Annotated in this window: 101 protein-coding genes, 1 tRNA gene and 2 pseudogenes (1 of these 104 only partly in view); 39 read left to right on the forward strand and 65 right to left on the reverse strand. The window is 73.2% G+C overall.

Annotation, left to right across the window (positions count from 1 at the left end; genetic code table 11):
- The 11 genes from ACQP2H_RS25180 to ACQP2H_RS25230 all read right to left on the reverse strand — a co-directional run.
- On the reverse strand, positions 1–170 hold the 5' portion of the coding sequence (locus tag ACQP2H_RS25180; protein WP_219464438.1) for a F0F1 ATP synthase subunit epsilon. 109 nt of this gene lie to the left of the window's left edge; 170 of the gene's 279 nt are visible here — the first part of the coding sequence; it begins with the start codon at positions 168–170; the stop codon falls past the left edge of the window.
- Between the two features lie 134 nt (positions 171–304).
- A complete protein-coding gene (locus tag ACQP2H_RS25185; RefSeq protein ID WP_433229107.1) occupies positions 305–1537 on the reverse strand; it encodes an LCP family protein in 1233 nt (410 codons plus the stop codon).
- Between the two features lie 219 nt (positions 1538–1756).
- The gene (gene atpD / locus ACQP2H_RS25190) at positions 1757–3214 is read right to left on the reverse strand and encodes a F0F1 ATP synthase subunit beta (RefSeq protein ID WP_208568410.1); all 1458 of its coding nucleotides are present in this window, start codon (positions 3212–3214) and stop codon (positions 1757–1759) included.
- Positions 3214–4143 carry a F0F1 ATP synthase subunit gamma gene (locus ACQP2H_RS25195; protein WP_219464440.1) on the reverse strand — a complete coding sequence of 310 codons (930 nt, stop codon included), beginning with the start codon at positions 4141–4143 and terminating at the stop codon, positions 3214–3216. The genes atpD and ACQP2H_RS25195 overlap by 1 nt, the downstream gene beginning before the upstream one ends.
- Positions 4144–4152: 9 nt before the next feature.
- Positions 4153–5796, reverse strand: coding sequence for a F0F1 ATP synthase subunit alpha (gene atpA, locus ACQP2H_RS25200; RefSeq protein WP_219464442.1), 1644 nt, complete (start codon positions 5794–5796; stop codon positions 4153–4155).
- An 87-nt stretch (positions 5797–5883) separates the two neighbouring features.
- Positions 5884–6705, reverse strand: coding sequence for a F0F1 ATP synthase subunit delta (locus ACQP2H_RS25205; RefSeq protein WP_208568407.1), 822 nt, complete (start codon positions 6703–6705; stop codon positions 5884–5886).
- The gene (locus ACQP2H_RS25210) at positions 6705–7244 is read right to left on the reverse strand and encodes a F0F1 ATP synthase subunit B (protein ID WP_208568406.1); all 540 of its coding nucleotides are present in this window, start codon (positions 7242–7244) and stop codon (positions 6705–6707) included. The genes ACQP2H_RS25205 and ACQP2H_RS25210 overlap by 1 nt, the downstream gene beginning before the upstream one ends.
- Positions 7245–7273: 29 nt before the next feature.
- Positions 7274–7507, reverse strand: a complete 234-nt coding sequence (locus ACQP2H_RS25215) for an ATP synthase subunit C (protein ID WP_067312849.1) — start codon at positions 7505–7507, stop codon at positions 7274–7276.
- 137 nt (positions 7508–7644) lie between these two features.
- Complete coding sequence (gene atpB, locus ACQP2H_RS25220) at positions 7645–8442, reverse strand: F0F1 ATP synthase subunit A (protein WP_208568405.1); 798 nt, start codon at positions 8440–8442, stop codon at positions 7645–7647.
- An 11-nt stretch (positions 8443–8453) separates the two neighbouring features.
- On the reverse strand, positions 8454–8690 hold the full coding sequence (locus ACQP2H_RS25225) for an AtpZ/AtpI family protein (RefSeq protein WP_208568404.1): 237 nt from the start codon (positions 8688–8690) through the stop codon (positions 8454–8456).
- Positions 8691–8868: 178 nt separating this feature from the next.
- Positions 8869–9294 carry a hypothetical protein gene (locus tag ACQP2H_RS25230; protein WP_208568403.1) on the reverse strand — a complete coding sequence of 142 codons (426 nt, stop codon included), beginning with the start codon at positions 9292–9294 and terminating at the stop codon, positions 8869–8871.
- Positions 9295–9429: 135 nt separating this feature from the next.
- Here ACQP2H_RS25230 and ACQP2H_RS25235 point away from each other — a divergent pair, with 135 nt between their 5' ends.
- Positions 9430–10890, forward strand: coding sequence for an SDR family oxidoreductase (locus tag ACQP2H_RS25235; RefSeq protein ID WP_357534993.1), 1461 nt, complete (start codon positions 9430–9432; stop codon positions 10888–10890).
- A 6-nt stretch (positions 10891–10896) separates the two neighbouring features.
- Here the strand turns inward: ACQP2H_RS25235 and ACQP2H_RS25240 are convergent, their stop codons facing one another.
- From ACQP2H_RS25240 to prmC, 4 genes are all read right to left on the reverse strand, one after another.
- The gene (locus tag ACQP2H_RS25240; protein ID WP_357534995.1) at positions 10897–13017 is read right to left on the reverse strand and encodes a transglycosylase domain-containing protein; all 2121 of its coding nucleotides are present in this window, start codon (positions 13015–13017) and stop codon (positions 10897–10899) included.
- A gap of 246 nt (positions 13018–13263) precedes the next feature.
- Positions 13264–13875: a phosphotyrosine protein phosphatase gene (locus ACQP2H_RS25245; protein ID WP_433229112.1), complete on the reverse strand. Its 612-nt coding sequence runs from the start codon at positions 13873–13875 to the stop codon at positions 13264–13266.
- Positions 13876–14520, reverse strand: a complete 645-nt coding sequence (locus ACQP2H_RS25250; protein WP_363823426.1) for an L-threonylcarbamoyladenylate synthase — start codon at positions 14518–14520, stop codon at positions 13876–13878. It lies immediately after the preceding gene.
- A complete protein-coding gene (gene prmC / locus ACQP2H_RS25255; protein WP_374197521.1) occupies positions 14520–15410 on the reverse strand; it encodes a peptide chain release factor N(5)-glutamine methyltransferase in 891 nt (296 codons plus the stop codon). Before prmC ends, ACQP2H_RS25250 begins: the two co-directional genes overlap by 1 nt.
- A gap of 132 nt (positions 15411–15542) precedes the next feature.
- Between prmC and ACQP2H_RS25260 the strand changes: the two genes are divergently transcribed.
- A complete protein-coding gene (locus ACQP2H_RS25260; RefSeq protein WP_219464448.1) occupies positions 15543–17087 on the forward strand; it encodes a GGDEF domain-containing protein in 1545 nt (514 codons plus the stop codon).
- A 90-nt stretch (positions 17088–17177) separates the two neighbouring features.
- Here ACQP2H_RS25260 and prfA read toward each other — a convergent pair whose 3' ends face one another.
- From prfA to thrB, 4 genes are all read right to left on the reverse strand, one after another.
- Positions 17178–18266 carry a peptide chain release factor 1 gene (prfA, locus tag ACQP2H_RS25265; protein WP_433229115.1) on the reverse strand — a complete coding sequence of 363 codons (1089 nt, stop codon included), beginning with the start codon at positions 18264–18266 and terminating at the stop codon, positions 17178–17180.
- 115 nt (positions 18267–18381) lie between these two features.
- Positions 18382–18606 (reverse strand): 50S ribosomal protein L31, encoded by a 225-nt coding sequence (gene rpmE / locus ACQP2H_RS25270; RefSeq protein WP_088642795.1) that lies wholly within the window; start codon positions 18604–18606, stop codon positions 18382–18384.
- A gap of 513 nt (positions 18607–19119) precedes the next feature.
- Entirely contained in the window at positions 19120–21279 is a 2160-nt protein-coding gene (gene rho / locus ACQP2H_RS25275) for a transcription termination factor Rho (RefSeq protein WP_433229117.1), read from the reverse strand.
- 295 nt (positions 21280–21574) lie between these two features.
- Positions 21575–22519, reverse strand: coding sequence for a homoserine kinase (thrB, locus tag ACQP2H_RS25280; RefSeq protein WP_433229118.1), 945 nt, complete (start codon positions 22517–22519; stop codon positions 21575–21577).
- Between the two features lie 108 nt (positions 22520–22627).
- On the opposite strand from thrB, the gene ACQP2H_RS25285 reads away from it, so the two are divergent.
- Positions 22628–23191: a hypothetical protein gene (locus ACQP2H_RS25285; RefSeq protein WP_433229120.1), complete on the forward strand. Its 564-nt coding sequence runs from the start codon at positions 22628–22630 to the stop codon at positions 23189–23191.
- 12 nt (positions 23192–23203) lie between these two features.
- On the opposite strand, the gene ACQP2H_RS25290 is transcribed toward ACQP2H_RS25285, so the two are convergent.
- From ACQP2H_RS25290 to argS, 7 genes are all read right to left on the reverse strand, one after another.
- Positions 23204–24448 carry an MFS transporter gene (locus tag ACQP2H_RS25290; protein WP_219464452.1) on the reverse strand — a complete coding sequence of 415 codons (1245 nt, stop codon included), beginning with the start codon at positions 24446–24448 and terminating at the stop codon, positions 23204–23206.
- Between the two features lie 11 nt (positions 24449–24459).
- The gene (locus ACQP2H_RS25295; protein WP_357535271.1) at positions 24460–25305 is read right to left on the reverse strand and encodes a polysaccharide deacetylase family protein; all 846 of its coding nucleotides are present in this window, start codon (positions 25303–25305) and stop codon (positions 24460–24462) included.
- A 227-nt stretch (positions 25306–25532) separates the two neighbouring features.
- Complete coding sequence (locus tag ACQP2H_RS25300; protein ID WP_433229122.1) at positions 25533–28805, reverse strand: efflux RND transporter permease subunit; 3273 nt, start codon at positions 28803–28805, stop codon at positions 25533–25535.
- A gap of 222 nt (positions 28806–29027) precedes the next feature.
- Positions 29028–30077, reverse strand: a complete 1050-nt coding sequence (gene thrC, locus ACQP2H_RS25305; RefSeq protein ID WP_357891899.1) for a threonine synthase — start codon at positions 30075–30077, stop codon at positions 29028–29030.
- A gap of 114 nt (positions 30078–30191) precedes the next feature.
- Positions 30192–31505 (reverse strand): homoserine dehydrogenase, encoded by a 1314-nt coding sequence (locus tag ACQP2H_RS25310; protein ID WP_176739259.1) that lies wholly within the window; start codon positions 31503–31505, stop codon positions 30192–30194.
- An 8-nt stretch (positions 31506–31513) separates the two neighbouring features.
- Positions 31514–32899, reverse strand: coding sequence for a diaminopimelate decarboxylase (lysA, locus tag ACQP2H_RS25315; RefSeq protein ID WP_433229124.1), 1386 nt, complete (start codon positions 32897–32899; stop codon positions 31514–31516).
- Positions 32900–32904: 5 nt separating this feature from the next.
- A complete protein-coding gene (argS, locus tag ACQP2H_RS25320) occupies positions 32905–34569 on the reverse strand; it encodes an arginine--tRNA ligase (protein WP_357535010.1) in 1665 nt (554 codons plus the stop codon).
- A gap of 98 nt (positions 34570–34667) precedes the next feature.
- On the opposite strand from argS, the gene ACQP2H_RS25325 reads away from it, so the two are divergent.
- From ACQP2H_RS25325 to ACQP2H_RS25340, 4 genes are all read left to right on the forward strand, one after another.
- Positions 34668–35483, forward strand: coding sequence for a DUF3105 domain-containing protein (locus ACQP2H_RS25325; RefSeq protein WP_433229126.1), 816 nt, complete (start codon positions 34668–34670; stop codon positions 35481–35483).
- 10 nt (positions 35484–35493) lie between these two features.
- Complete coding sequence (locus ACQP2H_RS25330) at positions 35494–36162, forward strand: DUF305 domain-containing protein (RefSeq protein ID WP_208568385.1); 669 nt, start codon at positions 35494–35496, stop codon at positions 36160–36162.
- A gap of 325 nt (positions 36163–36487) precedes the next feature.
- Positions 36488–37183, forward strand: a complete 696-nt coding sequence (locus ACQP2H_RS25335; protein ID WP_219470329.1) for a winged helix-turn-helix domain-containing protein — start codon at positions 36488–36490, stop codon at positions 37181–37183.
- A gap of 278 nt (positions 37184–37461) precedes the next feature.
- A tRNA-Arg gene (locus tag ACQP2H_RS25340) sits at positions 37462–37536 on the forward strand.
- A gap of 234 nt (positions 37537–37770) precedes the next feature.
- On the opposite strand, the gene ligD is transcribed toward ACQP2H_RS25340, so the two are convergent.
- Positions 37771–38730: a non-homologous end-joining DNA ligase gene (ligD, locus tag ACQP2H_RS25345; protein ID WP_357535012.1), complete on the reverse strand. Its 960-nt coding sequence runs from the start codon at positions 38728–38730 to the stop codon at positions 37771–37773.
- A gap of 112 nt (positions 38731–38842) precedes the next feature.
- Here ligD and ACQP2H_RS25350 point away from each other — a divergent pair, with 112 nt between their 5' ends.
- The 3 genes from ACQP2H_RS25350 to ACQP2H_RS25360 all read left to right on the forward strand — a co-directional run bounded on the left by ACQP2H_RS25350 (position 38843) and on the right by ACQP2H_RS25360 (position 42100).
- A complete protein-coding gene (locus ACQP2H_RS25350) occupies positions 38843–39220 on the forward strand; it encodes a winged helix-turn-helix transcriptional regulator (RefSeq protein ID WP_433229128.1) in 378 nt (125 codons plus the stop codon).
- A 92-nt stretch (positions 39221–39312) separates the two neighbouring features.
- Positions 39313–39891, forward strand: a complete 579-nt coding sequence (locus tag ACQP2H_RS25355; protein WP_433229130.1) for a TetR/AcrR family transcriptional regulator — start codon at positions 39313–39315, stop codon at positions 39889–39891.
- Positions 39892–39904: 13 nt separating this feature from the next.
- Complete coding sequence (locus tag ACQP2H_RS25360; protein WP_433229132.1) at positions 39905–42100, forward strand: MMPL family transporter; 2196 nt, start codon at positions 39905–39907, stop codon at positions 42098–42100.
- Positions 42101–42193: 93 nt separating this feature from the next.
- On the opposite strand, the gene ACQP2H_RS25365 is transcribed toward ACQP2H_RS25360, so the two are convergent.
- Positions 42194–43450 carry an erythromycin esterase family protein gene (locus tag ACQP2H_RS25365; RefSeq protein ID WP_219464463.1) on the reverse strand — a complete coding sequence of 419 codons (1257 nt, stop codon included), beginning with the start codon at positions 43448–43450 and terminating at the stop codon, positions 42194–42196.
- Between the two features lie 93 nt (positions 43451–43543).
- Between ACQP2H_RS25365 and ACQP2H_RS25370 the strand changes: the two genes are divergently transcribed.
- Complete coding sequence (locus ACQP2H_RS25370; RefSeq protein ID WP_208568497.1) at positions 43544–43735, forward strand: DUF2795 domain-containing protein; 192 nt, start codon at positions 43544–43546, stop codon at positions 43733–43735.
- 41 nt (positions 43736–43776) lie between these two features.
- On the opposite strand, the gene erm is transcribed toward ACQP2H_RS25370, so the two are convergent.
- Positions 43777–44607 (reverse strand): ErmE/ErmH/ErmO/ErmR family 23S rRNA (adenine(2058)-N(6))-methyltransferase, encoded by an 831-nt coding sequence (gene erm, locus ACQP2H_RS25375; RefSeq protein ID WP_219464464.1) that lies wholly within the window; start codon positions 44605–44607, stop codon positions 43777–43779.
- Positions 44608–45644: 1037 nt separating this feature from the next.
- Positions 45645–46550: a Gfo/Idh/MocA family protein gene (locus tag ACQP2H_RS25380; RefSeq protein WP_219470331.1), complete on the reverse strand. Its 906-nt coding sequence runs from the start codon at positions 46548–46550 to the stop codon at positions 45645–45647.
- 316 nt (positions 46551–46866) lie between these two features.
- On the opposite strand from ACQP2H_RS25380, the gene ACQP2H_RS25385 reads away from it, so the two are divergent.
- A complete protein-coding gene (locus tag ACQP2H_RS25385; RefSeq protein WP_219464465.1) occupies positions 46867–47262 on the forward strand; it encodes a hypothetical protein in 396 nt (131 codons plus the stop codon).
- A complete protein-coding gene (locus ACQP2H_RS25390; RefSeq protein ID WP_208568378.1) occupies positions 47255–47680 on the forward strand; it encodes a hypothetical protein in 426 nt (141 codons plus the stop codon). Before ACQP2H_RS25385 ends, ACQP2H_RS25390 begins: the two co-directional genes overlap by 8 nt.
- A gap of 118 nt (positions 47681–47798) precedes the next feature.
- Here ACQP2H_RS25390 and fabG read toward each other — a convergent pair whose 3' ends face one another.
- Together fabG and ACQP2H_RS25400 are read right to left on the reverse strand one after the other, a co-directional pair.
- Positions 47799–48557 carry a 3-oxoacyl-ACP reductase FabG gene (gene fabG, locus ACQP2H_RS25395; RefSeq protein ID WP_433229135.1) on the reverse strand — a complete coding sequence of 253 codons (759 nt, stop codon included), beginning with the start codon at positions 48555–48557 and terminating at the stop codon, positions 47799–47801.
- Between the two features lie 97 nt (positions 48558–48654).
- Positions 48655–50307 (reverse strand): alpha-amylase family protein, encoded by a 1653-nt coding sequence (locus tag ACQP2H_RS25400; RefSeq protein ID WP_433229137.1) that lies wholly within the window; start codon positions 50305–50307, stop codon positions 48655–48657.
- Between the two features lie 111 nt (positions 50308–50418).
- On the opposite strand from ACQP2H_RS25400, the gene ACQP2H_RS25405 reads away from it, so the two are divergent.
- Both ACQP2H_RS25405 and ACQP2H_RS25410 read left to right on the forward strand, forming a co-directional pair.
- Positions 50419–51027: a DUF1349 domain-containing protein gene (locus ACQP2H_RS25405; RefSeq protein WP_433229139.1), complete on the forward strand. Its 609-nt coding sequence runs from the start codon at positions 50419–50421 to the stop codon at positions 51025–51027.
- 201 nt (positions 51028–51228) lie between these two features.
- Positions 51229–51900, forward strand: coding sequence for a DedA family protein (locus ACQP2H_RS25410; protein ID WP_357535023.1), 672 nt, complete (start codon positions 51229–51231; stop codon positions 51898–51900).
- Between the two features lie 170 nt (positions 51901–52070).
- Here ACQP2H_RS25410 and ACQP2H_RS25415 read toward each other — a convergent pair whose 3' ends face one another.
- The 8 genes from ACQP2H_RS25415 to lysX all read right to left on the reverse strand — a co-directional run bounded on the left by ACQP2H_RS25415 (position 52071) and on the right by lysX (position 61523).
- Positions 52071–53633, reverse strand: a complete 1563-nt coding sequence (locus ACQP2H_RS25415) for a glycoside hydrolase family 18 protein (RefSeq protein WP_433229141.1) — start codon at positions 53631–53633, stop codon at positions 52071–52073.
- A 301-nt stretch (positions 53634–53934) separates the two neighbouring features.
- The gene (locus tag ACQP2H_RS25420) at positions 53935–55371 is read right to left on the reverse strand and encodes a carbohydrate-binding protein (protein WP_433229143.1); all 1437 of its coding nucleotides are present in this window, start codon (positions 55369–55371) and stop codon (positions 53935–53937) included.
- 76 nt (positions 55372–55447) lie between these two features.
- On the reverse strand, positions 55448–56188 hold the full coding sequence (locus ACQP2H_RS25425) for a YidC/Oxa1 family membrane protein insertase (RefSeq protein WP_433229145.1): 741 nt from the start codon (positions 56186–56188) through the stop codon (positions 55448–55450).
- Positions 56189–56314: 126 nt separating this feature from the next.
- Positions 56315–56626: a DUF6412 domain-containing protein gene (locus ACQP2H_RS25430; protein ID WP_357535031.1), complete on the reverse strand. Its 312-nt coding sequence runs from the start codon at positions 56624–56626 to the stop codon at positions 56315–56317.
- Positions 56627–56636: 10 nt separating this feature from the next.
- Positions 56637–56987, reverse strand: a complete 351-nt coding sequence (locus ACQP2H_RS25435) for an alpha/beta fold hydrolase (RefSeq protein ID WP_433229147.1) — start codon at positions 56985–56987, stop codon at positions 56637–56639.
- Positions 56984–57466, reverse strand: a complete 483-nt coding sequence (locus ACQP2H_RS25440) for an alpha/beta hydrolase (protein WP_433229148.1) — start codon at positions 57464–57466, stop codon at positions 56984–56986. Before ACQP2H_RS25440 ends, ACQP2H_RS25435 begins: the two co-directional genes overlap by 4 nt.
- Positions 57463–58164, reverse strand: coding sequence for a DUF998 domain-containing protein (locus ACQP2H_RS25445; protein WP_433229150.1), 702 nt, complete (start codon positions 58162–58164; stop codon positions 57463–57465). Before ACQP2H_RS25445 ends, ACQP2H_RS25440 begins: the two co-directional genes overlap by 4 nt.
- Entirely contained in the window at positions 58161–61523 is a 3363-nt protein-coding gene (lysX, locus tag ACQP2H_RS25450) for a bifunctional lysylphosphatidylglycerol synthetase/lysine--tRNA ligase LysX (protein ID WP_433229152.1), read from the reverse strand. Before lysX ends, ACQP2H_RS25445 begins: the two co-directional genes overlap by 4 nt.
- A gap of 204 nt (positions 61524–61727) precedes the next feature.
- Here lysX and ACQP2H_RS25455 point away from each other — a divergent pair, with 204 nt between their 5' ends.
- The 4 genes from ACQP2H_RS25455 (at position 61728) to ACQP2H_RS25470 (ending at position 66434) form a co-directional block, all read left to right on the forward strand.
- Positions 61728–62867, forward strand: a complete 1140-nt coding sequence (locus ACQP2H_RS25455; protein WP_357535039.1) for a carboxylate-amine ligase — start codon at positions 61728–61730, stop codon at positions 62865–62867.
- 54 nt (positions 62868–62921) lie between these two features.
- Positions 62922–64292 carry an FAD-dependent oxidoreductase gene (locus ACQP2H_RS25460; protein ID WP_357535041.1) on the forward strand — a complete coding sequence of 457 codons (1371 nt, stop codon included), beginning with the start codon at positions 62922–62924 and terminating at the stop codon, positions 64290–64292.
- A 213-nt stretch (positions 64293–64505) separates the two neighbouring features.
- The gene (locus ACQP2H_RS25465) at positions 64506–65453 is read left to right on the forward strand and encodes a hypothetical protein (RefSeq protein ID WP_433229155.1); all 948 of its coding nucleotides are present in this window, start codon (positions 64506–64508) and stop codon (positions 65451–65453) included.
- 114 nt (positions 65454–65567) lie between these two features.
- Complete coding sequence (locus ACQP2H_RS25470) at positions 65568–66434, forward strand: aminoglycoside phosphotransferase family protein (RefSeq protein ID WP_357535045.1); 867 nt, start codon at positions 65568–65570, stop codon at positions 66432–66434.
- Positions 66435–66447: 13 nt separating this feature from the next.
- Here ACQP2H_RS25470 and ACQP2H_RS25475 read toward each other — a convergent pair whose 3' ends face one another.
- Positions 66448–67254, reverse strand: coding sequence for an Fpg/Nei family DNA glycosylase (locus tag ACQP2H_RS25475; RefSeq protein ID WP_433229157.1), 807 nt, complete (start codon positions 67252–67254; stop codon positions 66448–66450).
- Positions 67255–67592: 338 nt separating this feature from the next.
- Between ACQP2H_RS25475 and ACQP2H_RS25480 the strand changes: the two genes are divergently transcribed.
- The 3 genes from ACQP2H_RS25480 to rocD all read left to right on the forward strand — a co-directional run bounded on the left by ACQP2H_RS25480 (position 67593) and on the right by rocD (position 70875).
- Positions 67593–68495 carry a thrombospondin gene (locus ACQP2H_RS25480; protein ID WP_433229159.1) on the forward strand — a complete coding sequence of 301 codons (903 nt, stop codon included), beginning with the start codon at positions 67593–67595 and terminating at the stop codon, positions 68493–68495.
- Positions 68496–68848: 353 nt separating this feature from the next.
- On the forward strand, positions 68849–69664 hold the full coding sequence (gene ddaH / locus ACQP2H_RS25485; protein ID WP_208568495.1) for a dimethylargininase: 816 nt from the start codon (positions 68849–68851) through the stop codon (positions 69662–69664).
- A complete protein-coding gene (gene rocD / locus ACQP2H_RS25490) occupies positions 69661–70875 on the forward strand; it encodes an ornithine--oxo-acid transaminase (RefSeq protein ID WP_357535051.1) in 1215 nt (404 codons plus the stop codon). The genes ddaH and rocD overlap by 4 nt, the downstream gene beginning before the upstream one ends.
- A 149-nt stretch (positions 70876–71024) precedes the next feature.
- Here rocD and ACQP2H_RS25495 read toward each other — a convergent pair whose 3' ends face one another.
- Together ACQP2H_RS25495 and ACQP2H_RS25500 are read right to left on the reverse strand one after the other, a co-directional pair.
- Positions 71025–72176, reverse strand: a complete 1152-nt coding sequence (locus tag ACQP2H_RS25495) for an FHA domain-containing protein (protein WP_219464486.1) — start codon at positions 72174–72176, stop codon at positions 71025–71027.
- A 119-nt stretch (positions 72177–72295) separates the two neighbouring features.
- Positions 72296–74932 carry an SCO7613 C-terminal domain-containing membrane protein gene (locus ACQP2H_RS25500; RefSeq protein WP_433229161.1) on the reverse strand — a complete coding sequence of 879 codons (2637 nt, stop codon included), beginning with the start codon at positions 74930–74932 and terminating at the stop codon, positions 72296–72298.
- Between the two features lie 399 nt (positions 74933–75331).
- On the opposite strand from ACQP2H_RS25500, the gene ACQP2H_RS25505 reads away from it, so the two are divergent.
- The gene (locus tag ACQP2H_RS25505; RefSeq protein WP_433229163.1) at positions 75332–76210 is read left to right on the forward strand and encodes a hypothetical protein; all 879 of its coding nucleotides are present in this window, start codon (positions 75332–75334) and stop codon (positions 76208–76210) included.
- A 62-nt stretch (positions 76211–76272) separates the two neighbouring features.
- Here ACQP2H_RS25505 and cutA read toward each other — a convergent pair whose 3' ends face one another.
- From cutA to ACQP2H_RS25520, 3 genes are read right to left on the reverse strand one after another with little or no spacing between them, the layout of a single operon-like run.
- Entirely contained in the window at positions 76273–76593 is a 321-nt protein-coding gene (cutA, locus tag ACQP2H_RS25510) for a divalent-cation tolerance protein CutA (RefSeq protein ID WP_208568358.1), read from the reverse strand.
- A gap of 52 nt (positions 76594–76645) precedes the next feature.
- Positions 76646–77665 carry a 1-acyl-sn-glycerol-3-phosphate acyltransferase gene (locus ACQP2H_RS25515; protein WP_219464489.1) on the reverse strand — a complete coding sequence of 340 codons (1020 nt, stop codon included), beginning with the start codon at positions 77663–77665 and terminating at the stop codon, positions 76646–76648.
- Positions 77665–78495, reverse strand: coding sequence for a patatin-like phospholipase family protein (locus ACQP2H_RS25520; RefSeq protein ID WP_208568494.1), 831 nt, complete (start codon positions 78493–78495; stop codon positions 77665–77667). The genes ACQP2H_RS25515 and ACQP2H_RS25520 overlap by 1 nt, the downstream gene beginning before the upstream one ends.
- 192 nt (positions 78496–78687) lie before the next feature.
- Here ACQP2H_RS25520 and ACQP2H_RS25525 point away from each other — a divergent pair, with 192 nt between their 5' ends.
- Both ACQP2H_RS25525 and ACQP2H_RS25530 read left to right on the forward strand, forming a co-directional pair.
- Positions 78688–80190, forward strand: coding sequence for a serine/threonine-protein kinase (locus ACQP2H_RS25525; RefSeq protein WP_433229166.1), 1503 nt, complete (start codon positions 78688–78690; stop codon positions 80188–80190).
- Positions 80187–80450 (forward strand): hypothetical protein, encoded by a 264-nt coding sequence (locus tag ACQP2H_RS25530; RefSeq protein WP_433229167.1) that lies wholly within the window; start codon positions 80187–80189, stop codon positions 80448–80450. The genes ACQP2H_RS25525 and ACQP2H_RS25530 overlap by 4 nt, the downstream gene beginning before the upstream one ends.
- 52 nt (positions 80451–80502) lie before the next feature.
- Here the strand turns inward: ACQP2H_RS25530 and ACQP2H_RS25535 are convergent, their stop codons facing one another.
- The 9 genes and pseudogenes from ACQP2H_RS25535 to ACQP2H_RS25575 form a co-directional block, all read right to left on the reverse strand.
- Entirely contained in the window at positions 80503–81612 is a 1110-nt protein-coding gene (locus tag ACQP2H_RS25535) for a glycosyltransferase family 4 protein (RefSeq protein ID WP_372444069.1), read from the reverse strand.
- A 193-nt stretch (positions 81613–81805) separates the two neighbouring features.
- Entirely contained in the window at positions 81806–83479 is a 1674-nt protein-coding gene (locus tag ACQP2H_RS25540; protein WP_357535059.1) for a trypsin-like peptidase domain-containing protein, read from the reverse strand.
- Between the two features lie 84 nt (positions 83480–83563).
- Positions 83564–84814, reverse strand: a pseudogene (locus tag ACQP2H_RS25545) (sensor histidine kinase); the annotation flags it as partial.
- 137 nt (positions 84815–84951) lie between these two features.
- Positions 84952–85117: pseudogene (locus ACQP2H_RS25550) on the reverse strand (two-component sensor histidine kinase); the annotation flags it as partial.
- Positions 85114–85815: a response regulator transcription factor gene (locus ACQP2H_RS25555; protein ID WP_091068807.1), complete on the reverse strand. Its 702-nt coding sequence runs from the start codon at positions 85813–85815 to the stop codon at positions 85114–85116. The pseudogene ACQP2H_RS25550 and the gene ACQP2H_RS25555, both read right to left, overlap by 4 nt.
- 133 nt (positions 85816–85948) lie before the next feature.
- The gene (locus ACQP2H_RS25560; RefSeq protein WP_219464497.1) at positions 85949–86593 is read right to left on the reverse strand and encodes a PadR family transcriptional regulator; all 645 of its coding nucleotides are present in this window, start codon (positions 86591–86593) and stop codon (positions 85949–85951) included.
- Entirely contained in the window at positions 86590–87420 is an 831-nt protein-coding gene (locus ACQP2H_RS25565; RefSeq protein WP_219464498.1) for a DUF4097 family beta strand repeat-containing protein, read from the reverse strand. The genes ACQP2H_RS25560 and ACQP2H_RS25565 overlap by 4 nt, the downstream gene beginning before the upstream one ends.
- Before the next feature lie 242 nt (positions 87421–87662).
- Positions 87663–88589 carry a lysophospholipid acyltransferase family protein gene (locus ACQP2H_RS25570; RefSeq protein ID WP_433229169.1) on the reverse strand — a complete coding sequence of 309 codons (927 nt, stop codon included), beginning with the start codon at positions 88587–88589 and terminating at the stop codon, positions 87663–87665.
- A complete protein-coding gene (locus ACQP2H_RS25575) occupies positions 88586–89365 on the reverse strand; it encodes a GNAT family N-acetyltransferase (RefSeq protein WP_219464500.1) in 780 nt (259 codons plus the stop codon). Before ACQP2H_RS25575 ends, ACQP2H_RS25570 begins: the two co-directional genes overlap by 4 nt.
- 238 nt (positions 89366–89603) lie before the next feature.
- Between ACQP2H_RS25575 and ACQP2H_RS25580 the strand changes: the two genes are divergently transcribed.
- The 5 genes from ACQP2H_RS25580 (at position 89604) to ACQP2H_RS25600 (ending at position 96585) form a co-directional block, all read left to right on the forward strand.
- A complete protein-coding gene (locus ACQP2H_RS25580) occupies positions 89604–90269 on the forward strand; it encodes a hypothetical protein (RefSeq protein WP_219464501.1) in 666 nt (221 codons plus the stop codon).
- A 151-nt stretch (positions 90270–90420) separates the two neighbouring features.
- Positions 90421–91353, forward strand: coding sequence for an ABC transporter ATP-binding protein (locus ACQP2H_RS25585; protein WP_219464502.1), 933 nt, complete (start codon positions 90421–90423; stop codon positions 91351–91353).
- Entirely contained in the window at positions 91350–92174 is an 825-nt protein-coding gene (locus ACQP2H_RS25590) for an ABC transporter permease (RefSeq protein WP_208568347.1), read from the forward strand. Before ACQP2H_RS25585 ends, ACQP2H_RS25590 begins: the two co-directional genes overlap by 4 nt.
- Positions 92175–92537: 363 nt before the next feature.
- Positions 92538–96329: a multifunctional oxoglutarate decarboxylase/oxoglutarate dehydrogenase thiamine pyrophosphate-binding subunit/dihydrolipoyllysine-residue succinyltransferase subunit gene (locus ACQP2H_RS25595; RefSeq protein ID WP_433229172.1), complete on the forward strand. Its 3792-nt coding sequence runs from the start codon at positions 92538–92540 to the stop codon at positions 96327–96329.
- Positions 96330–96405: 76 nt separating this feature from the next.
- Positions 96406–96585, forward strand: a complete 180-nt coding sequence (locus ACQP2H_RS25600; protein WP_091241170.1) for a DUF6104 family protein — start codon at positions 96406–96408, stop codon at positions 96583–96585.
- Positions 96586–96666: 81 nt separating this feature from the next.
- Here ACQP2H_RS25600 and ACQP2H_RS25605 read toward each other — a convergent pair whose 3' ends face one another.
- Both ACQP2H_RS25605 and ACQP2H_RS25610 read right to left on the reverse strand, forming a co-directional pair.
- A complete protein-coding gene (locus tag ACQP2H_RS25605) occupies positions 96667–98787 on the reverse strand; it encodes a bifunctional polysaccharide deacetylase/glycosyltransferase family 2 protein (protein ID WP_433229174.1) in 2121 nt (706 codons plus the stop codon).
- 58 nt (positions 98788–98845) lie between these two features.
- A complete protein-coding gene (locus ACQP2H_RS25610) occupies positions 98846–99436 on the reverse strand; it encodes a hypothetical protein (protein WP_357535067.1) in 591 nt (196 codons plus the stop codon).
- 272 nt (positions 99437–99708) lie between these two features.
- Here ACQP2H_RS25610 and pta point away from each other — a divergent pair, with 272 nt between their 5' ends.
- The 4 genes from pta to ACQP2H_RS25630 all read left to right on the forward strand — a co-directional run bounded on the left by pta (position 99709) and on the right by ACQP2H_RS25630 (position 104930).
- A complete protein-coding gene (gene pta, locus ACQP2H_RS25615; protein ID WP_363823730.1) occupies positions 99709–101784 on the forward strand; it encodes a phosphate acetyltransferase in 2076 nt (691 codons plus the stop codon).
- Positions 101781–102902 (forward strand): acetate/propionate family kinase, encoded by a 1122-nt coding sequence (locus ACQP2H_RS25620; protein WP_363823728.1) that lies wholly within the window; start codon positions 101781–101783, stop codon positions 102900–102902. Before pta ends, ACQP2H_RS25620 begins: the two co-directional genes overlap by 4 nt.
- 88 nt (positions 102903–102990) lie before the next feature.
- Complete coding sequence (locus ACQP2H_RS25625) at positions 102991–103905, forward strand: alpha/beta hydrolase family protein (RefSeq protein ID WP_433229177.1); 915 nt, start codon at positions 102991–102993, stop codon at positions 103903–103905.
- Between the two features lie 62 nt (positions 103906–103967).
- Positions 103968–104930 carry an alpha/beta hydrolase family protein gene (locus ACQP2H_RS25630; protein WP_433229179.1) on the forward strand — a complete coding sequence of 321 codons (963 nt, stop codon included), beginning with the start codon at positions 103968–103970 and terminating at the stop codon, positions 104928–104930.
- Between the two features lie 126 nt (positions 104931–105056).
- On the opposite strand, the gene ACQP2H_RS25635 is transcribed toward ACQP2H_RS25630, so the two are convergent.
- The 3 genes from ACQP2H_RS25635 to ACQP2H_RS25645 all read right to left on the reverse strand — a co-directional run bounded on the left by ACQP2H_RS25635 (position 105057) and on the right by ACQP2H_RS25645 (position 107794).
- Positions 105057–106019, reverse strand: a complete 963-nt coding sequence (locus ACQP2H_RS25635) for a zinc-binding dehydrogenase (RefSeq protein ID WP_357535074.1) — start codon at positions 106017–106019, stop codon at positions 105057–105059.
- Between the two features lie 98 nt (positions 106020–106117).
- Positions 106118–107296, reverse strand: coding sequence for an NAD(P)-dependent malic enzyme (locus ACQP2H_RS25640; RefSeq protein WP_219464511.1), 1179 nt, complete (start codon positions 107294–107296; stop codon positions 106118–106120).
- A gap of 147 nt (positions 107297–107443) precedes the next feature.
- Positions 107444–107794 carry a S24/S26 family peptidase gene (locus ACQP2H_RS25645; RefSeq protein ID WP_433229181.1) on the reverse strand — a complete coding sequence of 117 codons (351 nt, stop codon included), beginning with the start codon at positions 107792–107794 and terminating at the stop codon, positions 107444–107446.
- A gap of 84 nt (positions 107795–107878) precedes the next feature.
- Between ACQP2H_RS25645 and sodN the strand changes: the two genes are divergently transcribed.
- The 3 genes from sodN to ACQP2H_RS25660 are packed head-to-tail and all read left to right on the forward strand — an operon-like array spanning position 107879 to position 109241.
- The gene (gene sodN / locus ACQP2H_RS25650) at positions 107879–108283 is read left to right on the forward strand and encodes a superoxide dismutase, Ni (RefSeq protein ID WP_433229182.1); all 405 of its coding nucleotides are present in this window, start codon (positions 107879–107881) and stop codon (positions 108281–108283) included.
- Positions 108280–108840, forward strand: coding sequence for a GNAT family N-acetyltransferase (locus ACQP2H_RS25655; RefSeq protein WP_308290903.1), 561 nt, complete (start codon positions 108280–108282; stop codon positions 108838–108840). Before sodN ends, ACQP2H_RS25655 begins: the two co-directional genes overlap by 4 nt.
- The gene (locus ACQP2H_RS25660; protein WP_208568337.1) at positions 108837–109241 is read left to right on the forward strand and encodes an ATP-binding protein; all 405 of its coding nucleotides are present in this window, start codon (positions 108837–108839) and stop codon (positions 109239–109241) included. The genes ACQP2H_RS25655 and ACQP2H_RS25660 overlap by 4 nt, the downstream gene beginning before the upstream one ends.
- Before the next feature lie 119 nt (positions 109242–109360).
- Here the strand turns inward: ACQP2H_RS25660 and ACQP2H_RS25665 are convergent, their stop codons facing one another.
- A complete protein-coding gene (locus tag ACQP2H_RS25665) occupies positions 109361–109750 on the reverse strand; it encodes a hypothetical protein (RefSeq protein ID WP_219464513.1) in 390 nt (129 codons plus the stop codon).
- A gap of 42 nt (positions 109751–109792) precedes the next feature.
- Here ACQP2H_RS25665 and ACQP2H_RS25670 point away from each other — a divergent pair, with 42 nt between their 5' ends.
- Both ACQP2H_RS25670 and ACQP2H_RS25675 read left to right on the forward strand, forming a co-directional pair.
- Positions 109793–110743, forward strand: a complete 951-nt coding sequence (locus ACQP2H_RS25670; RefSeq protein WP_219464514.1) for a diacylglycerol/lipid kinase family protein — start codon at positions 109793–109795, stop codon at positions 110741–110743.
- A gap of 442 nt (positions 110744–111185) precedes the next feature.
- The gene (locus ACQP2H_RS25675; protein WP_067311984.1) at positions 111186–111443 is read left to right on the forward strand and encodes a WhiB family transcriptional regulator; all 258 of its coding nucleotides are present in this window, start codon (positions 111186–111188) and stop codon (positions 111441–111443) included.
- A 139-nt stretch (positions 111444–111582) separates the two neighbouring features.
- On the opposite strand, the gene ACQP2H_RS25680 is transcribed toward ACQP2H_RS25675, so the two are convergent.
- The 4 genes from ACQP2H_RS25680 to ACQP2H_RS25695 all read right to left on the reverse strand — a co-directional run bounded on the left by ACQP2H_RS25680 (position 111583) and on the right by ACQP2H_RS25695 (position 115098).
- Complete coding sequence (locus ACQP2H_RS25680) at positions 111583–112359, reverse strand: sirohydrochlorin chelatase (RefSeq protein ID WP_308291116.1); 777 nt, start codon at positions 112357–112359, stop codon at positions 111583–111585.
- Positions 112360–112445: 86 nt separating this feature from the next.
- A complete protein-coding gene (locus ACQP2H_RS25685) occupies positions 112446–113225 on the reverse strand; it encodes a phosphoadenylyl-sulfate reductase (RefSeq protein WP_433229185.1) in 780 nt (259 codons plus the stop codon).
- Positions 113222–113380 (reverse strand): IS1 family transposase, encoded by a 159-nt coding sequence (locus ACQP2H_RS25690; RefSeq protein WP_208568333.1) that lies wholly within the window; start codon positions 113378–113380, stop codon positions 113222–113224. Before ACQP2H_RS25690 ends, ACQP2H_RS25685 begins: the two co-directional genes overlap by 4 nt.
- On the reverse strand, positions 113377–115098 hold the full coding sequence (locus ACQP2H_RS25695) for a nitrite/sulfite reductase (protein WP_219464517.1): 1722 nt from the start codon (positions 115096–115098) through the stop codon (positions 113377–113379). Before ACQP2H_RS25695 ends, ACQP2H_RS25690 begins: the two co-directional genes overlap by 4 nt.
- Positions 115099–115343 lie beyond the last annotated feature (245 nt).

A 115343-nucleotide genomic window follows, 5' to 3' on the forward strand; every position in this document is an offset into this window, starting at 1 on the left:
GCCTGCTTGATCCGGATCTGGCTGGGCTCGGCGAGCTGGCCGAGCAGCGGCGCGTGCCCCGGCAGCACACCCAGCTCGCCCTCGGTCGTGCGGGCGACGACCATCTCGGCCTCGCCGGACCAGACCTTCTCCTCGACGGCTACGAGGTCGACGTGAAGCTGCTGTGCCACGCTGTCTCCTTGCTGCGGCGGCGGATTGTCGAAAGTCTAGTCGGAGCCTGGTGACCTACCCAACGCGGGTGCCGAGACGTACGCCACCACCCGGCGTGTCGGCTGGCCGGGCGGTGGCGTCGGCATCTGGCGGATCACTTGGTCTTGTTACGGAACTCCGGGTGCTCCAGCAGGAAGGCGTCCAACTTCTCGTTGCCGAGGGCGGTGAAGAAGTCGTCGGCGACGGGCAGCAGCCGCTCGCCCCGGTAGCCGTTGCCGGTGCCGATCCCCTCCCCCGGCAGCTTGATCAACTCGACGTTCTCCGAGCGGATGCCCTTGAGCGCGATGGCGAAGTCGACCACGCTGCTGCCCCGGCCGTTGAAGGTCAGCGACTGACCGGCAGCCCGGATCACCCGGTCCAGCTTGATCGGGTTGGTCACCACGTCGGCGCTGAACGCCTGGCTGACCATCGCCTTGATGAACTGCTGCTGGTGGCGCTGCCGGCCGTAGTCGGCGTCGGGAACGCCGTTGCGGGGGTAACGCTGCCGGACGTAGTCCAGCGCCTGCCAGCCGTTGAGGTGCTGGTTGCCCTTCTTGTAGACCGCCTGCGGCCCGATGTAGCCCTCGCCGTACGGGTTGCCCTTGCGGTGCTTGCCGTTCGGCTCCCGGTGCTCGGACTTGACCTGACGCTCGATGTACATGTCGACACCGCCCATCGCGTCGACGATCTTCTGGAAGCCGGTGAAGTTGATGATCGCCCCGGCGTCGAACCGCTCGATCCCGGTCGCCTTCTGCACGGTCTTGGCGAGCAGTTCGAAGCCCTGCGGGGCGCTGGGGTTCTTGCCCTCCACGATGCTGCCGAACGACATCGCCGCGTTGATCTTACCGGAGCCACCCCGGTAGCCGGCCTTGTCGAACTTGGGGATGTCGACGTAGAGGTCGCGCGGAATGGAGAAGATGTACGCCTGCTCCAGCGACTCCGGCACGTGCAGCACCATGATCGAGTCGGCCAGCGGCGGGGTCTTCGCGTCCCGGGGGTCGATCCCCACCAGCAGGATGTTCAACGGGCCCTTGACGTTGCTCTTGCGCTCCTGCGCCCCGGCCGCCTTGTCACCGAAGAGGTCGGCCTTGCCCACCGAACCCTCGTAACGCGACAGCAGCGTCTCGTAGCCCACCAGGACCGCGCCGCTGAGCATCAGCAGCACGACCCCGAAGATGGTGCACGCGCGCGCCCAGCGGGGCACCCCGGACCAGATCGACCGCCTGCCGCCCTTGCCGGTCTCACCGACCGCGCCGGCCTTGCCGATCCCGCCGCCCTTACCGTCCCTGTCGCCCTTGCCGGCCTTGCCCACCAGCAGCTCCATTCGTCGCGCACGGGGACTCGTCACGAGGATTCGTCACGCCCACGAAGAGGAGACGGGCGTACCCGGTCGAAAAGTTGCACCGCGTCGACACCCGAACCCGAGAGTCGTTCTCGAAACGGTACCCCGCCTCCCGACCAGTCCTGCGCCCGGCAACCGGACACCGGCCCCCAGCAGGCACGACAACGGCCGAAGGCCACCCCGGCTCGCGCCGGGGTGGCCTTCGTGGGACGACTGTCGAGGGGCTCAGCCCTCCGACATCAGCTCCTTCGCCTTGCGCTCCAGGTCCTCCAGACCACCGCACATGAAGAAGGCCTGCTCGGGGAAGTGGTCGTACTCACCCTCGCTGATCTTCTTGAACGCCTCGATGGTCTCGGCGATCGCGACCGTCGAGCCCGGCACACCGGTGAACTGCTCGGCGGCGTAGGTGTTCTGCGAGAGGAAACGCTCGATCCGGCGGGCCCGGCCGACGGTGAGCTTGTCCTCCTCGGACAGCTCCTCGATACCGAGGATCGCGATGATGTCCTGGAGGTCCTTGTAGCGCTGGAGGATGCGCTTGACCTCGGTGGCCACCGTGAAGTGCTCCTCGCCGACGAACTCCGGGGCGAGGATCCGGGACGAGGACGCCAGCGGGTCCACGGCCGGGTAGATGCCCTTGTCGGAGATCGACCGCTCCAGGTTGGTGGTCGCGTCCAGGTGGGCGAACGTGGTGGCCGGCGCCGGGTCGGTGTAGTCGTCGGCGGGCACGTAGATCGCCTGGAGCGAGGTGATGGCCTGGCCCCGGACGGAGGTGATCCGCTCCTGGAGCTCGCCCATCTCGTCGGCCAGGGTCGGCTGGTAACCCACCGCGCTCGGCATCCGGCCGAGCAGGGTGGAGACCTCGGAACCGGCCTGGGTGAAGCGGAAGATGTTGTCGATGAAGAGCAGCACCTCCTGCTTCTTGACGTCCCGGAAGTACTCGGCCATGGTCAGCGCCGACAGCGCCACCCGCAGCCGGGTGCCCGGCGGCTCGTCCATCTGGCCGTAGACCAGCGCGGTCTTGTCGATGACGCCGGACTCGGTCATCTCGGCGATGAGGTCGTTGCCCTCACGGGTGCGCTCACCCACGCCGGCGAAGACCGAGGTGCCACCGAAGTTCCGGGCCACCCGGGTGATCATCTCCTGGATCAGCACCGTCTTGCCCACGCCCGCGCCGCCGAACAGGCCGATCTTGCCGCCCTTGACGTACGGGGCGAGCAGGTCGATGACCTTGATGCCGGTCTCCAGCATCTCGGTCTTCGGCTCCAGGTCCGCGAAGGCCGGGGCCTTGCGGTGGATGCCCCACCGGTCGTCCGCGTCGAGCGTCTCGCCCTCGGTGAGGTTGAGGCACTCGCCGATGGCGTTGAAGACGTGGCCCTTGACGGCGTCGCCCACCGGGACGGTGATCGGGGAGCCGGTGTCGACCACCTCGGCGCCCCGGACCAGACCGTCGGTCGGCTGCATGGAGATGGCGCGGATCAGGTTGTCGCCCAGGTGCTGGGCGACCTCCAGGGTCAGCGTCTTCTCACCACCGGAGAGGTTCACCTCGACGTGCAGGGCGTTGAACAGGGCCGGCATGCCGTCGCGCGGGAACTCGGCGTCGACGACCGGGCCGATGACCCGAACCACGCGACCGGTGGCCGTCCTGGTCTCTGCCGGTCCCCCGGCAACTGCGGATACAGTCATCACACTTCACTTCCCGACGCGGCCAGCGCGTTCGCGCCGCCGACGATCTCACTGATCTCCTGGGTGATCCCGGCCTGGCGGGCCGAGTTCATCTCACGCGTGTACTTCTCGATCATCTCTTCGGCGTTGTCGGTGGCGCTCTTCATCGCCCGCCGCCGGGCCGCCGACTCGCTCGCCGCCGACTCCAGCAACGCCGCGTAGATCCGCGTGTTGATGTACCTCGGCAACAGCGCGTCGAGCAGCGACTCCGCCTCCGGCTCGAACTCGTACGCCGGCAGCAGCCCCTCGGAGCGCGGCCGGTCCTCGACCTGCATCGGACCGATGATCTTGGTGACCGGGTTCTGCGTCATCAGGCTGTGGAACTCGGTGTAGACGATGTGCAACTCGTCGATGCCGAGCACGCCGTCCGGCCCGGCGTCACCGTCGGTGTCGTCGGCACCGGCGGTGAACGCCGCGATCAGCGTCTCGCCGACCTCACGGGCGTCGGCGAAGGTGGGCTGCTCCGAGAAGCCGGTCCAGTTCGCCGCGATCTGCCGGTTGCGGAACCGGTAGAACGTCAGGCCCTTGCGCCCGATGACGTAGAGCACCGGCTCCTTGCCGTCGGCGGTGAGCCGGGCGATCAGCGACTCGGCGGTCCTGATCGCGTTGGAGCTGTACCCACCGGCCAGGCCCCGGTCGGAGGTGACCAGCAGGACGCCCGCCCGCCGCACCCGCTCGCGCGGGGTGAGCAGCGGGTGGTCGATCCGGGCGTTCGAGGCCAACGCCGTGAGCACGCCGGTGATCGCCTGGGCGTACGGCAGAGACGCCGTCACCCGGGCCTGGGCCTTGGCGATGCGGCTCGTCGCCACGAGCTCCATCGCCTTGGTGATCTTCTTCATCCCCTTCGCCGAACGGATCCGTTGACGAAGAACGCGTACCTGGGCCGCCATGACTCAGCCCTACTGCTTCTCGGCGTCGCCGCCGGCGTAGCGGGTGACCGTCTCGCGGTCGGCCTCACCCTCCAGCGGCTTGGCGGGCGCGTCGTTGACCCGGTGCTCGTCGGCCTTGCCGAGGAAGACCTGCTTGAACTCGGCGATGGCCGAGTCGAGCGAGGCCGCGATGTCGTCGCCCCACTTGCCACCGGCGATCGAGGCCAGCACGCCCTCGTGCTTGTGCCGCAGGTACTGGAGGAACTCCGACTCGAAGCGACGGACCTCACCGACCGGGACGTCGTCCAGCTTGCCCTCGACGCCGGACCAGACCGAGACGACCTGCTCCTGCACCGGGTACGGCGAGTAGTTCGGCTGCTTGAGCAGCTCGACCAGCCGGGAACCCCGGTTCAGCTGGGCCTGCGAGGCCTTGTCCAGGTCGGAGGCGAAGGCGGCGAACGCCTCCAGCTCACGGAACTGGGCCAGGTTGAGCCGCAGCGAGCCGGAGACCTTCTTCATCGGCTTCATCTGCGCGGCGCCACCGACCCGGGAGACCGAGGTGCCGACGTTGATGGCCGGCCGGACGCCCTGGTTGAACAGGTCGGACTCCAGGAAGATCTGGCCGTCGGTGATGGAGATGACGTTGGTCGGGATGAAGGCCGAGATGTCGTTGGCCTTCGTCTCGATGATCGGCAGGCCGGTCATCGAGCCGCCACCCAGCGCGTCGGAGAGCTTCGCGCAGCGCTCCAGCAGGCGGGAGTGCAGGTAGAAGACGTCACCCGGGTACGCCTCACGGCCCGGCGGGCGACGCAGCAGCAGCGACACGGCCCGGTACGCCTCGGCCTGCTTGCTCAGGTCGTCGAAGACGATCAGGACGTGCTTGCCGCCGTACATCCAGTGCTGCCCGATGGACGAGCCGGTGTACGGGGCGAGGTACTTGAAGCCGGCCGGGTCGGACGCCGGGGAGGCCACGATGGTGGTGTATTCCAGCGCGCCCGCGTCCTCCAGGATGCCCTTGATCGAGGCGATCGTGGAGGCCTTCTGGCCGATGGCGACGTAGATGCAGCGGACCTGCTTCTTCGGGTCGCCGGAGCGCCAGTTGTCCCGCTGGTTGAGGATGGTGTCCAGCGCGACGGTGGTCTTGCCGGTCTTCCGGTCGCCGATGATCAGCTGCCGCTGGCCCCGACCGATCGGGGTCATCGCGTCGATCGCCTTGATGCCGGTCTGCAGCGGCTCGTCGACGGACTGCCGGGACATCACGTTCGGGGCCTGGAGCTCCAGCTCGCGGAAGCCCTCGTCGGCGATGTCGCCGAGGCCGTCGATCGGCTGGCCGAGCGCGTTGACCACGCGGCCGAGGAAGGCGTCGCCGACCGGGACGGAGAGCACCCGGCCGGTGCGCTTGACGCGCTGCCCCTCCTCCAGCTTGGCGGAGTCACCGAGAACGACGACACCGATCTCCCGGACGTCGAGGTTCAACGCCACGCCGAGCGTGCCGTCCTCGAACTCCAGGAGTTCGTTGGTCATGGTCGAGGGCAGGCCCTCGACGTGGGCGATGCCGTCACCGGTGTCGGCGACGGTGCCGACCTCCTCGCGGGAGACGTCGGTCGAGTAGGAGGAGACGTAGCGCTCCAGGGCGCCGCGGATCTCCTCCGTCGAGATGGTCAGCTCGGCCATCCTCTGCTTCCTTAAAATTCAGGGGCCCGGGATACCTAGTACCGACCGGTCCGAATGGCGTCGATCAAAGGGCGGCGAGGCCGCTGGTCAGCGCTGCACGAGCGCGTTGCGGGTCTCGTTGAGGCGGCGCAGGACGGTGCCGTCGTACAGGTCGGAACCGACCCGCACGCTCACCCCACCGAGCACCTCCGGGTCGACCGTCTGCTTGACGGAAACCTCTCGACCGTACATCGCGGAGAGGCGGGCACCGAGCCGTCGCTCGTCGGCCTCACTCAACGGGGCAGCCACGGTCACGTACGCGACCTGGCGGTCCCGCCGGTCGGCGGCCAGCTCGACCAGCCGGGTGAGCGCCCCGGTGAAGGAGCGTCCCCCGAACCCGCCGAGAGCCACCTCGACGAGGCGGACGGTGACCGGACGGGCCTTGCCGGCGAGCAGTTCCCGGGCCAGCGCGGCCCGCTGCCCGGCCGGGGCGATCGGGTCGGCCAGCGCCGCGGAGAGCGCGGACTGACCGGTGACCACCTGGCCGAAACGGAACAGCTCGTCCTCGACCTCACCGAGGTCGCCGGCGGAGTCGGCGCTGGCCAGCAGCGCCTCCACCCCGAGCCGCTCGGTGCCGTCGAGCAGCTCCGACGGTGCCGACCAACGGCCGGCGACCAGGCCGGACAGCAGGTCGAGCGCGTCCGCGCCGATCTTGCCGGCCAGGATGCCGGTGAGCAGCGCCGCACGGTCGTCGCCGCTGCGGGCCGGGTCGGACAGCGCCCGGCGCAGCCGCGGCTCACCCCGCAACAGGGCGGCGACGGCGAGGATGTCGTCGGCGGTGGAGGCCACCACCGACGGCTCCGCACCGCGGACGTACGCGTCGAGGCGCTCGGCCGCGATCGCGTACGACTCCCGGCTGGCGGCCTGCATCAGCGGGCCCCCGTGCTCTCGAGGTTGCTCAGGAACCGGTCGACGGTGCCCTTGCGGCGGGCCTCGTCGGCCAGCGACTCCCCGACGATCTTGCTGGCCAGGTCGACCGCGATGGTGCCCACCTCGGTACGCAGCTCGCGCACGATGGTGGCCCGCTCCGCGGCGAGCTGCTCCTTGCCGGCCGCGATGATCCGGTCGGATTCCTCCCGCGCCTTGCCGAGGATGTCCTGCCGGATGCCCTCCGCGTCGGCCCGGGCGTCGTCCCGGATCTTGGCAGCGTCGGTACGCGCCTCGGCGAGCTGCGCGCGGTACTGCTCGAGGAGCTGGTTGGCCTCGGCCTGGGCGGCCTCGGCGCGCTTGATGCCGCCCTCGATCGCGTCGACCCGGGCCTGGAACGTCTGTTCCATGCGGGGGAAGACGAACTTCATCAGGACGAAGCAGAGTACGGCGAAGGCGACGCTGCCGACCACGATCTCCTGCCAGATCGGGATGATCGGGTTGTGCGTCGACTCACCACCCTCAGCGGCGAGGAAGTACATGGATGACCTCCTGGTCTGCGGGGACTGGGTCAGCCGGCCCAGATGAAGCCGAAGGCGATGCCCAGCAGCGCGAGCGCCTCGATGACGGCGAAGCCGATCCAGACGTACGGCAGGGTCATCCGGGACGACTCCGGCTGGCGGGCGGTCGACTGGATGTAGGCGGCGAAGACCAGGCCGACGCCGATGCCCGGGCCGATGGCGGCGAGGCCGTAGCCGATGGCGGCGGTGCTGCCGGTGACCTCGGCGAGAACGCTAGCGTCCATGGGTGTGGTTCCTCCTGGGTATCTCGCGTGACTCTCACGCGGGACGACAACGGGTTGATGCGGTGGACCAGTGCTCGCACGCTGGCGAGCCCCCGCCCGGTGGACCAGTGCTCGCTCGCGAGCCCCCGCCCGGTGGATCAGTGCTCGTCGGCGAGCGCGCCCTGCACGTAGCTTGCGGTGAGGACGGTGAAGACGTATGCCTGCAGGCAGATGACCAGGAACTCGAGGAAGGTCAGCGCGATGGTCATCACCCAGGACAGCACCGAGACCGGCGCCAGCCAGGCGTTGGCGCTGATCATCGCGAAGCCGCCGAGGGTGAAGACCAGCAGCAGCATGTGCCCGGCGAACATGTTGGCGAACAGACGCACGGCCAGCGAGAACGGCCGGACGATGAAGGTCGAGAAGAGCTCGATCGGGATCAGCAGCGGCAGGATGAACCAGGGGGCCGGCGGAACCAGAGAGTTCTTGAAGTACTTCACGAAGCCGTGCTGCCGGATGCCGATGTAGTTGAACAGCACGTAGCTGATCACCGCGAGGATCGCCGGGAAGGCGATGTGCGAGTTCGGCGAGATCTGGAACAGCGGCACGATCGCGAAGAAGTTGGTCAGCAGGACGAAGCAGAAGAGCGTGGTGAAGTACGGCGCGAACCGCACCCCCCGGTGCCCGAGCATGTCGACCGCGATGTTGTTGCGGACGAAGCCGTAGATCGACTCGGCGAGCCACTGCTTCTTGGTCGGGACCAGCTGTGGCTTCCGGTAGGTCGCCAGGAAGAAGATGATCAGGATGCCGGCCGCGACCCAGACCATCGCCGTGATCTTCGTGAACCAGTACGAGTCGTGCGCACCCCAGGGCAGGATGCTGGGCAGGTAGAAGTCCTCCACGCTGGGTGGGAATGCCGCCTGGCCCGCTGCCAGGACGTTCGCCTGTCCGAACACCGCGTCCCTTCCTAAGTAGGCGTGCCGAGCCGACGGACGACCAGGATGATCCCCCCGGCCATGCCGAGCACGACACCGATCCCGGTGGCGATGCCGCCGGAGTCGAGCCACTGGTCGACCAGCCAGCCGATGAAACCCCAGACGAGCATGCCCCCGATGAGGTACGAGAGCGCGGTCCAGCCCTGACCGGCGCCGGTCGGAACGTCGTCCGGACCGCCGGTGGGTTGGGGGGTTTGGTCACCAGCCATGACGGGGCGAACGATATCAGTCGGGAAGACGAGGCTGTGCCTCACCCCCCGCACAACCGTCGTTGTGTGGGCATCAGGCGGGCTCCATCGTCTGGGGGCACGCTACTCCCCTTCGGCCAGTGAGAGAATGACCGCACGCCGACAGTCGCCCACCCGTCCACCATGTGGGACGCCCGGTTCACGGTCGACGGGAATTCCCGCTGCTCAGCCACCAGATGTGCACTCCGGTCCAGACCGCCACGCCGGCGGCGATGCCGACACACAGCGGCACCAGGCCGTCCCAGCCGGTCGACGCCACCGCCACCATGACCACCCCCAGCAGGGTGAACTTGGCGATGTACAGGCCCAGCCCGAGCGGCAGCACCAACTGCGGGTTGATCGCGTCGGCCCAGGCCAGCACCACTGTGGTCAGGGTGTAGCTGAGCACGGTCACCGCCACCCCGGCCGCCGCGCCCGCCGCCGCGGCCCCGCCGCCGGTCAGCCCGCCGACCACCGCCGCGACCGCCCCCAACACCGCCGAGGCGGCCAGCAGCACCGGCAGGTGGCGCAACCGCCAGCCCCGTTCGTCGGCCACCTCCGGCGCGCGTACCCCCGGCTCAGCCACGCGGTCCCACCGGATCGCCGACCAGCCTGACCAGCTGCGGACCGGCGGCGTCGAACCGGTCGGAGGCCGGCACCCACGAGGTGCGCTTCACGTTCTCCACAGCGAAAGAGTCTACGGAGCCGCACACTGGTGACCGTGAGATGCCTCGTCACCGGCGCGACCGGATACATCGGCGGACGGCTCGCGCCCCGCCTGATCGCCGAGGGGCACCAGGTGCGCTGCCTGGCCCGCAAGGCCGGTCGGCTGCGCGACGTGCCCTGGGCGGCCCGCGCCGAGGTCACCGAGGGGGACCTGCGCAAACCCGAGACGCTGGCAGCCGCGTTCGCCGACGTCGACGTCGCGTACTACCTGGTGCACTCGCTCGGGCAGGGCGACTTCGAGGCCGCCGACCGGGAGGCCGCCACCAACTTCGCCGCAGCCGCCGCGGCAGCCGGCGTACGCCGCATCGTCTACCTCGGTGGGCCGGAGCCGGCGGGCGGCGACAGCGTGTCGTCGCCGCACCTGCGGTCCCGGGCCGAGGTGGCCCGGATCCTGCTGGCCGGCGACGTACCCACGGTGGTGCTGCGGGCCGCCGTGATCATCGGGTCCGGGTCGGCCTCGTTCGAGATGCTGCGCTACCTCACCGAACGGCTGCCGGCCATGATCACCCCCCGGTGGGTCCGCAACCGCATCCAGCCGATCGCCGTCCGGGACGTGCTGCGCTACCTGGTCGGCTGTGCCACCCTGCCACCCGAGGTGGACCGGGCCTTCGACATCGGTGGGCCGGACGTGCTCACCTTCCGGGAGATGATGCAGCGCTACGCGCAGGTCGCCGGCCTACGCCGCCGGATCATCGTGCCGGTCCGTCCGCTCACCCCGTCGCTCTCCTCGCACTGGGTGGGGCTGATCACCCCGGTGCCGAACGCCATCGCCCGGCCCCTGGTCGAGAGCCTGATCCACGAGGCGGTGACGCACGAACACGACATCGCCCGCTGGTTGCCCGACCCGCCGGGCGGGCTGACCGGCTTCGACGACGCCGTCGCGCTGGCCCTGACCAAGGTGCGCGACGCCCAGGTGGAGACCCGCTGGTCCAACGCGAGCGGCCCGGACGCGCCGGCCGAGCCGCTGCCGTCGGATCCGGACTGGTCCGGCGGCACGGTCTACACCGACGTACGGGAACGTGCGGTCGACGCCCCACCGGGCGCGCTCTGGCGGGTCATCGAGGGCGTCGGCGGCGAACACGGGTGGTACTCGTTCCCGCTCGCCTGGTCGGTACGCGGCTGGCTGGACCGACTGGTCGGCGGGGTCGGACTGCGTCGGGGCCGACGCGACCCGCACCACCTCCAGGTCGGTGAGGCGCTGGACTTCTGGCGGGTGGAGGAGATCGTCCCCGGCGAGCTGCTGCGGCTGCGCGCCGAGATGCGGCTACCCGGTCGGGCCTGGCTGGAGCTGCGCGCCGAGCCGGCCGGCGCGGGCCGCAGCCGCTACGTCCAACGCGCCGTCTTCCTCCCCCGCGGCCTGCCCGGTCACCTCTACTGGCACTCGGTGGCACCCTTCCACGCCGTCATCTTCGGCGGCATGGCCCGCAACATCGCCAACCACGCCCCCACCCGCTGACCCCGCTCAGTTGCCCGTACGGGGGGCCGGGGCGGGGCGGTAGGTGATCGACTCGCCGGGTGGGACGAAGTCCCGGACCGGGGCATCGGCCAGGGCGGCGAACAGGATGCGGCCCACCGCGTCGACCATCCGGGACTGGACGGCGGCACCGACGGCGTCGCGTGGGTCGTCCGGGTTGGCGGCGATCTGGGCCACCGCGAGCTGCGGGGTGAAAGCCACCACCGACTCGGTCTCGTTCCGCTCCGAACTGCCGGTCTTGCCGGCCACCGGGCGACCCAGCCCCGTCCGGAGCTTCTCCGCCGTGCCACCGTCGCAGCGGCGGTACATCGACTGGTCGCCGACCGGGCAGCGGGCCGCGTCGGCGGCGGCCCGGGCCACCTCGGTGTCGACCACCTGCCGGCAGTCGGGCCGACCGGCGGCCACCTCCTTCCCGGCGTTGTCCCTGATCGACACGACCGGCAGCGGCGCACACCAGGTCCCCTCGGCGGCCACCGTGGCGTACGCGTTGGCCAGGTCGAGCGGGGTGGTGGAGGAGACCCCCAGGGTGAACGCCCCCCAGTCGCGGGCCCCGGACCGGGCCAGTTCGGCGTCGTCGGCGGCGCGGAACCGGATGCCCAGCCGCTCGGCCATCTCCACCACCCGCTCCGCGCCGACCTGCTCGGTGAGCCAGGCGAAGTAGGTGTTCACCGAACGGCCGAAGGCGGTCCACATGGTGCGGTAGCCGTCCATCCACTCGGGGGTGGCGTTGGCCGGGCACCACCGGCCGCCGCAACTGGCCCGGGCGTCGTCGGTCGGGAAGCGGGTCACGATCCGGCTGGGCGCGATGAAACCCGTCTCCAGGGGCCGCCCGGACTCCAGGGCGGCCAGCAGGGTGAACAGCTTGAACGTCGAGCCGGCCTGGTAGCCCTCGATGCCGCCGCCACCGGCGATCAGCTGGTTGACCGTGTTCGGATAGTTCCGCTGCCCGGCCGGGTTGGGGGTGACGCTGTAGTGGCGGTTCACCGCCAGGGCGAGCACCCGCCCGGTGCCGGGCTGGACCACCGCCACCGGCGCCGCCCGGGGATCGTCGACGTCGTAGATGTCGGTCGCCTGGCGGACGGCGGAACGCTGCACGGCCGGGTCGAGCGAGGAGACGATCCGGAAGCCGCCCCGGCGCAGGTTGTCCTGCCGCTCGGCGGCGGTGGCACCGAAGGCGGGCTGGTCGCTCCACCACTGGGTGAACCAGTCGCAGAAGAAACCCCAGTCGTTGCGCTGCTCGGGCACGGCGGTGCAGTCGTTCGGCGTCCGGCTGGGGCGCAACGTCAGCGGCGCGTCCCGGGCCACCGCCGCGTCCTCCGCCGGCACCTGGGCCAACGCCACCATCCGGTCCAGCACGTACGACCGGCGGGTCAACGCCGCGTCGGCGTCGCCGTTGATCGGATCGTCGGTGTCCGGGGAGCGGACCAGCCCGGCCAGCAGCGTCGCCTGGGCCAGGGTCAGCCTGGCCGGGGTGGTGGAGAAGTACCGCTTGGCCGCCGCGGCGATGCCGTACGCCCCGGCACCGAAGTACGCGATGTTGAGGTAGCGGGTGAGGATCTCGTCCTTGGTCAGTTCGCGCTCCAGCGCCAGGGCGTACCGCATCTCCTGGAGCTTGCGGGCGGTGCTGATCTCGGTGGCCTTCTTCCGCTGCTCCTTGGTCAGCCGGGGATCGCTGCTGAGCACGTTACGGACGTACTGCATGGTCAGCGTGGAGGCACCCTGCCGGGCCCGGCCGTCGCGCTGGTTGGCGGTGAAGGCCCGGACCACGCCCCGCACGTCGACACCCCGGTGCTGGTAGAACCGGGCGTCCTCGGCGGCCACGATCGCCTGCCGCATCACCGGGGCGACCTTGGCCAGCGGCACGTCCACCCGGTCCTCGGTGTAGAACGAGGTGATCAGGGTGACGCCGTCGGCGGCGTAGAGGGTGGAGCGTTGGGCGGTGGGTGGGGTGCGCAGCGTGTTGGGCAGTTCGGCGTAGGAGGATGCCAGCCCGCCGAAGCCGATGCCGAACACCAGGGCGAGCGGCAGGGCGGCCGCCGCCAGCACCAGACCGGCGAGCACGCCGGCGATCAGCACGGTGAACACCTTGTCGAGGTGGGCCCGGATCATCAGTGCTCCCCGCAGGAGTCGTCAGGACCCGTTCAGCATGACCCGCAAAACCACCCGAACTCTCATCTTTCCCCGAAACCGGAGGAAGATCGCGAGAAGGACACGGCGCGCACTGCGGGACACGCCGCACCCATCACCCGCAGGAGACCGGAACCGCCACCCGCCGCAACCGGCGCGGCCGGGAGCCCGGCGCCCCGCCTTGAAGCCAGCGCAGCGAGAAGACCGGAAGCCAGCGCAGCGAGAAGATCAGGGCAGCAGCGCCGAGGCGAGCGGGTGCACCGTCTCCTCGATCTCGTCGGCCACCCGGCTGAAGCACTGGTCACCCCGGCCCCACGGATCGTCCAGGTCGTCGGAGTGCAACGAGGCCGTCCCCTGCCGGGCCGCGTCGACCGCCGCCACCAGGGCCACCCCCCGGGCGTACACGGCGTCCGGGGTGGCCTGGGCCGATGGCAGAGCGGCCACGTCCACCGTGGCGAGCAGCCGGCCGAACTCCCCCAGCACGAAGGTGCGACCGGCCGCGTCCGGGCGCAACGCCACCACGTACTCCTGCTGGTCGGCGGTGGCGGTGAGGACGAGGTCGGCGGCGTCGATCAGGTCGGAACGCAGCTTGCGGGCGGCGAACCCGTCCACGTCACCACCCCGGCCCAGCACCTGCCGGGCGGCGGGCGGGTTCATCTCCTCCCCCGCGTGCCAGCCGCCGGTGCCGGCGCTGTGGCTGTGCAGCAACGCGTCCGAGCCGGCCGGGTCGACGCCGAGCCGGCCGGACCGCTCGCGGACGGCGAGCACCAGCAACCGCTCGGCCATCGGGGACCGGCAGATGTTGCCCATGCAGACGTGCAGGACGGTGAACGGCGGCACTCAGGCTCCCCGCTCGTCGAGGATGTCCGGCGCCACGTCACGGAGCTGGTCCAGGTTGATCGCGCCGACCCGGAGCAGCCGGGGCACCTCGGCGGTCAGGTCGACGATGGTGCTCGGCACCGGATCGGGGCACTCCCCGGCCTCCAGATAGACCCGCACCGAGTAGCTGAGCTGGTCGCGGGCCTGCTCGGCGGTCAGTGCCGCCGGCTGGCCCACCTTGTTGGCCGAGGCCACCGCCATCGGGCCGGTCTCCCGCAGCACCTCCAGCGCCACCGGGTGCAACGGCATCCGCACCGCGACCGTCCCGCTGGCGTCGCCCAGGTCCCAGGCGAGGCTCGGCGAGTGCTCCACCACGATGGTCAACGCCCCCGGCCAGAACGCCTCGACCAGGTCACGGGCCGCCTTGGGCAGCGAGAAGACCAGGCCGTCGAGGGTGTGCCGGGAACCGATCAACACCGGCGGCGCCTGCTGGCTGCCGCCCCGGGCATCGGAGAGGGCCTTCACCGCGTACGGGGTGAACGCGTCCGCGCCGATCCCGTAGACCGTGTCGGTGGGCAGAACGACCAGCTCGCCGTTCTTGACCGCCTCGATCGCCGCGGCGACACCGCGGTCCCGGTCGGCGGGCGACCGACAGTCGTAGAGCATCACGAGGAGCCAGTCTGCCACGCCGACGCCCGGACGGCGTGCGGGCCGTCCGACCGGCGGGACGCGGTGGCGAACCGGGCCCGCCCGGCCAGGTCCCGGTGGGCCCGCACCGCCGCGTACCGGCCGTCGGCGGTGAGCAGCGCCGGCACCGCCGCGCCGTGCGTGTCGTCGTGCTCGACGCCCAGCTCGCCGCCGGGTCGTAGCAGCTCGGCCGCCCGGCGCAGCACCGGCCGCAACACCGTCAACCCGTCGGCCCCGCCGAACACCGCCTCGTCCGGGTCGTACCCGGCCACCTCCGGCGGGACCGCCACCGCACGCGGCACGTACGGCGGGTTGCACAGCAGCACGTCCACCGCACCGACCAGGTCGGCGAGCAGCCCCGCACCGGTGACGTCGGCCACCACCACCTCGACCGGCCGGTCCCCGGCGGCGGCCCGCTCGGCGGCGTTGCGGCGCAGCCAGGGCAGCGCGGCCGGGGACCGCTCCACCGCCACCACCCGGGCCGCCGGCACCTCCTGGGCCACCGCCAGCGCGATCGCCCCCGAACCGCTGCACAGGTCGACCACCACCGGGGCGTCCCGGGTCAGCGCCCGCTCGATCCCCCAGCCGGCCAGCAGCTCCGTCTCCGGGCGGGGCACGAAGACCCCCGGCCCGACCGCCAGCTCCAGGTGCCGGAAACCGGCCCGGCCGGTCAGGTGCTGCAACGGCTCACGATCGGCCCGCCGGGCCACCAGCGCCTCGTAGCGGGTCCGCTGGGCGTGGGTGAAGCCGTCGGACAGCACGAGCCGCCCCCGGGGCACCTCCAGCACGTACGCGGCGAGCTGCTCCGCCTCGGCGCGGGCCGACGCCACCCCGGCGGCGGCGAGGGTACGGGCGGCTCGGGCCACCACGGGCGAAGTCCGCTCGCGTTCTGTCCCTTCGGACGGGTGGCGCGGGAGTGAGGTCACGCCATAATCATGAGGCGTCGCCGACCGCGCCACGAGTGGGTGCGTCCGGGCGCACACCGACGGGAGGTTCGCCAGGTGGGGTGGCTCGACCGGGTCGATGACCAGGTTGACGCCCTGACGCATGCCCGCGACCTCCAGGAGGCCAGCCGCTCGGCCGAGGCGGTCGGGGTCCTCGACCGGGTGCTGCGCACCACCGCCGACCCGTACACGAAGGCCGACGCGCTGGTGCAGCGGCTCTGCGCGCTGATCAACCTCGGTCGGACGGCCGAGTTCACCCGGGCCATCGAGGAGGCGTCCGGGGCCGTGCGGGACCTCCCCGAGCCCTACCTGCACGGGCACCTCAACGCGCTGGCCGCGCTGGCCGCGCACCACCAGGGCGCGCTGGACCGCTGCGTCATGCACCTGGTCCGGGCCTCGCGGGCGCTCAAGGCGGCGGAGGACCGGGACCGGGACACCGCCTGGGGCTGGCACGACCTGGCGATGGCCTACTCCTACCTCAGCTTCCACGGCCATGCGCTGGGCGCGATCGAGCGGGCCCGCCAGCACGGCGCCGCCGCCGGCATCCCCGAGGAGACCTTCGCCGCCCCGGGCATCCGGCTGCGCAACGCCGTCGCCCTGGACCACAACGGCGACAGCGACGGCTGCCTGCGGGTGCTCCGCGACATCGCCGCCGACCTGGCCCGTTTCGTCGCCGACGGCCGGGCCGAGCGGCTGCGGCCGAGCAGCCTCGCCGCCTACGGCTACGCGGCGGCCCGCCGGACGGCGCTCGGCGACCCGGGCCCGGTCGGCCCGGAGCCGGCCCGGCTGCTCGACCACAGCGGGGACAGCGCCCGGGCCCGGGACATGCGGCAGCTCGGCCACGTCTGCCTGGCGGTCGCCGACGGACGCCCGATCGAGGCGATCACCCGGCTGGACTCGGCCCGGGTGTCGGCCGAGACGCTCGGCGCGGCGGAGCCGTCCCGGCTGCGCAGCATCGCCTTCTCCCGGGCCGGCGACCACGCCGCCGCGCACCGCGCCGACCGGATGGCGTTCCGGCTGGCCGGGCAGCGCAACGACCGGCTGCGGGACGTCTACATCGACGGCATCGCGTTGCGCATCGACCACGAGGAGATGCGCCGGGAGGCGGCCCGCTACGAGGGTGAGGCGCTGACCGACCCGCTCACCGGGCTGCCCAACCGGCGTCAGTTGGAGCGGCACATCGCCTCGGTGGTGTCCCGGGGCGAGCGGGTGGTGATCGGCGTCTGCGACCTGGACGGCTTCAAGGCGGTCAACACCACCCACGGCCACCACTCCGGCGACCTGGTGCTGCAACGCATCGCCGGGGTGATCAACCGGGTGATGCGGCGGGGCGACTTCGTGGCCCGCTACGGCGGCGACGAGTTCGTGGTGGTGCTCTCCGGGGCCGGCATGGCCGAGGCCGCCGAGGTGACCCGCCGGATCGACGCGGCCGTGCGTACCGAGGACTGGGAGTCGCTGGTGCCCGGCACTCCGGTCGGGTTGAGCATCGGCTTCGCCGAGGTCAGCGGCACCGGGACCGCGCTACGCGACGCCCTCGGCGCCGCGTTCGAGATCGCCGACCGGGAGATGCTGCGGGCCAAGAACCGCACCCGCGCCTCCTGACCGCGCCGGGGACGGCCCGGGTGACCCGGCCCGGCGGCGACGCAGCCGGTGGCGGGCCGCCGCTGGTGGGGCGCCGGTGGCGGGGCGCGGTCAGCGGCGGGTCAGCTCGGTGTCGCCGGCCAGCCGGGCGGCCCGGTCGGCCTCGGTGAGGGCGTCGAGGACCCCGTCCAGTTCCCCGGCGAGCGCCAGGTCGAGGTTGTACGCCGTGTAGCCGATCCGGTGGTCGGTGATCCGGTTCTGCGGGAAGTTGTAGGTGCGGATCCGCTCCGAGCGGTCCACGGTGCGCACCTGCGCCCGGCGGGCGTCCGAGGCGGCGGCGTCGGCCTGCTCCTGGGCCACCGCCAGCAACCGGGCCCGCAGGATGCGCATCGCCTGCTCCCGGTTCTGCAGTTGGGACTTCTCGTTCTGGCAGGAGACCACCACCCCGGTCGGCAGGTGGGTGATCCGTACCGCCGAGTCGGTGGTGTTCACCGACTGGCCGCCCGGCCCGGACGAGCGGAACACGTCGATGCGCAGCTCGTTGGGGTCGATGGTGACGTCGACGTCCTCGGCCTCGGGCAGCACCAGGACGCCGGCCGCGCTGGTGTGGATGCGGCCCTGCGACTCGGTGACCGGGACCCGCTGGACCCGGTGCACGCCACCCTCCCACTTCAGCCGGGACCAGACGCCGTTGCCGCCGTCCGGGACCCCCTTGGTCTTGATCGCCAACGAGACGTCCTTGACCCCGCCGAGGTCGGAGTCCTGCGCGTCGATCACCTCGGTCAGCCACCCGTGCCGCTCGGCGTAGCGGGTGTACATCCGCAGCAGGTCCCCGGCGAACAGCGCGGACTCCTCGCCGCCCTCGCCGGCCTTGATCTCGATGATCACGTCCTTGGCGTCGTGCGGGTCGCGGGGGATCAGCAGCTCGGCCAGCCGCTCCTCCAGCGCCGGCAGGGTCGCCGCGATGGAGTCCGCCTCATCGGCGAACGCCGGGTCCTCGGCTGCCAACTCCCGGGCCGCGACCAGGTCGGCGCGGGTCTGCTCCAGCTCGTCGGCGGCCTTGTGCAAGGGCACCAGCGCGGCGTAACGACGACCGACCCGACGGGCGGTGTTCTGGTCGGCGTGGATGGCCGGGTCGGCCAGCCGCTTCTCCAGCTCGGCGTACTCGTCGAGGAGGGCGGCCAGGCGCTCGCTGCTCATGTGGGGGTGCTCCTTCGACGGATCCGGTGCAGAGGGAAGGCTGAGGTGAAAAGTAGGACGTAACGGACGACGCCCGCGTCCGGCACGGGGCCGGACACGGGCGTCGTCGGTGGAGCTACTTGGCCTTCTTCGCCTGAACCTTGGCGTACTTCTGCTGGAACTTGGCGACCCGGCCGGCGGTGTCGAGGACGCGCTGCTTGCCGGTGTAGAACGGGTGGCAGGCGCTGCAGGTCTCGACCGAGATCGAACCGCCCTTGGCGGTGCTGCGGGTCGTGAAGGAGTTGCCGCAGGAGCACTTGACCTCGGTCGTCGTGTACTCCGGGTGGATGTTGGGCTTCATGTCGCCTCGGTCCTTTCGTCAGGTGGTCGCCGGGTCGCCGCTGATCCCCCGTCGCCTGGTGCGCGACGGACTCGGGCGTGAACCGGAACCGGTGGCCGATTGACCAGTGTGCCATGGGCGTGAGCCGACCCGACGGGCGGGCCACACGATCGGTCCGGCAGTCGTAACGCCGGCCCACCACCCGGCATTCCCGCTGCTCGCGCCCACCATTCCTGCCCCGGCGCACCGACCGGCCGGGCGGGCTCCTCCCCCAGGTTCAGGAGCCCGCCCGGCCGGACCGCCGGGCGGCGTACGCCTCCCCAGGTCTGCGCCGCCCTCCGGTGGCCGGCCCGGCCGGATCGGCCGGGAACCGCACCTCCAGTCAACCCGGCGGCGCACACAACTTTCAAGAGCTGCCAGGTCTGCCGAAAGAAAAGTCCACCGACGGGGATTCCCACCTACAGGATTCCGGGGTACGACGAAGGGCACGACCGGAGCGGCCGTGCCCTTCGTCGTGGTCTCACCCGGGAGGGGTCACTCCCCCGGCGTCGACTTGGCGATCTGCATCAGGAACTCGATGTTGGTGCGGGACTGCTTGAGCCGGTCGAGCAGCAGGTCCAGCGCCGCCTGCGAGTCCAGCGAGTGCAGGACCTTGCGGAGCTTGTGGATGATGGCCAGCTCCTCCGGCGCGAGCAGGATCTCCTCCTTGCGGGTACCCGAGGAACTGACGTCCACCGCCGGGAAGGTCCGCTTGTCGGCGATCTTCCGGTCCAGCTTCAGCTCCGCGTTGCCGGTGCCCTTGAACTCCTCGAAGATGACCGTGTCCGCCATCGACCCGGTCTCCACCAGCGCGGTGGCGAGAATGGTCAGCGAGCCGCCGTTCTCGATGTTGCGGGCCGCACCCAGGAAGCGCTTCGGCGGGTAGAGCGCGGTGGAGTCGATACCACCGGACATGATCCGCCCGGAGGCCGGCGCCGCCAGGTTGTACGACCGGCCGAGCCGGGTCACCGAGTCGAGCAGCACGACCACGTCGTGCCCCAGCTCGACCAGGCGCTTGGCCCGCTCGATCGCCAGCTCCGCCACCGTGGTGTGGTCCTGCGGCGGACGGTCGAACGTGGCCGCGATGACCTCACCCTTCACCGAACGCTGCATGTCGGTGACCTCTTCGGGCCGCTCGTCGACCAGCACCACCATCAGGTGGCACTCCGGGTTGTTGTGGGTGATCGCGTTCGCGATCGCCTGGAGCACCATCGTCTTGCCGGCCTTGGGCGGCGACACGATCAGCGCCCGCTGCCCCTTGCCCAACGGCATGACCAGGTCGATCACCCGGGTGGTCAGGATGTGCGGCTCGGTCTCCAGCCGCAACCGCTCCTGCGGGTAGAGCGGGGTCAGCTTGTAGAACTCGGGACGACGCTTCGCCTCGTCCGGCTCCATGCCGTTGATGGTGTCCAACCGGACCAGCGGGTTGTACTTGTCCCGCCGCTGGTCACCGCTGGCGCTGCTGTCCCGGGTGGCCCGGACGGCGCCGGTGATCGCGTCACCCCGGCGCAGACCGTACTTCTTGATCTGCGACATGGAGACGTACACGTCGTTCGGGCCGGCCAGGTAGCCGGTGGTCCGGACGAAGGCGTAGTTGTCGAGCACGTCGATGATCCCGGCCACCGGGACCAGCACCTCGTCCTCGCCGACCTGCGGCTCACGGCTGCCGCCGCCGTTGTCGTTGCCGCCCTCGACCCGGTCGCCCCGGCCACGCCGGCGGTCCCGGAACCGACTGCGCCGACCCCGCCGGCCACCGCCCTCGTCGTCATCCGAGTCGTCGCGGTTGTCGCGGTTGTCGCGCTGACCACGCTCGCCCGAGCGGTCGCCCCGGTCGTTGCGGTCGGACCGCTCGCCCCGGTCACCCCGGTCGTTGCGGTCACCCCGGTCGGACCGCTCGTTGCCGCCGCGCTCGGCCCGCTCGCCACGGTCGCCGCCCGTCCGCTCGACCCGGTCGTTGCCGGCCCGCTCGGCCCGGTCGTTACCGGTACGGCCGGCGCGGTCGTTGTCCGTCCGCTCGACCCGGTCGCTGCCGGCCCGCTCGGCCCGGTCCACGCCGGTCCGCTCCCCACGGTCGTTACCGGCCCGCTCGGCCCGGTCCACGCCGGTCCGCTCGCCACGGTCCCGACCGCTGCGTCCCTCGGCCCGCTCGGGACGCTCGCCGGTCTCGACCGGTGCCTCCTCGGTACGGGTCTCGACGGGTCGGGCCTCGGCGGCCCGTGGCTCGGCGGCCCGTGGCTCGGCGGCCGGCCGGGCCTCGGCGGTGCTGGCCCGGCTGCGCCGGGTCCGGGTCCGACCCTCGGTCTCACCGGTGGCGGCAGGGGTCGCCGACGCCGGCTCGGTGGCCCGCTCCGGGGTGGTCACCTCGGCACGCACCTCCTCCCGGACGGGGGCAGCCGCAGCAGCAACCTCGGCCCGCGGTCGAGGGGTGCCGGTCGCGGCGCCGCCCTGCTGCCGCTCGGAGATCGCGCTGATCAGCTCGCCCTTGCGCATGCGGGCGGTCCCGGAGATGCCGAGCGACGCGGCCAGGCTCTGCAGCTCCGGCAGCAGCATCGCCGACAGGCCGGTGCCGCTACGCCGACGGCGGGCGGGGGCGGCGGTGGTGGCATCGCCAGCGACGTTGGAAACATCCGACGTCACGTCGGTGGTGTCGCTCAATGGAATCCTTCCCTCGATAGGCCGGGACTGCCCGGGATCGACAAGCAAGGTGGCCGGGCGGCCTCGGTGCACCCGCCTCGCATGACGCGTCGCGGGAGTCTGTGGCACAGCAGCCGGGCGGTTTCCCAACTCACCAACGTCGGTGAGCAGGTCTCGCCGTCTGCGGCGACCTGCGGAAACTGCGGTGCGGCGTGGGCCTTTGGCAGGGGTGGCGGGCTGACCGCCGAGAGCTTCGGGGTGCGCCGACCCGCAGAGAGATCGCGTGCTTCGCGGCTGTGCTGAGTCTAGAGCGTAATCAACTCTTCCGACCTGCGGCAACAGGGCCCCGCTCGGCGTGTCCCAGTCTACCCCGTACGACCGTCGCTCCGCGCACCTCTACCGGCAACCGCCAGACTTCCCATTCTGTTCCCTCGGTGAACCCCGCAGGCGGCTCGGTGAACGCCAGCACGGTGGGGCCCGCCCCACTGACCACGGCAGCCACACCAGCCGCTCGCAACGCACTGACCAGGGCAGCCGTCTGCGGCATTCCCGGCGCGCGGTAATCCTGGTGCAGCCGGTCGACGGTGGCCGGCAGCAGCAACGTCGGCTCGGCGGTCACCGCGTGCACCAGCAACGCCGACCGGCCCGCGTTCAGCGCCGCGTCCCCGTGCGGGACGGTCGACGGGAGGGCCGCCCGTGCGGTGGCCGTCAGACCCCGCTGCGCCGGCACGAAGACCGTGGGGCGGACCCCGGCCGCCACCGGCAGCGAGACCGCCCGGCCGCCACCCGGCTCGGTCCAGGCGATGGTGAACCCGCCGAGCAGGCAGGGCGCGACGTTGTCCGGATGGCCCTCGATCTCGGCGGCCAGCCGCAGCACGGCGTCGTCGTCGAGCCGCTGCGCGCCGTCGGTGACCAGCGCCCGGGCCAGCAGCACCCCGGCCACGATCGCCGCCGAGGAAGACCCCAGGCCCCGTGCCTGCGGGATCCGGTTGACGCACTCCAGCGCCAGCCCGGGCGGCTGCCCACCGAGCAGGTCGAAGGCGGCCCGCATGGCGACCACCACCAGGTGCCGGTCGTCCTGCGGCAGCTCACCGGCCCCCTCACCGGTCACCGCCACCCGGACGTCGGTCGAGGTCACCTCGGCGGACACGTCGTCGTGCAGGGCGAGGGCGAGCCCGAGGGCGTCGAACCCGGGGCCCAGGTTGGCGCTGGTCGCGGGCACCCGCACCCGCACCGGCCCGGAGGCGAAAGTCGTCGGCACCGGCTCATGCTAGGGCCCGGGGCCGACGACGCACCCGCTCGCCCGGCCGGTGGGACTGGATCGGCTCGGTTAGCCTGACGCCGATCTATCAGCCGCTCAGGAGGCGACGTGGGAATGTTCGGTTACCGGATCACGCAGTTGGTGGGGCACCTTCCCGTGCTGCTCACGCTGCTCGTCGTCCTGGTGCTCGCCGCCACCGCCCGCCGCCGGCTGCCCGGCCGGGCCCGGTCGTTGCTGATCGCCGGGGCCGCTGTCCTGCTGCTGGTGGAGCTGTTCAACACCGCCTGGGTGGCGGCCCTGCCCGAGCTGATCCGGGCCCGGGTCCGCTCCGGCGGGATGCGGCAGTTCGAGCTGATGAACCTCGCCGCCAGCACGGTCAGCTGGATCGGCTACCCGATCGGCCTGGGCCTCGTCGTCGCCGCCGTGTTCGCCGGCCGCGCCGCGAGCCACGCCCCCGGCCAACCGTGGGGCGCCTGGACGCCCCCGGCCGGATCCGCCGCCGGCCAGCCGTCCGGCTTCGCCGCCGGCCACCCGGGCACCGGCCACCCAGGCCACGGCCACCCGGGCACCGGCCAACCGGGCCCCGGCCCCGTGGTGCCGGACCAGGCGGCCCCCTGGGGCGGGAGCGACCGGCCGCCGGCCGCACCGCCACAGGGCGACCGGGTCGACTGAGCCGCCCGAGGGTCAGCGGGCGGTCAGCGGGTCCGGGCCGGCGGCCGGGTCGGTGAGCGAGAGCCGGCGGGTGGCGATCCGCCAGCCCACCGCGTACACGACGGTGACCAGGCCGCAGCCGGCCAGCACCACCCGCTCGTCCACCAGGTCGACCACACCGGCCACCACCAGCTGGCTGACCGAGATCGCCAGGGTCGCCAGCATCATGTCGGTGGCGAACACCCGACCGCGCAGCCGGTCGGGCACCTCGCCCTGGAGGGCGAAGTTCGACAGCACCCAGTTGCTGCCGCCACCGAAGTGGGCCACGAAGACCAGCAGCAGCACCAACGGGAACCAGCTCGCCACCGCCGCGCCCAGGTAGGCCAACCCGTACAGCGACATCGACAGGGCCAGACCGGGCAACAACCAGGCCCGGTTGGTCAGCACCCGGCTCATCAGGATCGGCCCGACCAGCGCCCCCGCCCCGCGCGCGGCGAAGAGCAGCCCGGTGCCGACGGGCCCCACCCCGTAGACGGCGGCCAGCAGCGGAAAGACCGTCAGCACACCGTTGCCCAGGCCCACCGCCGACTTCACCGTGACCAGCGCCAGCACCCGGGGCCGGTGCCGGATGTGACCCAGCGCCTCGCGGATCGCCACCCAGGTGCGCGGCGTCGACCGGTCGGCCTCCCGGGGCGCCTGCAACGGCCGGCGGATCAGCGCCGCCAGGCCCGCCGCCAGCACCAGGCCGACCGCACCCACCCAGAAGCAGGCGTACGGCCCGACCACCGCGCTCAACACGCCACCGAGGGACGCGCCGACCACCGTCATCGTCCCCCAGGCGGACCCGGCGATGGCGTTGCCGGCCGCCAGGTCGGCCGGGTCGACGACGTTGGGCAGGGCGGCCTGCGCGGCGGGCGAGTAGAACGCCTTGCCGACCGCCACCGCCGCGATCGCCACCATGGCCAGCCAGGCCGTGCCGGCGTCACGCACCCCGAGCAGCAGCAGCACGCCGAGCAGGGTCACGCCGTTCGCGGCCATCATGACCTTGCGGCGGTCGAACCGGTCGGCGATGGTCCCGGTGTACGGCAGCAGCAGCGCCAGCACCCCGGTGTCCAGGGCCAGCACCAGGGCGCCCCACACGCCGCTGCCGGTCAACTGCGGCAGCAGCACCAGCAGCGGCACCATGACGAACCAGTCGGCGCCGAAGACCACCAGCTCGGCCAGGAAGAGGTTGCGGAAGTCCCGGTTGCGGACGAGTACGGAGAGCGGAGAGGACACGTGCCCGCACCCTACCCGCCGGCTCGCGGCCCGCTCGTTCGGCTCAGCAACTGGGAGACCGTGACGAAGGTGTAGCCCCGGGCCCGCAGACCGGTGATCATCGCGTCCAGGCCCCGCACCGCCACCTGCCGGTTCTCCGGACCCGCGTCGTGGGCCAGCAGGATCGTGCCCGGCACGACGTCCGCCACGATCCGCCGGGCGTGTCCGGCCGGGTCGTCCGGGAACTCACCCTCCACCATCTGCAACGACCAGAGCACGACCCGGTAGTCCAGGCGTACGGCGGCGTGCAGCACCCCGCCGCCCAGGTGCCCGTACGGTGGGCGGGTCAACCGGGGTGCCACCCCGGCGGCCTCGGCGATGGCCTCGTGCGACCGGCGCAGGTCGTCGTGCACCTCGGCGGCGGCCAGCCTCGCCAGGTCCCGGTGCCGCCAACTGTGGTTGCCCACCTCGTGCCGGGCCAGCCGCCCCCGGATCAGGTCGGCGTGCCGGCGGACCCGCGCGCCGACCAGGAAGAAGGTCGCCGGCACCGCGTGCCGCTCCAGGGTGTCCAGCACGGTCGGCGTCCACCGCGGCAGGGGCCCGTCGTCGAAGGTGAGGGCCACCAGCCGTTCGGTGGTGGGGGCGTGCCACACCACCTGGAGCCCGCCCGCACCGACGTCCTGGCGTCGGTTGCCGACGGTGGCGCTGGCCGGGCCGCCGGAGAGCGGCAGGTGCCGGTCGGCGAGCGACGCCCCCTGCGACATGCCGACGGCGCCCAGCGTGATGCCCCCGGCCAGCAACGCCCCGCCGCCCAGCACCCGCCGTCGGCCCCACCGCCCGCCACCCGGGCCGGTCGTCTCGCCCCCGTCCCGCGCCATCACCGACGGTGGATGGACGATGACCGAAGGTAGGTGACCACAGGGTGACCGTACCCCCCGGTCGGCGCGCTGTCCCGGGCCCGACACGACGCGCCCCCGGCCGGTGGTCCCGGGCCGGGGGCGCGTGGTGGGGCGACGGTCGTGCCGGGCCTGACCCGGCGCGCTGGTGCGTCGTGGCGTGTCCACCGCGCCGCGACCGGCTGACGGTCGCGATGCGGTGGACGGGGCTACTCCGTCGGTGGCAGCGGCGAGCGGCGGCTCTTCGGCAGCCGCAGCACCTCGAACTGGTCGGTGCCGTCCACCAGGGCCGCCGACGGGGTCGGCCGGGCCGGCGCTTCGGCGGCGGCCTCGGCGGCCGGGGCACCCACCGGCGCCGGCACCTCGGCGGCCGGCTCGGCGGGCGTCCCGGCGGGTCCACCCTCGTCGGAGGTGCGCCCCCGCCGGCCGGCCCGCCGCTCCCGCAGCGACTCCTTGGTGCGCTCCACCATCGTGTAGAAGGTCGGCACCAGGACCAGGGTGAGCAGGGTGGAGCTGAGCAGGCCACCGATCACCACCACGGCGAGCGGCTGGGAGATGAAGCCGCCCTCCCCGGTGAGCCCGAACGCCATCGGCAGCAACGCGAAGATGGTGGCCACCGCGGTCATCAGGATCGGCCGCAACCGGCGTCGGCCGCCCTCGACCACCGCCTCGCTGACGCTCATCCCCTGCCCCCGGTACTGGTTGACCAGGTCCAGCAGCACGATCGCGTTGGTCACCACGATGCCGACCAGCATGAGCACGCCGATCAGCGCCGGCACGCCCAGCGGGGTCCCGGTGACCAGCAGCAGGCCGATCGCACCGGTCGCCGCGAACGGGATGGAGATCAGCAGGATCAGCGCCTGGACGATGCTCCGGAACGTCGCCACCATGATCAGGAAGACGATCGCGATCGCCGCCAGCACGGCCAGGCCCAGGTCACCGAAGGCGTCCTCCTGCTGGGCGCTGGCCCCGCCCACGGTGATCGTCGCCCCCGGCACGTCCAGCTCGTCCAGCCGCTGCTTCAGCTCGGTCGTGGTCGCACCGAGGTTGGAGCCGGTGGCCGTGCCGGTCACCGACACGCTGCGCTCACCGTCGATCCGGGTGACCTGCTGCGGCCCCTCGCCCCGGGTGACGTCGGCGATGTCGTCCAACTTCACCGGGCCCACCGGCAGCGCCCGCAACTGTTCCTCGGTCAACGGCGGGGTGGCCGTGGTCCGCAGCACCACGTCCTGCTGGCCGCCGTCGAGCGTCACCCGGCCCAGCGGACTGCCCCGGTACGCCTGCGACACCAACTGCCCGACCGCCGCCTCACTCAGCCCCACCCGGGCCGCGGCCAACCGGTCGACCCTGACGTCGACCCGGGGCACCCGGTCGGCCAGGCTGGTGGCGACGTCCTCGACCCCCGAGATGCCCGCCATGGCGCCCCGGACCTGGTCGGCGGCCCGGTTCAGGGTGTCGGTGTCGGCGGCCTGGACGACCACCTCCAACTGGTTGCCCGAGGTGCCCCCCTGCCCGTTGTCGAAGCTCAGCTCGCCGGCTGCGGCACCGAGCCCGTCGAACTCCCGGCGCAGGACCTGCTTCATCTCCTTGGCGTCGGTGTCGCCGCCGAGCGCCACCGACCAGCGGGCGGTGTTGTTGCCTCCGCCCGCCAGCCACGGCTGGTCGTTGCCGCCCGCGCTCACCTGGTAGGTCTCGACCCCGTCGGTACGCGCCAGCACCCCCTCCACCAGGCGGGCCGCCTGGTCGGTGGCGGCCAGCCCCGACCCGGCCGGCAGCTTCTGGCCGATGCTCAGGGTGTCCTGGCCGGAGTCGTCGAGGAAGTTGGTCTCCAGCTTCTGGGCCAGCCCGAAGGTGCCGAACAGCAGCAGGACGCCCACCGCCACGGTGATCCACCGGGTCCGGCGGGTCCGGGTGGCGAACCCGATCACCGGCAGGTACGCCCGCTGCAACGGGCTGCGCAGCTCCTTGGCCTCGGCGGCCCGGCGGACCGCCTCGTCCGCGCCGTCGCGCGGTGGCTTGAGGAACCAGTACGCCAGCACCGGGATCACCGTCAGCGACACCAGCAGCGAGGCGAGCAGGGCCACCGTGACGGTGATCGCGAACGGCGCGAAGAGCTGCCCGACGAAGCCACCCACCAGGGCGATCGGCGCGAACACCGCGACCGTGGTGAGCGTCGACGCGGTGACCGCCCCGGCCACCTCGCGGACGGCGGCGACGATCGCGTCCCGTTTCGGTTCGCCGTACTCCAGATGGCGTTTGATGTTCTCCAACACCACGATCGAGTCGTCGACCACCCGGCCGACCGCGATGGTGAGCGCGCCCAGGGTGAGCAGGTTGAGCGAGTAGTCGCCGACCCAGAGGGCGAGCAGCGCCACCACCACCGACAGCGGGATGGAGACCGCGGTGACCAGGGTGGACCGGATCGAGAGCAGGAAGACCAGGATCACCACGACCGCCATCAGCAGGCCGAGCAGCCCCTCGGTGGTCAGACTCTCGATCGACTTCTCCACGAACGGGGCCTGGTCGAACACGATGGTCAGCTCGGTGCCGGAGGCCGACCTGAGGTCGTCCAGCCGGTCCCGGATGTCGTGCGAGATGCGGACGGCGTTGCCGTCCTGGGCGGCCGTGACCTGGACGCCGATGCTCTCCTTGCCGTTGGTCCGGGTGATCGCGGTGGCCGGGGCGAGCTGCTGCTCGACGGTCGCCACGTCACCGAGGCGGACCGGGACGGCCTTCGGCGCGGTCGGGGTGAGCGCGATGCCGCGCAACTCGTCGAGGGTGGTGACCGGGGCACCCACCTGCACCGGCAGCGCGCTGGTGCCGTCGACGACCGCACCGGCCGGCACGGCGATGCCGTTGGTCTTCAGCGCGGTGGCGATGGCGGTCGGATTCAGCTTCGCGGCGGCGAACTTCGCCGGGTCGGGCACGATCGTCACGACCTGGTCGCGGGTGCCGGTCACGGCGACCGTCCGGACGCCGTCGATCCCCTCCAGCTCGGGCACCACGGTGTCGCGCAGCTTCGCGGCGAGCGCCTGCTCGTCACCGCCGCCGGTGGCGGCCAGCACCACGGCCGGCAGGTCGTCGGTGCTGCCGGTGATGACCTGCGGGTCCACGTCGTCGGGCAGCTGCGCGTCGACCCGGCTCAGCGCGGTCTGCATCTTGTTGGCCACGTCGTCGATGTCGGTGCCGAAGACGAACTCCACAGCGATCGTCGCCGACCCCTCCCGCGAGGTGGAGGTGACCTTCTCCAGCCCGGGAATGCTCTGGAGGCTGTTCTCGATCGGCTCGGTGACCTGCGCCTCGACGATCTCCGGCGAGGCGCCCGGGTAGACCGCGACGACGAACGCGCCGGGGAACTCCAGCGACGGCAGCAGCTGCTGCTTGAGCGAGGGGACGGTGAACGCCCCGAACGCCGCGGTCACCACCGCGATCAGGGCGACGAGCCCCCGGTTGGCGAGGCTGGATCTGGCGAGCAGCGACATCGGCGTGGCTCACTCCTGGGAGAGGGGACAGGCGTCTACGAAGTCTGCCCGACCCGGTCTCCCCCGCCCCGCACGGGGTCACCGACTCCCGGTGTGCCCGGTGACGGCAGGACGACCGCCGCCGGTCGGCGCGACCGGGGCGGGACGAGGGCCACACCGGTCACACCGGGAGGCGGCGGGTGACCGCTGCACCGGTCGCCGGGGCGGCGGGCAGAGGTGGGATCAGGCCAGGTCGAGGGAGCGGGCGGCGGTCAGGGCGTCGTTGGCGATGGTGATCGGCGCGGGCGCGGTGGAGATCGCCCACTCCGGGTCCTTGAGGCCGTGGCCGGTGACCGTGCAGACCACGGTGGCGCCGGCCGGGACCTGACCCGCCGCGCCCTGCTGGAGCAGCCCCGCCACGCTGGCCGCGCTGCCCAGCTCGACGAAGACCCCCACCTCCCGGGCGAGCAGCCGGTAGGCCGCGAGGATCTCCCGGTCAGTCACGGCGGCGATCAGCCCCTGCGAGGCGTCCCGGGCGTCGAGCGCCTTGGTCCAGCTCGCCGGGTTGCCGATCCGGATGGCGGTGGCGATGGTCGACGGCTCCGGCACCACCTGACCGCTGACGATCGGGGCCGCGCCGGCGGCCTGGAAGCCGTACATCTTCGGAGCGCGGGTGGCGTTGCCGGCCCGCAGATCCTCCGAGTAACCCATCCAGTAGGCGGAGATGTTGCCGGCGTTGCCGACCGGCAGACAGTGGATGTCGGGGGCGTCACCGAGCGCCTCGACGATCTCGAACGCGGCCGTCTTCTGGCCGTGCAGGCGGTCCGGGTTGACCGAGTTGACCAGGGCCACCGGGAAGTCCTGGGCGAGCTTCGAGGCCAGCGCGAGACAGTCGTCGAAGTTGCCCTGCACCTGGAGCAACTTGGCCCCGTGCACCAGCGCCTGGGCCAGCTTGCCCAGCGCGATCTTGCCCTGCGGCACCAGCACCGCGCAGGTGATCCCGGCCCGGGCCGCGTACGCGGCGGCGGAGGCGCTGGTATTGCCGGTGGAGGCGCAGATGATCGCCTTGTCGCCGGCCTCGACCGCCTTGGAGACGGCGACCGTCATGCCCCGGTCCTTGAACGAGCCGGTGGGGTTGGCCCCCTCGACCTTCAGATAGACGTCGGCACCGAGCCGGGCGGAGAGCGCCGGCGCGGGCAGCAGCGGGGTGTTCCCCTCGTGCAGGGTGACCACGGGCGTGGCGTCGGTGACCGGCAGCCGGTCCCGGTACGTCTCGATCAGGCCCCGCCACATGTCGCTCTCCTCGCCTCTGCCGCCCCGGTCGTGCCGGAGCCCCTGCCAGCCTGGACCAGCCTCGCCGACCGGTCCCCGGCACACCCACTGATAACCATCAGGCGAGACGCCGGGTCACGCGCCGCCCTCGACCCGCAGCACGCTCGCCACCGAGCGGACGATGTCCAGCCCGCGCAGCTCCCGTACCGTCGCGGCGAGCGCGGCGTCCGGGGCGACGTGGGTGACGATGACCAGGTCGGCGTCCTCGCCGCGACCCGCCGGGCCGCCGCCGGCCGGCCCCTGCCGGACGGTGGCGATGGAGACGTCGTGCCGGGCGAACACCCCGGCCACCCCCTGGAGCACACCCGGCCGGTCGACCACGTCGAGGCTGATGTGGTAGCGGGTCAGCGCCTCGCCCATCGGCCGGACCGCCAGGTCGGCGTACGCGGACTCGCTGGCCGCGTACGCCCCGGCGAGCCGGTTGCGGGCCACCGCCACCACGTCACCGAGGACCGCGCTGGCGGTCGGCGCCCCGCCCGCCCCCCGGCCGTAGAACATCAACTGCCCGGCCGCCTCGGCCTCGACGAAGACCGCGTTGAACGCGTCGCCGACGCTGGCCAGCGGGTGGGTCAGCGGGATCATCGCGGGGTGCACCCGGACGCTGACCGTCTCCCGGCCGGCCTCGTCGGTGCCCCGGGCGGCGATGCAGAGCAGCTTGATGGTGCAGCCCATCGCCTTGGCGCTGGCCATGTCGGCGACGGTGACCTCGGTGATGCCCTCGCGGTGCACGTCGGCGGCGGTGACCCGGGTGTGGAAGGCGAGCGAGGCCAGGATGGCCGCCTTCGCGGCGGCGTCGAAGCCCTCCACGTCGGCGGTCGGGTCGGCCTCGGCATACCCCAGCTCGGTCGCCTCGTCCAGCGCCTCCGCGAAGCCGGCGCCGGTGGCGTCCATCGCGGAGAGGATGAAGTTGGTGGTGCCGTTGACGATGCCGGTGACCCGGTTGATCCGGTCGCCGTGCAGCGACTCGCGCAGCGGACGCAGCAGCGGGATCGCCCCGGCGACGGACGCCTCGTAGTAGAGGTCGGCTCCGCCCTCGGCCGCCGCGTCGTGCAGGGCCGCGCCGTCCTCGGCGAGCAGCGCCTTGTTGGCGGTGACCACGCTCTTGCCGGCGCGCAGCGCCTCCACCAGCCAGCTCCGCGCCGGTTCGATGCCGCCGACCACCTCGACGACCACGTCCACGTCGTCGCGTTTGATCAGGCCGAGCGGGTCGGTGGTGAACAGCGCCGGGTCGACGGGGAGGTCACCCCGATCCCGGCCGACCCGCCGCACGGCGATGCCGGCGATCTCCAGCGGAGCACCGATCCGGGCGGCCAGGTCGGCGGCCTGCGTGTGCAGCAGCCGGACCACCTCGCTACCGACCGTTCCGCAGCCGAGCAGGGCCAAGCGCACAGGTGACGTCATCCCACATCCAAAGCGAGCAGGTCTTCTTCGGTCTCCCGCCGCACGATCAGCCGGGCTCGGCCGTCACGCACCGCGACCACCGGGGGTCGGGGCACATGGTTGTAGTTGCTGGCCATGCTCCGGCAGTACGCCCCCGTGCCGGGTACGGCGACAAGATCTCCGGGCTGCACGTCGGCGGGCAGGAATTCATCCTTCACCACGATGTCCCCGGACTCACAATGCTTTCCCACCACGCGGGCCAACAACGGCTCGGCGGTCGAGGCCCGCCCGGCCAGCGTGGCCGAGTACGAGGCGTCGTAGAGCGCGGTCCGGATGTTGTCGCTCATCCCGCCGTCCACGCTCACGTACGTCCGCAGCCCGTCCACGTCCTTGACGGTGCCGACCTCGTAGAGGGTGAAGACGGCGGGCCCGACGATGGCCCGGCCCGGCTCGATCGACAGCCGCGGCACGGCCAGGTTCTCCGCGGCGCACTCCGAGTCGACGATCTTGCGGAGCCGCTTGGCCAGCTCGTCCGGCGCGGCCGGGTCGTCCTGGGTGGTGTACGCGATGCCGAAGCCGCCGCCCAGGTCCAGCTCGGGCAGCTCCACCCCGCGCGCGTCGCGGATCTGCGCCTGGAGGGCGAGCACCCGGCGGGCGGAGACCTCGAAGCCGCTGGTGTCGAAGATCTGCGAGCCGATGTGCGAGTGCAGCCCGCGCAGGTCCAGCACACCCTCGTCGATGACCTTGAAGGCGGCTGCGGCGGCGGCCCCACCGGCCAGCGAGAAACCGAACTTCTGGTCCTCGTGGGCGGTGGCGATGAACTCGTGGGTGTGCGCCTCCACCCCGACGGTGACCCGGATCAGCACGCCGGGGCGGACCCCGCGCTCCCGGGCCAGCGCGGTGAGCCGGTCGATCTCGGTGAACGAGTCGAGGATGATCCGCCCCACCCCGGCGTCCAGCGCCCGGGTCAGCTCGGCGACGGACTTGTTGTTGCCGTGGAAACCGATCCGCTCCGCCGGCATCCCGGCCGACAGCGCGGTGGCCAGCTCGCCACCGGAGCAGACGTCCAGGTGCAGGCCCTCCTCGGCGATCATGCGGACCACCGCCCGGCACAGGAAAGCCTTGCCGGCGTAGTAGACGTCCGCGTCGGGGAAGGCGGCCCGGAAGTCCCGGGCGCGCGAGCGCAGGTCGTCCTCGTCGAGGACGTACGCCGGGGTGCCGTACTCGGCGGCCAGCTCACGGACGTCGAGGCCCGCGACGGTCAGCGCACCGCCCGTGCCGCGCTCCACCTGACGCGGCCAGAGCTGCGGGACCAGGGCGTTGACGTCGGCCGGGGGACGCAGCCAGCCCGGCCCCCGGTCACCGATGTCGCCGTGCATCGCACCGGCTTCGTGGGCACGCATCAGGGCTACATCCTCTCCGGGGCGGAGACACCGAGCAGGCGCAGCCCGTTGGCGATCACCGTGCGGGTGGCGTCGTTGAGCCAGAGCCGGGCCCGGTGCAGGTCGGTGACCTCCTCGTCGCCGCGCGGCAGGACCCGGCAGTTGTCGTAGAACCGGTGGTACGCCCCGGCGAGGTCCTCCAGGTAGCGGGCCACCCGGTGCGGCTCGCGCAGCTCGGCGGCGGCGGCGACCACGGCGGGGAACTCGGCGAGCGCCTTGAGCAGCTCGTTCTCCTTGTCGTGGTCGAGCAGCTCGGGGTGGAACCCGGCCCCGTCGCCCCGGCTCAGGCCGACCTCGGCGGCGTTACGGCCGACGCTCGCCGTCCGGGCCGCGACGTACTGCACGTAGTAGACCGGGTTGTCGCGGGTGGCCCGGGTCCACAGCTCCACGTCGATGTCGATCGGCGAGTCGCTGGAGTAGCGGGCCAGCGCGTAGCGGGACGCGTCCACCCCGATCGCGTCGACCAGGTCCTCCAGGGTGACCACCGTGCCGGCGCGCTTGCTCATCCGCAGCGGGACGCCGTCGCGGACCAGGTTGACCAGCTGGCCGATGAGGATCTCCAGGTTGACCGCCGGGTCGTCGCCGAAACAGGCGGACATCGCCTTCATCCGCCCGAGGTAGCCGTGGTGGTCCGCGCCCAGCATGATCACGACCCGCTCGAAGCCGCGTTCCCGCTTGTCCAGGTAGTAGGCGCAGTCGGCGGCGAAGTAGGTCCACTCGCCGTTGGACTTGCGCAGCACCCGGTCCTTGTCGTCGCCGAAGTCGGTGGTGCGCAGCCAGGTCGCCCCGTCGGCCTCGTACAGGTGACCCTGCGCGCGCAGCCGGTCCAGGGCGAGGTCCAGCTCACCCCGGTCGTGCAGGTCCTTCTCGTTGAAGTAGGTGTCGAACTCCACCCCGAAGCCGCGCAGCGAGGACCTGATCTCGGCGAACATCAGCGTCACGCCCTCGACCCGGAAAACCTCCTGGGCCTCGCCGTCGGGCAGGTCGAGCACGTCCGGCCGGACCGCCCGGACCTGCTCGGCGATCTCGGCGATGTACGCCCCGCCGTAGCCGTCCTCGGGGGCCGGCTCGCCCTTGGCCGCGCACAGCAGCGACCGGGCGAACCTGTCGATCTGCGACCCGGCGTCGTTGAAGTAGTACTCGGTGCCGACGTCGGCGCCGGTGGCCCGCAGCAGCCGGCTGAGCGCGTCGCCGACGGCCGCCCAGCGGACCCCGCCGATGTGCACCGGGCCGGTCGGGTTGGCCGAGACGAACTCCAGGTTGATCCGCTGCCCGGCGAGCCGGTCGCTGCGGCCGTACTCCTCGCCGGCCTCGACGATCACCCGGGCGAGCTGGCCGGCGGCGGCGGCGTCGAGCCGGATGTTGAGGAAGCCGGGGCCGGCGATCTCCACCGACTTGACCCCGGCCGCCCGGCCGAGCTGGTCGGCCAGCGCCGCCGCCAGCTCCCGGGGCGGGACGCCCACCTTCTTGCTGAGCTGGAGCGCCAGCGTCGAGGCGTAGTCGCCGTGGTCGGGATTGCGCGGTCGTTCCACCGCCGTACGCGCCGGAAGCGCGGCGGGGTCGAGCCCACGCTCGGTGAAAACGGCGTGGGCTGCGGAGAGGACGACCTCGGCCAGTTCTGCGGGAGTCACCGAACCATGTTATCGGGGGTAGACTCGGGCACTCGGCGGCGACCCTGAGCGTCACCCGGCCCGCCAGATCCCCTGACCGACCGACCTGACGAGGCACGATGAGCATCAGCACCCCGGGCGGCCCTGAGCGCCGTCCGACCGTGGTCAGCACCGGTAAGAAGCCGGCGGCCGGCCGGCCCGCGGCCGTCGCCAAGCCCGGGGGCGGCAAGTCCGCGGGCACGCCCCGGCAGACCTCGGGCGGCAAGGGCCCCCGCAAGCCGATCACGCCGGTGAAGGTGAGTCAGGGCCGCTCGTGGGGCCCGATCGCCCTGTTCGTCGCCGTGGGCGTGCTCGCCGTCTCGATCATCGGCTACGGCGCGTACGCGGCCTTCCAGGGTTCCAAGTCGTGGGAGCAGCGGGCCGCCGACATCGACGGCATCGTCGACTTCCGGGACAAGGACCCCAAGCTCGTCCAGGGCGGCCAGCACCAGCAGGGCGCGATCAAGTACGACGTCCTCCCGCCGGTGGCCGGCCCGCACAACCCGGCCTGGCAGAACTGCATGGGTGACGTCTACGACGCCCCGATCGCCAACGAGCACGCGGTGCACAGCCTGGAGCACGGCACGGTCTGGATCACCTACCGCCCCGACCTGCCGGCCGATCAGGTCAGCAAGCTCCGCAGCAAGACGCAGGGCGTGGAGAAGGTCATGCTCAGCCCGTTCGAGGGGCTGGACAAGCCGATCTCGCTCCAGGCGTGGGGCTACCAGCTCAAGGTCGACAACGCCGACGACAGCCGGATCGACGAGTTCATCAAGACGCTGCGGGTGAACGCCTCGGTCGAGGGTCCGAACGCCAACTGTGGCCAGGGCATCACGGCCACCGGCACGGCCCCGCGCGACAACGTCCCGCAGCAACAGCAGCAGCCCACCCAGTGAGGACGTGGCGATGACCGCTCCCGCGACGACCGACACACCGCCCGTCGAGCCCTCGGTCACCGGTTCCGGTGACCGGCGGCCCGCCGGCCGCTACGGCCTGCTCGCCCTGGCGGCCGCCGTCGTGGTCGGTCTCCTCCTCGGGTACGCCGGCGGCCTGCTGACCCCGACGTTGACCCGACCGGGTGACAGCTCGGCGGAGGCGGGCTTCGCCCGGGACATGACCACCCACCACGCCCAGGCGGTGGAGATGGGGCTGATCGCCTTCGACCGGGGCACCGACCCTGAGGTTCGCCAGATCGGCGGCGACATCGCCACCGGCCAGCAGGGCGAGATCGGCACCATGCAGACCTGGCTGCGGTCGTGGGGGCTCGACCCGACCGGCGACCAGCCCCGGATGGCCTGGATGCCGGACGGCACCGGCAAGATCGAAAACGGTCTGATGCCGGGCATGGCGACCCCGGAGGAGATGGCGAAGCTGCGCGTCGCCCAGGGGCGCGAGCTGGACGTCCTCTTCCTCCAGATGATGATCAAGCACCACCTCGGCGGCATCCACATGATCCAGGGCATCCTCGACGCCGGTGGCGACGACGACGTCCTCGCGGTGGCGCAGATCATGAAGAACACCCAGCAGACGGACCTGACCAACCTCCAGAACGCGCTGAAGCGACTGGGCGGCTGACCCGCCCGTCCTCCAGGGAGGCCCGCGTCCCGCTCCGGCGGACGCGGGCCTCCGCACGTCTCCGGCCTCCCCCACGACTGGGGCCTCCGCCCGACCGGAACCTCCACACGCCCACGCACCTGTGCACGTCTCGGGCCCCCGCATGCCCTCGGACTGCCGACCTTCCCCGAAGCGTCAGCGGCCCGGGCCGCGCCGCATCCCCTGCCGCCAGGGAGGGAGTTATGGGCGTTTTAGGTTTTTAGCGTGCTGCGCACCTTTGAAGACCTAAGAGACTTTTCTACCCACATATCGTGACCAGTTGTGATTCGTGCTCGTTGCGCAGGACGTGGGGGTTGCACTCAGAGACGCGCGGCGCTCGGTCACCAGTTGGTGCCGACGCCACACCATCGGCGGTGACGGAGCGGTGGCAGCCGCCCGTCGCGGACACCGGCAGGGCGAGTCGGGAGCGCTCAGCCGGGAACAGGAACTCGAACTGATCGACGTACTGCGAGGCGTCCACCCCGACGAGTTCGGGCTGGACGAGGAGCTGTGGACGCGGCAGAGCCTCGCCGCACTGATCCAACGCCGCTTCGACCTGACGATCGACGCCGGCACGGTCGGGGCGTACCTGCGGGCCTGGGGGCTGGGCCCCCGGGAGCCGCGCGAACGGGCCTGCGGTCTCTGCGTCGGCGCGGTCGAACGTTGGGTACGCGGCGAGTACCCGGCCATCACCCGGGCCGCCCAGGAACACGACGCGGAGGTCTACTGGATCGGCCGGGTACGCCTGCGGGGCACCATGCCGGCCGCCGAGGTCATCTCGGCGGTGTCGTCCCGGGGGCGGGTCCGGTTCATGGTCACCACGCCCAGCGTGGACCCACCGCTGCCCCGCGACTTCGTGTTCCGGCTCAGCGGTGCCGACCAGCACCCGGTGCACCTGATCGTGGACGGCTCCTGGCCCCGTAACGAATGGCCCCGCCGGCTCCCCCGGCGCATCGCCCTGCACCCGCTGCCCAGCTGCGGACGCACCCTGGCCGCCGCCTGACCAATTGGCCCCAGCCGCCGGTGACGGCTCACCTGCCGGCGGCGGCGCGTCCCACCACCGGCAGTGACGGCTCGGCCCACCACCAACGGCGACGGCGCGTCCCACCACCGGCAGTGACGTTCCGCCCGCCGCCATTGGTGACGGCCTGCCCGCCACCAATGGCGGTCGGGGTGGCTCCGCGGCGTCACGATCATGCAGGTCAGTAGACAGCACCGGGGGGTGCCGGGTGGCGATTCGGTGATCCGGAAGGGGGTTTGCTACTCTTCTCAGGTCGCTGAGCCCCCGTAGCTCAGGGGATAGAGCACCGCCCTCCGGAGGCGGGGGCGCAGGTTCGAATCCTGCCGGGGGCACCACGGACGACCAGCACGAGAAGGCCGCTGACCAGGGGAAACCCGATCAGCGGCCTTCGTCGTATCTCCGGCCAGGTCCGGCCGTCAGCGGCCCACGGCGGGTGTCTGTGCCCCCGGCATGCCCAGGCGGAGGCGATGATCCCCGCCATGTCGCCCCCACGGCGGTGTCGCGGCTCGGGGAAGCCGCTGTAGCGGCCCACGGGAGTCGATCAACCACGAAGGCCGGCAGACGGCGGGTCACGGGGTTTCGCGGCGGGCTCTGGCTCGGCGTTTCCCCTCGTGCATGGCCTGCACCCGGGGTACCGGGATGGTGCGGCCCTCGGCGACCAGGTCGGCCGGGAGCCGCTGCGGTGCGGGCATCGCCTCGGCCCACGGGTCGCGGTCACCGAGCAGCGCGGGCACCGTCCGCACGGTGAAGTCACCGGGGCTGATCGCGTCGAGGTCGTCCCAGCCCACCGGGAACGACACCGGCAGCCCGGGGCGCAGCCGGGGGCTGTACGCGGCCACCACGGTCGCCCCGCCGGCCCGGGTCGGATCGACGAAGACCCGACCGCCCCGGTCCTCCCGGATGAAGGCGGTGGTGGCGGACTCCGGGTCGAGGCGCTCGGTGTGTACGGCGAGCGCCCGGGTGGCGGCGGCCACCTCCTCGGCGGTGGTGTCCGGGTGCACCGGGACGAAGATGTGCAGCCCTTTGGCGCCGCTGGTCTTCACCGCCCCGGCCAGCCCGACGTCGGCCAGCGCCCGGCGGACCGCCCCGGCGACCCGGGCCACCACCGCGAAGGCGTCCCCCTCGGGTGGGTCGAGGTCGAGCACGAGATGGGTGGGCTGCTCGGGCCGGGTCGCGGTGACCAGCGCCGGGTGGTACTCGATCGCCCGCTGGTTGGCGAACCAGAGCAGGGTGCGCCGGTCGTCGCAGAGCGCGTACGACACCTGGCGGTGGGAGGTCTCGGCCCAGATCGCGGTGCGGCGTACCCAGTCGGGGGTGTATTTCGGCAGGTTCTTCTGCATGAACGGCTCCTGCCCGCGCAGCAGCCGGACCACCGACAGCGGCCGGTCGTGCAGGCCGGGCAGGATGCGGTCGTGCACGGTGTCCAGGTAGTCGACCAGGTCCCGCTTGGTCACCTCGTCACCGGCGAGCAGCAGCTGCTCCAGGTTGGTCAGGCCGACCCCGTCCCGCGTCTCCTGCGCCCCCGCCATCCGCCCACCCTCCCGGGCGCACGGTCCCGGCGCAACCCCGACACGGGTCGGCCACCGAACCCGTCACCGAGGGGTCGTCTGTGACCATGACACCGGTGGAAGGAGGCACCCCGTGCCCCAGGAACACGACGACGGCACCCCCGGCGGTGACTGCACGCTGCGGGAGGCGCTGGACCGGGTGGGCGGCAAGTGGAGCATCGGCATCCTGTTGGCCGCCTCCCCCGGGCCGGTCCGCTTCAACGAGTTGGCGCGGGGCATCGAGGGGATCAGCCGGCGGATGCTCACGTTGACGCTGCGTAACCTGGAGCGGGACGGCCTGCTGCACCGGCAGGCGTACCCGACCGTGCCGCCGAGGGTCGAGTACCGCGCCACCCCGATGGCGATGGAGCTGTACGAGCCGTTGGTGGCGCTGACCGACTGGGCGCAGCGGCACCGGGCGGCGATCAGCCAGGCGCGGGCCGCGTACGACCGGGGGCATGGCGGGGCCTGAGCGCGGTGCGGACCCGGCGTGTGGCGAACGCCACCGTCTTTCTCTGACCGATCGGTCAGTATCTGACCGATCGGTCAGGCATGCTGGAACGCATGATCCGTCGCACCCCCCGCACCCATGGTGAGATCCTCGCCGCGGCGGCCCGGCGGTTCGCGGTGACCGGCTACAAGGGCACCTCGTTGCAGGACATCGCCCGTGAGGTGGGCTGCTCCAAGGCCGCGGTGCTCTACCACTTCGCCGGCAAGGAGGCCCTGCTCGCCGAGCTGATGGCCGGGCCGATCTCGGTGCTCTGCGAGCTGGACGAGCGGATCTCGGCGCTGACCGGGGCGGCGGCGCAGCAGGCGGCGGCGGAGGGCTTCGTCGACCTCGCGGTGCGGTTCCGGGGCGAGATCGCGCTGCTGCGCGGGGAGTTCCCGGAGCTGCTCGCCCAACCGGCCTTCGCCCACATCCACCTCATCTCGGAACGGCTGATCGAGGCGATGACCGGCCCCGACGGTGGGCAGGACGCGCGGGTCGCCGCGCTGGTCCTGCTCGCCGGCATCGCCGAGGGATGCGGCACGTTCGCCGACATCCCCGACGAGGAACTGCGTCCCGCCCTGCTGGCCGTCGCCCAACGGGTGCTCGTGACTGCCGCACCACCGCCAACTCCCGACCACCAACACCACGATTGAGGACAAGGATCTGATGGCGACCCTGCTGTACCGGCTAGGCCGGGCATCGTTGCGCCGCCGGCGACTCGTCGTCGCCGTCTGGCTCGTCGTACTCGTCGGCCTCGGCATCGCCGCAGCCACCCTGAAGGGCCCGACAGCCAGCAACTTCACCATGCCCGGCACCGAGTCGCAGCAGGCGTTGGACCTGCTCGCCGAGCGGTTCCCGGCAGCCAGCGGCGCCACCGGCACCATCGCGGTGAAGGCGCCCGCCGACGGCCAGTTGACCACCCCCGAGGGGCAGTCCGTCGTCAAGGGGGTCGTCCAGGAAGCGTCGACGCTGCCCGGCGTGGTCGGCGCCGTCGACCCGTACCAGTCCCAGGCGATCACCCCCAACGGCCGGTACGCCCTGATCCAGGTGCAGTTCGCCACCGGCGGGGACGAGGTGACCCCCGAGCAGCGCGAGGCGTACGAGAAGGTCGGCGCGCAGGCCGAGGCGCAGGGTTGGCAGATCGCCCCCGGCGGTGAGGTGCTCAACTCCGAGCCGGAGGTCGGCTCGACCGAGGCGTTGGGCGTGCTGGTCGCCGCGATCGTCCTGATCGTCACCTTCGGTTCGCTGGTCGCGGCCGGGATGACCATGCTGAACGCGCTGATCGGCGTCGGGGTCGGGATGGCCGGCCTGTTCGCCCTCAGCGGTACGGTCCAGTTGACCAGCACCGCGCCCATCCTGGCGCTGATGCTGGGCCTGGCGGTCGGCATCGACTACTCGCTGTTCATCACCTCCCGGCACCGGCAGCACCTGCTCGAAGGACTCACCCCGGAGGAGGCGGTCGGCCGGGCCGTCGGCACCGCCGGTTCCGCCGTGCTCTTCGCCGGGGCGACCGTGGTCATCGCGCTCGCCGGGCTCGCCGTCGTCGGCATCCCGTTCCTGACCGTGATGGGTCTGGCCGCCGCCGGCACGGTCAGCGTGGCGGTGCTGGTGGCGATCACCCTCGCCCCGGCGCTGCTCGGTTTCGCCGGCCGCCGGGTCCTGCCCCGCCGGCTGCGCAAGGCCGCCCCGGCCACCGAGACCGTCGAGACCGTGGAGGCCGCGCCGGCCGCCGAGGACCGCTCCGGGTTCGGGTTCCGCTGGGCGCGGTGGGTGACCCGGCTGCGCATCCCGGTCATCCTGGTCGGCCTGCTCGGCCTCGGGCTGCTCGCCCTGCCGGCCCAGGACATGCGGATCGCGCTGCCGGACGCCAGTACCGCCCCGGTGGGCAGCCCGGCCCGCACCAGCGCCGACCTGATCCGGGAGGGCTTCGGTCCGGGCTTCACCGGCCGGCTCGCCGTGGTGGTCACCTCGGACTCCGCGCAGGACACCGCAGCCGCCGTGCCGCAGGTCGCGGCGCTGATCCAGCGTACGGACGGGGTGTTGGCGGTGGCCCCGCCGCAGCTCGACCCGACCGGTCGGACGGCACTGCTCGGGGTGATCCCGAAGAGCGGGCCGACCGACGCCGCCACCGAGACGCTGGTCCACGACATCCGGGACCGGGTCGGCTCGGTCGGCAACGCCGAGGTGCTGCTGACCGGGGTGACCGCGATCGGCATCGACGTGTCCGAGAAGCTCTCCGCCGCGATGCCGGTCTACCTGCTGCTGGTGGTGGGGTTGTCGATCCTGCTGCTGATGCTCGTGTTCCGGTCGATCCTGGTGCCGGTGAAGGCCGCGTTGGGCTTCCTGCTCACGGTGGCCGCCACGTTCGGCATCACCGTCGCCGTGTTCCAGCAGGGCCACCTGGCCAGCCTGGTCGGCCTGGACAGCCCGGCCCCGCTGATCAGCTTCCTGCCGATCCTGCTGATCGGCATCCTGTTCGGCCTGGCCATGGACTACGAGGTGTTCCTGGTCTCCCGGATGCGGGAGGACTTCGTGCACGGTGACACGGCCCGGCAGGCCACCATCAACGGGATGGGGCACGGGGCCCGGGTGGTGACCGCCGCCGCGCTGATCATGATGTCGGTGTTCGGGGGCTTCGTCTTCCTCGACGATCCGGTGATCAAGTCGATGGGCTTCGCGCTCGCGATCGGTGTCGCCATCGACGCCTTCGTGGTCCGGATGACCATCGTCCCTGCCGTGATGTCCCTGCTGAACACCAGGGCGTGGTGGCTCCCCCGCTGGCTCGACCGCGCCCTGCCCAACGTCGACATCGAGGGCGAGGGTCTCCGCGCCCACCTCGACAAGCAACCGGTCAACGTCTGACCCTGCCGATCATGGAGTTGTGGTGCCCGGCCCGGGGTTTTTCGCCCCGTTCCGTCCGGCACCACAACTCCATGATCCACTTGGGGGCGGGGCTCAGAGGCCGGTGGGGTAGGTCTCCAGTTCGGCTACGGTGCTGGGGGCGGGTAGCGGGTGCAGGGCGGTGGAGGTGTCGCACCAGATGAAGGCGTCGTAGCGGTCGGCCAGCCGACTCGGGACGTAGTTGCCCCAGCGCTCGAAGGTCGGGTCGTAGACCACGCCGATGGCCCGGTGGTCGGCGGTGCCGGTGACCCAGGCGGGCTGGTCGGGGCCACCGAAGACGAGCACCGCCCGCTCCGGCAGCAGCTCGTGCAGCCGCGACTCCACCGAACCCTCCCGGGCCGGCGGCACCGTCATCACCTCGGCCGGTGAACCCCAGTGCGGGGCGGCCACCACAGTGCCCTGGTAACCACCGAGACCGATCAGCGCCACCGCGTCGCGGCCCAGCCGTTCCCGGGCCAACTGCCCGATGTTGACCATCCCGTCGCCGGCCATGCCGGTGGCGCGGGCGTCCCCGATGTGGGTGTTGTGCGCCCAGACGATGCCGCGTGATCCGGGTCCGTAGCGGGTCAGCAACCTTTCCAGGGTGTCCGCCATGTGGGTGTCGCGCACGTTCCAGGAATCCGGCCCACCGTGCACCATCGCCCGGTAGTACCGTTCCGCTCCCGCCACCACTTCCGCGTTCTGCCAGGCAGCGAAGGCGTCCGGGCCGTCCGAGGCGACATGTGCCCGGGTACGCGCCAACAGCCGGATCACCTCCTCCTCGCAGCGCGCCGAGACGAACCGGCTGGCCGCGCCGTACTCCTCGACCCGCCGGCCGAACGGCTCGAAGCACCGGTACGCGTCCTGGGCGGCCTCCATCGACTTCGGGTCCTCCTCACCGAGATAGTCGAAGATCGCCTGCATGGACTCCCAGAGGCTGTAGACGTCCAGCCCGTGGAAGCCGGACCGTTCCCGCTCCGGACGCTCCAGGTTCCACGCCCGCAGCCACCGGCAGAACCGGTCCACCTCGGCGTTCGCCCACATCCACGTCGGCCAGCGGGTGAACCGTCCCAGCGCGGTCCGGGGGTCCTGGGCACCACCCGGTGCGCCGACCACCGACCGGTGCACCCGGTCGCAGTCCGGCCAGTCCCCCTCCACCGCCACGAAGTCGAACCCCTGCTCGGCGATGAGCCGCCGGGTGAGCTGCTCGCGCAACCGGTAGTAGTCGTAACTGCCGTGCGTCGCCTCACCGATCATGACCACGCGGGCGTCCCGGACCCGCTCCAGCAGGGGGTCGAAGTCGCTAGGCGTACCGAGCCGCTGTACCAGCATGGGCGGGGCTACCCGGCAGGGTCGGCGGACAAACCGCCGATGGTGTGGCGGGACCGGCCGGTGTGGCGGCGGGCGGAACGGGTAGCCGGCGGCATGAGCGTCACCGGGTTGCAGTTGCAGGAGTACCTGGCCGGGCTCGACTACCCGGTCTCCCGCGAGGACCTGGTCCGCTGGGGTCAGGAGAACGGGGCGAGCACCGAGCTGCTCCAACTGCTGCGGGCGCTGCCCGCCGAGCAGTTCGAGGACCCGGCCGACCTGAACGAGGCCCTCACCACCCTCGCCTGAGCCCCCACCCCGATACCTGGGCCCAGGGCGGGCGGCCCCGCTCACCACCGGCGGTCACCGGGTCGGCCCGGTGCGGTGGAAGCGTGCAACAGCCGGAACAGCACCAACCACTGTTCCGGCCAGACCAGCCCGACCGGGGTGGCCGGGTCGATCCGCGCCGCCCGCAGCGCACCGTCGACCCGCCGGCCGGGATGGGCCGCCCGCAGCGAGGCCGCGAGCGACCCGCCCGCCCCGCCGAACCCCAGCTCCACCATCCGCCGGTACGCGGGCAGCGCGGCCACGGCCAGCAGCGGCTCCGGCCGACGGTCGATCCGCAGGATGCCCCCGTCGACGGCGGGCACCGGACGAAACGCGGTGCGCGGCACCCGCCCGGCGAGCCGCCAGTCGTACTCCGGCCAGGTCAGCACCGTCAACCGACTCCACCGGCCGAGGTCACCGGTCCGCTTGCGGGCGTACTCCCACTGGGTGAGCAGGGTGGCCGCGCGCAACCGGGGCGCGGCGAGGCACCAGCGGACCACCGCAGCGGTCAACGACCACGGGATGTTGCCGACCACGGCGAACGGCTCGTCGGGCGGCGCGACGGTCAGGAAGTCGGCCTGCCGGTGCGCCACGTGTGGCAGCGCCGCGCACACCGCCGCCAACTCGGGGGCGACGGTCGGGTCGACCTCGTAGGCGATCAACCGGCCACACCGTCGGGCCAGCGGCCGGGTCAGCTGACCGCGACCGGCACCCACCTCCAGCAGTAGGTCGTCCGGGCCGGTATCGGCCGCCCGGACCATCCGCGTCACGGCGGCCGGGTCGGCGAGAAAATTCTGGGACAGTACGCGACGGGACCGGTCGCGTGCGGTGGTGCGGTCTCGGCGGGGCGCCACGGGTTCGTCCTGTCTGTCGCCGACCGGCGACGGTACGGACAGGCGCAGCACGACGCGGGGCCTGTCCGAGTGGAGCGGGACTCGGACGACCCTGGGGATCGGCGGGGGGACGCTACGCGGTGACGGGGCAGGCGACGATCAGGCCAGACCCCTGCTCAGATCAGCGTGATCAGGCAGAGCGTGAACACGGGGAACGTGATCAGGGTCGGCGTGACCGGGGTCGGCGTGATCACGCCGAGGCGGTCTCGTCAGGTCAGGCGCGGTGGGCGTCCCGGCCGGCCAGGGCCGGACGCCGGACTCGCGGGCGGGCCACCAGGAGGGGCCCCCGCGCGGCCGACGTGACGGCCACGGTGATCAGGGCATGCATGCACATGGCCGCCACGCTAACGCACCTCCCACGTTCCGCAAGGCAATTCCGGATCGGTCCGCCACCGCCCCACCGCCCCACCGGCTCATGACCCCGCCCACCCACGACACCACCGGCCCACGACACCTGACCCGATCAGCACCCGCGCCGCGCCACCTCCGGGCCGGAAAGATCGGCCGCGCTGACGGTGCTCCGGCGGCCGGCCCGTCCGGTTCCACCCCGGTCCGCAGGACGGTGCCCTACGTCGAGGCGCACGGCACCGGGACCGCGGCCCGCCGTCACCGCTGTCGGGCTGTCCCGCGCCGCGCCACCAGCTACCCAGCGTGACCCGGCAGGACACCATTGCCCAGACATCGATATGACGCAGCGGCATATTTATGCCACCCAGGCATCACGCTCCTCGCCGCACCATGGGTCCACCGCCGCCACGCCCGACCGACCACCGAACCCACCGCACCACGGGACCACCACCGCCACACCCGACCGACCACCGAACCCACCGCACCACGGGACCACCACCGCCACACCCGACCGACGACCCCGCCCGCCCGACGACCGAGCCCGGACGCACGATGGCCCACCGCACGCCGAGCCGACGCACGGTCAGCCGACCTGTGACATGCCCTACCAGCGACGGGCCGACCCCCGACAAGCCGGCCGGATCGGGCGGTCAGTGGTGGAGGTCGACGGTGCGGGCCTCGGCGCGGGCGGTCTCCGCCGCCGCCAGGACCGCCACCACCTCCCGGCCGAACCGGACGTCACACTGGTGGTCCCGCTCACCCGAGTCGATCTGCCCCAGCAGTTGGTCGACGGCCGTACCGAAGGCGGTCAGCGTATTGCCGTCGCCCGGCGGTACGGTCTCGACGCCGTTCTCGCCGTAGAAGACGACGTCCCGGGCAAGCGCCGTCGGCGGGGCGTCCAGGGTCAGCGACAGCGCGCTGGTGGCACCGCCATCGTGGGTGAGCAGCAGGTGCACCATCCCACCGGGACCGTCCAGCGCGGCGACCCGGGTGACCCGGCCGAGCACCGGCACGACGATCGAGAGGGCGTGCGGGCCGATGTCCCACAGCGCCCCCTGCTCCCGCCGCCAGCGGGAACCGGCGTACGGGCTGCCGTGCTGGTAGATCGAGGCGAACTGGGTGGCGCGGGCGTGCTGCCAACCGCCGGCCGCAGCGGTGGCGGTGAGGAAGCCGTCGACGTTCGGGTGGAACCGCTGGGTGAAGAAGACCACCGAGGCCACCCCGGCGGCCCGCACTGCTGCGACCAGCCGGTCGGCCTCGGCGAGACTCAGCGCGAGGGGTTTGTCCAACAGCAGGTGGCGGCCGGCGGTGGCGGCCCGGGTGGCGATCCCGGCCTGTACGTGCGGGGGCAGTGCCACGGCCACCGCGTCACAGACGTCGAGCAGCGCGTCGATGTCGGCGAACGCCGGTACACCGTGCCGGGCGGCCAGTGCGCCGGCCTTCTCCGGGTCGCGCCCCCAGACGCCCACCAACTCGGCGCGCGGATGCGCGTCCAGCCCCGCGCCGTGCGTCTGCGCCGCCCAGTGACCGGTGCCGAACAGGCCGAACCGCAGCACGAGGTACCCCCGGTCTCGTCGGGCCACGCGACACCGTGGCCGTCACCCACGCTAGCCGCCCCGCCCAGGCGACGCAGCCGGGACCAGGCGACGCAGCCGGGACCGGGCCGGGAACGCCGTTGTCCGCGTGGCGACCGGCCGTCCGCACCGCCCGCTCCGGCGGGACCGGTTCGCCGGACCGGGACCGGTTCGCCGGACCGGGACCGGTTCGCCGGACCGGGACCGGGGCCATCCGGGACGGGGACCGGGACGACAGCGATTACTACGCTGGTTAGTAGGCTGTGCCGGTGACCGAGACACCCATCGGAGGGCCGCGATGACCGCCGCGGCGTCGGCCGGCTCGCCGGTGGACGGGGTCCTCGCCACGGCGACGATCGTGCTGTCGCTCGTACTCGCGCTGTGGAGCCTGGTGGCAGCGGTCCGGCACCGGCCGCCGGACCTCGTGCAGTCCGTCGGCCTGGGCCTGCTGGAGGTGGCGCTGCTCGCGCTGACCACCCTTGCCCTGGTCGCGGTCGTCGGCGGGGACCGGGCCGGCGAACCCGGCGCGTTCTTCGGATATCTGGTGACGTTGGTCTGCCTGCCCCCGCTGGCCTGGGTGCTGGCCAGGATGGAGCCGACCCGGTGGGGGTCGGCGATCGTCTGCGCGGTCTGCCTGGTCCTGCCGGTGGTCGTGGTCCGGCTCCAGCAGACCTGGGAGGTCGTCGGTGGTTGACACCCGGGCGTCGGCGCGCGCCACCAACGCGGGGCCGGGACGGCTGCTGATCGCCGTCTACATTCTGTTCGCCATCGCCGCCACCTCCCGGGCCGCACTCCAGATCGCCACGAAGTTCGACGAGGCGCCGGTGGCGTACCTGCTCTCGGCGGTGGCCGCGCTGATCTACATCGTGGCGGCGGTCGGGCTGGCCCGCGCCGGGCACGCCGGCCGACGGGTCGCGCTGGCCTGCTGCTCGGTGGAGCTGGTCGGGGTGGTCGGCGTCGGCGTGCTCAGCCTGGTCGACGCCGAACTCTTCCCCGACGAGACGGTCTGGTCCGGCTTCGGCAGCGGCTACGGCTACATCCCGCTGGTGCTGCCGGTGTTGGGGCTGCTCTGGCTCTGGAGCACCCGCACCCGCACCGCCGCCGACTCCTGACGCCGGCCCCGGCCCCGGCCCCGGGTCCGGGTCCGGGTCCGGGTCCTGACGCCGGCCCCGGGTCCTGACGCCGGCTCCGACGGCTGACGCCGGCCCAGGGCCGGACGCCCCGGCCCGGTCAGTCCTTCGGGCCGCCTGCGACGTAGATGACCTGCCCGGAGACGAAGGACGCGCCCTCGCTGACCAGGAACGAGATGGTGTGCGCGACGTCCTCGGGGCGGCCGGGTCGACGGACCGGGATCTCGGCGGCGGCGTGCTTCTGCAGGTCGTCGAAGTCGACCTTCATCCGGGCGGCGGTGGCGGCGGTCATGTCGGTGACGATGAAGCCGGGGGCGACCGCGTTGACCGTCACCCCGAACGGCCCCAGCTCGATGGCGAGGGTCTTGGTGAAACCCTGGAGGCCGGCCTTGGCCACCGCGTAGTTGGCCTGGCCCCGGTTGCCCAGCGCCGAGGTACTGGACAGGTTGACGATCCGGCCGTACTTCTGCTCGACCATGTGCCGCTGGGCGGCCTGGCTGAACAGGAACGCGCCGCGCAGGTGCACCCCCAGCACGGTGTCCCAGTCGGCGTCGGTCATCTTGAACAGCAGGTTGTCCCGCAGCACCCCGGCGTTGTTGACCAGCACCGTCGGCCCGCCCAACTCGGTGGCGACCCGCTCGACGGCGGCCTCCACCTGGTCCCGGTCGGCGACGTCCGCGCCGACACCGACGGCCCGGCCACCGGCGGCGGTGATCGCGTCCACGGTCGGCCCGGTCGCCGCCTCGTCGATGTCGACCACGGCGACGGCCATGCCGTCGGCGGCCAGCCGCCGGGCGGTGGCCGCGCCGATGCCGCGCGCGGCTCCGGTGACGATGGCGACGCGGGACTCCTCCGACATGACTACCTCCCGGTAACTTCTGGCTCGATCGGAGGAGCCTACCCGCCCCGCCCCGTCGACGTCCCGGCCGGGCCGGGACGTCGACGGGGGGTGACGGTCAGTAGGTGGTGGAACGGCAGAGCCGGATCCAGCGGTAGCCGTGCCCGCCCAGCTTCAGGCTGTCCAGCTTGCCGACGTCGCCGTAACCCCGGTCGGTCAGGACGTCGATCGGCAGGTCCGCCTCGGCGGCCAGGGTGCTCAGATCCACCTCCACGTCCTCGGTACCGAGGTTGTGCAGGAAGACCATGGTGCCGGTCGGACCGTCGGCGCGGTGCGCGAGCACCCCGGCCGGCATCGGCACGTCGATGTGCGAGGTCGAGCCGGAACCGATCTCCGGGGCCTCCCGCAGGGTCCGGATCATCCGCTCGAACCAGGCCAGCAGGGACGTCGAGTCGCCCCGTTGGGCGGTGACGTTGACCTGCTGGTAGCCGAAGTCACCCTGGTCGATCACCGGGCGGATCAGCTTCTCCGGGTCCGCCGTGGAGAAACCACCGTTCTCCTTGTACGACCACTGCATCGGGGTACGGATCGCGTCCCGCCCGTCCAGCGCGAGGTTCTCCCCCATCCCGATCTCCTCGCCGTAGCGCAGCACCGGCGTGCCGCGCAACGAGAACTGGAGCGCGTACGCCAGCTCGATGTGCCGGCGGTCGTTGCCGAGCATCGGGGCGAGCCGCCGCCGGATGCCCCGGCCGTAGAGCTGCATGTTCTCGTCCGGGCCGAACTTCGCCAGCACGTCGTTGCGCTGGTCGGCGGTGAGCCGGGACAGGTCGATCTCGTCGTGGTTGCGCAGGAAGGTGGCCCACTGGCCGCCGGTGGGCAGCTTCGGGGTGTCGCGCAGCGCGTCGATGATCGCCTCCGGGTCCTCCCGGGCGAGGGCCAGCATGAGCCGGCCGTTGAGCATGAAGTCGAAGAGCATGTGGATGCGGTTGCCCGAGCCGCTGCCGTCGCCGAAGTAGACCGGCAGCTGGTCGGGCTCCACGTTCGCCTCGGCCAGCAGCACCGCGTCACCGCGCCGCCACTGCACGTGCTGGCGCAGGTCGGTGAGAAAGTCGAAGTCCTTGGGCGCGTCCGGGTTGCCCGGTTCGGTCTGCTCGATGATGAACGGCACGGCGTCCATCCGGAACCCGGAGACGCCGAGCTGGAGCCAGAACGAGATGATCTTCTTGATCTCGGCGCGGACCTTCGGGTTCTCGATGTTGAGATCGGGCTGGAACTTGTAGAAGCGGTGGTAGAACCACGCCTTGGCGGTCCGGTCGTAGCTCCACGTCTCGTGCTGCTCGCCCGGGAACACCATGCCCTGGTGCCGGTCCGCCGGCTCGTGGTCGGCCCAGACATACCAGTCACGGTACGGCGAGTCGGGCGAGGACCTGGCGGACTGGAACCACGGGTGCTGGTCGGAGGTGTGGTTGACCACCAGGTCGATGATGACCCGGATGCCCCGGTTCTGCGCCTGGTGCAGCAGCTCGGCGAAGTCGCCGAGGGTCCCCAGGCGCGGGTCGACGTTGTAGAAGTCGGTCGCGTCGTAGCCGTCGTCCTGGTTGGGCGAGGGGTGGATCGGGTTGAGCCAGAGGCAGGTCACCCCCAGCCGCGCCAGGTAGTCGAGCCGGCCGATGAGGCCCCGGAAGTCACCGACCCCGTCACCGTCGGAGTCCGCGTACGTGTCGACGTCGAGGCAGTAGACGACGGCCTCGGAATACCACCTGTCACCCATGCCGGCCTAATGTCTCCGATCGCTCGACGCCGCAAACGCGAGGCCCGTTCCATCGTCCGTCGGTGGCCACCGCGCCGACCCGGACGGGCCGGTGCGGGGTACGGTCCGGGCATGGCTGCGCATCCGACGGACGGCTCCCGGACGGTCGACTGGGACGAGGGCCGGTGGCTGCACCCACCGGTACGGGTGGACCGGGCCGGCGACGGCGCGCTGCTGGTGGAGCCGGCCGCCAACAGCGACCTGTGGCGGCACACCAGCTACGGCTTCGTCCACGACGACGGGCCGGCGTTGCTCGCCCCGCTGCCGGCCGACGGCGCGGTCGAGGTGGACTTCCTGCTCGACTACACCGCCCAGTTCGACCAGGCCGGGGTGCTGGTGCGGGTGGACGAGCGGAACTGGATCAAGGCCGGGGTGGAGGTCAGCGACGGACTGCCGCAGGTCGGCGCGGTGGTGACCCGGGAGTTCTCCGACTGGTCGGTGGCCCCGGTGCCGGACTGGCAGGGCCGGGAGGTGACCGTGCGGGCCAGCCGCAGCGGCGACGCGCTGACGGTCCGGGCGCGGGCCGCCGACGAGCCGTGGCGGCTGGTGCGGCTCGCCCCGCTCGCCCCGGACGCGGTGGCACTGGCCGGGCCGTTCTGCTGTGCGCCCACCCGGGGCGGGCTGACCGTCCGGTTCACCGGCTGGCGACAGGGTCCGGCGGACCGGGGACTGCACCCCTGAGACTGAGCCCCGGCTCAACCGGCTGCGACCGCCGGTCTCCTGGCGGCACGACCGGCTGCGACCGGTCTCCTGGTGGCGTGGGTCGGACGGCGCGACCGGGCACCGGTGGGGTTCGGCGGGTGGGCCCCCTCACCGCAAGGTGTAAGTGGTGGCCGGCTGGGTACCACTGTCCGATCCCGCCGGCCCGCTGGAAGGACGCCCATGGCTCTCGCCGAGAACGTCGACCCGAACAAGTTCACCGGGCTGACCGGATGGGTGGCGGGCGTCATCGACTCCCTCGGCGCGGTCGGCGTCGCCTTCCTGGTGGCGTTGGAGAGCATCATCCCGCCGATCCCGAGCGAGATCGTGCTGGCGATGGCCGGCTACCTAGCCGCCGAGGGCCGGTTCAGCCTGGTGGTGATCGTCCTCGCCGCGACGGTCGGTTCGCTGGTCGGCGCGCTGGTGCTCTACTGGCTCGGCGCGGCGATCGGCGAGGAACGGCTCAAGCACTGGCTGGACCGCATCCCGCTGGTCGACCGGGAGGACCTGGAGAAGGCCGACCGCTGGTTCGAGCGGCACGGCCGGTGGGCGGTGCTGATCGGCCGGCTGGTGCCGGTGGTGCGCAGCCTGGTCTCCGTCCCGGCCGGCGCGAACCGGATGCCGATGGGCGAGTTCGTGCTGCTCACCACCCTGGGCAGCGGGGTGTGGAACGCGCTGGTGGTCGGCCTCGGTTACACGCTGGGCTCGCGTTGGCAGGACGTGGAGAAGTACAGCGACTGGTTCAACTACGCCATCTTCGCGGTCTTCGCCGTCATGATCGTGAGCTGGGCGGGCAAGAAGATCCGCTCCCGCCGCGACCGGGGTGACCGACGGTCGGTGTCCGCCGACCACTGACCGGACCACCGCGCCGCCCGACGGGGTTCACCCCGCCCGAAGGGCCGCGAGGGCGGGTTGAGAGGTACGGCCAGTAGGCAACGGCCGGGCATGAGGACCGCCCGGCCGAGCAGCCGCCCCGCCGGTGGAGCCGGACCGTCGGACCGGCCGGCCCCACCGGGCGGTGGTGTTCAGAACCTCGCGGTGATCGAGGTGAACTCCCAGAGGTTCTGGGCGATGCCGGAGCAGTTGGCGACCACTCCCCCGTCCGGGCAGGCGCGGTCGCGGTTGACCGACCAGAAGGTGAACCGGGACAGCCCCCGTGCCTTGGCCCAGTCCCGGATCTGCGTCCAGGTGGCCGGCGAGGTCAGCTCCCGCTGGTCGGACAGGCCGTTCATGCCGCTGATGCCCATGTGCGCGTACGCGGTGGCGTCGGACCAGCCGAACGCCGACTTCAGCGTGGTCTTCAGCCCCTCGGCGGCGTTGACGGTGTTCTGGTACATGTTCGCCCCGCCGCCGAAGTCGAACGGCATGATCGTGAAGGTGTCGATGTTCGCGCCGAGCGCGGCGGCCTGGTTGACCAGCCGGGTGCCGTAGTACGACGGCCCGGTGGTCGAGGTGCCGAAGGTGACGATCGTCCTGATCCCCGGGTTGTTCTGCTTGACGATCTTCAGGGCGCCGAGGATGCGGTCCTGCACCACCTCGTTCTCGAACTCGTCGCTGTTCTCGATGTCGATGTCGATCGCCTTCAACCCGTACGCGTTGATCACCTGCTGGTACGCCCCGGCGAGGGCGCTGGCCGACGCGCAGTTCGGGCCGAGCTTGTTGCCGCTCCAGCCGCCGAACGACGGGATGACGTCGCCGCCGGCCGCCCGGATCGCGGCGATGGTGTTGGCGTGCGCGCCCCCGGTGAGCGGCCCGGAGCCGTCCCAGGCGGGGGTGCAGCCACCGCCGGAGAGCATGAACGCGATGGTGAACCACTTCACCCCGGTCGCTCCCATCACGGTGGCCGGTGCGGGCGGGTCACCCCAGCCGGGGTAGAGGTAGGGGGCGGCGGCCATCGTGCCGCTGCCGCCGGTGCAGCCGGTGGTGGTGGCCGACACCGGGGCCGACTTCGCCGACTCACCGGCCGCGTTGTAGGCCGTGACGGTCCAGCTGTGGGTGGAGCAGGCGGCCAGCCCGGAGACGGTGGTCGAGGTGCCGGTGACGGTGGCCTTCACCGTGCCGCCCTCGTAGATCCGGTAGCCGGTGACCGTGCCGGAGACGGCGTTCCAGGCCAGCGTGGCCGCGGACGCGGTGGTGCCGGTGACCCGCAGCCCGCCCGGGGTGGCCGGGCCGGTCGGGTTGCCGGGGCCGCCGCCGGTGCAGGCCCCGCCGTTGACGGTGCAGTTGGTCGGGTCGCCGGTGCCGGCGACGACGAAGCCGAAGGTGGTGCTGGCGCCCGGCGCGAGGCTGCCGTTCCAGCTCTGGTTGAGGGCGGTGACGCGCTGGCCGGAGCTGCTCAGCCGGGCGTCCCAGAACGACCCGACGGTGCTGCCCGAGGGCAGGTCGAACGCGACGGTCCACGAGCTGATCGCGGTCGAGGTGTCGTTGGTGACGGTGAATTTGGCCTCGTACCCGCTGCCCCAGCTGGCGGTGCGGACGAAGGCGGCGGTGGCGGCGGACGCGGCCGGCGGGGCCACGAGCGTGCCGGTGACCAGGGCGGCGGCGAGCGCGACGGCGAGGGTTGCCGCGCGGGGGGAGCGGAGTCTCACGGGTGGCCTCCAGTGGACCGGAGCGGGTCGGGGGCGGGGGGTGCGACCGGGCCGCGTGCGCGGTCCGGGGGGCGCGGTCCGGGGGTGGGACCGCCGGGACGACGATGAACCGATCCACGATCGTCCACGTCCGCGCTCATTATTAAGACTCTTAACTGTTAATGTCCAGAGCCCTTTCGGCCGCCCACTCCCCGCCGCCCCGACCCGACCACACCGGCGTGGGTGGTCGCCGGGTCGCGGGCCGGCCCGGCGCATGGGTGCGGGGTCCGCGCCACCCCGGCGCGGACCCCGCACCGCCCGGTCAGCGGCGGAAGGTGAACCAGTTGACGTTGACGAAGTCGGCCGGCTGGCCGCTGCTGAAGGTGAGGTAGACGGTGTGCCGCCCGGTCACCGCCGACACGTTGCCCGGCACCGACCGCCAGCTCTGCCAGCCGCCGGTGTTGGCCAGGGCGAAGCTGCCGATCGGGGTGGCGGTCGGGCTGTCCACCCGCACCTCGACCAGGCCGCTCACCCCGCCCGCCGCGCCGGAGGCCACCCGGGCCAGGAAGTCGCGCGGGCCGCTGCCGCCGAAGTCCACGTTGTCGTAGCGGGCCCAGTCACCGTTGCGCAGCGCGGCGATGTTCTGCCCGCCCTCGGCACAGGTCTCGACGGCCACCCCGTTCTGCCCGGAGAACGCCTCGGCCTGGATCGTCGAGTAGGCGTCCACGGTGCCCGACGGCGGCGGGGTGGTCGGGGCCGGCGTGGTGGGGGTGGGCGTCGGGGTGGAGCCACCGCCCCGGCGGTAGACCGCGACGTAGTCGACCAGCATCGGCCGACCGGAGACGGTGGAGCCGGTCGGCGTGACGGCACCGGCCACCCCGTCCGGGAAGGAGCCGCCCATCGCCACGTTGAGCAGCAGGAAGTAACCGCCGTGGCCGGTCATCTGCGCCCAGTAGCTGGCCCCGACCTGGGTCTGGGTGACGGTGTGGAACAGCTGCCCGTCGACGTACCAGCGCAGCTGCTGCGGGCTGACCGAGGTGTCCCACTCGGTGCGGTAGGTGTGGAAGGCCGCCTGACAGGCGCTGCCGGGGCAGACCCGGGTCGCGCCCAGCCCGCTGAACTCGTTGCACGGGCCGCCGGGGGCCACCCCGCAGTGCAGCGCGCCCCAGACCTGGTTGAGCCCGTTGACGTTCTCCATCACGTCGATCTCGCCGATGCCCGGCCAGTTCTGGTAGTTGCCCCGGTAGGGTGCGCCGAGCGCCCAGAACGCCGGCCAGTAGCCGGCCGCCTGGGCGCCGGTGACGTTGGGCATCTGGATTCGCCCCTCGATCGCCAGCACCCCGCCCGACGGGGGCTTGAAGTCGGTGCGCACGGTCTCGATCCGGGCCGAGGTCCACCGGCCGGCGGAGTCGCGCAGCGGGGTGATCCGCAGGTTGCCGGACCCGTCGTGGGCCAGGTTGGCGGTGCTGCCGGTGTACGTCTGGATCTCGCCGGTGCCCCAGCTGGCCGGGCCGCCCGGGTAGCTGGTGCCGGTGTCGACGATCCAGTTGGCCGAGGACGGCAGGGTGCCGGCCCCACCGGTGAAGTCGTCGCTCCACATCAGGCTCCACCCCGACGGCGGCGACGGGACGGCGGCCTGGGCGGCGACCGAGACGCCGGTCAGCGCGGTGGCAGCGGCGAGCGTGACCGCCAGGGCGAGCCGGTGGCGGGGCCGGCGCGGGGCGGTGGGGGCGACCGGAGCCGCCGGGACAGCGTTCATCGGGATGCCTCTCTGGGGGACGGGAGCAAAGAGAGCGCTCTCTGAGCGGTTTTCTACGCTCCCGTCCCACCATTTGTCAACGCTCGTCGATGGCTCCGGCCGGCACCGGTTGCGGCCGACGCAGCAGCACGTGTTCCGCCACCGTCCACCCGGTGGTGGTGACCAGGTAGAGCACCGCCGCCAACGGCACCACCAACGCCAGCAACACCGTCCCGTACGGCAGCAGCGGCAGCACCCGGGCCAGCAACGCCGCCCCCGGCTGGTCCGTCGGCACGGCGGCCGACGCCGCCGTCCGCCGGCCCCGCCGGGACAGCACCGTGGCCAGGCCGGCCAGGGTCGCCAGCAGCACCCCGAACACCAGCAGCACCGACAGGGTCAGCCCATCGCCCAGGTGCCAGCCCAGCGGCACCCCGGCCAGCCGCGCGTCGAGCAGCCCGACCGCACCGTCACCGGTGCCGAACAGGCGGTACATGACCAGGAAGAACGGAGCCTGGAGCAGCGCCGGCAGGCACCCCGCCACCGGCGACGCCCCGGCCCGGCGGTAGAGCGCGAACACCTCCGACTGCAACGTCGCCGGGTCGTCCGCGTACCGCTGCTGGAGCTGGCGCAACTGCGGGGCGAGGGCCGCGCGACGCCGCTCCGCGCGGACCTGGGCGACGGTGAGCGGTGAGATCAACAGCCTGACGGCGATGGTGAACAGCACGATGGCGGCGGCGGTGGCGGCCCCGCCGGCCAGCGGTGTCAGCAGCCCGGCGAGCCAGCCGACGACGGAACCCGCGGCGGCAGCCGCGTCGTGCACAGGTGAGAAGGCGAGCATGGGGGAACCCCTCGGTCCGATTCCGGAGGTCCGCACGGGACGTCGACCGGCCGCCCGTCAGGGCGGTCGGCAGTTCACCGTGGGACGGATGACGACGGAACCGGTCGGGGTCGGCGGCGCGCGGGATCAGCCCGCGACCGGGGACCACCCGACCGGGAGGGAACCCCCGGGTGCCCGGGGGCGGGGTCGGCCCGCCGCGTCCGGATCGACCTGCCGGGGTACGCGTCGACGCCGGGCCCGGTCGCGTAACCCGACCGCCCGCCGTCGCCCCGTGCCGGGGCCGACCGTCGGTCGGGGACGGGTCGCCAGCAGGACGACGAGCAGCAACGCGGCCACCACCGCCGCACCGGCGAGCAGGTCACCCGGCCGGTCCGCGAGCAGGGTCAGCCCGACGAGCGCGTACGCCCACAGACCCGTCACCACCCGCAGCCCCGACACGCCCGCCAGCCTAGGACCCGCTGTCACGTCGGAGGGCCGCGACGGCCTCGACCACCGTCTCCGGCCGGTCCACGTGCAGCAGATGCCGGGCGTCCCGCAACACCTCCTGCCGGCCGGCGGGGAAGCTCGCCGCCAGCGCGGCGTGTCCGGCCCGCCACGCCGCCCGACCGGCCGGGGTGGGCACGTCGCCGAGCGCGGTCAACACCCGCACCGGCAGCGTCGGTGCCGCCGTCACCGCCCGCAACGCCACCAGTTCCGCCGCCACCGCCGGGTACGCCAGCCACTGCACCAGCGCCCCGACCAGCACCGATCCGCAGCCGTACGCCGCCGCAGCGGTCGGGTCGGGCGGGCGGACGCTCATCGGGCGCACCGCCCGACGCCACGCCCCGGGCCGTACCGGCGGGCCAGACCGGACCGGTCGAGCGCCCCGGCCAGCACCGGTGCCCCGGCCGCCACCGTGCCGGCCGTCCACGCCGACCACCGCCGCCACCGGGCGGCCCCGTCCGGGTCCACCAGGCTCGGGTCCACCAGCACCAGCCCGGCGAGCCGCCCCGGATGCCGTCGGGCGTACGCCTCGGCGGGCAGCGCCGCCGCCGAGTGCGCCACCAGCACCGGCCGGTCCAGCCCGGTCACCGCCGCGTCCACGCGGGCCAGTTCGGCGGTGAGGGTGGGCACCCGGGTGTCGTCCGGCCGGTCCAGCCGGCGCACCAGGTACCCGGCGGCGGTCAGCGGCGGCACCAGCCGGTCCCAGGTCGCCGCCCCCTCCCCCATCCCCGGGCAGAGCAGCACCCCCGGTCCGCCGGCGCGCGCCGCCGGGTCGTCGGTGGCCGGGCCGGTCACCGGGGGCGCTCCGGGCCGGGGCCCCGGCGGGCGACGGCGGCGGTGAGCAGCAGCCAGCCGGACAGGCCGGTGAGCTGGACCCGCTGCCACAGGCCCAACCCCCACTCTGGGTGCAGGGTGGCGACCAGCGTGCCGACCGTGCCGACCGCCAGCACCACCGCCACCACCAGCCCGGCCCGGCGGCGGACCGGACCACGCAGCACGGCGAGGACCGCCACCAGGCTGAGCAGCGCGCCGGCCACCGCCACCGACGAGGTGACCGTGTGGGCCTGGTGCCGCCAGGACAACTCGCCCGCCTCCTCCAGCCGGGCGCAGCGGTCGTCGATCGAGGGGGCGCAGTCCATCGAGGTGTACCCGCCGTCGACGGCGGTGGCGACACCGAACACCAGCAGCCCCCACCAGGCCGGTCGGGGCACCTCCCGGACCACCCGGGCCAGCAGCAACCCGGCCGCCGTCGCGCACAGCCCGGTCGTCACGTCGCCGAGCTGGAAGACCAGGTGGTACGGCTGGTCCCGGGCGGCCAGCTCACTCAGGTAACTCTGCACCGGCCGCAGCCCCGGGTTGAGCACCGGGGCGAGCAACCAGGAGGCGTAACAGACCGCCGCCACCACCAGCGCCACCGCCGCCCCCGTCCGGGCGATCCGGTGCCCGCCGCCCGCACGGGCCCCCGGGTCCGGGTCACGGTGGGGGTGGTTCACGAGGACTCGCGGACCATCGGGAACGGCAGGGTCTCCCGGATGGACCGGCCGGTCAGCAACATCACCAACCGGTCCACGCCCAACCCCAGGCCACCGGTCGGCGGCATCGCGTACTCCAGGGCGGTGAGGAAGTCCTCGTCCAGCTCCATCGCCTCCGGGTCACCACCGGCCGCCTTCAGCGACTGGGCGGTCAGCCGTCGCCGCTGCTCGGTCGGGTCGACCAGCTCCGAGTACGCGGTGCCCAACTCCATCCCGAACGCCACCAGGTCCCACCGCTCGGCCAACCGGGGATCGGACCGGTGCTGCCGGGTCAACGGCGACACGTCGGTCGGGAAGTCCAGGTAGAACGTGGGCACGTCGGTACGCGCCTCGACCAGTCGCTCGTACAGCTCCAGCAGCAGTTCGGCGCGCTCCCACCCCGGGTCGTACGGCACCTGAGCCGTGTCGGCGAGCCGGCGCAGGGTGGCGACGTCGGTGTCGACGGTCACCTCCTCGCCCAGCGCGGCGGAGACCGCCCCGTGCACCGTGTGCACCGGCCACGGCCCACCGATGTCCACCAGCTCACCGGTGCCCGGTCGACGGGCCAGTGGAGCCCCGTGCACCGCCACCGCCGCCGCCACGATCAGCTCCCGGGCCAGCTCCCGCATGTCGTGGTAGTCGGCGTACGCCTGGTACGCCTCCAGCACGGTGAACTCCGGGTTGTGGCTGAAGTCGACACCCTCGTTGCGGAACACCCGGCCCAGCTCGTACACCCGCTCGACGCCGCCCACGGCGAGCCGCTTGAGGTAAAGCTCCGGGGCGATCCGCAGGGTCAACCGCAGGTCGTAGGCGTTGCTGTGGGTGACGAACGGGCGGGCGTTGGCTCCGCCGTGCACCCGTTGCAGGATCGGCGTCTCCACCTCCAGGAAGTCCCGCGACACCAGGGTCTGCCGCAGGCTGGTCAGGGTGGCGCTGCGGGCGCGCAGCAGGTCCCGGGCCTGCGGGCTGGTCGCCAGGTCCAGGTAGCGGCGGCGGACCCGCGCCTCCGGGTCGGCCAGGCCGTGGTGCTTGTCGGGCAGCGGGCGCAGGCACTTGGCGGTGAGCTGCCAGTCGGCCACCCGGACCGACACCTCGCCGCGCCGGGTGGCGTACACCTCGCCGGTCGCGCCGACGTGGTCGCCGATGTCGACGGTGGCCCGCCACCGGGGCAGCTCCTTCTCCAGCACCAGTTGCAGGTCGCCACTGCCGTCACGGATGGTGACGAAGCAGATCCGACCGTGGTCACGGACCAGCAGCACCCGCCCGGCCACCGACACGGTCTCCCCGGTGCCGGTGTCCGGGGCCAGCCCGGCGTGCCGCGCCCGCACCGCCACACACCCGTCGGTACGCGGCCACCCCACCGGGTACGCCTCGACGCCCTGCGCCCGTAGCCGGTCCAGCTTCGCCCGCCGGACCCGCACCTGCTCGGGCTGCTGCTCGCGGGCCGGTTCGGGGCTGACCGCGTGCACCGTGACCGCGTCCGGCGGCACGAACCCCACCCCGCCACCGGCCGGGGGTGCCCCGTACAGCGGGGACGGCCGGCCGCCGGGCAACGCCACGAAGCCCTCCGCGACGGCGGCGGCCAACCCCACCCGGGCCAACTCCCGCCGCTCGCCGAAGCACAGGTAGCGGGGCGTCCAGTGCGGCTGGTACTTGGCGTTGGACAGGTACAGCGACTCCAACTGCCACCAGCGGGAGAAGAACAGCAGCGTACGCCGCCACAGCCGGATCACCGGGCCGGCGCCGATCCGGGCGCCCTGCTCGAACACCGACCGGAACACGGCGAAGTTCAGCGACACCCGCTCGACACCCAGCCTGGGGGCCGCACCGAGCAGCGCGGCCACCATGAACTCGGTGACCCCGTTTTCGGCGGTGCGGTCCCGACGCATCAGGTCCAGCGACAGGCCGTCGGTGCCCCACGGGCTCAACGACAGCAGCGCCCGCACCCGGCCGGTGCCGTCGCGGGCCTCCACCAGCACGCAGTCACCGTCGGCCGGGTCACCGAGCCGGCCCAGCGCCATCGAGAAGCCGCGCTCGTGCTCGGTGTCCCGCCAGCGGGTGGCCAGGGCGGCGAGGTCGGCCAGCTCGTCCGGCGGGATCTCGTGGTGCCGGCGGACCAGCGCGGTGTGCCCGGCCCGCTCGACCCGGTGCACCGCCTGCCGGACCGGACGCATGTCCCGCCCGCCCAGGTCGAACTCCCGGGCCAGCAGGATCGCCTCGTCGCCCAGTTGCAGCACCTTCAACCCGTGCCGGTGGTAGGCCCGCGCGCCGGCCTCGCTGGCCCCCATCACCGCCGGGGTCCAGGCGTACTCCCGGGCCTGCTCCAGCCAGGCGGTGATGGCCGGACCCCACGCCTCCGGGTCGCCGACCGGGTCGCCGCTGGCCAGGCTCACCCCGTTGACCACCCGGTAGGTCAGCGCCGCCTTCCCGCTGGCCGAGAAGATCGCCGCCTTGTCCCGTCGGGTGGCGAAGTAGCCGAGCGAGTCCCGGTCGCCGTAGCGGGCCAGCAGTTCCCGGATCCGCTGCTCCTCGTCGGGGTGCAGCACGGCGGCGGCGCGCTGGGAACGCAGCAGGGTGAACAGGCCGGCCAGGAAGGCGACCGCGCCCATCCCGCCGAGCAGCAGGTTGACCCAGCCGGGGGCCTGGCCCTGCCGGGTGACGTCCAGGGTGATCGCCCCGCCGAAGACCTTCTCGATGGCGTACCCGACCCGGTCCAGCAAGCTGCGCAGGCTGCCGGGCACGGCGGTGAGCAGCAGGTAACCGAGCCCGACGGCAGCCGCGGCGAGGCCGAAGAACACCCCGAGGGCGCGGCGGGTGCTGCCGCTGCGGACCCGGGCGTAGAACTCCCGCCGGGCGGTCAGCAGCAGGGTCAGGGCGGCGGCGGCGAACCCGATGCCCACCCAGACACCGACGGCGTCGATCAGGCTGAACAGCCGCCGGCCGGCGTCGTCGGTGAGCTGGTCCGCGCCGACGGTCACCAGCACCAGGCCGGTCAGCACCCCGACGACCAGGCTGAGGATGAAGTAGACGACCAGCACCCAGTACGCCAGCCGCTTACGGCGCAGCACCGCCGCGGCGAGGGTGCCGAGGAACACCGCGTACGCCAGGTTGGCCGGTGCCGGCACCAGCAGCGTGTCGATGGTGGTCCGGACCGGCTGGAACTCGGCGTTGGCCGCGCTGCTCACCGCCGCCAGCGCGCAGATCGCGGCGATGAACCACAGCAGCGCCGCGAACATCCGGGGCACCTGCCGCCGCCAGTCCCGCCCGGCCGGCCGGGGCGGGTGGCCGGGCCGCCGCGCCGGGGTCGGGGGCGCCGACTGGGGCACCGTCGTCGGGGTCACCTGACCTCCCTCACGTTCCCGCCCCGACCCGCTCCAGGTCGGGGCGGGGGTGCGGCACGGCACCGGTCGGCGGGACCGGGTCATGGTAAGCATCCGGGGCGATGGCTCGCCGTGTCGCGTTTTCTCCGCCGGACACTGCGGGTAATGGGCCGGACAGCACCGTGGCGAACCCGCCGCGGCGGGACGGGACGGACGGTGATGGCGATGACCAGTGGGGTGGCGGCCGGGGCGGTGGCTCCGGAGCGGACCGGGCCCGACCGGCTCACGGTGGGCGTGGAGGAGGAGTTCCTCCTGGTCGATCCGCACACCGGTGCCGCGGTGCCCGCCGTCGACCTGGTCATGGCGCAGGTGCCGGCCGAACTGCGCGGGCAGGTGGAGCGGGAGTTCCAGACCAGCCAGATCGAGATCGGCAGCCCACCCGGGTTGGAGCTGAGTTCGATCCGGCACTCGCTGGGTGTGCTGCGCGGCGCGTTGGCCGACGCCGCCGAGCGGGCCGGCGTCCGGGTGCTGGCCATCGGCACCGGCCCGGTGGCGGGACCGGTGCCGCCGGTGGTGGACAAGCCCCGCTTCGACCGGATGATCGACCGGTTCCGGCTGCTGGTGCCCGGCCCCGGCAACAACGGCATGCACGTGCACGTGGGTGTCCCGGACCCGGACACCGGTGTGCAGGTGCTCAACCACATCCGGCCGTGGCTGCCGGTGCTGCACGCGATGACCACCAACTCGCCCTTCTCCGAGGGGGTCGACACCGGCTACGCGAGCTGGCGTTCCGTCGAGTGGGAACGCTGGCCGTCGGTCGCGCCCACCCCCTACCTGGAGTCGTACGAGCACTACGAGCGGCTGATCCGGCAGTTGATCGCCAGCGGGGTGATGCTCGACGAGGGGATGCTCTACTGGTACGCCCGGCTGTCGGCGAAGTACCCGACGGTGGAGGTCCGCATCGGTGACGTCTGCCCGTCGGTCGACGACGCGGTGCTGGTGGCGGGGCTGGTCCGGGCGCTGGTCGCCACCGCCATGGACGACGTGGCGGCGGGCCGCCCGCCGGTGAACACCGACCACCACCTGCTGGTGGCCGCGCACTGGCGGGCCGCCCACGACGGGTTGGAGGGCGACTGCGTCGACCTGACCAACGGTGAGCTGCGCCCGGCCTGGGAACTGGTCGACCGGCTCGTCGAGCGGGTCCGCCCGGCCCTGGAGGCGCACGACGACCTGGCCGAGGTCACCGAGCTGCTGGCCACGCTGCGCCGGCACGGCACCGGGGCGGCCCGGCAGCGGGCCGTGTTCGCCCGGTCGGGCCGGCTGGAGGACGTGGTCACCGAGGTCGCCCGGCAGACCCGTGGCTGACCGCCGAGGTGACGACCGGCGCGTGGGCGGCCGGCGCGTGGAAGACTGGGCGTCGTGACGGAGCGGCTGATCGTCGTCGGTGGGGACGCCGCCGGGATGGCGGCGGCCTCCCAGGCCCGTCGCCGCCGGGACGCCGACGACCTGGAGATCGTGGCGTTCGAGCGGGGACACTTCACGTCGTACTCGGCGTGCGGCATCCCGTACTGGATCAGCGGGCTGGTGCAGGAGCGGGACGCGTTGATCGCCCGCGACCCGGCCACCTTCCGCGACGACTTCGCCATCGACGTACGGCTGCGTACCGAGGTCACCGGCATCGACCTCGACCGCAGGGAGGTCACCGCCCGCCGGCTCGACGACGGCGGCGAGGTCCGCGAACCGTTCGACACCCTGATGTACGCCACCGGCTCCGTCCCGAACCTGCCCGACTGGGCGGACGACGACGTCGACGGCATCTTCGGCATCCAGACCCTGGACGACGCGGCGGCGCTGCGGGCCTGGCTGGACGCCGACCCGACGCCGACCCGGGCGGTGGTGGTCGGCGGCGGCTACATCGGGGTGGAGATGGCCGAGGCACTGATCCAACGCGGGCTCGCCGTCACCCTGGTCGAGCGGGGCGAGCAACCGATGGCCACCGTCGACGAGGACATGGCCGGCCTGGTCGCCGACGCGATGCGCGGGCTGGGCGTCGAGATCCGTACCGGTGTCACGGTCAGCGGGGTCGAGCAGCGCGACGGCCGGGTGTCCGCGGTGGTCACCTCCGCCGGCCCGGTGCCGGCCGACGTCGTGGTCCTCGGCCTGGGCGTACGCCCCAACACCGCGCTCGCCGCCGCCGCCGGCCTCCCGCTCGGCCAGACCGGCGGGGTCCGCGTCGACCGCCGGATGCGGGTCGCCGGGGTGCCCGGCGTCTGGGCGGCCGGCGACTGCGTGGAGACCCTGCACCGGGTCACCGGCCTGTCGGTGCACATCCCGCTCGGCACCCACGCCAACAAGCAGGGCCGGGTCGCCGGGATCAACATCGGCGGCGGGTACGCCACCTTCCCCGGGGTGATCGGCACCGCCGTGACGAAGGTGTGCGACCTGGAGGTGGGGCGTACCGGGCTGCGGGAGCGGGACGCCACGGCGGCCGGGTTCGAGTTCGTCTCGGTGATCGCCGAGTCGACGAACCGGGCCGGCTACTACCCGGGGGCCCAGGCGATGACGGTCAAGCTGATCGCCGAACGGCCCACCGGTCGGCTGCTCGGCGCACAGATCGTCGGCCGTTCCGAGGCGGCGAAGCGGATCGACGCGCTGGCCGTGGCGCTGTGGAACGAGATGACGGTGGACGAGATGACCGCCCTCGACCTCGGCTACGCCCCGCCGTACGCGCCGGTCTGGGACCCGGTGCTGATCGCCGCCCGCAAGGCCGTCGACGCCCTCGACCGCTGACCCGCCGCCTCCCGCCCACCCCCACCGACCACCCCGCGCCACCCTGCCCCGCCCCGCTCTGCGCCGCACCGCCGCGCAAGGCGCGCCGTACCGCTCCACCGTGCGCCGCACGCCGCACCATCGCGTCACGGTGCGTCGGCACGCGTCCCTTTGTGGAGAGTTGTTGTCGCCCCGGCGACAACAACTCTCCACAAAGCATGGTCTGCTCGGCGCATGCGGATGCCTGTCGACGACGATGCCGCCCTCGACTGGTTGATCTTCACGCAGGCCGGGGTGGTGAGCTGGGCACAGGCCACCGCCGAACTCACCCCTTCCCGGGTCCGCCACCTGCTGGCCACCGGCCGCTGGGAGCGGGTGTGCCGGGGCATCCTGCGGGTCGGCGGCGGCCCGGTGACCGTCGACCAGGCACGCTGGGTGGCGGTGCTCGCCGCCGGTGCCGACGCCGTCCTGGCCGGTCTCGCGGCGGCGCAGGCGGGGGGCCTGCGCGGACGCTGGCGGCACGAGGCGGTGGACGTGCTGATCCCGTACCAACGGCAGGCCCCCGACCTGCTGCGCCGGCTGCCGCTCGGGATGCCTGCGGTGCGGGTACGGCGGACCCGGCACCTCGGGGACGAGGACCGGCAGCGGGGGCGACCGGACCGCACCACGATGGCCCGCTCGCTGCTCGACGCCGCGCAGTGGATGCGCAGCGACGACGACGCGCAGGCGGTGCTGGCGGCCGGCTGCCAGCAACGGCGGGTGACCCCGGGTGAACTCGACGCGGTGGCCCGCCGGTTGCCGCGCCTGCGTCGGTCGACCCTGATCCGGCAGACCATCGGCGACCTGGCCGGCGGGGCGGAGGCGCTGTCCGAGATAGACCTGGTCCGGCTCTGTCGCCGGTACGGGCTACCCCGGCCCGAGTTGCAGCAACGGCGACTCGACGCCGACGGGCGGACCCGCTACCTGGACGCCTACTGGCGGCAGTGGGGGCTGCACGTCGAGGTCGACGGGGCACACCACATGGACGTCCGGCACTGGGCGGCGGACCTGCGCCGGCAGAACGGGGTGTGGATCTCCGGGGACCGGATCCTGCGGTTCACCGCCTTCGACGTCCGCCACCGCCCCGACGAGGTGGCGGCCCAACTGCGCGCGGCGCTGACCGCCGCCGGCTGGCGCCCCTGACCAGCCCCACCCGCCTCACCGCCTGCCGCCCGGCGCACCCGGTCGTCGCGCGCTTTGGGGAGAGTTGTTGTCGCCAGGGCAGCAACAACTCTCCCCGATCCGCACAATGGGCCGATGGAGATTCCGGCGGGGTTGTCGTGGGTGCGGCAGACGCCGGAGGGGCGGGAGTGGCTGGCCACGCTGGCCCGGTGGCGGGACGAGTGCGCGCGACAGTGGTCGCTGCGGCTCGGCCCGCCCTTCCCGTACGCGTTCGCCTCGCTGGCGATGCCCGCCGACCTGCCCGACGGCACCCCGGCGGTGCTGAAGTTGCAGTACCCGGACCCGGACAGCCGGCACGAGGCCGACGCGTTGGCGCACTGGGACGGCGAGGCGGCGGTCCGGCTGCTCGCCCACGACCCGCAGCGGCGGGCGCTGCTGGTGGAGCGGTGCCGGCCCGGCTCACCGCTGCACGAACTGCCCGCCGACGAGGCGGTGGACGTGGTGGCCGGCCTGCTGCCCCGGCTGTGGCGGCGGGTGGCCGGGCCGTTCATCCCGCTCGCCGAGGAGGCGACCGGCTGGCGGCACCGGCTGCCGGAGAAGTGGGACCGGGCCGGCCGGCCCTACGAGCGGCGGCTGGTCGACGCAGCGCTCGACCAGCTCGACCGGCTGGTCGACAGCCAGGGCGAGCAGGTGCTGGTCAACCAGGACCTGCACGCCGGCAACGTGCTGCGGGCCACCCGCGAGCCGTGGCTGGTGATCGACCCGAAGCCGCTGCTGGGCGAGCGGGAGTTCGCGGTGGTGCCGATCGTGCGCGGCGTCGAGCTGGGGCACTCCCCCGAGGCGGTACGGCGTCGGCTCGACCGGGTCACCGGCGCGCTCGGCCTCGACCGGGACCGGGTGGTCGGCTGGACCATCGCGCACTGCCTCGCCTGGAGCCTGGACGGCGACACGGTCTTCACCAACCAGGTCGAGGTGGCCCGCTGGCTGGTCGACGGCACGTAGGCGTCGCCCGTGCTCAGGGTTGACAGGTGGGGCACCAGTAGAGGTTGCGGCCGGCCAGCCCGCCCCGACTGACCGGGCCGCCGCAGACGTGACACGGGGCGCCGTCGCGGCGGTAGACGTACACCTCGCCGCCGTGCCGGTCGACCCGGGCGGGGCGGCCCATCGCCTCGGGCAGGTGGGCGTCGCGGACGGTGTCGATCCGGCCGCGCGTCACCGCCAGGGTCATCAGCGCCACCAGGTCGGCCCAGAGCGCCGCCCAGCCGGCCGGGGTGAGCTGCCGGCCGGGCAGCGTCGGCCGCAGGCCGGCCCGGAACAGCGCCTCGGTCACGAAGATCAGGCCGGTACCGGCGACCACCGACTGGTCGAGCAGCAGCGCGGCCAGCGGGGTCGGGCTGCGGCCGATCCGGGCGTACGCCCGGTCGGGGTCGGCGTCGGCGCGCAGCGGGTCCGGGCCGAGCCGGCCGCGCAACGCCGCCACCTCGGGCGGGGTGAGCAGTTCACAGGCGGCGGGTCCGCGCAGGTCGAGCCAGTGCCGGTCGCTGGCCAGCCGCAACCGGACCTGCCCCACCGGTACGGGCGGCTCGCCGTCGCCGTCGGTGAACCTGCCGTACAGGCCCAGGTGGACGTGCAGGGTGCGCTCGTCGGCGTGGTGGTGCAGCAGGTGCTTGCCGTACGCCTCGGTGCCGTGCAGGACGGTGCCGGAGATCAGGGCGGCACCGTCGGCGAAGCGGCCCTGCGGGCTGCTGGCGGTGACCTTGTCGCCGGCGAACAGCTCGGCGTGCCGGGCCGCCAGCCGGTGGATGGTGTGTCCCTCTGGCACGGGCACCAAGGGTAGTCAGGCGACCGGACCCCACCGACGCCGGTGCCCGCCCCAGCCCGCACCGCCCCGGCCGGCACCGCCCCAGCCCAGCCCAAGCCCAGCCCAAGCCCAGCACGGCAGGCACGGCCCAAGCCCAGCCCGACACGGCCCGACACGACACCGTCCGAGCGGCTCGGCTCGGCACGGCCCGGACCGGTCTGGTCCGGCACGACACGGTCCGGGCGGCCCGGTCCGGCGCGGTGGAGTGTGGTCGATGGACGTGCGGGGTACATCCAGGTCGTTCCCGCGTGGCGGCCACCGACCCTTCCGAGGGCTCCACGCATCGACAAGGAGGTGTGGTGGTGAACGTTCCTTCGCTCCTGCGTCGTCGTACGGCGCAGGACAGCAACGGTGACGGGGTGGTCGACGCGCGCGACGACCAGCCGGTGGTGACGGACCGGGACGCCGAGCGGGCGACGTACCGCAGCGGGTCGCTGGCCACCGACGGTGAGCGCGACGCCGACGTGGCGCGACGCAGCGCCGAGCGTGCGGACGCCACCCGGCGTGGCGTCGACGGCCGCGTCGACGCGGGCGGGTCCGACCCGGATGCGGAGCGGCGGGCGGCGGAGCGCGGCGCGCTGGCGCGGGCGGCGACCGCCCGCAGCGCCGTCGACGGCAGCCGCAGCGCCGTCGCCCGACCCGGCACGGTCGACGAGGAGCCCCGGACGCCGACCGACCCGATCCGGGTCGCCGACGCCGGCCCGGTACGCACCGCGCCGCGCCCGGTGGCCGCGGACCGCCCGACCGACCGGGACCGGACGACGCCCGACGACCGGACGGCACCCGCCGCACCGGCCGGCGTCCCCACCCGGAGCACCGACCGGGACCGGGTGGCCGCCGACGAGGTCCGCCCGGAGCCGCCGGTGGTGGCCGGTCCGAAGCCGAGGACGAGCCTGCTCGCCACCCTCGGCCTGATCGTGTCGGTGGTGGGCGCGGCGTTCGTGCTCACCGGTTCCCTGGCCGGGTACGGCATCGCGCTCGGCGCGCTCGGCGCGGTGTTCTCGGTGCTGGGCCTGATCGCGACCCGCCGTCGACACGTGGCCGGCACGACGGACGCGCTGGTCGGCGTGTTGGTCGGCCTGGCCGCGGTGGTGCTGGGCGTGCTCGCCTTCACCGGCCAGTTCGACTGGCCGACCACCGACGGCGACTGGGTGGCCCGGTTCCGGGAGTGGCTTGACTCACAGTTTGTGGACCGGTTCTGAGGGCACATTTGATCTCGCCGGCGGTTCGCCGGCGACGTTGGACCAGCCGGTTCGCCGGCACCGCCCGACCAGTCTGGTGGTTCACCAGCCGGGCACCCACTCGTTCGGGGGCAGCGGTTCGCCGCCACCGATGCGCACAGGGGCCGTCACTCCCGCCGGGGTGACGGCCCCTTCGCTGCGCGCTGCCACGCAACGGATCGCCGTCGCGGTCGGATCACACGCAACGAACCGCTGTCGTACGCAAGTCTCGGCGGTGGTTGCCGCACCCCCGGGGCACATACCGTTGAGCCACGGCGCCAGCCCGTGGGCCACGGAGGCCGGGCGCGCCCGACCCCAGGAGCAGGACAATGACGATGGACGCCACCAGCCAGCGCTTCCTGATGTGCCGGCCGACGTACTTCGCCGTCGACTACGCCATCAACCCGTGGATGGACCCGACCGCACCGGTCGACACCGCGCTGGCGATCCGGCAGTGGGAGCAGCTGCGCCGCACCTACCTCGACCTCGGCCACACCGTCGAGCTGATCGACCCGGTCGCCGGCCTGCCCGACATGGTCTTCGCCGCCAACGGTGGCACGGTCATCGGGGACCGGGCGATGGCGGTGCAGTTCCGCGACCCGCAGCGCGCCGACGAGGCCCCCGCCTACCGGGCCTGGTTCGAGGCCGCCGGCTTCGAGGTGTACGACCCGAAGCACGTCAACGAGGGCGAGGGGGACGTGCTGCTGGTCGGCGACCACCTGCTCGCCGGCACCGGGTTCCGTACCGCGCACGCCTCACACGCCCAGTTGCAGGAGGTCTTCGGTCACCCGGTGGTCACCCTGCAACTGGTCGACCCGCGCTTCTACCACCTGGACACCGCGCTGACCGTGCTCGACGAGCGGACCGTGGCGTACCTGCCGGAGGCGTTCTCCCCCGGCAGCCGGGCGGTGCTGCGCCGGCTCTTCCCGGACGCCGTCCACGCCACCATGGCCGACGCCGAGGTGCTCGGCCTCAACGCGGTCGGCGACGGCCGGCACGTGGTGCTGCCCGCCCAGGCCACCGGGCTGGCCGCCAAGCTGCGCGACCGGGGTTACCAGACCATCGGTGTCGACCTGTCCGAGCTGCGCAAGGCCGGCGGCGGACCGAAGTGCTGCACGTTGCGACTCCGTCAGGGAAAGGCGAGCCAGTGATCGAGGACATGCTGCGGACCCCGTCCGCCGTCCGGGACGCGGAGCGGTACACCGCGCACAACTACCACCCGCTGCCGGTGGTGATCTCCTCCGCCGAGGGCGCCTGGCTCACCGACGTGGACGGCCGTCGCTACCTGGACTGCCTGGCCGGCTATTCGGCGCTGAACTTCGGCCACCGGCACCCCACCCTGATCCGGGCCGCCCACGAGCAGCTCGACCGGCTCACCCTCACCAGCCGGGCGTTCATCCACGACCAGTTCGCCGACTTCTGCCGGGAGCTGGCCGCGCTCTGCGGCAAGGACCTGGTGCTGCCGATGAACACCGGCGCCGAGGCGGTGGAGACCGGCATCAAGGTGGCCCGCAAGTGGGGCTACCAGGTCAAGGGGGTCACCCCGGGGCAGGCCAACATCATCGTGGCCGACGGGAACTTCCACGGCCGGACCACCACCATCGTCAGTTTCTCCACCGACGACGACGCCCGCGCCGACTTCGGGCCGTACACGCCCGGGTTCACGGTGGTGCCCTACGGCGACCTGGCGGCGTTGGAGGCGGCGATCGACGAGAACACCGTGGCGGTGCTGCTGGAGCCGATCCAGGGCGAGCAGGGCGTGGTGCTGCCGCCGGACGGTTACCTGCCGGGCGTACGCCGGGTCTGTACCGACCGCAACGTGCTGTTCGTCGCCGACGAGATCCAGTCCGGTCTGGGTCGCACCGGGCGTACCTTCGCCTGCGAGCACGAGGGTGTCGTGCCGGACCTGTACCTGCTGGGCAAGGCGCTCGGCGGCGGCATCGTGCCGGTCTCCGCGGTGGCCGGGAACGCGGACGTGCTCGGGGTGCTCAAGCCGGGCCAGCACGGCTCGACCTTCGGCGGCAACCCGCTCGCCTGCGCGGTCGCCACCGAGGTGGTCCGGCTGCTGGCCACCGGCGACTTCCAGCGCCGCTCCACCGAGCTGGGCGAACGGCTGCGGGCCGGGCTGGAGGGGCTGCTCGGCAAGGGTCTGGTGGCGGTACGGGTGCGTGGGCTGTGGGCCGGGGTGGACATCGACCCGACGCTGATGACCGGCCGGCAGGCGTGTGAGCGGCTGATGGAGCGGGGCGTGCTCGCCAAGGACACCCACGGCTCGACGATCCGGCTGGCCCCACCGCTGGTGATCACCGCCGACGAGATCGACCACGCGGTGGCGCAGCTCGCCGCGGTGCTGGCCGGCTGAGCCGCGTACCCACGGCGGGTGTCGGGTCGACGCCCGCCGTGGCGGCACACCTTGCCGTGGCGGCCCGCCGGTCACCGTGGCGGCCCGCCGGGGCATGTGAGCCGACGACCGGCCGGTCTGCGCGACCGGCCGGTCAGGGCGACCACCGGTCAGTTGCGGGGCAGCCGCATCGCCATGGTGGGTGCCTCGGCCATCACCGAGGTCGGGGTGAACGCCGCGCCCGTGGGCAGTTCCCGGGCCCGACCGACCTGCACCCCCGGGTACAGCTCCACCATGTCCGCGCCGCCGAGCACCCGGGACTGCTTCGGTGCCAGCGGGACCCGCTCCGCCTCGGCCATCGAGCCGTTCGGCCGGATGCCGGAGCCGTTGGTGCTCACGTCGGTGACGATCACCTCGCCGACCCGCAGCTCGAACCGGACGTGTGCCCGGCTGATCCACCGTCGCGTCTCGTCGTTGAGCCACTGGCCGAGCATCACGCCACCGGGCTCCTCGGGCGCCCGGCCGACCGTCACCGGCTGGTCCTCGGTGAGGACGAAGCGGCGACGGATCAGGCCACCGATCCGGATCGCCAGCACCTCGCTGCGCGGGCGCGGCCCGGCGTCGGAGAGCCGGGCACCGTGCCGGGGGCAGGTCGGCACACCCTGCCGCAGGGCCGGCGGCGGCTGGCCGGCCGGGGCACGGTCCACCCGGGCCAGGTCGGCGAACGCCCCGCCGCCCCCACCGCCGCCGAAGAGCGCACAGCCCGGTTCCGGGCACCGCCACTGTCGGGCCAGCAACTGCCCACCGACCGGGGAACGGTCCCCCTCGACCGGGGTGTGCCCGCCGCCGACGTGCGCGACGAAGGCCGGGCCGCCGGCACCGGGCACCGGGGCGACCACCCGCCCCGGCTGCTCCACCAGCCAGGGGAACCGGCCGCGCAGGCCGTCGAAGCGGATCCGGCTGACCACCGGCAGACCGAGCAGGTCGGCCACCTCCAGCATCCGGTCACCCGGGTTGTCGAGCACCTCGACCAGGCCGTCGTCGGCCCACCGGCGGACCACCATCCGCTCGTTGGAGGTGAGGTCGGCGTCGGAGAGCAGCGCCCGGTGCACGATCGCGTAGACCGGGACGCTGTCCTCGGCCAGCTCGCGGGAGAGCGCGTCGATCACCATGCCGAGCCGCAGCAGGCTGGCCGGACGCCCGCCGTCGAGATCCTGGTAGCGGATCACCTCGGCCAGGTCCAGCACCGCTCGGGCCAGGGACGGATCGGTGCAGACCCGCCCCTCGATGGCGTCCAGCACCTTGCTGATCTCGAATCTCATCGCGCGCTCCGGAGGATCTCGTCGCTCTGCCGGGCCGCCACCGCCGGCCCGGTCGGCGTCTGCGCGCCGGCTCGGCGGTGCGCAGGCGCTGCCTTGGCACGACCCTACCGGTGGGCGGCTCAGCCCATCCGGCCCACCGCCGCCCGCAGCCGGCTCACATCCCGCCGACGCCGCTCGTAGGTGGCCGCGAGCGTGATCAACGCCAGCCCGCCGACGGCCAGGTAGATCCAGCGGGGCAGCAGGTCCCAGCCCCGGACCAGTTCGTGCAGCGCGAGCAGGACGAGGCTGCCGCCGCCGAGCACCACCGGCGCCTGCCAGCGCCGGACCGCGCCGACCAGCACCACGCCCAGCGCGGCACCGCCCAGCAGCAGCCGCCGCCAGGGCTGCGGGTCCGCCGCCACCAGCACCGACACCAGACTGGGCAGCAGAGCGGCGGCGAGCCCGGGGCCGAGGGCCAGCCAACTGGTCAACCCGGGCCGGCTCCGCAGCGCCAGCAGGCCGGCCACCAACGTCAGCCCGGCCACCGGCAGGGTGTACGCCTCCAGCAGCACCACCTCGCCGCTGATCAGCAGCAGCCACGCGCCGAGCAGTTCACTGCCACCGGCCACCGCCCCGAAGACCCACCGCTGGCCGGCCGACTGACCCGGGTACAGCACCCGCAGCGCCACGGCGGCCCCCCAGAGCACGCAGATCACCGCCGCGTGTCGGATCGCACCGACGGTGAGCAGCAGGGCGAGCACGGCCACCGCCTGCGCGGCGGCCTCCAACGCCCGTACGGTGAGCGACCCGCGCCGGGCCAGCAGGGGTGCGCCGAGCAGCACCGCCACCGCCACCACGAGCACCGGGAACCCGGCCGTCCGGGTCGGCAGGCCGGCGGCCAGGGGCGCGGTCAACGCGAAGGAGGTGGCCGCCGCGACCGTGGTCAGGCAGCCGAGCAGCCGTACTCCGGGCCGCCTGCCGACCGCACCGATCACCGCCGTCACGATCACCAGCAGGGCCAGCGCGGCCAACGTACCGGCCCGGGTGGCGAGCAGCCCGACCAGGCCGAAGAACGTCCACAGCAGACCGATCGGGGCGGTGACCGGCACCAGCAGTTCCCCGCCACGCCGGTGGCCCACCGGCGGTCCACCCGCTGTCGGTGCCGCGCCGGAACCGGGCCCACCCGGGACAGCCGCAGGCGGGGTGGCCGTGGCAGCGGGGGCAGTCCGAACCGGGCCGGCGAGCGCGGCGGTGAGCAGCGCCGCGCTGCCGACGAGCAGGACCACCGCCGGCACCACCGGCCAGGGTGCGGGGCCGACGAGCAGCAGCACGGGCAGCGCCGCCGCCCCGAACGGCAGCGCGGCCACGGCCGACCCGGACCGGCGGCCGGTGTACCGGTGGACGAGCAGCGCGGCGGTGAGGGCGAGGACCAGCAGCGCCACACCGACCGCCGGGGCACCCGACGCGCCGTCCCCGGTCGGCACCCCCGACCAGGGTCGGACCGGGTCACCGTAGGGGGCGACCAACGCGGTGAGGGTCAGCGGAGCGGCGGCGACCAGGGCCAGCCCGGCCAGGCCGACGCCGACCACCCGGCCGGTCGTCACCGCAGCGGTACGCCGTTCGGCCAGCACCAGCATGCCGAGCGCCGCCGCGGCATAGAGGGCCAACGACTCCCCACCCGGTACGACGGTCGGCGTGACCACGGCGGCCAGCGCCACGGCGAGCGCGGTGCCGGCGTACCCGTCGAGGTCGGGACGGCGGCGACGGAGCGCGAGCAGCGGGACCAGCAGCAGCACGGCGGCGGCGAACCCGACCCGCAGCTGCCACCAGGCCGGCGACCCGGCGGCCCGCAGCGCGACCGCAGCGCCGGCCGGCACGGTGAGCAGGGCGACCGTCAGGGCGACCCCGGCGACCCGGGCCGCGACGGCGTTCGCCGGGCGGGGGGGCAGCGCCACCGCCAGCCCGACGACCAGTACCACCCCGAGTGCCGCCAGCAGCCCCACCGGTTCTGCCGCCGCCACCAGCAGGCCGTGCCCGAGCAGCACGGCGGCACCGGCCGCGCCGACCAGCACCGTCGCGGCACGACGGCACCGCAGCACCGCCACCGGCAGCAGTGCCGCCCCGACGACCAGGTCGACCGCGAGGGTGGCCGGCCACGGCGTGGTGGTCACCGCCGGTAGCGCGGCGGCGGTGACCACCACGCCCAGCAGTACGGTCACCGGACGGGCCGTCCTCGACAGCAGCAGGAGGCCGGCGCCGACGGTGAGCAGGGCGGTGAGCGGGAGCTGCCAGCCCCACGGGAGATCGGGACCCGCGGCGGCCCCCTGCAAGGCGGGCAGCGACCGGCCCACCGCGAGCGCCGCGAGGGAACCGGTGGCGAGCACGGTGACCTGGGCCGCACCGGCCGCCACCAGCAGCGCGCCGACCCGGGGGCCGGTGCGGTGCCGCTGCGGCAGCAGCCGGACGCCGCCGGCCAGAGCGGCCGCCACCAGGCCGACGGCGAGCAGCAGGAACCCGGCCCGCAGCTCGGCCACCGGCCGCAGCATCGCGACGGCGAGCAACGGCACCAGCAGCCCGGTGGTGAGCTGGCGGAACACCCCGGCACCCGCGACCCGGGCCGCACCGGCCAGGACCAGGCCGACGAGCAGCATCGGCAGGCCGGCCAGCAGCGGCTGACCGCCGGCCCGGCCGAGCACCAGCGGCACCAGCGCGCAGCTCGCGGCGACCGTCGTCGCGGCACCGAAGCCGAGCCAACCGAGCACCCGGCCAGCGAGCACAGCGGTGGAACCGGGCGGTCCGGCGACCGGCCCCCGCCGGCCGCCGGTCCCCCGTCCGCCGGGACGGTGGTGGCGCCCGACCCCCCGGCGGGCACCACCACCGCTTCCCCGGGACCCGCAGCGGCCGGAGCCGCCCCGGGTGGCACCGCTCCGGCCAGTGGCGGAGCGGCGGGATCAGGCCCGGCCGGCACCGGGCGGTTCGCTGCCGACCCGGTGACCGCCGGGACCGGGCCGGTCGGAACCGGGCCGGTCGGAACGGCGAGCGGGGCCGGGCCGGTCGGAACGGCGAGCGGAACCGGGCCGGTCGGGACGGCGAGCGGGGCCGGCGAGCGGCGGCGCAGCGCGACCACCACCGCGAGGTCGAGCAGCGCCACCCCGAGGAACGTCAGCGTCCAACCGGTGGCCCCGGGCCGGGACTGCGCCACCGCCAGCGGCAGCACCGGCTGGACGACGAACAGCGCCGCGAACCACGGCACGGTGAGCCGGCTGAGCAGGGCGTACCCGGTGGCGACCGCCGCGCTGAGCCCGGTGACCAGGGCGGCGTACCGGGTGCCCGACCAGTCGGCGGTGCCGAGCAGGTTCACCGACCAGGCGGCGTACCCGTCGAGGACCACCAGCAGCAGACCCACCGCCGCGAACGTCTCGGCGGTGCCGCGCAGGCCGCGCCACTTCGCCACCAGCGGCACCGCCAGGGCGAGCGCGGTGAACCCGGCCAGGATCAGCGCCCGGCCCGCCACCCCCACCGCCGCCCAGGCGACCGCGGTGAAGACCACCGCCGCCGTGCCCAGCAGCAGGCCACCGAGGACGAACAGCAGCCACTGGATCGTCCGGGTCGAGGTCTCCGGGCGGCCCGGCGTACCCACGGGTGGGGGTCCGAACCCGGCGGGCGGCACGGACCCGCCGGACCCGACGACACCGCCGGGACGCACCGGGACCACCGGGCGCGCGGCCGGGACGACCGGGTGGCCTGCCGGACGAACAGCCGGCGGGACGGGACGTCCGGCCGGCGCGGGTACGCGGACCGCCGCACCGACCGGGACCGGCGCGGGGATCTCCCGGCGGATCCGGGCCGCCAGTTCCGCCCGCTGGCGCTGCGCCGCGAGCAGGCGCGCGCCGAGCCCCTGGTACGCCTCCCGGGCCCGCTCCACCTCCCGGCCGAGCGAAACGATCTCCCGGTCCAGCCGGACCACCTCGGCGGCGGGCGGGTACGGCCCGAACCCGCAACCGACGCACCCGCGGGTCAGTTCGGCGGGCGCACCGCAGCGGGGGCAGGGGTAACCGGTGTTCTGCACCCGGCCATCCTGCCGGTGGGCGGCAACCCCTGGCCAGAGTGCCCGTACCTAGGTACGGGTGTTCTCGTGCACCCAGAGCGCGTACGCCGGGTCGCCGCTGTCCACCCGGGTGACCAGGATCTCGGGCACCTCGTAGGGATGGTTGGCCCGGATCTGGCCGACCAGCGCGGTGGCCCGGTCCGGGGCGGTCTTGAACTGCACCGACCATTCGGTGCTGGTCTCCACCCCGGCCCGCCACCAGTACGTGCTGTCGACCTGGCCGCCGACCTGGGCGCAGGCGGCCAGCCGCCCGGCCACCGCGGCAGCCGCCATCAGGTCCGCGACGGAGCGCGAGTCCACCACCGTCGTCACCACGCAGATCTGGTCCACCTGCGCACCCTACGTGGGATCGGCGGCGAAACGGTCGACCGTCACGGTGCGTTCACTCAGCGGTCACGCCGTCCCGGTTGGCGGCGATCCACCTGTCGATCCGGTCCCACCAGTCGAAGAGCCAGTCGATCCGTTCCTGCCGGCCGGTCGGGACGTCCTCGGGCGGCACCGACCAGAACCGCATCACGATCCGTTTGTCCATCGGCAGCTCCCGCCACACGTCGGCGACGGTGAGCATCCGGTCCAGGCCGGTGTGCGCCACGAAGATCACGCCGGCCTCGGGTGCGGCGTCCAGGGCGGCGAGCACCCCGCCGGGCTGCGGGGCGAGCACGTGCTGCATCCGCTCGGCGCGCACCGCCATCCGCTCCAGCCCGAGCGCGCGGAGCCGGTCGATGGCCCGTACGCGTCGGCCGGGGGTGAAGTTGCCGCCCTCCGGGAAGATCACGAAGGCGTCGTCGTCGTCCAGGCCGGTGGCGAGGTGGCCGATCTGCCGGACCGCCGCGTCCCGGCCGTCACCGGCGGCGACGAACCGGTTGGGCAGGCGGTTGAGCAGCACGTCGATCGCCGGGTCCCACTGGAGCGCCTCCTTGAGCACGATCCGGGGCTCCCGCTGGAACCAGTTGACCAGGGAGTGGATCAGGATGAACGAGTCACCCGGGCCGGCGTGCCGGCAGAGCACCAGCTCCGGCCGGCCCGGCAGGGCGGTGTCCGGGTCGGTGCCGACCACGTCGATGCTCAGCCGCAGCGTCCACCGGGCCTGCCAGAACAGCACCCGCAGGAACCAGCCGGCGAGCACGTAGTGTGCCCGCTGGAAGGACGGCGTGCGCTTCCACCGACCGAACCCGGAGGCCAGCCACAGCACGAAGAGGGCGACCAGTGCGGCGGCGTCCCAGACCAGGTAGACGCACCCGATCCAGAGCAGCCGCAGCGGGCGCAACCGGCCCGGCACGAACGGCGACGCGGCCAGCGCGAGCAGCGCCCAGACCGGCACCGCGGTCAGCACCGTGACCGCGAGCAGGATCACCCCGGGTGCGAACAACAGCCGGCGTACCCACCGAGGGGGCAGCGGCATCAGCGGTCCAGGCTCGCCAGGTAGTGCCGGGAGGCGGTGTAGGCGCGGCTGATCCGCCGTCCCACCGCCGCCATGTCCCGGTAGGCCCACGGGCTGTCGTCGCGTGGTTCCAGCCCGCCGGTCGGCAGCACGTGCACCCGTACCCCCTCGGGCAGGGCCGCCATCTCCCGGGCGAACCGGTGCCGGCGGGCGATCTCGAATGCGACCTGGGCGATCTCCCACGGTCGGCGGGGCGGCGTCAGCTCCCGCTCGATCCGCCCCACCTGGAGGACGAAGATCTGCGTCGCGCCGACCGCGACCGCCTCGCCGATCGGGATGGAGTTGACGATCCCGCCGTCTATGTAGTGCTGGCCGTCGATCTGTGCCGGCGGCAGCAGCCCCGGTACGGAGGCGGAGGCGAGCACCGCCGGCACCAGCGGTCCGGTGTGGAACCAGTGTTCGGCGGCCCGCTCGATGTTGGCCGCGCAGCAGCGGAACGGCACCTTCAGGTCGGCGAAGGTGGTGTCCGCGCCCAGCTCCCCCTCCAGCAGCTTGCGCAGCGGCCGGGGCGAGTGCAGGTGGGTACGGGCGGCGAAGCGGCGCAGTTGCCGGGCGACCGAGTCGCCGTACACCTCGCTCGCCTCCGGGGACGCCCACAGCCGGACCAGCCGGTCGGTGACCGCCTCGGACGGGTCGGCGGCGACCAAAGCGCCGTTGACCGCGCCGATCGAGGTGCCGAGCACGACGTCGGGGCGGATCCGGGCCCGGAACAGGGCACGCAGCATGCCCACCTCGACCGCGCCGAGCACTCCCCCGCCGCCGAGCACGAACGCCACCGGACCGCCACTCATGTCGTTCATCCTGGCACGCCACCGCCCGTGCCTGCCGGCGCAGCCGCTGGTCACCGGCGTCGATCAGGAACCGGTGGCGGTGGGCGAAACGACCACTGCAGAGGGTCACCGGACAAATGGACAACCGTTGACAGGGGGGACACATTCGCGCAACCTGACACCACCCCGAACCCCAGGCAGGTGCGAACACTGATGGCAGCCCTGAACGCCGGTAGGTTGCTGGCCCGCAGGTACCGGCTCCTCGACAGGATCGGGGCCGGCGGGATGTCGGTGATCTGGCGGGCCCGCGACGAGGTGCTGGACCGGGTCGTCGCGGTCAAGGTGCTCGCGCCGTCGCTGGCCGCCGACGCCCGCTTCCGGGACATGGTCCGCGAGGAGGCCCGGTCGGCCGCCCAACTGGTCCACCCGCACGTGACCGCGGTGCACGACTACGGCGAGGCGCTCGCCCCGGACGGCGAGATCACCTCGTTCGTGGTGATGGAGCTGCTCACCGGCGAGGAGCTGGAGCACCGGCTGAGCGAGGGCCCGCTGCCCTGGCCGGAGGCGGTCGAGGTGGGCGCCCAGGTCGCCGAGGCGTTGGCGGCGGCGCACCGGCTGGGCATCGTGCACCGGGACATCACCCCGGCGAACGTGATGATGACCCGGACCGGGGCGAAGGTGCTCGACTTCGGCATCGCCACCCAGGTCGGCACCCCCGACGACGACGAGGACGGGGGCACCTTCGGCACCCCGGCGTACGTGGCCCCGGAACGCCTGGACGGGGCGCCGGCCCAGCCGTCGACCGACGTCTACTCCCTCGGCGTGCTGCTCTACGAGACGCTGACCGGCCATCCGCCGTACCCGGCGGAGACCTGGGAACAGCTCGCCGACGCGATCGTCGACGAGACACCACCGTCGCTGGACGGCGTACCGGGGCTGCCTCCGGTGGTGGTGGACGTCTGCCTGCGCTGCCTGGCCCGGGACCCGCACGACCGGCCGACCGCGCACCAGGTCGCCACCGCGCTGCGGGACCAGCTGCTGCCCGGTGATCCGCAGGCGGCCACCATGCTCTCCCCCACGGTCACCCTGCCCGCACTGGCCGGCACGCCGGGCACGGCGTCGGGGGTCGGTGCGGCGGGCGGCGTCGGCGCGGCTTCGGGGGTGGGCGCAGTGGCCGGCGTCGGTGCGGCCGGCACCGGCATCCCGGGGGCCGAGCTGGCCGGGGCGGGGTCCGGCGGCGCAGCCGGCGACCGGTCCCCGCAGGCGGGCCGCCGGGCCCTGGCGCGGCGGCCGGCCGGCACACCGCCTACGGCGCGGCGAACAACGGCGCAGGTGGCACAGGTGGCACAGGTGGCACGGCCAACGGTGGCGCAGGTGCCGGCGGCGCGGGTAACGGTGGTGCGGCGACCGGGCCCGACGAGCCGGAGCCGGAGCTGCCGCCGTCGCGGCGGCCGTTGGTGGCGGTGGGCGCGCTGGTGGTGTTCACCGTCGCGGCGGTCCTCCTGCTCGCCCCGCTACTGGAGCCGGGGACCCACACCACCCCGCCGGTCGCCCGGCAGACCGAGGCCCCGGCGACGGAGCCGTCGCCGCCGCGCACCCAGCCACCGGCGGGCCCCACCGCGCAGCCGGCGCCCCGGCGGGCCACCACGACGCCCACACCGCCCCGCCCACAGCCCACCACCACCCCCGACGGCGGGCAGGGCGGCGGCGGGTTGACCGAGGCGGCCGACCGGATGCGTCAGCTGATCGACGACGGGGTCCGCACCGGCGAGGTCCGCGAGGACGTCGGCCTGGACCTGCGCAACGTGCTCGCCAACCTGACCCGGTCCGCCGCCGAGGGCCAGGCCGACGTGCCCGCGCAGGCGACCGCGCTCCGCGAGAAGGTCACCCGCCGGATCGACGAGGGTGGCATCACCGCGGCGTACGGCCGGCAACTCGAAGCCGCCGCCCGGAAACTGGCCGCGACCGCCGTCTGACACCCCGCGCCGGCACCGGAACCACCGTCCGCTGCACCGCCCCGCACCCCGCTCAGCGGGTACGCAGTGCGACGGGCCGGTGCACGGGCGGGGCCACGCCGAGTGCCACGGCCCGGTAGATCGCCTCGTAGCCGCGCGCCATCCGCCCGGTGGAGAAGTTGTCGGCCACGTGGGCGGTGCAGGCCGCCGGGTCGAGCCGGACCACCTCGCGCAGAGCCGCCGGCAGCTCCTCGGCCCGGTCGCGGACCAGTCCGGTCACCCCGTCGACCACCACCTCCGGCACCGCGCCCCGGCGCAGCGCCACCACCGGTGTGCCGGTCGCCATGGCCTCCACCATCACCATGCCGAACGGTTCCTCCCACTGGATCGGCATGATCAGGCAGCGGGCGTCGACCAGTAACCGCAGGGTCGCCTCCCGGTCGGCGTTCATGATCACGTCGACGTCGTCGCCCAGCATCGGCTGGACCACCTCGGCGAAGTAGTGGCGCTCGGCCGGTTCGTTGCACTTGCCGGCCAGGGTGAGCGGCAGGCCGGCCGCCCGGCAGGCCCGGATCGCCGTGTCGGGGCCCTTGTCCGGGCTGAACCGGGCCAGCCAGAGCACCGGGCCCCGGCCGGGTTGCCGCTTGGTCGGCACGTCCCGGGCGTTGAGGGCGTTGTGCACCGTGCCGACCCAGGGCAGGCCGGGGTTGGCCCGCCGTTGGGCGTGGGAGATCGCCACCAGGCCCACCCCGTGGTCGGTGTCGCTGAGCACCGCGCCGTACTCGCCGACCGGGTTGCCGTGCACGGTCGCCACGGTGGGCACCGCACGCCGGCCGGCGACCAGCGGCCCGATCGTGGTGTGGTCGTGGATCACGTCGAAGTCGGCGGCAGAGATCAACTGGTTGGCCCGCGCCAGGTGGGCGAGCTCCGGCAGCGACTCACCGAGCCGGTCGTACTGCACCTCGTCGATGGTGGAGACGAAGTCGGCGGCGGTGCCGTGCTGCCGGCCCGCCCCGAAGAGGGTCACCTGGTGGCCGTGGCTGGCCAGCATGTCGACCAGCCCGTGCACCACCTGCTCCAGCCCGCCGTAACCGGGCGGCGGCACCGACAGCCAGGGCGGAACGAGCATCGCGATCCGCAGTGGCGGCCCGGACGGTGGGCGTTCCGACGGACGGTGGGTCACGGCCACGAATCCTCCCCCGTTGTCCCGCTACGGAACCTCGTCCCGACCCGGGATCGGCGGCGATTTCCCGCTGGCCGGACAACCAAACGCACCCCGGTCGGGTGGGGCCCGGCCGGGGTGCGTACGGCGACGGGCGGTGGAGCCAACCCCCTTGGCTCCGCCGCCCGCCGCCCGGAGGAGGTAGGTCTGAGGACTATGACGTCTCGGCGAGCGTCACGGTTGCAGTCGCCTCCGTACCATTTCGCTTGTAGGTCACCTGGACCCGGTCGCCGACCTTGCCGGCCTGCACCGCGCCGACCAGATCGTTGGAGTCGTTGATCACCTTGTCGCCGAACCTGGTGATCACGTCTCCCCGCTGGATGCCGGCCTTCTCGGCGGCGCTGCCCCCGGTGACGGCGGCCACCAGGGCCCCGCCGTCCTCGGCCGCGTTGACGCTGACGCCGAGGGACGGGTGGCTGACCTTCTCACCCCGCTGGAGCTTCTCGGCGACGTTCTTGGCCTTGTTGCTCGGGATGGCGAAGCCGACCCCGATGTTGCCGGTGCTGCCCTGCCCGGCGGTGGCGATGGCGGTGTTGATGCCGATCACCTCACCCCGGGTGTTGACCAGCGCGCCGCCGGAGTTGCCCGGGTTGATCGGGGCGTCGGTCTGGAGCAGGCCGGAGATCGAGCTGGCGCCACCCTGCGGGGCCTGCTGCGGGCTGTCGCCGCTGCCGGCCTGGATGGTGCGGTCCCGGGCGCTGAGGATGCCGGCCGTCACCGAACCCTGCAGACCGAGCGGGCTACCCAGGGCGAGCACCTGGTCGCCCACCTGCATGGCGTCGCTGTCGCCGAACTTCGCCGCCTTGAGGTTGTCCAGGCCGCTGGTCTTGACCACCGCGAGGTCGGTCTTCGGGTCGGTGCCGCGGATCTCGGCGGAGGCGGACTGGCCGTTGGCGAACACCACCCGGACGGTCTTGCCGGAGGCGGACGCGACCACGTGGTTGTTGGTCAGCACGAAGCCGTCGGAGCTGAGGACCACGCCCGATCCCTCACCGCTGTCGGTCATGATCGAGACCACGCTGTCCTGCACCGAGGCGGCGATCTTCGGCAGGTCGGCGCTGTTGATCACGGGGGCGGCCGAGTAGTTGCGGGTGATGCCGCCCCCGTCGCCGTCGACCGCCAGGGCGAGCGCCCCGCCGGCCACGCCCGAACCGAGCATCAGGGCGAAGACCGCCACCCCCGCGCCGACGAACTTGGCCACCCTGCCGGCCTGCGGCGCCGGGCCGGACGCCCACGGCGGGGCCGGCTGGCCGGGCTGCTGCGGCCCGCCGGGGCCGGGCTGACCCGGGTAGCCGGCGGACGGCTGCCCCGGGTAACCCCCCGACGACTGCGCGCCGGGCTGGCCGGGGTAACCGGCACCCGGCTGACCGCCGACGGCGGAACCGGGCTGACCGGGATAACCGGCGGACTGCGCCGCCGCGCCCGGCTGGCCGGGGCGGTGCTGGCCGGGGTAGCCGCCGGCCCAGCCGGACTGGTGCTGGCCGGGCTGCGGGTAACCGGCCGACGGGTACTGCCCCGCCTGCGGGTAGCCGGTGGACGCCGGATAGCCGGGCCGGTACGCCTGGTCACCGGAGGCCGCCGCAGGCTGGTACGACGACTGCGGGTACGCGCTCGCGGCGGGCGGCGCGTACGGCGACGACGGTGGCGCGTACGGCGATCCGGGGTGGGATGTGCCGGCCGGCGCCCCCGCGGTGCCGGCGGCGTCGCCCGGAGAGGCGGTGGTGTCGGACTCGCCGCGCTCGACGCGGGACGGCTCGGCGGAGGGGTGCGACGGCTCGGCGTCGGTGGCAGCCGGCCGACGCTGCGGGTCGGTCTCGAACTCGGTCATGCCACTAGTTTTCCCTGTGCCACTGTCACCAGCCTGGAATCCCCCTGGAAGTTTTCTGAAAGCCACGCCCGGCCCGGAGCGGGATCACTCACCGTTACCGCCGGACTCGGACAGCAGCGGCAGCCGGACCCGGAAGGTCGCCCCGCCGCCGGGCGTCTCGGCCACCTCCACCGTGCCCTGGTGCGCGGTGACCAGGGCGGCGACGATGGCCAGCCCCAGCCCGGTGCTGGTGATCCCGCTGGCCCGGCGGGTCCGGGCCGCGTCGGCCCGGTAGAACCGCTCGAAGACCCGCTCGGCCTGCTCCGGGGCGAGCCCCGGCCCGGTGTCGGCCACCTCCACCACGGCCAGGTTCCCGGCCTCGGAACGCAGCCGCAGGGTCACCGACGCCTCCGGCGGGGTGTGGGTCAGCGCGTTGGTCATCAGGTTGCCGATCACCTGCCGCAGCCGGGCGTCGTCGGCGTGCACCACCAGCGGGCCGGAGCCCGGCGCGATCTCCAGCTCGATGCGCCGTTGCGGAGCGACCACCCGGGCCGCCTCGACCGCGTCGGAGGCGAGCACCGGTAGCTCCACCGGGGCCAGCGACAGCGGGCGTTCCCGGTCCAGCCGGGCGAGCAGCAGCAGGTCCTCCACCAGCAGCCCCATCCGGGCCGCCTCGTCCTCGATGCGGCGCAGCAGGTCGGCGGTCTGCTCGGGGGCGCGGGCCGCGCCCTGCCGGTACAGCTCGGCGAAGCCCCGGATGGTGGTCAGCGGGGTACGCAGTTCGTGCGAGGCGTCCGCGACGAACTGCCGCATCCGCTCCTCCGACCGCCGGGCGCGGGCCTCCGACGCCAGCGCGGCGTGCGCCGCGTCCCGGGCGCCGGCCTCGGCCGTACGGGCGGCCATCTCCGAGGCGGCGCGGGCGGTGAAGGCGGCCTCGATCTGGGCCAGCATCGCGTTCAACGCCCGGGAGAGCCGGCCCAGCTCGGAGGTGGCGCACTCCTGCCCCTCCTCGGGGTCGGGCACCCGGCGGGTCAGGTCGCCACCGGCGATCGCCGCAGCCGTCCGTTCGATCTCCACGAGCGGTTTCAGGCTGGTCCGCACGATGGCCGCGCCGATCGAGGCGAGCAGGATCAGCACCGCCCCGCCGACCAGCATGTCTATCCAGATCAGCCGCTTGACGGCCAGGTCGACGTCGGTGAGGTGCTGCCCGACGGCGAGGACCCGGCCGTCGGACAGCTCCCGGTAGAGCATCCGCCACCGTTCCCGGCCGTCCTGCGAGCGGACCGTGAACGGTTCGCCCTCGTCAGCCCGGAACCCGGGCAGGTCCGCCGGGACCGGGGGAAGGTCGTCCGGTTCGAGCGCCGGGTCGTACCCGATGAACCGGGAGGTGTCCTCGTCGGCGAGCGCGACGACGTAGTCGGTGGGCAGCGCGGCCTTGACCCGTCCGCTCTCCAGGTCCGGTAGCGCCCGGCCGACCTGGACGCTGGCCGACTGCAACTCGCCGTCGACCTGCCCGATCAGGTACTCCCGCAGGAAGTACGTGGTGAGCGAGCTGATCACCACGAGGGCGACGGCGACCAGGGTGAGGACCGCCGCGACCAGCTTGACCCGCAGCGGAACGCTCCGGATCCGTCCCTTCGCCTCGTCGAGCGGATTCACGCCGCCGGCTTGCGCAGGACGTAGCCCACGCCGCGCAGGGTGTGGATCAGGCGGGGCTGGGTGTTGTCGACCTTGCGGCGCAGGTAGGAGATGTAGGACTCGACGATGTTGTCGTCGCCCCGGAAGTCGTAGTTCCACACGTGGTCGAGGATCTGCGCCTTGGACAGCACCCGGTTGGCGTTGAGCATCAGGTAACGCAGCAGCTTGAACTCGGTCGGCGAGAGCTGCACCCGCTGACCGGCCCGGTGCACCTCGTGGGTCTCCTCGTCCAGCTCCAGGTCGGCGAAGGTGAGCCGGGACGGGGCCTGCTCGCCGGTCGCGGTGCGTCGCAGCACCGCCCGGATGCGGGCGGTCAGCTCCTCCAGGCTGAACGGCTTGGTGACGTAGTCGTCGCCGCCCAGGGTGAGCCCCCGGATCTTGTCGTCGGTGGCGTCCCGGGCGGTCAGGAACACCACCGGGGTACGCGTGCCGCCCTCCCGGAGCATCCGGATGACCTCGAAGCCGTCCAGGTCGGGCAGCATCACGTCGAGCACCACCAGGTCGGGGCGGTGGTCCTTGGCCGCGTGCAGGGCCGCGCTGCCGCTGGTGGCGGTCGCCACGTCGAACCCCGCGAAGCGGAGGCTGGCGGAGAGCAGTTCGAGGATGTTGGGGTCGTCCTCGACGACGAGCAGTCGCGCCTCAGTCTGGGTAGCGGCCATGCTGGCCATCATCCGTGATGTCGCTGCGGCGGCGCTGGACGGTTGCTGCAAAAATCCTGTGAAGCCGTCCGGTGCCCCGGTCGCGGCCGGCGGAGAGCACGACGACCGGGGCGACGCCCGCGACACGTGGCCGTCAGCGCAGTAGCCGGCTCAGCCCGTCCAACGCGCCGTCGAGGACCCGGATCGCGGTACGGAGCTGGGTGTCGCTGAGCCGTCCGGCCCGGACCAGCGCCCCGACCTCGACGGTGAACGCGGCCAGCCGCTGGTCGAACTCCGCCAGCAGTGGGGAGTCGCCGTCGGCGGGGGCCGCCGGACGCGACGGCGAGGTGGGGGTCGCCGGGCGGGGCTGCGGGGTCGGGGTCGGGCGGTCCCAGCGGGTCAGCCGGGTCTGCCGGGTGGCCTCGCGCAGTTCGCGTTTGAGGTCGCGCACCGAGCCGCGTACCTCGGTCTGGATCTCCCCGGCCAGGGCGGAGAGATCCTCCACCGAGGCGGTGATGTCGGATTCCAGGGTGGTCACCTCGTCGGCGCGCTGGCGCAGCTCGGCCCGGCCCGCCTCGGTGATCTCGTAGACCTTGCGGCCCCCGGCGGCGGTGTGGGTGACCAGGCCGTCGGCCTCCAGCCGTTGCAGCCGGGGATAGATGGTGCCGGCGCTGGGGACGTAGAGGCCGAGAAAGCGCTCCTCCAGCAGCCGGATCAGCTCGTAGCCGTGCTTGGGGCCGTCGTCGAGCAGCCGGAGCAGATAGAGCCGCAGCCGCCCGTGACTGAACACGGCGGTCACGGCAGCTCCTCCTGGTCGGCGTCCACCGGCCGAGCGAGCAGGGCGATGCTGCCGGACGTCGCGGACGCCCAGAGCTTACCCTCGCCCGCGCCGAGCACCCCGTGGCTGTCCTTGACCGGGCCGACGCCGACCCCGCCACCGACCTGCGGGAAGCCGCTGGTGATCCGCCCGGAGGTGGTGTGCAGGTGGACGGCGAGGTCGCTGTCCTCACGGACCCGTACGGTGATCGGCCCGGAGATGGTGGTGAGCCGGATCTCGCTGCGCCGGGGGTTGTCCAGGTCGCAGGTGATCGCCCCGGAGATGGTGTTGGCGTGCACCCGGCCCGCCGCGCTCTCGGCGAGGGTCACCTCGCCGGAGACCGTGTCCAGGGTGAGGTCACCGGTGACCCCGAGGGCCTCGACCGGGCCGGAGACGATCCGCGCGTTGGTTCGCCCGGCCAGCCCCATCAGGGTGATCTGCCCGGAGGTCACGTTGACGGTGGTGTCGTTGACCAGCCCGGAGGCGACCAGTGCGCCGTCGACCAGGTGCAGGTCGGCCAGGACGGCGGCCGGGACGGCGATGGACACCTCGGCCCGGAACCGGCGACCGAGCTGGCCGAGCCACCAGAGGAACCCGGGCCAGCGCGGGTGGCGCTCGTGGCCGACCCGGAGCACGCCGTCGCGGTGTTCGACGATGACCGGCCGGCTGCTGACCCGGGTGACGTCGACCCGGGCCGGGCCGTCGGTGCCGACCACGTTGAGCCGGCCGGTGATCAGTCGTACGTCGAGTTGGGTGACCGGCCCCTCGATGGTGATCCGTTGTGGTCTGTCGACCGTCCAGTTGGTCATGACGTCTCCCTCCGGGGTCGCGGCCGACGGCCGCGCCACTGCACGGAGGAAGCGTAACGCGATACATCGCGATAGAACAAGACTGTCGCGAGTCGCAAACCCACCAATGCCCACCCCCGCCTCGCCCCCACCTCCGCTTCACTCACTTGGGCCGATGTTGCGGTAACCGGTCGCCAGGGCGCCGCAACAACGGCCCACCCGAGTGGATCATGCCGTCGAAGCAGCCCTCGGATGAGATCGGGTCAGGCGGCCAGGCCGAGGCCCTTCCCGGCGGCCAGCGCGGACGCGGACCCGGGCGGGGCGACCCCGGGCACAGCGGCCAGGGTGGGCCGGCTGACGACCGGGCGGGGCGGGAGCAGGTGCACGGCCGACTCGGCGGCGCGGGCCAGCAGCCGACGGTCCGCGCCGGGAGCCGGATGCAGGGCGGCGGTCACCGCGACGTGCACCACCAGGTCCCGGGCGGCCAGCACCCGACGCACCGAGCGCCACAGGGTCTCGTCGCCGAGGAAGGCGGCGGTGGTGGTCGTCGCCCCGGTGGCAGCAGAGCGGTAGCTGATCCGCAGCGGCACCACGGGGACCCGGGCGTCGATCGCCGCCTGGAAGACCGCCGGCCGGAATCCCCGCGACGGTCGACAGCCGGCCGAGGGAGCGACGCCGCACCAGGTCGTACCCTCGGGGAAGACCGCGACCGGGTGACCGGCCCGCAGCGTCGCCGCGAGCCGGTCCACCGTGCGGGGCAGGTCCCGGGGTCGCGACCGGTCCACGAAGAGTGCGCCCCCGGCGCGGGCCAGCAGCCCGAGCAGCGGCCAGTTCCGCACCTCCCGCTTGGCCAGCAGCCGGGCCGGAGCGACCGTCAGCACCGCGAGGATGTCCAGCCAGGAGACGTGGTTGGCGACCAGCAGCGCCCGCCGCCGGGGCAGCCGCCCGCGTACCGCCAGCCGCACCCCGAGCGCACCGGCGGTCCACCGGGCCCAGCCCCGCAGTGCCGACGCCCGCCCCGCCGTCGGCAGCACCGGCAGCAGTACGACCAGGACGGCCCCGACCAGCAGCATCCCGAGCACGCCCAGCAGTCGGGCCACCTGCCGGCCGGGCGACACCTCCACCCGCCGCGCCCCCGGCAGGCAGTCCGGGCCGCAGCCGGCGGTCGGACGCCACAGTTCGGCGCTCACCGCGCCGCCCCGCCCAGGAAGTGCCGCAGGTAGCGCGGGTTCATCCGGTCCAGCGCGAACAGCACGTAGAAGTCGGCGCAACGGAAGTCGGGGTCGTACGCCGGTTCCCCGGCGATCCACGCGCCCAGCCGCAGGTAGCCGCGCAGCAGCGGCGGGACCAGTGCCCGCCCGGCGGAGTCCCCGGTGGCGGTCTCCGCCGCCGCCGCGCCCGGCTCGGCGAACCAGGGCCGCAGCGGACGGACCCGCAGCAGCGGCGGGGCCAGGTGACCGGCGCGGCCCAGCGCCCACGCCTGCGCGGCGGCCCGGCCACCGTCGTCGACCGGCACCGAGGCGCAGCCGCCCAGCCAGTTGGAGCCGCGCAGGTGCAGGTAGCGGGTCAGCCCGGCCCACATCAGGTTGATCACCGCGCCGGAGCGGTGGTCCGGGTGGACGCAGGAACGCCCGGTCTCGACCAGCAGGTCACGCAGCGGGTCCAACGCGGTCAGGTCGAACTCCCCGGCGGCGTACCGACGCCCGGTGCGGCCCGGTGGCAGCAGCCGGTAGGTGCCGACCACCGCGCCGGTGCGCTCCTCACGGACGATCAGGTGGTCGCAGTGGGCGTCGAGGTCGTCGGTGTCCAGTCCGGCGGCATCCGGACGCAGGGTCGCGCCGAGTTCGGTGGCGAACACCTCGTGGCGCAGGCGTTGCGCTGCCGCGACCTGGGTCGGGTCGTCGGCGATCAGCAGGGTGTATCCACTGGTCGTCAGGGGTGCGCCAGCGGCATGCAGAACAGCCATGGGACCTGTGTAGGTGCCCCGGGTGGCCGGGCCCCCGCCTGACGGGTGTCGATCCGGTGAACGCCGGTCGGCGGGCCGCCCCCGCAGTGACCTGCGGGGCCGCCGGGGCCGGCCCGGATGTCGGTCGGCAGTCGGGTGGGCCCGGGTCCGGCGGCGCGTGCCGTGGTGCGGGTGGGGCGTGCGAGGCTGCCTGCGGGCGTCCGGCCATCCGGGGCGGACGACGACGTGCGGAGTGGCGATGATCATCGAATCCCGGTACAACGGCCCGCCCGGTTCGGGCAACGGCGGGTGGAGCGCCGGGGTCTTCGCCGGGGCGTACGACACGGACCGGCCGGTCGAGGTGACGCTGCGTCGTCCGCCGCCGCTGGACATCCCGCTCACCCTCACCGACGGCGACGTGTACGACCCCGACGGGCACCTGGTCGCCGAGGTACGCCCGGCCGGCGACCTGCCCGACCCGGTCGCCCCGGTGGACCCGGTGACCGCGCGTGCCGCCTCGGCCGGCTATCCGGGACTGGTGGACCACCCCTTCCCCGGCTGTTACGTCTGCGGCCCGGAGCACCCGGACGGGCTGCGGATCTTTCCCGGTCGGCTGCCCGACGGCCGGACCGCCGCGTCGTGGCGTACCCCCCGACGGGTGACCGCGCCGACCGCCTGGGCGGCGCTGGACTGCCCCGGGGGCTGGGCGGTGATCGCCCCCGGCCGGCCGTACGTGCTGGGCCGGATCGCCGTGGCGCTCGACGCGCTTCCCGAACCCGGTGAGGAGTGCGTGGTCACCGGTAAGGTGATCACCGCGGAGGGACGGCTGGCGGTGGTGCACACCAGCCTCTACGGCAGCGCCGGCGCGCTGCTCGGTCGGGCCCGCGCCACCTGGGTGGCGCTGCCGCCCGTGTCTCGTCCCTGAGGACGACCGCCTCCTGCCTGAGACGGAGCACGACTTACCGACCCGGGCTGATGGCATATCTTGACCAGGCCAGTCAGGCTGGTCAGCGGCGCGTTGCGTAACGACGCCGCAGACTGCGGCGCGCGAGGCGCCGCCGCACGGGAGGAGAACGATGTCCGACGGGCAGTGGAGCCCCAGCACCGGCCAGATCGTCGTGTCCGGACTGACCAAGCAGTACAAGAACGTACGGGCGGTCGACAACCTGTCCTTCACGGTCGAATCCGGCCGGGTGACCGGCTTCCTCGGCCCGAACGGGGCGGGTAAGACGACCACTCTGCGGATGCTGCTGAACCTGGTCACCCCGAGCGGTGGCACGGCGACGATCGGCGGCCAGCGGTACGCCGACCTGACCGACCCGCTGCGGCACGTGGGCGCGGTGCTGGAGGCGTCCAGCGCGCACAAGGGTCGTACCGGGATCAATCACCTGCGGGTGATCTGTGCGGCGGCGGGCCTGCCGAAGAGCCGGGCCGACGAGGCGCTGGCCCTGGTCGGGCTCACTCCGGCGGCGAAGCGCAAGTTCAAGGGGTACTCGCTGGGCATGAAGCAGCGGCTCGGTATCGCCGCCGCGATGCTCGGCAACCCCCGGGTGCTGATCCTCGACGAGCCGGCCAACGGTCTGGACCCGGAGGGCATCCGCTGGATGCGGGGCTTCCTCAAGGGGCTGGCCCACGAGGGGCGTACGGTGCTGGTCTCCAGCCACCTGCTGTCCGAGATGCAGCTCCTCGCCGACGACGTGGTGATCATCGCGGCCGGCAAGCTGATCCGGCAGGGGCCGGTGGAGCAGGTACTCGGCTCGATGGCGCAGGGCGGCCGGGTTCGGGTGCGTACCCCGCAGGCCGAGGAGTTGACCGTGGCGCTGCGTGAGCAGTCCGCGACGGTGGAGACCGACGAGCACGGTGTGCTGCTGGTCAGCGGGCTGGAGGCCCCGGCGATCGGCCGGGCCGCGCTGGCCGCGAAGGTCGAGCTGCACGAACTGACCCCGGAACGACCCGACCTGGAACGGGTCTTCCTGGAGCTGACGGCCGGGAAGGCGGGCATCCGATGAACCTGGTCCGATCCGAGCTGTTGAAGATCCGTACCACCAGCACGTGGTGGATCTTCGGCCTGATCACGGTGCCGCTGTGGGCACTCACCGCCCTGATCAACTGGTTGCAGACCGACGCGCTGGCCAACAACAACTTCGGCGACGTGCCGGCCGACCAGGCCGACCAGATCCAGGCCGCGCAGTCGGTGGACAGCCTGGCCGCCAACGTCTACACCAACGGGCAGTTCTTCGGTCTGATGATCGTGATGCTGCTCGGCATCATCGTGGTGACCAGCGAGTTCTTCCACCAGACGGTCACCACCACCTTCCTCACCGTGCCGCACCGCACCGCGGTGATGTTGGCCAAGCTGGCCGCCGCGGCCGTCCTGGCCGTGCTGTTCTGGCTGGTCACCACCGGGTTCAACCTGATCTTCGGGGCACTGGTGATGAGCAGCGTCGACCTGGGCTCCCAGCTCGGCAGCGGCGCGGTCTGGCGGGCCACCGCGCTCAACGGCCTGGCCTATCTGCTCTGGTCGGTGCTCGGCGTCGGGATCGGGGTGCTGATCCGCAGCCAGATCGGTGCCACGGTCACCGGCATCCTGCTCTACCTGGGTGGCGCGGTCGGCGCGGCCATCGCGATCAGCATCCTGGCCGCCCGCTGGGGTGACTGGATCAACGACCTCCAGGTGCTGGTGCCGTCGCTGGCGTCGTCGCTGATGGTCAGCGGGACCGAGATCCCCGGCAACCCGCCCCGCTGGGCGGGCGCGGTGGTCCTGATCGGGTACGCGGTGGTGGCCGGCGCGATCGGCACGCTCACCATGCGGCGGCGGGACATCTCCTGATCGACCGTGCTCCGACCGGCCCGGCCCGGCGTGACGACCGTCACGCCGGGCCGTTCCGTCTCCGCCCGGTGCCCCCATCCGGGAGGCCCGGGTGGGAGCCGGTGGCCCGCCCGGCGCGGGTGACCAGCTGACTCCGATCCGGATCATCAGAACAGTCCGGAGCCAGGTGGACACGAAGAGCTGATTGACTTCCTACAATTTTTGTGAAAAGGACCACCTGGCCGAGGCGGAAATGCCTATCGTATTTTCACGGCGTAGCCTGGGACTCGTCTCCGTCCCACGACACTTCGCATGACGGCGGCACCGCGTGACACACAAAACCGCGTGACACACAAACCCGCGTGAAAGAGGCGATTACCGGCCGTGTCGACCCAGCAGACTTCGCAGGAGAACCCACTGGCGGGTTTCGGCCCGAACGAGTGGATCGTCGAGGAGATGTACCAGCGCTACCTCGCCGACCCATCAAGCGTCGACTCGGCCTGGCACGACTTCTTCACCGACTACCGACCTGCCCCGGGCGCCGCGACACCGCGCCCGGCCGACGGTAGGGCCGCGTCGCCCCAACCGGCCGCAGCGCCGGAGCCGGCCGCAGCCACCAAGGCCGAACCGGCAGCGAAGGCTCCGGCGGCCGGCGCGAAGCCGACCACGACCGCGAAGCCGACCGCCGCTGCCGCACCGACCGCGACCACGAAGCCGGCCACCACCCCCAAGCCGGCCACCGCCACGAAGTCGGCCACCAGGTCCGCCGGCAAGCCGGCGTCGACCGAGAAGCCCGCCCCGGCGAAGGCACCGGCGGCCAGCTCCGCGGGCACCACGCCGCTGCGCGGGGTGGCCGCCCGGATCGTGCAGAACATGGACGCCTCGCTGTCCGTGCCGACCGCCACCAGCGTGCGCGCCGTGCCGGCCAAGCTGCTGGTCGACAACCGCATCGTGATCAACAACCACCTCGCCCGGGGGCGCGGTGGCAAGGTGAGCTTCACCCACCTGATCGGGTACGCGCTGGTCCGGGCCGTGGTCGAGCACCCGGAGCTGAACAACTCCTTCGCCGAGGTCGACGGCAAGCCGGCGATGGTCCGTCCCGAGCACGTCAACCTGGGCATCGCCATCGACCTGACCAAGCCCGACGGCTCCCGCAACCTGGTGGTGCCGTCCATCAAGGGCTGCGAGCAGATGGACTTCCGGCAGTTCTGGCAGGCGTACGAGGACGTGGTCCGGCGGGCCCGCCGCAACGAGCTGACCATGGAGGACCACAGCGGCACCACGATCTCGCTGACCAACCCGGGCGGCATCGGCACGGTGCACTCGATCCCCCGGCTGATGCAGGGGCAGAGCGCGATCATCGGGGTCGGCGCGATGGAGTACCCCGCGCCCTACCAGGGGATGAGCGAGGCGACCCTGGCCGAGCTGGCGGTCAGCAAGATCATCACGCTGACCAGCACGTACGACCACCGGATCATCCAGGGCGCGCAGTCCGGCGAGTTCCTCAAGGTCATGCACGAGCTGCTGCTCGGCGAACGCGGCTTCTACGACGAGGTCTTCACCTCGCTGCGCATCCCGTACGAGCCGGTGCGCTGGATGCGGGACGTGGCCGTCGACTCCGAGGGCCAGATCAACAAGACCGCGCGGGTGCACGAGCTGATCCACGCCTACCGGGTCCGGGGCCACCTGATGGCCGACACCGACCCGCTGGAATTCACCATCCGCAAGCACCCCGACCTGGACGTCCTCCAGCACGGGCTGACCCTGTGGGACCTGGACCGCACCTTCCCGGTCAACGGCTTCGCCGGCAAGCAGCGGATGAAGCTGCGCGAGATCCTCGGCGTGCTGCGCGACTCGTACTGCCGTCGGCTCGGCATCGAGTACATGCACATCCAGGACCCGGAGGAGCGCCGCTGGATCCAGGAACGGATCGAGCGCCGCTACGAGAAGCCGGCCGCCGACGAGCAGAAGCACGTGCTCAACCGGCTCAACGCCGCCGAGGCGTTCGAGACGTTCCTGCAGACCAAGTACGTCGGCCAGAAGCGGTTCTCGCTGGAGGGCGGCGAGTCGCTGATCCCACTGCTCGGCGAGGTGCTGGAGGCGTCCGCCGAGGACGGGCTGGACGAGGTCGTCATCGGTATGGCGCACCGGGGCCGGCTCAACGTGCTGGCCAACATCGTCGGCAAGCCGTACGAGAAGATCTTCTCGGAGTTCGAGGGGCACCTCGACCCGCGCTCCACCCAGGGCTCCGGCGACGTGAAATACCACCTGGGCCAGAACGGCAAGTTCACCACCCCGGCCGGCGACCACTCGGTCAAGGTGTCGTTGGTGGCGAACCCGTCGCACCTGGAGGCGGTGGACCCGGTGCTGGAGGGCATCGTCCGGGCCAAGCAGGACCGGATCGACCTCAAGCTGGAGGGTTACACCGTGCTGCCGTTGGCGGTGCACGGTGACGCCGCGTTCGCCGGCCAGGGGGTCGTCGCCGAGACGCTCAACCTGTCCCAGCTGCGCGGTTACCGCACCGGCGGGACCGTGCACGTGGTGGTCAACAACCAGGTCGGCTTCACCACCGCCCCGGAGTACAGCCGGTCCAGCCTCTACAGCACCGACGTGGCCCGGATGATCCAGGCGCCGATCTTCCACGTCAACGGCGACGACCCGGAGACCGTGGTCCGGGTCGCCCGGCTGGCCTTCGAGTACCGCCAGGCGTTCAACAAGGACGTCGTGATCGACATGGTCTGCTACCGGCGGCGCGGGCACAACGAGGGCGACGACCCGTCGATGTCCAACCCGCAGATGTACAAGATCATCGACTCGAAGCGGTCGGTCCGCAAGCTCTACACCGAGGAGCTGATCGGCCGGGGCGACATCACCGTCGAGGACGCCGAGGAGCTGCTGCGCGACTACCAGTCGCAGCTGGAGCGGGTCTTCAAGGCCACCCGCGACGCCGCCACCACCCCGCGCCAGGTCAGCCGGCCCAGCCGCGAGGACGAGCCGGAGCCGCAGGTGGCGACCGCCACCGACGCCGCCGTGGTCAAGGCGATCGGCGAGGCGCACGTCAACCTCCCCGAGGGCTTCACCCCGCACAAGCGCATCCAGCAGTTGCTCGACCGGCGGGCCAGGATGTCCGCCGAGGGCAACATCGACTGGGGGTACGGCGAGATCATCGCCTTCGGCTCGCTGCTGCACGACGGGGTCACCGTCCGGCTCGCCGGCCAGGACTCCCGCCGGGGCACCTTCGTCCAGCGGCACGCCTCGATCGTCGACGCCAAGACCGGCGAGGACCACCTGCCGCTCAAGTCGCTCACCGCCGACGGCGAGCGGTCCCGGTTCTTCGTGCACGACTCGCTGCTGAGCGAGTACGCGGCGATGGGCTTCGAGTACGGCTACTCGGTGGAGAACGTCAACGCGCTGGTCTGCTGGGAGGCGCAGTTCGGTGACTTCGTCAACGGCGCCCAGTCGGTGATCGACGAGTTCATCTCCTCCGGCGAGGTGAAGTGGGGCCAGCGTTCCGCGGTGACCCTGCTGCTGCCGCACGGCCACGAGGGGCAGGGCCCGGACCACACCTCCGGTCGTCCCGAGCGGTTCCTGCAGATGTGCGCCGAGGACAACATGCGGGTGGCGATCCCGACCACCCCGGCGAACTACTTCCACCTGCTGCGCCGGCAGGCCCTGTCGCCCAAGCGCAAGCCGCTGGTGGTGTTCACGCCGAAGTCGCTGCTGCGGCACAAGCTCTGCGTCAGCCCGGTGGAGGACTTCACCACCGGCACCTTCGCCCCGGTGCTGGCCGACACCGCCGCACCCGCGCGGGAGCAGGTCAAGCGGGTGCTGCTCTGCTCGGGCAAGGTCTACTACGACCTGTTCTCCGCCCGGCAGGAGCGGGGCGTCACCGACACCGCGATCATCCGGATCGAGCAGCTCTACCCGCTGCCGGTGCAGGAGATCCGCGACGCGCTCGCGGCGTACCCGAACGCGGAGGACTTCGCCTGGGTGCAGGAGGAGCCGGCCAACCAGGGGGCGTGGAGCTTCGTCGCGCTCAACCTGCTGGAGCACCTGGCCGACGTCCGGCTGCGTCGCATCTCCCGCCCCGCCGCCGCCGCCCCGGCGGTCGGCTCGGCCAAGATGCACGAGGTGGAGCAGACCGGGCTGATCGACGCCGCCCTGCCCCGCCCCTGACCCATTCCGACCCACCCGGCCCGCCCCCCTGACAGGGGGGCGGGCCGGGCCCGTCAGCAAGGAACGAGGAGCCCCGGTGTACTTCACCGATCGTGGCATCGAGGAACTGGTGCAGCGGCGCGGCGACGAGCAGGTGACCCTGGAGTGGCTCGGGGAACGACTGCGCGACTTCGTCGACCTCAACCCCGAGTTCGAGACGCCGATCGAGCGCTTCGCCACCTGGCTGGCCCGCCTCGACGACCTCGACGAGGACTGACCGGGGCCGCCCCGGGCAGGCCCCGGGGCGGGCGGAACGCGGGACGCGGACGACCCACCCCGTACCGGGGACCGGCGGCGGTCAGCCGTTGCGGACGGCCGGTTCCAGGCCGGTGCGGCGCAGCTTCTGCCAGCCCAGCCGACCACCGGTCAGCGCGGTGACCACCGCCTGGACCATCACCAGGTACATCAGCTGCCGGTAGACGAACTGTTGCAGGGGCAGCACCCACAGCACCCCCAGCTTCTCCCGGTCCAGCCGGAACGCCACCACCGCGGTGGCCGCCTGCACCCCGAGCATGGCCAGCCAGGCCACCGCCGTGGCCTTACGGTCGAGGAAGAACAGGCCGTACAGGGCCAGCAGGTCGATCACCGGCGCGAGCAGGGGCAGCAGCACCCCGAACAGGCTGAGGAAGAACAGGCAGCGCCTGGTGAACCGGCCGGACGCGCCCCGGTCGAAGACCGAACGCCGATGCTTCCACATCGCCTGCATGGTGCCGTAGCTCCACCGGTAACGCTGCTTCCACAGTTGGCCGATGGTCGCCGGGGCCTCCGTCCAGGCGCGGGCGGTCTCCTCGTAGACCACTTTCCAGCCGGCCCGGCCCAGGGCGATGGTGATGTCGGTGTCCTCGGCCAGGGTGTCGTCGGTCATCCCCCCGGCGTAGCGCAGCGCCTCCCGCCGGAACCCGCCGATCGCGCCCGGCACCGTGGACATGCAGCGCAGCGTCTCGTAGAGCCGCCGGTCCAGGTTGAACCCGATGACGTACTCGATGTGCTGCCACTTGGCGATCAGGCTGCGCCGGTTGCCGACCTTGACGTTGCCGGCCACCGCGCCGACCTGCGGGTCGGCGAAGGGCTGCACCAGCCGGCGGACCGCGTCGGGCTCGAACACGGTGTCCCCGTCGACCATCACGATCAGGTCGTGCCGGGCCAGCGCCAGGCCGGTGTTCAGGGCGCTGGGTTTGCCGCCGTTGGGCTTGCGGACGACCCGGACGTTGGGCAGGCCGAGCGCGTCGACGATGTCGGCGGTGCCGTCGGTGGAGCCGTCGTCGACGACCACCACCTCGATCCCACCGGGGTGGTCGCCACCGGCGAGGGAACGGACCGCGGCGGCGATCCCCTCCTTCTCGTTGTACGCCGGGACGATCACCGAGACCGGCGCGGTGACCGGCGGCCCCCAACTCCAACCCTTGGCCCGCCGTCGTCGGGCGTGCCGCCCGGCCAGCACGAACAGCACGAACGTGCGGCCCACGGTGAGCAGGCCGACGACGACGAAGAGCCCGCCGAACACGGTCAGCATGCTGTCGGCGCCCTGAACCGCCCAGATCAACATCCGGCCGCGCCACCGGTCGGCGGCGGTGGCGGGCACGGCGGCGTCCACCCGGTGGTCCGCCCCGGCGGCGGCGAAGGCGAGGTTCAACCCCTCGGTGGCGGTGACGAACCGGTACCCCCGCTGCTTCATCATCGGGATGAACCGGTCGAGGGCGGCGACGGTCTGCGCCCGGTCACCACCGGCGTCGTGCCAGAGGGTGATCGCACCGGCCCCGTCGTCGGGGGTGGCGTTGTCGATGATCCGGTCCACCCCGGGCAGCGACCAGTCCTGGCTGTCGGTGTCGTTGAGCAACGTCAGGTAGCCCAGGTCACCGGCGGCGGTCATCACCGGCCAGTCCCGGTTGTCGATGGCGCCCGGGTGTGAGGAGTAGGGGAAGCGGACCAGCGAGGTCCGCAGGCCGGTGGCGCTGGCCACGGCGAGCTGGGTCTGGGCGTACTCCAGGCGTTGCCGCCACGCTGGCAGCTCGGCGAGGTCGGGGTGGGTGAAGGTGTGCACACCGAGCTGGTGACCGCCGTCGGCCAGCTCACGGGCCACCTCGGGGTGCCGGGCGACCTGGGTGCCCAGCACGAAGAACGTGCCCTTGACCTGGTGGGCGTCCAGGACCCGCAGCACCTCCCGGGTCCAGACCGGGTCGGGGCCGTCGTCGAAGGTCAACGCGATGGTGCGCGGCGGCAGCCGGTAGGAGCGGACCATGTCGCTGCTGGCGCTGATGATCGGGCCACCGGTCACCACCGAGGTGGGCACTTCCCGTTGCCCGGCGGTGCTCTTCCGGCGGTCCGGGGCGAAGGACGCGTTGGCGTACGCGCCGACGAGCAGCACGCCGGCCAGCAGGGCCAGCACCGTACCCAGCAGGATCCAGCTCGGTGGTGGCACCGCCCGGCGTCGCCTGGCGGACCGGACGACGCGACGGCGCCCCGGCCGGACGGCCGGCTCAACCATCGAGGCGTGCGCCGTCGACGCCGCCGGGCAGCGGGTCGGGCAGCGACGGTGGTTCGTCGGTCGGGTCCGGGGGGTTCGGCGTCGTCGGTTCCGGGCTCGGCCGGGTGGGCCGGGGTGAGGCCGACGCGGAGGCCGGGCTGCGGCTCGGCGAACCGGTGGCGCTCGGCGACGGCGAGGCGGTGCCGGTGGTGGGGCGGACCGTGGACGGGGTGACCGGGACGGCGGCGCGTGTGCCCGACCCGGGCGTGCGGGGGGCGACGGTCGGCGGCACGGTGGTGGCGGGGGCGGGCGGGGTGCCCGTCGCGGGCGACGGGGAGGGCGACGGCGACCGTTCGGGTTGCGCGACCTCGTCGACGAAGGGGAGCACCGCGTGCGGCGCGATGCCGCCCGCGAAGCTGACGCCCACCAGCCCGGTGTAGATCAGGCCCACCAACCCGAGGGCGTACGCCAGCCAGCGCAGTCGGGAGTGACGTCGGCCGCTGGGGTCGACGAAGACGGGGGTCAGCTGGGGTACGGCGGCGATCGTCGCGGTGGGCCCGTCGGCGCGGCTGATCGTCACGGTCGGCCCATCGAGGCCCGTCACGCCGTTGGTACGATGTGGATCCTGAGCCGACTGACCGCCAATTGCGCCCTCAGGCTTCGATCTCTCGGAGGGAGCATTTTTCCTGCTCAGAGGGTCGGCAGTCATGGGATGCGAGTTTAGGCACGAGGATCACTCAGCTCCTAGCGCGTCCCACGAATGAGACTCGGGTCGCACCGACGGCCGCTGGCGGGTGCCGGCCGGCACCGCTTGGCGGCACCGGTACGGGACGAAGGTCCCGGGCGGGGGACGACGTGATCTCCTAGGGTGGGGGCGTGGCCCGCAGCGTCTACCTGACCAGCGTGGGGTCCGGCGGCGGCAAGTCGACCATCGCCCTCGGCCTCGCGGAACTCCTCTCCCGGCAGGTCGAACGGATCGGGGTGTTCCGGCCGCTGGTCTCCGACGCCGGCCCCGACCCGATCCTCGCCCTGCTGCACGACCGCTACCGGATCGACCTGCCCGACGACGAGCTGACCGGCACCACGTACGCCGAGGCGTCGGCCCTGGTCGCCGACGGACGGCGGGAGGAGCTGATCTCCCGGCTCGTCGAGCGGTACCGGGCGGTGGAACGACGCTGCCCGGCGGTGATCGTGGTGGGTAGCGACTTCGCCGACGGCGGGGACACCGCCGGGCCCCGCGAACTGGCCTTCAACGCCCGGTTGGCCACCGAGTTCGGCAGCGTGGTGGTGCCCGTGGTGGACGGCTTCGGGCAGCAGCCGGAGGCGGTCACGGCGGCGGCGCGGGGGGCGTACCACGATCTGGCCGACCTGGGCGCGACGGTGCTGGCGGTGATCGCCAACCGGGTGACCGGGGCGCTGACCCTGCCGGAGCTGCCGGTCCCCGCGTACGCCATCCCGGAGGTGCCGAGCGTGTCGGCGCCGACGGTGGCCGAGGTGGCGGCGGCGCTCGACGCCACCCTGCTGGCCGGGGACGCCGCCGCCCTCGGCCGGGACGTGCTCGACTACGTGGTCGGCGCGGCGCACGTGCCGATCCTGCTCGACCACCTCACCGAGGGGGCCCTGGTGATCACCCCGGGTGACCGGGCCGACCTGCTGGTCGCGGCGAGCACCGCGCACGTCGCCGGGCAGGTCTCGCTGGCCGGGGTGGTGCTCACCCTCGGCGAGCAGCCCGACCCCCGGGTGATGCGCCTGGTCGAACGGCTCAACACCGGCTTCGCCGTGCTCTCGGTGACCAGCGACAGCTACGACACGGTCGAGGCGTCCAGTCACATCGAGGGCCGGCCCGGCCCGGCCAACCCGCGCAAGGTGGAGGCTGCGCTCGGCGCGTTCGAGCGCCACGTCGACACCGTCGACCTGGCCCGCCGGCTGCGGGTGACCCGCTCCGAGCGGGTCACCCCGCTGATGTTCGAGTACGACCTGATCGACCGGGCCCGCGCCGACCGTCGCCGGTTGGTGCTGCCGGAGGGCTCCGACGAGCGCATCCTGCGGGCCACCGAGATCCTGCTCCGCCGGGGGGTCGCCGACCTGACCCTGCTCGGCCGCCCCGACGAGGTGGCCCGCCGCACCCGTGAGCTGGGCATCGACCTGACCGGCGCGGAGGTGGTCGACCCGGCCGGCAGCGCCTGGCGGGACGAGTTCGCCACCCGGTACGCGCAGCTGCGCGCCCACCGGGGCGTCACCGCCGAACTGGCCCACGACATCGTGGCCCAACCCAACTACTTCGGCACCATGATGGTGGCCACCGGGCACGCCGACGGGATGGTCTCCGGGGCCACCCACACCACGGCCGCCACCATCCGTCCCGCCTTCGAGATCATCCGTACCGTGCCGGGCGTCTCGGTGGCGTCGAGCGTGTTCTTCATGCTGCTCGCCGACCGGGTGCTGGTCTACGGCGACTGCGCGGTCAACCCCGACCCGGACGCCGCCCAGCTCGCCGACATCGCCATCTCCTCGGCCGACACGGCGGCCCGGTTCGGCATCGAGCCCCGGGTGGCGATGCTGTCCTACTCGACCGGGGACTCCGGCGCGGGGGCCGACGTGGAAAAGGTCGCCGCCGCCACCAGGCTGGTCCGCGAGCGCCGGCCCGACCTGCTGGTCGAGGGGCCCATCCAGTACGACGCGGCGATCGACCCGCAGGTCGCGGCGACGAAGCTGCCCCAGAGCACGGTCGCCGGGCGGGCCACCGTGTTCGTCTTCCCGGACCTCAACACCGGCAACAACACGTACAAGGCGGTGCAGCGGTCGGCGGGGGCGGTGGCCGTCGGGCCGGTGATGCAGGGCCTGCGCCGGCCGGTCAACGACCTGTCCCGGGGCGCGAAGGTCGCCGACATCGTCAACACGGTGGCGATCACCGCCATCCAGGCGGCCGGATCGCCGGAGGAGGGGTCGTGACCGACCGGGTGCTGGTGCTCAACTGCGGGTCGTCGTCGGTGAAGTACCGGCACTACGACGGGGAGTCGGTGCTCGACTCCGGCACGGTGGAACGGGTCGGCGAGCCGGGTGGCGGGCCGGCCGACCACGCCACCGCCGTGCGGGACATCCTCGGCCGGCTCGACCTGACCGGGCTGACCGCGGTGGGGCACCGGGTGGTGCACGGTGGCCGCCGGTTCAGCGCACCGGTCCGGATCGACGACGCGGTCGTCACCGCGATCGGGGAGCTGGTGCCGCTGGCCCCGCTGCACAACCCGGCCAACCTGGCCGGCATCGAGGTCACCCGGGAGCTGCTGCCGCAGGTCGCCCAGGCGGCGGTCTTCGACACCGCGTTCCACCACACCCTGCCCGCGTCCGCCGCCACGTACGCCATCGACCTGGACACCGCCCGCCGCCACGACATCCGCCGGTACGGCTTCCACGGCACCTCCCACGCGTACGTGTCGCGGCGCACCGCCGAGCTGCTCGACCGGCCGTACGACCGGTTACGCACGATCAGCCTGCACCTGGGCAACGGGGCGAGCGCCTGCGCGGTGGACGGCGGACGCAGCGTGGCCACCTCGATGGGGATGTCGCCGCTTGCGGGGTTGGTGATGGGCACCCGCAGCGGCGACCTCGACCCGACGGTGATCTTCCACCTGCGCCGGGAGGGCGGGATGGGGGTCGACGAGATCGACGACCTGCTCAACCACCGCAGCGGGCTGCTCGGGCTGACCGGGGCCAACGACATGCGGGAGGTGCAGTCCCGTCGGGCCGCCGCGGATCCCGCCGCCGTCCTCGCCTTCGACGTCTACTGCCGGCGGATCACCGCCTACGTCGGGGCCTACCACGCGCTGCTGGGCGGGGCGGACGCGATCACCTTCACCGCCGGGGTGGGCGAGCACTCCCCCGAGGTGCGGGCCGCCGCCCTGGCCGGGCTGGAGCGGCTCGGCATCGCCGTCGACCCCGACCGCAACACCGGCACCGGCGACCGGGTGATCTCCCCGGCCGGCGCGCAGGTCAGCGTCTGCGTGGTCGGCACCGACGAGGAGCGGGAGATCGCCCGGCAGACCCGGGCGGTGCTGGCCGAGGCGGGCTGAGCGGTGGAGGCCGACCGACCGGGGTGGTGACCACCATCGGTCCGGACGGCGGGGCCGGACCGGGCCACCGACCACCTACCGTGCAGGCATGGGGGTGAGGCGGCTGTGCGCCGTGGTGCTGGCCGCGTTGCTCGCCGGTTGCGGCCCGGCCACCGCCGCCACCGATGCACCGCCACCGCCGGCCCGGCACGCCCCGGAGCAGGCCCTGCCGGTCGCGGTCCGCACCCTCACCGTCGACCCGTCCGGGCCGCGCCCGCTGCCGGTGACGCTCTGGTACCCGACCGTGGGTGGCCGGGTCGCCCCGGGCCGGTTCCCGGTGGTGGTGCACAGCCACGGCCTGCACAGCCTCCCCGCGCTGCACGCCGCGTTGGCGGTCCGGTGGGCCGCCGCCGGTTTCGTGGTGGCCGCGCCGACCTACCCGTTCACCAACCGGCGGGCGGCCCGGTTCAGCCGCGCCGACGTCCGCAACCAGCCCGCCGACGCCTGGCGGGTGATCCGGCACCTGGTCCGGCTGGACGCCCGCGCCGGTGACCCGCTGGCCGGGCACCTGGACGTCGGCCGGTTCGCCGCGACCGGCCACTCGGCGGGCGGCTTCACCACCGCCGGCATGTTCACCTCCGGTCACCCGGCCCGACTGCGCTCCGGCGTGATCATCGCCGGGGGCGGACTGGCCGGTGCCTTCGCCGGGCCGGCCGCCCCGCTGCTCTTCGTGCACGGCACCGCCGACCCGGTGGTGCCGTTGACCGTCGGTCAGGCCGGTTACCGGCGGGCGACCGGCCCGAAGGGGTTCCTCAGCGTGCTCGGGCAGGGCCACGGCGAATACCTGACCCCGGGCCGCCCCGGCTTCGCCGAGGTCCTCGCCGCCACCACCGACTTCCTCCGGTGGACCCTCTACGACGACCGGGACGCCGGCCGCCGGCTGCGTACCGGCGCCGCCCGTCCCGGCGTCACCACCCTCGACGACCGGTGGGCCCTGACCGACCGGGGCGGGTCGGCGGGCTGACCGTCCCGCCGGGGCGGGCGTAGCCGGTCGGGTGGCCCGGCGGGCGAGGCACAATCGGGTTCATGTCCCGTCGCCGCACCCCGGTCCTGCTGACCGCCGCGCTGCTCGCCGCCGGCCTGGCCGGCTGCTCGACGCAGGCCCCCGACCGCGCCGTCGCCCCACCGGAACCGCCGAAGACCAGTGCGCCGGCACCGCGCGTCCCCGCCGGCACCGCGCCGGCCGAGGCGTTCGCGGTCGGCGTACGACAGCTCAAGCTCAACCGGGGCGGCGACCGCCCGCTGCCGGTGACCCTGTGGTATCCGGCCCGGGGCGCCGCCGGCGAGGCGGCCCGGCGCGACGCGACGGCGGCGACCGGACGGTTCCCGGTGGTGGCGTTCAGCCACGGCCTGGACGGGCGGCCGGTCGACTACCAGGTGCTGCTGACCCGCTGGGCGGCGGCCGGTTTCGTGGTGGCCGCGCCGACCTTCCCGCACACCGGCAAGGGCACCGACGGCAGTGTCCTCGACGTGCTCAACCAGCCCGCCGACGTGTCGTACGTGCTGGACAAGGTGCTGGCCCTGGACGCGAGGGCCGGTGACCCGCTGCGCGGCCGGCTCGCCACCGACCGGGTGGGCGCGGCCGGCCACTCGGCCGGTGGGGTGACCACCATCGGTCTGTTCACCACCGGCCGCGACGAGCGGCTGAAGGCCGGGGTGGTGCTCGCCGGGACGGGTCTGGGCGTGGGCACCGCCTTCGCCGGGGCCGCCGCCCCGCAGCTCTTCGTGCACGGCGAGGCCGACGAGGTGGTCGACTACGCCGCCGGCAAGGCCGTCTATGACGCGGTGCCCTGGCCCAAGGCGATGCTCAGCCTGCCCCGGGGTGACCATGGTCGGGCGCTGCTCGGTGACGGCCCGGCCCTGCGGGTGGTCGCCGACACCACGATCGAGTTCCTCCGCTGGTCCCTCTACGGCGACGAGGCCGCCAAGGGTCGACTTCCCGCCTCGGCGGCCCGGGGCGACGTCGCCGTCCTCGACGACCGCCTCTGACCGCGCCGGTCGCCCGACCGGCGGCCGGCCCCACGGGCCGCCCGGCACCGCCGGGCAGTCAGGCGGCCCGGCGGCCCGGCACCGCCCGTCGGTCAGGTGGTCAGGCGGCCCGGCACCGCCGGGCGGTCAGGCGGTGTGGTCGACGACGACCTTGCCGAAGACCTCGCCGGAGCGCAGCCGGGCGAAGGCGTCGGCCACCCGGCTGAACGGGACCACGCTGTCCACCACCGGGCGCACCTCGTGTTCGGCGCAGAAGGCGAGCAGCTCGGTCAGCTCGTCCGGGGTGCCCATGGAGGTGCCGAGGATCTCCAGCTGCATGGCGAAGACCCGGCGCAGGTTCACCGGCGGCAGGTGGCCGGAGGTCGCGCCGGCGACCACGATCCGGGCCATCGGGGCGGCCGACTTCAACGAGTGGTCGAAGGTGGCCGCACCGACCGTCTCGATGACCACGTCGACCCGCTCCGGCAGCCGGGCGCCGGGCTCCACCGCGGTCGCCCCCAGCGCGGCGACGCGTTCCCGCTTGGCGGCGTCGCGGCTGGTGGCGTACACCCGCTTGCCGAGCGCCAGGCCGAGCGCGACCGCCGCGGTGGCGACACCCCCGCCGGCCCCCTGCACCAGCACCGCCTCGCCGTCGGCGATCCGGCCCCGGGTGGTGAGCATCCGCCAGGCGGTGAGCCAGGCGGTCGGCAGGCAGGCCGCGTCGGTCGCCGACAGGCCCGCCGGCAGCGGCAGCAGGTTCATCCGGGGTACGGCCACCCGCTCGGCGAGGGTGCCCTGGTAGTGCTCGGAGAGGATGGAGACCCCGCGCGGGTCGCCGGGGGTGGGCAGCACCGGGTAGATGACCACCTCGTTGCCGTCCGGGTCGGTGCCGGCCGCGTCGCAGCCGAGGATCATCGGCAGTTGACCGTCGGCGAGCCCCACGCCCTGTAGCGACCACAGGTCGTGGTGGTTGAGCGAGCTGGCCCGCACCTGCACCGTCACCCAGTCGTCGGCCGGGTGGGCGGGCTCGGGACGGTCACCGACGGTGAGCGCGGCGAGCGGGTTGTCGGCGTCGAACCGGGAAGCATAGGCGGCACGCATGATCCGCACCGTAACAGCGTAACGATCGTTCACGAAGGGTCCGGGCCGTCGGCCCGGACCCTTCGCACCTGCTCGGGGGCGCGTCGTGCGGCACGCGACCGGTCGATTCAGGCGCGGGCGACCCCGTCGTGGCGGGCCGCCTCGGCGACCGCCGCCGCCACGGCCGGGGCGACCCGGGGGTCGAGCGGGGACGGCACGATGGCGTCCGCGCTGAGCGACCCGTCGACCACCCCGGCGATCGCGTCGGCGGCGGCCACCTTCATCCCGTCGGTGATCCGGGTGGCCCGCGCGTCCAGCGCGCCCCGGAAGACCCCCGGGAAGGCGAGCACGTTGTTGATCTGGTTGGGGTAGTCGCTGCGCCCGGTGGCGACCACCGCCGCGTGCCGGGCGGCCACCTCCGGGTCGACCTCGGGGGTCGGGTTGGCCAGCGCGAAGACGATGCCGCCCGGGGCCATCCCGGCGACCGCCGCCTCGGTGATCCGCCCGCCGGAGACGCCGATCAGCACGTCCGCGCCGCGCAGCGCCTCGGCGACGTCACCCCGGCGGCCCTCGGCGTTGGTGGTCTCGGCGAGGTGCGCCTTGGTCGCGGTCAGGTCGGTGCGGTGCGGCCCGATGACGCCCCGGGAGTCGCAGACCACCACCTGTGCGGGGTCCACTCCCCCGGCGACCAGCATGTGGGTGACCGCCACCCCGGCGGCACCGGCCCCGCTGACCGTCACCCGCAGATCGCCGAGCTTGCGGTGCAGCAGGGTCGCCGCGTTGCGCAGCGCCGCCAGCACCACGATCGCGGTGCCGTGCTGGTCGTCGTGGAAGACCGGGATGGGCAGCATCTCGTCGAGCCGCCGTTCCACCTCGAAGCAGCGTGGGGCGCTGATGTCCTCCAGGTTGATCCCGCCGAACGACGGGGCGAGGGCCCGCACCGTCGCCACGATCTCGTCGACGTCCTGGGTGTCCAGGCAGATCGGCACCGCGTCGACGTCGGCGAACTGCTTGAACAGCACCGCCTTGCCCTCCATCACCGGCAACGAGGCACGTGCGCCGATGTTGCCGAGCCCGAGGACGGCGGAGCCGTCGGTGACCACCGCGACGGTGTGCGACACCCAGGTGTAGTCGTCGGCCAGGGCCGGGTCGGCGGCGATCGCCTCGCACACCCGGGCCACCCCCGGGGTGTACGCCAGGGAGAGGTCCTCGCGGGTGCTCAGCGGGACCGTCGGGGCGACGGCGAGCTTGCCGCCCCGGTGCAGCAGAAAGACGGGATCAGCGGGATCCACGGTGGACGCAGACATGGTGACTCCAGGATCTGTCGAGCAGACGGAGCGGCCGGCGCGAGGGCGCGAGGTGAGGCGGAGCGGCGACACGCGGTACGCGGTACGGGGGTCACCCGGGCACCTCCCGAGCATAGTCAGCCGACCCGTACCCGGTTGTGAGGAGGGTCATATCGGCGTGGTCGCCAGCCGGCCGGGACGGGGCCAGTAGCGCAGCACCACCCGGCCCAGCACGTCGGCCACCCCGTACGCCCGGGAGTCGTCGGTGACCAGCGCGTTGTCACCGTGCAACCACCAGCCGCCCTCCTGGGGGCGGACGGCACGCTTGACCACCAGCAGTTCCGGGCGGCTCCGGAAGACGGCCACCACCACGTCACCGGGGCGGACCGGCCGACCGCCCCGCCGGACCAGGACGGCGTCGCCGTGGCGCAGGGTCGGCGACATGGACGGCCCGGTCACGCCCACGGCGGTGAGCGGGGCGGACAGCCGTGGGGGGGAACCGGACCCGCCGACCGTCACGAGGTTTCCCCTCCGCCCCTGCCGGGGACGTGCTCAGGAGTAGTGTCGGCTCGGATCATCGCAAACATCCCATGGAGGACCCTGATGCGACTTGCCCGCATCCTTTCACCCCGTGTGACCGCCAGCGCGCACTGCGACCTGCCGTGCGGCGTGTACGACCCGGCGCAGGCCCGGATCGAGGCCGAGTCGGTCAAAATGATCTGCGAGAAGTACCAGACGAACACCGACCCGGAGTTCCGCACCCGGGCGATCCTGATCAAGGAGCAGCGCGCGGACCTGGTCAAGCACCACCTGTGGGTGCTGTGGACCGACTACTTCAAGCCGCCGCACTTCGAGAAGTACCCGCACCTGCACCAGCTGTTCAACGAGGCCACCAAGGCGGCCGGCGCGGCCGGCGCCAAGGGTGCGACCGACCCGGCCAAGGCCGACGAGCTGCTCCAGAAGATCGACGAGATCTCCAAGATTTTCTGGGAGACCAAGCAGGCGTGACCGTGCCCGCCACGGCACCGACGATCCGGCCGGCACGTCCTGAGGACGTGCCGGCCGTCGTCGCGATGGTGCACGAGTTGGCCGACTACGAACGGGCCGCCGACCGGTGCCGGCTCACCACGGCGCAGCTGGACACCGCGCTGTTCGGCCCCGCACCGGCCCTGTTCGGGCACGTCGCCGTGGACGACGACGACCAGCCGGTCGGCTTCGCGCTGTGGTTCCTCAACTTCTCCACCTGGGCCGGTGTGCACGGCATCTACCTGGAGGACCTGTACGTCCGCCCGACCCACCGGGGCACCGGGGCCGGTCGGGCGCTGCTCGCCACCCTCGCCGGGATCTGCGTCGAACGCGGTTACCAGCGGCTCGACTGGTGGATGATCGACTGGAACCCGGCCGCCCGGTTCTACGCCTCGATCGGGGCCGGGCCGATGACCGAGTGGGTGCCCTACCGGCTCGACGGGGCGGCCCTGCGCGCGCTCGCCGCGGTAGGGGTGACGTCGGCCACGCGTCCGGATGCCCGGCCGGGTAGAGTCCCGGACCGGGGGGATGAGGCGTGACTCAACTGACCGGCCAGCCAGCGACCGACGACGACGTGGTGCACCTCACCGTGCCCGCCGACGGCGGCTACCTGGGCGTACTGCGCACCGCCACGGCGGGCCTCGCGGCCCGTCTCCAGTTCGCCCTCGACGAGATCGAGGACCTGCGCATCGCGGTGGACGAGGCGTGCGCGATGCTGCTCGCCATCGCCACCCGCGACGCCGAGTTGGAGTGCCGCTTCGCGGTCACCGAGGACGCGCTGACCGTCGAGGTGACGGTGCCGACCGTGCGCGGGGCCGCCCTCCCGGGCGAGTCCTCGTTCGCCTGGAAGGTGCTCACCGCGCTGACCACGGCGGCGGCGGCCGAGTCGACCGACGGCCGGGCCACCATCTCACTGTTGACCCGCCGCTCCGGTTACTGAGCTCGTCGCCGGGGGCGGGGCGTCCCGGTCGCTCACGGCGGCCCCACCCGGCACGGTGGACCCCGGTTCGAGTCGACTCTCGACCGGTGGGCCCGTGCCGGTCGTCGCCACCGGGTCGGTCAGCCGAAACCCAGCGCCTTCGTGGTGGGTGGGCTGACCAGCAGCGCGCAGACGCCGAGACCGAGCACCATCAGCGGCACGCCGAGCCAGCCCAGCCCGCCGGAGATCATGAACCAACCGACCGGCAGCAGCATCAATTCCAGCACCATCGCCGGGGCGCGGGCACCGGCCCGGCGGCCCGCCAGCGCCCCACCCAACGCCCAGAGCGCCGCCGCCCCGCCGACGGCGAACCCCGTCACGAAGAGTGCCGAGACCAGGTCGGTCCGGGTGGCGGTGAGGTCGGCCCAGACCAGCCAGCCGGCGAGTGCCGCCAGCGCGACGGCCTCGGCCCGCAGCAGGCGTACCGCCCAGCGCAGGGTGTCGGGAACCGGCGCGGAGTCGATCGTCACGCGGGCCACGATACCCCCACCCGATCACGTAAAGTGCCGGCCATGCGGGCCGTCCTGGTGGTCAATCCGAAGGCCACCACCACCAGCGAACGCAGCCGGGACGTGCTGGTCCGGGCGCTGCGCAGCCAAGTAGACCTGTCGGTGCGGTACACCCGACGTCGGGGTCACGCCACCGACCTGGCCCGGGAGGCCGCCCAGGAGGGCGTCGACCTGGTGGTCACGCTCGGTGGTGACGGCACCGTCAACGAGGTGGTCAACGGCCTGATGACCGCCGATCCGCCGACGATCCGCACCGGTGGCTCCCCGGCGGAGCGGTTGCCGGCGCTGGCCACCGTGCCGGGTGGTTCGACGAACGTCTTCGCCCGGGCCCTCGGGCTGCCCCGGGAGTGGGCGGACGGCACCAGCATGATCCTGGAGGGGCTTCGGCTGGGCCGGTCCCGCACGATCGGGCTGGGGCGGGCCGACGACCGTTACTTCACCTTCTGCGCGGGCTTCGGCCTGGACGCGGCGGTGATCCACCGGGTGGAGCAGGCCCGGCGACGGGGCCGGGTGTCCTCGCCGTCGCTCTACTTCCGTTCCACCCTCAGTCACTACTTCCTCGGTTCGCACCGCCGGCATCCGGCGATCAGCCTGGAGCGGCCCGGGGAGCCGGCCGAGGGCGAGCTGGGCACGGTGATCATCCAGAACACCGCGCCGTGGACGTACCTGGGCGACCGGGAGGTCAACCCGAACCCGGAGGCGTCGTTCGATCTCGGGCTGGACGTGCTGGCGCTACGTCAGCTGCGCGTCGCCAGTACGACACGCACAGTGACACAGTTGCTGTCCCGACACCCCGATCCGCGCGGCAAGCAGGTGCTGCGGTTGCACGATCTGGGCGAGTTCACGCTGGTCTCGGCCCGCCCGCAGGCCTTCCAGCTGGATGGGGACTACCTCGGCGAGCGACACAAAGTCAGATTCACCTCCGTTTCCGGCGCACTGAGAGTAATCTGCTAGGTCTCGGGTAACGCCCTAGGTCGAGCGGTCGGGACACCGCGCGGCGCGGTGGCCGCCACACCGAGGAGGAGTGCCGGAAATGTCAGCAATGTCACGCGGACTGTACTATATTGATCCTCGACTGTGGTACGCCGGGTAACAGGGAAGCCTGAAAACCCGACAAAAGGGTCGTGAGCTTGCTCACCGAGCGGAGTTTTTCCGAGCGTCACCCCTTGACATCGCGTTCGTTCGTGAAAGTATTCACAAGCGAACTTGAGTTACCGGGACATTGCCAGGACATGCTCGGCCGGTTGAGCAGTTCCAGCAGGCCCAGGCGCTGAACGAGTCTGCTCACGCAATGCTGAATAGTCGTACGCGAACCGTGACGACCGGCACTGCGGACGCAAATAAGAAAAGCACCAGCGTTATCTGCCATCCATCCAGAATGAGGAGTGTTGCCGCCATGGACTGGCGTCACAATGCCGTCTGCCGCGACGAGGACCCGGAGCTGTTCTTCCCGATCGGGACGTCCGGCCCGGCTGTTCTTCAGGTCGAGCAGGCCAAGGCCGTCTGCCGGCGCTGCTCCGTGACCGACCAGTGCCTCCAGTGGGCACTGGAGTCCGGTCAGGACGCCGGCGTCTGGGGCGGGATGAGCGAGGAGGAGCGCCGCGCGGTCAAGCGCCGTGGCGGGCTCCGGGTGCTGCGCGCTCACTCCGCCTGAAAACCATCACACGCTGTTCGCCCCGGCCGGGTTCACACCCCGCCGGGGCGTTCTGCTTTCCACACGCTGCGTAATCAAGCGGACCGAAATGCCGGTGTCAGCGCAATCACGGAAAGTAGCGCCCGGGCAGTGACGCACATCACTCCACAGCGGTGGCGTCGACCCGGCGCAGCACCAGGTCGACCAACTCTGGCGAGTCGTCCAACGGCCCGCTGACGGCCACCGCACCCGCCCGGTCGGCCGCCGCCACCACCGAGTCGTGGAACAGCCCCGGGGCCAGGAAGTACGCCACCACCGCCACCCGACGGGCACCCGCCCCGCGCAGCCGGGTCACCGCCACGTCGGCGGTCGGCGGGGCCGCCGAGGCGTACGACACGGTGCAGGGCACCCCGAAACCGTCCGCCAGGGCGGCGGCGACCCGCCCCACCGAACCACGGGCCCGCGCATCCCGGGTGCCCGCCGCCGCCAGCACCAACGCGTCCACCGGCCCGGGTCGGGCCTCGGCCAACCGGCCGGCCAGCCCGGCCAGCAGCCCCGCGTCCACCGTCCCGTCGGCCGGACCGAGCACGTCGGTCACCCGTACCGTCAGCCCGGGCGCGACCTGCCGGGCCGCCGTGACCGCCGCCGGGACGTCCACCCGACGGTGGTAGGCGGCGGTGAGCAGCAGCGGCACCACGACCGCCGTCCGGTGACCGGCGGCAGCCAGCCCCCGCAGCACCTCCGTCGGCCCCGGATCGGTGTGGTCCAACCAACTGGGCAACACCGGGGTGCCCGGCCGGGCGGCCTCGACGGCACCGGCCAACGCCCGGGTCGCCGCCGCCGCCCGCAGGTCCCGGCTGCCGTGCGCCACCAGCACCACCGGCACCCCGGAGCCGGGCCGCGCCGCGCCGGACGCGACGGCGGCACCGGGCCGCACCACGGTGGGCGCGACGGCGGCACCGGACAGGCCGGTGGCCGGCGTGGTGAGTCCCACGCCGGCCACCGGAACGCGCTCCGGGCCGGTCAGAGGTGCAGACCGCACTCGGTCTTCTCGAACATCGCCCACCGGCCGGACCGGGGGTCCTCCCCCGCCTTGGTCCGGCGGGTGCACGGCCAGCAGCCGATCGAGCCGTAGCCCCGGCCGAGCAACTCGTTGACCGGGATGTCGTAGCGGGAGATGTAGGAGTCCACGTCGGCCTGCGACCAGGCGGCGATCGGGTTCACCTTGACCTTGCCGCGCCGGGGGTCGAACGTCACCACCGGCGTGTTCGCCCGGGTCGGCGACTCGTCCCGGCGCAGCCCGGCGGCCCAGGCGTCGTAACCGGACAGGGCCCGCTCCAACGGCTCCACCTTGCGCAGCTGGCAGCAGTCGTCCGGGGAGCGGTTGAACAGTCGGGGGCCGTACTCGCCGTCCTGCTGGCCGACGGTCTGCCGGGGCCGGATCGAACGCACGTTCACCGGCAGGCGGCGGGCCACCTCGTCGCGGACCCGCAACGTCTCCGGGAAGTGCAGCCCGGTGTCGAGGAAGACCACGTCCACCCCGGGGGCGACCCGGGACACCAGGTGGGCGAGCACGGCGTCGGCCATCGAACTGGTCACGCAGAACCGGTCGCCGAAGGTGTCGGCCGCCCAGCGGGCGATCTCCAGCGCCGGGGCGCCCTCCAGTTCGCGGCCGGCCCGCTCGGCCAACGCCCGCAACTCGGCCGGGTCACGCCGGGTGGGGTCACGGCGGGCCGGATCGGTCAGCCTCGGGCCGCCGGAACCGACCAGGCCCAGGCCCGTGGCGGACAGCAGGCGGGTCACCGGGCCACCGCCCGACTCAGCAGGCCGTTGAACTTCACGGTGAAGACCCGGGCGCAGGCGTGGCACTCCCAGGCGCCGTGTCCGGCCTCGTTCGGCCGCAGGTCCTCTTCGCCGCAGTACGGGCAGTACAGCGGCGCGGATCGGGTTTCGCTCATCGGAGTTCCTCCTCGTCGACCCTGATCACCCAGTTGGCGAACGTCTCGCCCTCGGTCCGGCCGGCCAGGTAGCGGCGGGCCAGTCGTTCCACGTACTCGGGAAGCTCGTCGGCGGTGGTCTTCAGGCCACGCAGCTTGCGGCCGAACCCGGCGGTCTGGCCCTGGGCCATCCCCAACCCGCCGCCGAGGTGCACCTGGAAGCCCTCCACCTGCCGGCCGTCCGGGCCGACCACCAGCTGGCCCTTGAGGCCGATGTCGGCGACCTGGGTGCGCGCGCAGGCGTTCGGGCAGCCGTTGAGGTGGATGGAGATGTCGGCGTCGAAGTCGCGCAGCCGCTCCTCCAGCCGGGCCACCAGCTCCTCGCCGCGCGCCTTGGTCTCGACGATGGCCAGCTTGCAGAACTCGATGCCGGTGCAGGCCATGGTGCCGCGCCGCCAGGCCGACGGCCGGGCCTCCAGGCCGATCCCGCGCAGCTCGTCGACCAGGGACTCGGTCCGCGCCGGCGGCACGTCCAGCACCAGCAGCTTCTGGTACGGCGTGAGCCGCACCCGGTCGCTGCCGTGCGCCTCGACCACGTCGGCGAGCTTGGTCAACTGCCCGCCGGACACCCGCCCGACCACCGGGGCGGCCCCGACATAGTTGAGCCCGTCGCGCTGCCGGTGCACGCCGATGTGGTCGACCGGCTTGTCGGGCAGCTGCGGGGCCGGGCCGTCGAGCAGGGTACGGCCCAGGTACTCCTTTTCCAGCACCTCGCGGAACTTCTCCACGCCCCAGTCGGCGACCAGGAACTTCAACCGGGCCCGGTTGCGCAGCCGGCGGTAGCCGTAGTCGCGGAAGATGCCGACCACCCCCGCCCAGACGTCCGGCACCTCGGCCAGCGGCACCCAGACGCCGAGCCGCTTGGCCAGCATCGGGTTGGTGGACAGGCCGCCACCGACCCAGACGTCGAAGCCGGGGCCGTGCTCCGGGTGCTCCACCCCGAGGAAGGCGATGTCGTTCGCCTCGTACGGGGTGTCGACCAGCCAGGAAATCGTGGTCTTGAACTTGCGGGGCAGGTTCGAGTACGCCTTGTCGCCGACGTACCGGCTGACGATCTCGTCGAGCGCGGGGGTCGGGTCGAGCACCTCGTCCTCGGCGACCCCGGCGACCGGGCTGCCCAGCACGATACGGGGGCAGTCCCCGCACGCTTCGGTGGTCTGCAGGCCGACCGACTCCAGCCGACGCCAGATCTCCGGCATGTCCTCGACCCGGATCCAGTGGTACTGGATGTTCTGCCGGTCGGTGATGTCGGCGGTGTCCCGGGCGAACTCCCGGGAGATGTCGGCGATGACGCGCAACTGGGCCAGGGAGAGCTGGCCGCCGTCGACCCGGACCCGGAGCATGAAGAACTCGTCCTCCAGCTCGTGCGGCTCCAGCACGGCGGTGCGCCCGCCGTCGATCCCGGCCTTGCGCTGGGTGTAGAGGCCCCACCAACGGAACCGGCCGCGCAGGTCCTGTGGGTCGATGGAGGCGAAACCACCGTGGGCGTAGATGTTCTCGATCCGGGCCCGGACGTTCAGCGGATCGTCGTCCTTCTTGATCCGCTCATTGGGGTTGAGCGGCTCACGGTGGCCGAGGGCCCACTGTCCCTCGCCACGGGGACGACGGGGGGCACGGGTGGCGGGAACGGCGGTGGCCGTCGGGGTCCCGGGACGGGCCGGGGTGCTGCTGACCGCCATCGCGGCGTCCTCCGTTGTCTCTGCGGTGCCTCGGTGGGAGCGCGCTCGCGGCGGCAGCCGGCCCGGGAAGGGCCGAGGACAACGGTGTCGGAACGGCCGGCGCGGAACACGCGCCCGAGACGAATGAGTCGGGCGTCGTCAGTGGGCCGGACAGATCGCGCTGCGCACGCGGCCGTAGTCGACGTGGCGACGGGCCACGAAGCGGCGGACGACAGCGGCGGTCATGCAGCCATGCTCCCACACCC

This window comes from Micromonospora sp. CA-248260, from assembly GCF_050942205.1.
Classification (GTDB): Bacteria; Actinomycetota; Actinomycetes; order Mycobacteriales; family Micromonosporaceae; genus Micromonospora; species Micromonospora antibiotica.

Bases quoted from the DNA above. Each gene is read 5' to 3' on its own strand.
- fabG (WP_433229135.1), bottom strand. From the start codon at position 48,557: ATGTCGGAGGAGTCCCGCGTCGCCATCGTCACCGGAGCCGCGCGCGGC.
- ACQP2H_RS25580 (WP_219464501.1), top strand. From the start codon at position 89,604: ATGATCATCGAATCCCGGTACAACGGCCCGCCCGGTTCGGGCAACGGC.
- ACQP2H_RS25195 (WP_219464440.1), bottom strand. From the start codon at position 4,143: ATGGCGGCCCAGGTACGCGTTCTTCGTCAACGGATCCGTTCGGCGAAG.
- ACQP2H_RS25575 (WP_219464500.1), bottom strand. From the start codon at position 89,365: ATGGCTGTTCTGCATGCCGCTGGCGCACCCCTGACGACCAGTGGATAC.
- ACQP2H_RS25330 (WP_208568385.1), top strand. From the start codon at position 35,494: ATGACCGCTCCCGCGACGACCGACACACCGCCCGTCGAGCCCTCGGTC.
- ACQP2H_RS25520 (WP_208568494.1), bottom strand. From the start codon at position 78,495: ATGAGTGGCGGTCCGGTGGCGTTCGTGCTCGGCGGCGGGGGAGTGCTC.
- ACQP2H_RS25675 (WP_067311984.1), top strand. From the start codon at position 111,186: ATGGACTGGCGTCACAATGCCGTCTGCCGCGACGAGGACCCGGAGCTG.
- ACQP2H_RS25465 (WP_433229155.1), top strand. From the start codon at position 64,506: ATGCGGATGCCTGTCGACGACGATGCCGCCCTCGACTGGTTGATCTTC.
- ACQP2H_RS25365 (WP_219464463.1), bottom strand. From the start codon at position 43,450: ATGCTGGTACAGCGGCTCGGTACGCCTAGCGACTTCGACCCCCTGCTG.
- ACQP2H_RS25555 (WP_091068807.1), bottom strand. From the start codon at position 85,815: ATGGCCGCTACCCAGACTGAGGCGCGACTGCTCGTCGTCGAGGACGAC.
- ACQP2H_RS25455 (WP_357535039.1), top strand. From the start codon at position 61,728: ATGACCAGTGGGGTGGCGGCCGGGGCGGTGGCTCCGGAGCGGACCGGG.
- rpmE (WP_088642795.1), bottom strand. From the start codon at position 18,606: ATGAAGCCCAACATCCACCCGGAGTACACGACGACCGAGGTCAAGTGC.
- ACQP2H_RS25205 (WP_208568407.1), bottom strand. From the start codon at position 6,705: ATGCAGGCCGCCAGCCGGGAGTCGTACGCGATCGCGGCCGAGCGCCTC.
- ACQP2H_RS25385 (WP_219464465.1), top strand. From the start codon at position 46,867: ATGACCGCCGCGGCGTCGGCCGGCTCGCCGGTGGACGGGGTCCTCGCC.
- ACQP2H_RS25410 (WP_357535023.1), top strand. From the start codon at position 51,229: ATGGCTCTCGCCGAGAACGTCGACCCGAACAAGTTCACCGGGCTGACC.
- ACQP2H_RS25370 (WP_208568497.1), top strand. From the start codon at position 43,544: ATGAGCGTCACCGGGTTGCAGTTGCAGGAGTACCTGGCCGGGCTCGAC.
- ACQP2H_RS25225 (WP_208568404.1), bottom strand. From the start codon at position 8,690: ATGGCTGGTGACCAAACCCCCCAACCCACCGGCGGTCCGGACGACGTT.
- ACQP2H_RS25640 (WP_219464511.1), bottom strand. From the start codon at position 107,296: ATGTCTGCGTCCACCGTGGATCCCGCTGATCCCGTCTTTCTGCTGCAC.
- thrC (WP_357891899.1), bottom strand. From the start codon at position 30,077: ATGTGGCGGGGCCTGATCGAGACGTACCGGGACCGGCTGCCGGTCACC.
- ACQP2H_RS25670 (WP_219464514.1), top strand. From the start codon at position 109,793: ATGCGGGCCGTCCTGGTGGTCAATCCGAAGGCCACCACCACCAGCGAA.
- ACQP2H_RS25325 (WP_433229126.1), top strand. From the start codon at position 34,668: ATGAGCATCAGCACCCCGGGCGGCCCTGAGCGCCGTCCGACCGTGGTC.
- ACQP2H_RS25435 (WP_433229147.1), bottom strand. From the start codon at position 56,987: ATGAGCGTCCGCCCGCCCGACCCGACCGCTGCGGCGGCGTACGGCTGC.
- ACQP2H_RS25405 (WP_433229139.1), top strand. From the start codon at position 50,419: ATGGCTGCGCATCCGACGGACGGCTCCCGGACGGTCGACTGGGACGAG.
- prfA (WP_433229115.1), bottom strand. From the start codon at position 18,266: ATGAGCAGCGAGCGCCTGGCCGCCCTCCTCGACGAGTACGCCGAGCTG.
- ACQP2H_RS25250 (WP_363823426.1), bottom strand. From the start codon at position 14,520: ATGCTCTACGACTGTCGGTCGCCCGCCGACCGGGACCGCGGTGTCGCC.
- lysA (WP_433229124.1), bottom strand. From the start codon at position 32,899: ATGCGTGCCCACGAAGCCGGTGCGATGCACGGCGACATCGGTGACCGG.
- ACQP2H_RS25540 (WP_357535059.1), bottom strand. From the start codon at position 83,479: ATGACCGAGTTCGAGACCGACCCGCAGCGTCGGCCGGCTGCCACCGAC.
- ACQP2H_RS25525 (WP_433229166.1), top strand. From the start codon at position 78,688: ATGGCAGCCCTGAACGCCGGTAGGTTGCTGGCCCGCAGGTACCGGCTC.
- atpA (WP_219464442.1), bottom strand. From the start codon at position 5,796: ATGGCCGAGCTGACCATCTCGACGGAGGAGATCCGCGGCGCCCTGGAG.
- ACQP2H_RS25240 (WP_357534995.1), bottom strand. From the start codon at position 13,017: ATGATCCGGGCCCACCTCGACAAGGTGTTCACCGTGCTGATCGCCGGC.
- ligD (WP_357535012.1), bottom strand. From the start codon at position 38,730: ATGGCGGGGGCGCAGGAGACGCGGGACGGGGTCGGCCTGACCAACCTG.
- ACQP2H_RS25630 (WP_433229179.1), top strand. From the start codon at position 103,968: ATGTCCCGTCGCCGCACCCCGGTCCTGCTGACCGCCGCGCTGCTCGCC.
- ddaH (WP_208568495.1), top strand. From the start codon at position 68,849: ATGGACGCCACCAGCCAGCGCTTCCTGATGTGCCGGCCGACGTACTTC.
- ACQP2H_RS25565 (WP_219464498.1), bottom strand. From the start codon at position 87,420: ATGACCAACTGGACGGTCGACAGACCACAACGGATCACCATCGAGGGG.
- ACQP2H_RS25590 (WP_208568347.1), top strand. From the start codon at position 91,350: ATGAACCTGGTCCGATCCGAGCTGTTGAAGATCCGTACCACCAGCACG.
- ACQP2H_RS25515 (WP_219464489.1), bottom strand. From the start codon at position 77,665: ATGCCGCTGCCCCCTCGGTGGGTACGCCGGCTGTTGTTCGCACCCGGG.
- ACQP2H_RS25625 (WP_433229177.1), top strand. From the start codon at position 102,991: ATGGGGGTGAGGCGGCTGTGCGCCGTGGTGCTGGCCGCGTTGCTCGCC.
- ACQP2H_RS25585 (WP_219464502.1), top strand. From the start codon at position 90,421: ATGTCCGACGGGCAGTGGAGCCCCAGCACCGGCCAGATCGTCGTGTCC.
- atpD (WP_208568410.1), bottom strand. From the start codon at position 3,214: ATGACTGTATCCGCAGTTGCCGGGGGACCGGCAGAGACCAGGACGGCC.
- ACQP2H_RS25295 (WP_357535271.1), bottom strand. From the start codon at position 25,305: ATGGCGCGGGACGGGGGCGAGACGACCGGCCCGGGTGGCGGGCGGTGG.
- ACQP2H_RS25420 (WP_433229143.1), bottom strand. From the start codon at position 55,371: ATGAACGCTGTCCCGGCGGCTCCGGTCGCCCCCACCGCCCCGCGCCGG.
- sodN (WP_433229182.1), top strand. From the start codon at position 107,879: ATGCGACTTGCCCGCATCCTTTCACCCCGTGTGACCGCCAGCGCGCAC.
- ACQP2H_RS25360 (WP_433229132.1), top strand. From the start codon at position 39,905: ATGGCGACCCTGCTGTACCGGCTAGGCCGGGCATCGTTGCGCCGCCGG.
- ACQP2H_RS25215 (WP_067312849.1), bottom strand. From the start codon at position 7,507: ATGGACGCTAGCGTTCTCGCCGAGGTCACCGGCAGCACCGCCGCCATC.
- ACQP2H_RS25400 (WP_433229137.1), bottom strand. From the start codon at position 50,307: ATGGGTGACAGGTGGTATTCCGAGGCCGTCGTCTACTGCCTCGACGTC.
- ACQP2H_RS25355 (WP_433229130.1), top strand. From the start codon at position 39,313: ATGATCCGTCGCACCCCCCGCACCCATGGTGAGATCCTCGCCGCGGCG.
- ACQP2H_RS25210 (WP_208568406.1), bottom strand. From the start codon at position 7,244: ATGTACTTCCTCGCCGCTGAGGGTGGTGAGTCGACGCACAACCCGATC.
- ACQP2H_RS25470 (WP_357535045.1), top strand. From the start codon at position 65,568: ATGGAGATTCCGGCGGGGTTGTCGTGGGTGCGGCAGACGCCGGAGGGG.
- ACQP2H_RS25690 (WP_208568333.1), bottom strand. From the start codon at position 113,380: ATGAGCGAAACCCGATCCGCGCCGCTGTACTGCCCGTACTGCGGCGAA.
- ACQP2H_RS25495 (WP_219464486.1), bottom strand. From the start codon at position 72,176: ATGAGATTCGAGATCAGCAAGGTGCTGGACGCCATCGAGGGGCGGGTC.
- ACQP2H_RS25425 (WP_433229145.1), bottom strand. From the start codon at position 56,188: ATGCTCGCCTTCTCACCTGTGCACGACGCGGCTGCCGCCGCGGGTTCC.
- ACQP2H_RS25300 (WP_433229122.1), bottom strand. From the start codon at position 28,805: ATGTCGCTGCTCGCCAGATCCAGCCTCGCCAACCGGGGGCTCGTCGCC.
- ACQP2H_RS25695 (WP_219464517.1), bottom strand. From the start codon at position 115,098: ATGGCGGTCAGCAGCACCCCGGCCCGTCCCGGGACCCCGACGGCCACC.